This window comes from Pseudomonas sp. LBUM1655, from assembly GCF_059716085.1.
In genome coordinates, this window is sequence record NZ_CP166801.1 from 2,072,147 (window position 1) to 2,187,489 (window position 115,343).

Below are 115,343 nucleotides of genomic sequence, written 5' to 3' on the forward strand. Positions count from 1 at the left end.
CGAACAGCGCGCAGCCACCGAAGGCGAAGATCACCGCGTTGGTGTGCAGCGGGCGCAAGCGGCCGAAACTGGTCCAGGGCAAATTGAAGTTGAGTTCGGGCCAGACCAATTGAGCCGCGAGAAAAACCCCGAGGCCCATGCCGACGATGCCCCACACCACCGTCATAATGGCGAATTGGCGGACCACCTTGTAGTTGTAGGCGGTACTGATAGAAGTGTTCATGGTTCCCCATCCACGGTTCAGCCGAAGTGAGCGCACGCAGCGCGTCCTTCGTCTGGAGTTATAGGCAGACTAAAAGCGAGGCAAGCATGGACAAACAGCACAAGGCCAGTATTGACGGGGATCAATGGGCGCAGTGCGTACGTGATCATGGGTGGTTATGGGATGCGGCTGTGGGTGAGGCTTCGGCGACGTTGATCCTGGCGCATGGGGCGGGTGCGCCGATGGATAGCGAGTGGATGACGGATATGGCTGGGCGCCTTGCTGGGCTTGGTGTGAACGTGTTGCGGTTTGAGTTTCCGTATATGGCGCAGCGGCGGGTGGATGGGGGCAAGCGGCCGCCGAATCCTGCGGCGAAACTGCTTGAGTGCTGGCGTGAGGTTTTCTCTGAAGTGCGACGTCATGTCACTGGGGTTTTGGCGATTGGTGGGAAGTCGATGGGGGGGCGGATGGCGAGTCTTTTGGCCGATGAGTTGGGCGCTGATGCCTTGGTTTGCCTGGGTTATCCGTTTTATGCGGTGGGCAAACCGGAGAAGCCGCGGGTTGAGCATTTGGCTGGTTTGCAGACGCGGACGTTGATTGTGCAGGGGGAGCGGGATGCGCTGGGTAATCGTGAGGCGGTTGAGGCTTATTCGTTATCGCCGAGTATTGAGGTGTTTTGGCTTGTGGCGGGGGATCATGACCTGAAGCCGCTCAAGGTTTCCGGGTTTACGCATGAGCAGCATTTGGTCAGTGCCGCGCAGAAAGTAGCCGAGTTTCTCAGCAGCTGACCGAGCTGGTCTGAGATTTTGAACTGCATGAAGATCTGCTCCCTTTCCCCTCGCCCCCATGGGGGAGAGGGCTGGGGTGAGGGGGATCGATTTCAGTCACGACATATTTTTTGGGTACATATCCATTGCTGCGGTAACGGCCACTTAGGGTTTCGCCCTGACGGCGACTCACTTTTTTTACAAACGCCTAAAAAAAGTAAGCAAAAAAACGCTTGCTCCTACGTGCGGCCCGCTCGCTGGGGCTCGGGGTTCCTTCGCTCCGGGATCGATCCGGGCGCAGCGTCTCCGGTTTGCTGCGCTGCACCTCCTCTCGCTGTGTTTGGCTTCGCCAAACGGTCGCTGCGCTCCCACGCCCAGATCAATCCCTCCACTCAGCCTTCCGACGTCGCCCGTGGATCAAGATCAAAAGCGGCAGCCGAGCTAACGCTCATCCTTTGAGTGGAGCGGCATGCGCCGCGTGCGGGGTGTACTCATTCTTGTGGGAGCTGGCTTGCCAGCGATGGCGGCCTACCAGCCGACCAATCCCTTGCTGATGTACCCGGCCCAACTGTAGGAGCGAGCCTGCTCGCGAAAGCGGCCTGACAAACAACATCAAAACAACAGGCCAACTTCCCGCTTTTTCTGCCCATAAACGCAATCCCGCGAGCACGTTTAAGCTACACAACCCGTTACGCCATCGGGCCTACAACACCTTGCGCCGTTACCTACGCGTACGCCAGAATCCGCCGGCTTACTTGGCTATGAGGCGGGCGGTATCGTTTCCCTGTCACTGAAAATCAGTGATCGGGTTTGGTAGCCCGCTTCGGTACCGCCGTATGGCGCCACCTTATTCAGCCTCTTTTTGCGGCTGCGTTTTTATGGTGGACATGCGTGGGGCTCATTCGTGAGCGCCGGGTTTCCGTATCGACCGGTCTACCAACCCGCGCATGGCCGCCACCCATCGTTTGGTAGCGAGGGTGATGGCTCTTATTAATTTCGATACGAGACTTCATCCATGTTCAAAATCACGCCAAACCCACCGCACACCGATCCGATCCCCCACGACCCTGCGCTTGACCCGCAAAAGGTAAAAGAGGCAACCGATCGCGCCCTCGATTACTACCTCAAACCCGAAGACCTGGCGGCTCCGCCAAAATCGCCCATGTTTCGCCCCGTGTTTCTCGTTGACCCCACGCTGGATGACGAAACCCTGCTCGTCGAAGCCTGTGAATCGCTGTCGTACGCCCATGCCATTGCCGGTAATATCGCCAACTCGGTGGGTGGCCCGGAGCGCAAACCGCTGCTGGCGCTGCAACAGGTGATCATGCTGAACGAGCTGTTGGTCAATCGACTATTGGATAAACTCCGTTTGCCGCAATAGTTGCGAAGCCGATGAGTGGGGCGCTTGCCCCGCTCATCGCACAGAAGCCGTACCGCCTAATGCTGATTCATTGATCGGTTCTTGTCAGTTTGAACGTTCCGTTCGGCCACAAACGATAACCTTCGGATTTGAACGTTGCGGTGAAGTCACCGGTGACGGTGCCTGTTGTCCGGTCCAGTCTGATTGTAAGTTCCGCGTCATCGGCATCGACTGTTGCGAATCCCGTGAAACCCGGTGGGGCAGGTATCGAATGGATATGGGCAACATGCAACCCTTTGCCGTCATTCAGTTTGTAGGTGTACTCCATCAAATCTTCATCGAGATAAGGCACGCTCAGAAGAAAGCTAAAGTAGTTTTCTTCGTCCAACGATCCGGTCGAACCGGCAAAGACCCAACTTTCTTCGCCGGTAGGCGCGAAGACGCTATAGGCGAACGAGCTCTGTTGAGCGTTGATGGGCTCAGCCCCGAAACTCCAGTGAAAATCATTGGTGGCGGGCTGGAAACTGTTTTGCTTCGTGATGAAAATGCACTTCGCGCTCATGATGAAATCCTTCTCCGTGTATGAACAAAGACAGGTGAGAACACCTGGATGCCATTGAAGGTTCTTTAATGAACGCGCGTCTACTGTAAAACCTGACAGCTAGACAGCGTCGGGCAAGTGTGGATGCGTAGGCAAACCAAGGTAGTCAGCGAATTCCGGCTCTGGCGCCATCCATTTCCGACCTGCAATAAAAAACCCGGAAGCTTTCGCTGTCCGGGTTTTTGTTATCGCCAGTTCAATCAGCGGTTAAACCGCTCCACCAACGAATACTGCGTATTGGCCGTCTTCGTCAGCTCTTCACTCAGCAATGCCGAGTTGTGCGCCTGTTCCGAGGTCTGATCCGCCAGTTCCGAAATATTGCTGATGTTGCGGCTGATTTCTTCGGCCACCGCACTTTGCTCTTCGGTCGCGGCGGCGATCTGGGTGGTCATGTCGGTGATGTTGGCCACCGCTTCGCTGATGCCGACCAGTGCCTGATCCGCTTCCAGGACTCGCGCCACACCTTCTTCCGCCTGGCGATGCCCGGCTTCCATGGTTTGCACGGCGCTCGAAGCAGTCTGCTGCAACTTGGCGATCAGCGCATGAATCTGCCCAGTCGATTCGCTGGTGCGTTGCGCCAATTGACGCACTTCGTCAGCCACCACGGCAAAGCCACGGCCCATCTCGCCGGCACGGGCCGCTTCGATGGCGGCGTTGAGGGCGAGCAGGTTGGTCTGGTCGGCGATGCCTTTGATCACGTCGACCACGCCGCCGATTTCGTCGCTGTCCTTGGCCAGTTGGGTCACGGTCAGGCCGGTTTCACCGACCACCACCGACAGGCGCTGGATGGCTTCGCGGGTTTCGCCGGCGATGTCGCGGCCGCGACCGGTCAGGCGATTGGCCTCTTGAGTGGCATCAGCCGTGCGCTGCACGTGGCTGGCGACTTCCTGAGTAGTCGCGGCCATCTGGTTGACGGCGGTGGCGACCTGTTCGGTTTCCACGCGCTGACGTTCCAGGCCGGTAGAGCTGCTGTGCGCCAGTCGGTCGGACTGTTTGGCCTGATCGGTCAGGTGTTCGGCGGTGTCCTGCAGACGGGTCAGGCAGGTTTTCAGACGTGCTTCCTGGCTGAGGATCGACATTTCCAGACGTGCCTGGGCGCCACGGCTGTCGGTGTACATCTGCGCGATCAACGGGTCGGACGTGGTCTGCCCGGCCAGACGCAGCAGGCGTTTGAGCCCGCGTTGTTGCCATTGCAAACCCATCAGGCCCAGCGGCACCGACAGACCGGCCGCTAGGGCGAAGCCCCAGTGCGAGTTGAGTGTCGCGCCGATCACGAAGCTCAGTTGGCTGACCAGAATGAATGGCAGCCAGTCTTGCAGCACCGGCAGCCATTTATCGCTGGAAGGGATCGCCGACTTGCCCTGGTTGATGCGTTGGTAGAGCGCTTCGGCACGGCGGATCTGTTCGGCGGTGGGTTTGATCCGCACCGACTCGTAACCGACCACTTGATTGCCTTCAAACACCGGTGTCACGTAGGCGTTAACCCAGTAGTGGTCCCCGGACTTGCAGCGATTCTTGACAATGCCCATCCATGGCAAGCCTTGTTTCAGTGTGCCCCACATGTGCGAAAACACCGCCGCCGGGACGTCGGGGTGACGAACCAGGTTGTGCGGCGCGCGGATCAGTTCCTCACGCGAAAATCCGCTGATCTCGACGAAAGCGTCGTTGCAGTAGGTGATCATGCCCTTGGCGTCGGTTGTGGAAATCAACCGTTGCTGAGCCGGGAAAGTCCGTTCGCGTTGTGTGATGGGCTGGTTGTTACGCATGGTTTTTCAATCCGCAAGGCTTTGAAAGGTTGTCGGCGGTGTCAGCTTTTTATTGAAATTTTTTTTCAGATTTATGTACGGCGTCGCAAAACCGGCCTTGCTTCAGCCCGCGAGCATCGGATAGGTGAACAAGCCGAAATGCAGCAGGTTCAGCCCGAAATGCGTGGCGATCGCCGCGCCGAGTCCGCCAAAACGGTAGGCCAGACCATAGCCGACACCTGCCAGACCCGCCAGCAACACCCATGTCCAGCCAGCGCCGATATGCGCCAGTGCGAACAATGATGAAGCCAGCAGCAGGGCGAGATTTTCGCCGTATGGCAGGTGCTTGAAGCGTCGGCTCAGGCCGCCCTGTATATAGCCGCGAAACAGCGCTTCCTCGACCAGCGTCACCAGCAGCAGATTATTCAGCACCCACAGCCACGCCTGATCCGGCCACTTCGGCGCCCAGGCGATCACGCCCAGCAACACAGCCCCGCCGAGGGCGAGGATCGCGCTCAAGGTCAGGGCGAGAGCGCTGGCGTACACCGTCAGGCGCAATGAACGCCGCGCGACAATCCATGGGCAGACCAGCAACAGCCAGAGGCCGATCAGCGGTTTGTCCTGATTCAGGTACATCGAGAACGGTACGGCATTGTCGGTGAAGCGTTGCGGGTCGATGGCGCGACCGTTGTAGAAACCGGGCAACCAATGCAACGCCAGCGCCAACGCCAGAACGACGAACAGACCGTGACCGAGATAGCGCGCGACCGGCACGTGTTGCTGACGTACGGCAAAACCGGCGAAGAGCAGAAGCCCGACAGAAATCAGCGCGAGCCAGCCGAGTTGGCCGTAACTCAGCGCCAATCCGTAGCCGATACCGAGAAGTGCCAGATAAAGCCATGGCAGAGACTTCATGGAGGGTCCTTGTGCAGATTTTGTGGAAGGGCTTTCTACACGGACGGGCGGCGGGGGACAAGTGAAGGTGAAGAGCAAAGCAGGGGCTGAAGCCAGTGACAGCCGACCTGTAGGAGCTGCCGAAGGCTGCGATCTTTTGATCTTGATCTTGAAAAAGCCAAAGTCAAAAGATCGCAGCCTTCGGCAGCTCCTACAGGGTTTTGTGGATGGCTGAGGATCAGCGCAAGTTGAGTTTCGCCGCCGCGCGCCCGGTGATTTCCGTGCGCAGTTTCAACGATGGCGCCGCACGCAGCCGGGCTTCATCGACGATTGCGCTCGGCGCTGTATCGGGGCTGCCGGCATTGAACGGCGGTGCCGGCGCGTACTCAAGTTGCAACTGCACCAGTTGCGCCGTATCGGCATCAACCAGTTCAGCCGCCAGCACCAGCGCAAAATCGATCCCGGCAGTAATCCCGCCACCGGTAAACAGATTGCCGTCACGCACCACCCGATCCTTCACCGCAATCGCGCCCAGTGTCGGCAGCAGATCGTGATACGCCCAGTGCGTGGTTGCGCGTTTTCCTTGCAGCAGGCCCGCCGCGCCAAGCACCAACGAGCCGGTGCACACCGACGTCACGTAACGCGCCTGCGCCGCCTGACGTTTGATGAAGCTCAGCGTCTGCTCATCTTCCATCAGCGGCCCGACGCCACCGCCACCGGGCACACAGATCACATCCAGATCCGGACAGTCCTCGAACGTGGTGGTCGGCTTGAGCAGCAACCCGGTGCTGGCGGTGACCGGCATCAGATCCTTCCAGATCAGATGCACCTGCACGCCCGGCAGCGAAGCGAGCACGTCGTATGGCCCGGTCAGATCCAATTGCTGAACCTGCGGAAACAACAGAAAACCGATCTGCAGCGTCATCGTTCTTGCTCCATTAAAAGGGGTGGACGGCTTCACTGTAGGCGCGTAGGTTTTGGCGCATACGCCAATTACCCCACGAATTACGCCAAATGCCCAAAGCCATCCACGTACTCGCGTTTGCCAACATGCAGATCCTCGATGTCACAGGTCCCTTGCAGGTATTCGCCTCGGCCAATGATCTCGCCCGTCAGCGCGGCTTGCCGGTTCCTTATGCGCCGTCAGTGATTGCCAGCGAGGGCGGTGCGGTGATGTCGTCGGCGGGGTTGGCGGTGCTGGCCGAACCGTTACCGGTGGAGCCGAGCGATACGCTGATCATCTCGGGCGGCTGGGGGATTTATTCCGCCGCTGAAGATGTGTCACTCGTGGACTGGGTGCGGGAACACGCCGCGAAATGCCGGCGCGTGGCCTCGGTGTGCACCGGGGCATTTTTGCTCGCGGCCAGTGGCTGGCTCGACGGTCGTCGCGTCGTCACCCACTGGACCCGTTGCGAGCAACTGGCGCAGCAGCACCCTAACTTGCAAGTCGAAGCCAATCCGATCTTCATCAACGACGGCCCGGTCTGGACCTCGGCGGGCGTCACTGCCGGCATCGATCTGGCGCTGGCCATGGTCGAGGAAGACCTCGGCCGCGACATCGCGCTGGACGTCGCCCGGCATCTGGTGGTGTTCCTCAAACGCCCGGGCGGGCAGTCACAGTTCAGCGTGACGTTATCGCTGCAAAATCAGGGCAATCGTTTCGATGACTTGCATGCCTGGATCGCCGAAAACCTGACCTGTGACCTCGGTGTTCCCACCCTCGCCGAACAGGCCGGCATGAGCGAACGCAGCTTCGTGCGTCACTACCGCGCCGACACCGGCCAGACCCCGGCGCGGGCTATCGAGTTGATCCGCGTCGAGACCGCGCGGCGGCTGCTCAGTGACACCGGACTGCCGATCAAACGAATTGCTGGCAATTGCGGGTTTGGCAGTGAAGAGACATTGCGCCGCAGTTTCCTGCGCGCTATCGGCGTGACGCCGCAGGCGTATCGGGAGCGGTTTTCGGTGAGTGCTGCTGTTCCTTAAGCCTCAGCTTCCGCCACCTGATTGAAATACTTCGTCCGATCCGGGGTAAACGTCACCACCATCTTCGTCCGTGAACACGTCAGCGAGCGCTCATCACTCAAATCGATATCCAGATCTTCTCCGCGCAACCCTTGCCATTGGGCGAGGTATTTCAGCGAGCCGTATTTTTCGTTTTTCTTCAGGCTGCGACTGACGCCACCTTTCCAGCCGAGCACCGGCAGTTCACCCGCGAGGCATTGCAGAGCGAGGTCGGGGAAGCGGGTGGCGCGCTGGCGGCCGATTTCCCAGCATTTGATCAGGCCTTTGTCGGCGGCTTCCCACAGTTGGGTGCGGGTAAGGCCGGTGCGCAGGGGGGAATTGATGGTGCGCTGGACGTGCTGGGACATTCTGGTTCCTTGAATTCGGGTTTTGTTGGACAGCTCCGCTGTGCCCGTTGCGTTGGATGGTAGGGGCGGATGTAACCGCTGGCAACAAGGTATTTCGGGGTGTAAGCGCAAGTTGCGGGGGGAGGGATTGAGTGGTGGTGTTTAGCGAATGTAGGAACTGAGCCGCGCGACTGTGGTGAGGGGATTTATCCCCGACCGGCTGCGCAGCAGTCGCAAAGTCAGTGAATGCGGTATTTCTGGAGGATTGCTTGTGGAGGGTTTGGGGCTGCTTCGCAGCCCATCGGGGATAAATCCCCTCGCCACAGGGAGGGACGGATTGTAGGAATTAGTCTTGCTGCGAGTGGGAGGTGGCAAATGTCCGACAGACTCCGATGACAATTACGGCTGCCACTCACTCTTTTCCCCACTCAAGCGCCTATCGAGAAAACTCGCTGCACTGATCAATGCCAGATGCGTCAGCGCCTGGGGGGTATTGCCCAGATGCCGCCCATGACTGTCGAACTCTTCGGCGTACAGCCCCAACGGATTGGCATAGCGCAGCAATTGTTCGAATTCCAGATGGGCCTTTTCCACTTGCCCGGCACGGGCCAGGCATTCGACATACCAGAATGAACACGCGGCAAACGCGCCTTCAGTGCCGGTCAAACCGTCGATGTTGGCGTCATCATTGCGGTAGCGATAAACCATGCCGTCGCGCACCAGCGTCTTTTCGATGGCCTCAAGCGTCGACAGCCAGCGCGGGTCCTTCGCGCTGACGAAACGCACCAGCGGCATCAACAGCATCGAACCATCCAGCGCAGTGCCGCCCTTGTACTGCACGAAATGCCCGCGTTCTTCGTCCCAGAAGTTGTCCCAGATGTCGGCGTAGATCGCTTGGCGAGTCTGATCCCATTGCGCGAAAGGTGCCGGCAGCGAGCGTTTCGATGCGAGACGAATCGCCCGGTCCAAAGCCACCCAGCACATCAGCCGCGAGTGCAGAAAGTGATGTTGCTCACCACGCATTTCCCAAATGCCTACATCCTTGGTCTGCCATGTCTCACAAACCTGATCGACCACTTCGCGCACGTGTTTCCAGCCTTCGTGGGAAATCGCGTCACCGTACTTGTTGACCAGATACACCGCGTCCATCAACTCACCAAAGATGTCGAGCTGGATCTGGTCATACGCGCCATTGCCGATCCTGACCGGTTGCGCACCGCCATGGCCTGACAGGTGGGTCAATTCGGTTTCCGGCAATTCCTGACGACCGTCGATGGCGTACAGAATGTTGAGTTTCATCGGTTGGCCACAGCAATCGCTGACCCGTCCGCGTAGCCAGCCCATGTAGGCGTTGGCTTCACTGACGAAACCCAGACGCATGAACGCGTAAACCGTGAACGAGGCATCGCGGATCCAGGTGTAGCGATAGTCCCAGTTGCGCTCGCCGCCGGGGGTTTCCGGCAGGCCGAAGGTGGCTGCGGCGAGGATCGCACCGTGTTTGCGTGAGGTCAGCAGCTTGAGCGCGAGGGCGGAGCGGTTGACCATTTCCCGCCAGCGTCCGCGATAAATCGACTGACCGATCCAGTCGCGCCAGAACTTCAGGGTGCGCTCCATGCAGAAGTCACCGGCACCTTCGGCAAAGCGCGGATCGTCGGTGGCGCCGAGCATGAAGGTGGCGGTCTGATTCTGTTTGAGGGTGAAGCGGGCAACCGCTGCATCTGCGTCGACTTGCATGGGCTGATCCGAAGCCAGACGCAGTGTTGGTTGCCCTGTGGCACTGAACACCACGTCTTTTTGATCCAACTGCGCACGGGTGGCGGCGCGGGAATAGTCGTGACGAACGGCGCAGCGCATGTGGAACGTCGCCTCGCCACTGACCACCCGCACCCGCCGCATCAGCAGTGGCAAGTCATCTTCACTGTCGCCCACCGGCAGCATGTTGGTGATTTCCACCACGGCATATTCACTGAGCCAGCGGGTTTGCAGAACGTTGGTGTCCGGCAGGTAAATCTGCTCGCGGCGGGCATCGGGCAAGTCCGGCGCCAGTTGAAAAATCCCTGCGTCAGGGGTGTCCAGCAGCGAACAGAAAATCGATGGGCTGTCGAACTCCGGCCAGCAGAAAAAATCCACGCTGCCTTTGTCGTTGACCAGTGCCGCACTGCGCATGTCGCCGATGATGCCGTGGGCGTCGATCGGGCTTTGTCGTTCTGGATGATGCTCAGCCATTGCCGCGAAACTCCGGATAGAGGCTCATGCCGCCGTCGATAAACAGGGTGGTGCCGACGATGTAATCGGCGGCATCGGAAGCGAGAAACACCACCGCGTTGGCGACGTCTTCGACATCGCCGATGCGACCGTAGGGGATCAGCTCAAGCAGTTTTTCGCCGGCCGCGCCTTCGGTGGCTTCTTTATTGATGGCCGTGCGAATCGCACCCGGCGCAATGCCGTTGATGCGAATGCGCTGATGGCTGACTTCCTGCGCCAGAGACTGCATCAACAGATCGACGCCGCCCTTGGACGCCGCGTAATTCACATGCCCGGCCCAAGGGATGCGCTGGTGCACCGAACTCATGTGAATGATCTTGCCGGCGGCCCGGGACACGCCTTCGCGCACGCCCTGGCGGTTGAAAATCCGCAGGGCGGCGCGGGCGCAGAGGAACTGGCCGGTGAGGTTGACGCCGATGACCGCGTTCCAGTCCGCCAGCGACATGTCCATAACCGCCGCGTCTTTTTGCAGACCGGAATTGGCCACCAGAATGTCCAGCGAACCGAAGGCGTCGAGGGTCGCGGCGAACAGTCGTTCTACGTCATCTTCCTTTGACACATCGGCGCGAATGGCAATCGCCTGACCTCCGTCGGCAATGATCTGCCGGGCCAGTGCTTCGGCGGGTTCGGCCTGGCGGTTGTAGTTGATGACCACGGCGGCACCGGCAGCGGCCAGGGCCTTGGCGGCGGCATGGCCGATGCCGGAGCTGGCGCCGGTGATGAGGGCAACTTGGCGGGCGAGGGAAATCTGCATGAGTGTCAGGGCCTGAAGCGTTAGTCTTGAATAGCTGACTGGCCGGCGCAGGCGAGAGTTCAGTGAAAAAATAGCTGCCCCTGCCAGCCCAATGCGCTTTGAGGGGGCATCGCGTATTAAAACGATTGCTCAGATGTGATAACGCGCACTGTGTTTATGCCATTCCCGATTGCCCGCAACCCAAGTGGTCAAGCCGTTCAGATAGCGTTTGGTCAAAGGCGTGGCAGTGCTCAGCAATTGCTTTTCAAGCGTTACGTATTCCTGCATGACGGCATCATGAATATCCGCCGATTTATCGATGGCATCTTGAAGCGAGCAGTCGTGTCTGGCCGCCAGCAGATAGGGAAGTTTGAAGTCTCCCGTTTCCTTGAGGTGCTCTTTGTAAGCGGAATACAAGTCGTTGACCAACGTCGTGGCCAGTGCTGCCAGCGCGCTGATGTGGTGAATCTCCGGCTGGGAATACAGGTTGGCGGGTACTTCGTATCCCCCGATAGCATCAATCAGAACCTGACAAGGCCAGAAACTGTTGACCTGTCGGCTGGCCAGGTATTCCGCGATGGTGGGTTGGGTGCCATAGATACGCCACGGAGCTTCGGCAGCCATGGTGACAAACATGGCAATGGTGATTTGCCGGACTCGAGCCACTTGTGAGGGTGTGCAGAAATGACCCACGCGTGTCATGTAAGCCAGCAATCCTCTGATCACCGGGTCGCGCGATTGTTGTTGCGAGAGTTCTTCATCGAAAGGCGCAGGCAAATAAACCGGGTCGATAGCCGTGATGGCGAACGACAGCATTTGGGCCACATTCTCAGGGCGGCCGCCAAGCGATTGGTCGTCACAATAATGGTCATCCACCGCGAACAATGCCGCGAAACACTGCGCTGCGAGCAGCAACCTGTCCGGATCGTCCGTGTCGGCATGGCACAACATTGCATAGCGGCCGAAGTCACTGGCGCGCAGTTTTTCGTGTTTACCGGCAAAGATACCCACGCTCGGTATCCACGCCATCAGACGCTCGTTGACCTCCTGGCCCAACGCCTCATCAATGCGTGTGGGTGGAGGGCAAAAGAGTTCGCGCACGACAAAGGGCGCAATTGCGCTGCGTGGTTGTGACGAGATCGTGGGCTGATTCATGGTGTGCTCCTGTTATCGACGCTGACTCAGGACACTGAACGCAATAGTCGGGTCCGTGCTTGACGGGCGAGTTCCTGCGTAAGTAACGGTGAGAATATAAATGCGCTTTGTCGGGAGAAAGCACACCTGTCAGGTCTGACAGGTGTGCAGGTTTTGCGACGGGTGGTGGAGTCACTCGCGGCTTACCAACCGCGCCCCGAGTTGACCCAGAAATTCACCGACAACGAGGTCGACACCGACTCGACCTGATGGAACCAGCCTTCCGGCAAAAACAGCAAATCTCCCGCCTCAAGTGTCACGCGCAGAAACGTCACATCCCGCGCCGCCGGGAAGCGTTCGTAGTCCGGCGCATCCGGGTTGAAATCGCAGCCATCCAGCCCGCCCTTGGGCGCGGTCGACCAGGTGCCCAGCGCTTCACGATGATGCGGTGCGGCGAGGGTGAATTTCTTCTGTCCCCACACCTGCGCAAACAGATTATCGGTGTCATCGCGATGCAGTGGCGTCAGCGTGCCTTTGGGGCCGATCCAGATGCGCGGCGGAATGAACTGCGAGGGATCGAAGTAGCCCGGGTATTTGATCTGCTGCATCAATTGCGCCGGCAGAATGTTGTTGCCCATGTAGGCCGGCGGTTCGCCGTCTGTGCCTTTGGCTGCAGGCTTGTCCAGCGAAGCAATGAAGTCAGCCATGGAGGTGGAGCGGAAATCACGTTCGGTGGAGAAGGTCTTCTTCACGTAATCGCCATGGCGGGTGATGCCTTGCAGTTCGGCGAAATGCACCAGCGACTCTTCGCGACTCAATTTGAACAACGGCCAGTCATGCAGCGCGTTGCTGATCACCACGGGAATGCCATGGGGCAGATAGCGGCTCTTGAACTCGGTCACCGACAGCTCGCTGCGCGAACGTCGCTCGACGTTCAATTGGTTCGGCAGGCCGGCGGTGAGCTTTTCACTGAAGCGCGGCGGCGTCGGGTAACGCTTGTTCATGTCGACTTTTTCCGCCACGGCGCCGCCGTGCATCGCATGCTCGATGATCTGCGGCAGCAGCGTCGCCAGGCCCATGTTGCCGCCGATTTTCAGGCGACCGCTGGCGAACAGTTCTTCGACGTTGGCCATGCCGCCCATGATCCCGAGGAAGTCGCGCTCGGCGACTTCGATGGTCACATCAGGGCTCGCGTGCCGGCCAGACACGGTGCGACTGCTGGCCTTGACCTCGGACCAGTAGGCCTGCTGCGGGCCAAACACGAATTGAAAAACGCCTTCGATGCCGACGGCGCCGGCATTGGCGAACAACATGCCCAGGATGCTCTGCAGGTCCACGGTGAATCCTCATTATTGGTTTTGGCCTGAACAGTTAACGAGCGCCTTTGCAGAGGATTTAGCGGGCGCCGACTAATTTGATCGGGCCGCGATCCGTTTCTCTCTACAGACGAATTTTTTGAGGGGAGCGTGGTGACCAAGCTGACTCTGCTGTGCCTGCCGTACTCCGGCGCCAGCGCGATGGTCTACAGCCGCTGGCGGCCGAAGATGCCGCAATGGTTGCACTTGCAACCGGTGGAACTGCCGGGGCGCGGCGCGCGGTTCGACGAGCCGCTGCACACCGACATGCGAGCGCTGGCGATGCAATTGGCCAAGGAATTGCGCCCGACACTCAAGACCCCGTTCGCGCTGTTCGGTCATAGCCTCGGCGCGTTGCTGGCCTGCGAAATGGCGCATGCCTTGCGCGCGCTGGGGTGTCCGGAGCCGGTGGCACTGTTTGCCTCGGGCACGGCGGCGCCTACGATGCGCGCCGATTACGATCGCGGTTTTGCCGAGCCGAAAACCGATGCCGAGCTGATCGAGCAATTGCGCACGCTCAACGGGACGAGCGAGGAGGTGCTGGCCAATGCCGAGCTGATGAGCCTGACCTTGCCGATCCTGCGGGCGGACTTTCAGTTGTGCGGCAGGTTCGAACCCTTGCAGCGACCACTGCTCAACTGCCCGGTGCATGTGCTCGGCGGCAAGGCTGACCGCGCCACCACCGAGCAACTGATCGGCTGGAGCAAGGAAACCCGTGGCAGCTTCTCGGTGGACATGCTGGCCGGTGGGCACTTCTTCATCCATGAGCACGAAGCCAAAGTGCTGAAGGTGATCAAGGATCAACTGGATGTGCACCATCGCCGGCATGCCATGGCTGCAACAGCCTGACCAACGCCGTTTCCCCTGTAGGAGCTGCGGCACGCTGCGATCTTTTGATCTTGATCTTTAAAATCAAAAGATCGCAGCCTCGTTTCACTCGACAGCTCCTACAGGGAGCTGTACACAAAAAATCCCAGCCCCACCTCCCGCCTGACAGTTATTCTCATTCGCTAATTTTTCCGGTCTGCATTCGTTTTATAGGGACGACGTGCCTTTGTGCTGCCTGCCTACTGATCCGGATGCCAAGAAATGAATGCAGAAGACTCCTTGAAACTCGCTCGCCGGTTTATCGGGTTGCCCCTGGAAAAGCGCCAGATGTTCCTTGCGGCCCTGCACAAGGAGGGCGTTGATTTCGCCCGGTTTCCGATTCCCGCCGGCATTGAGGCCGAGGATCGTCAGGCGCTGTCCTACGCGCAACGACGTATGTGGTTTCTCTGGCAACTCGATCCGCACAGCGGTGCCTACAACCTGCCGGGCGCGGTGCGTCTGAGCGGGCAGTTGAACCGTCGCGCACTGGAGCATGCTTTTGCCAGCCTGGTCGAGCGCCATGAAACCCTGCGCACGGTGTTTCAGCGTCAGGCCGATGACCGCCTGCTGCAGGTGCCGGCGGCGGCACCGCTGGTCATCAACGTTGAGGATTTCTCTGGTCTGCCGGTCGTCGAGCGTGAGCAGGCGGTCGTCTGCGCAGCGGAACAACAATCGGTGTTGCCGTTTGATCTGGCGGTTGGGCCGCTGTTGCGGGTGACGCTGCTCAAACTGGCCGAACAGGAGCATGTGCTGCTGCTGACCTTGCACCACATCGTTTCCGATGGCTGGTCGATGAACGTGCTGATCGATGAATTCATCCGTTGCTACGACGCGTTCGATGGCGGCCAGCAGCCGCAACTGGCGCCGCTGCCGATTCAGTACAGCGACTATGCCTTGTGGCAGCGTCGCTGGCTGGAGGCCGGCGAGCAGGCGCGCCAGCTCGATTACTGGCAGGCACAACTGGGCGACGAACATCCGGTGCTGGAATTGCCGCTGGATCACTCACGTCCAGCGATGCCGAGCTATCGCGGCACCCGCTACGAATTTGCCGTCGACGCGCAGTTGGCCGAGCAACTGCGCAACACCGCGCAGCAGCATCAAGTGACGTTGTTCATGCTCTTGCTCGGTGCGTTCAATGCGCTGCTGCATCGCTATACCGGCCAGACCGACATCCGCGTCGGCGTGCCGATTGCCAACCGCAACCGTGGAGAAATCGAAGGCCTGATCGGTTTCTTCGTCAACACCCAGGTGCTGCGCACGCAACTGGACGGCCAGACCCGTGTCGATTATCTGTTGCGCGCGATCAAGGAAACCGCCCTCGGTGCCCAGGCCCATCAGGATCTGCCGTTCGAGCAACTGGTCGAAGCGCTGAAACTGGAACGCAGCCTCAGCCACACGCCGCTGTTCCAGGTGATGTACAACCACCAGCCGCAAGTCGCCGATGTCGCCACGCTGAGCACCGCTTCGGGTCTGGCGCTGAGCAGTCTCGACTGGCAGAGCCGCACCACCCAGTTCGACCTGACCCTGGACACCTACGAGAAGGGCGGCAAGCTGCACGCCGCGCTGACCTACGCCAGCGACCTGTTCGACGCCGCGACCATCGAGCGCATGGCTCGCCACTGGCTGCGTTTGCTGACAGCGATGGTCGCCGATCAGTCGCAGCGCGTCGGTGAGTTGCCACTGCTGGAGGCTGATGAGCAGCACACGCTGGTGCACCTCTGGAACGACACTTCGGCGGCTTATCCAATCGAGCAGCCCATTCATCAATTGATCGAAGCACAGGTTGCGCGCACGCCCGACGCGCCAGCGCTGGTGTTCGGTGAGCAGACCTTGAGCTACGCCGAGCTGGATGCCCGGGCCAATCAACTGGCGCATCTGCTGCGTGAGCAAGGTGTGCGGGCGGACAGTCTGGTGGGCATCTGCGCCCAACGCTCGCTGGAAATGGTCGTCGGCCTGCTGGCCATCCTCAAGGCCGGTGGCGCCTATGTGCCGCTGGACCCGGAGTACCCGCAGGAACGTCTGGCCTACATGATCGAGGACAGCGGCATCACCTTGTTGCTGACGCAAGCGGCGCTGCTGACGTCGTTGCCGACGGACGGCGTGCAGGTGATTACGCTGGATCAGTCGGACCTGCTCGACGGCTACAGTGAAAGCCGTTCCGAAGTCAGCGTCGACCCGTTGAATCTTGCGTATGTGATTTACACCTCCGGCTCCACCGGCAAACCCAAGGGCGCCGGCAACAGCCACGCGGCGCTGGTCAACCGCTTGTGCTGGATGCAGGAAGCCTACGGGCTGGACGCCGCTGATTCGGTGTTGCAGAAAACCCCGTTCAGTTTCGACGTGTCGGTCTGGGAGTTCTTTTGGCCGCTGCTGACCGGCGCGCGTCTGGTCGTGGCCGCCCCGGGTGCGCACCGCGATCCGCTGCAACTGATCGACACCATCAACCGCTATGGCATCAGCACGCTGCACTTTGTGCCGTCGATGTTGCAGGCGTTCATTCACGAACCGGGCGTCGAGACGTGCACGGGGCTCAAGCGCATCGTGTGCAGCGGTGAAGCGTTGCCGCTGGATGCGCAACTGCAAGTCTTCGCCAAACTGCCGAACGCCGGTCTCTACAACCTGTACGGTCCGACCGAAGCGGCCATCGACGTCACCCACTGGACCTGCGTCGACGAAGGCGCCGACAGCGTGCCGATCGGTCGACCGATTGCCAACCTGCGCACCCACGTGCTCGACGCCGAGCTGTTGCCGGTACCCAGTGGCGTGGCCGGCGAACTGTACCTGGGCGGGGCAGGACTGGCGCGCAGTTATCACCAGCGTCCGGCACTGACCGCCGAACGTTTTGTGCCGTGCCCGTTCCATGACGGCGCGCGCCTGTACCGCACCGGTGACCGTGTGCGTCAGCGCGCTGACGGCGTGATCGAGTACCTGGGCCGTCTCGACCATCAGGTGAAGTTACGCGGCTTGCGCATCGAACTCGGTGAAATCGAAACCCGCCTGATGCAGCACCCGCTGGTGCGCGAAGCGGTGGTGCTGGTGCAGGGCGGCAAGCATCTGGTGGCTTATCTGGTGCTGGAAACCGCCCAGCCAGACGAGCAATGGCAGCAGGACGTCAAAGCCTGGCTGCTCGGCAGTCTGCCGGAATTCATGGTGCCGACCTACCTGCTGACCCTGGACAAACTGCCGGTCACCGCCAACGGCAAACTGGATCGCAAAGCCCTGCCGCAACCGGACGCCGCACCGCAACAAGCCTTCGTTGCACCGCAGGATGCGCTGCAAAAAGCCCTCGCGGCGATCTGGGAAGACGTGCTGGGTCTGGAGCGCGTCGGCCTTGAAGACAACTTCTTCGAACTGGGCGGCGACTCGATCATCTCCATCCAAGTGGTCAGCCGGGCGCGGCAGGCCGGGATCCGCGTCAGCCCGCGTGATCTGTTCCAATACCAGACCGTGCGCAGCCTCGCGTTGGTCGCGACGCTGGACAACCAGACCTCGGTGGATCAAGGGCCGGTAATCGGCGGCGCCGTACTCGGGCCGATCCAGCAACACTTTTTCAGCCGTGCGATGCCGGTGCGTGAGCACTGGAACCAGTCGCTGCTGCTGACCCCGCGTGAAACATTGAATGCGCAGTGGCTCGATGCAGCGCTGGCGCATGTCATCAACCATCACGACGCCTTGCGCCTGCGTTTTGTCGAAAACGCCGAAGGCTGGCAGCAAAGTCACGACACGCGGGTTGAAAGCGCTGACCTGTGGCGGCGCGACGCCGAGTCTGTCGAGCAGTTGAATGCCTTGTGCAATGAAGCCCAACGCAGTCTTGATCTGCAAAATGGCCCGTTGCTGCGCGCGTTGCTGGTGAACATGGCGGATGGCAGTCAGCGTCTGGCGCTGATCATTCATCACCTGGTGGTGGACGGGGTTTCCTGGCGCGTGCTGCTGGAAGATGTGCAGCAGGCTTATGAACAACTGGCGGCGGGGGGCGGCATTCAGTTGCCGGCAAAAACCACGTCCTTCCAGAGCTGGACGGCGCGCCTCGAAAGCCAAGCATCGCGCTTCGAAGACCAACTGAGCTATTGGAAAACCCAGCATCAGGGTGCCCAGGATCTGCCCTGCGAGCGCCCGGATGGCAGCTTGCAGAATCTGCATGGTGAAAAAATCGAATGGCGCCTCGACGCCGAGCGCACCCGGCAACTGTTGCAACAGGCGCCGGCAGCGTATCGCACGCAGGTCAACGATCTGCTGCTCACCGCACTGGCGCGAACCATCAGTCGCTGGAGCCAGCAACCGGGCACGCTGATCGAACTCGAAGGTCATGGCCGCGAAGACTTGTTCGATGACGTCGACCTGAGTCGCACCGTGGGCTGGTTCACCAGCCTGTTTGCGGTAAATCTGACTGCTGCCGACGATCTCGACGGCTCGATCAAGTCGATCAAGGAGCAACTGCGCGCGGTGCCGGACAAAGGTCTGGGCTATGGCGTGCTGCGTTATCTCGCGGCGCCGTCGGTACGCACCGAACTTGAGTCGCTGCCGCCGCCGCGCATTACCTTCAACTATCTCGGCCAGTTCGACCGCCAATTCGATGACGCGGCGCTGTTCGTGCCGTCCGCTGAAACCAGCGGTGTCGCGCAGGACCCGGCAGCGCCATTGGCCAACTGGCTGACCGTTGAAAGCCAAGTGTATGGCGGCGAACTGTCGATGAGCTGGGGCTTCAGCCGCGAGATGTTCGACGGCGCGACCGTGCAGAAACTGGTGGACCAATACGCCAGCGAGTTGCACGCACTGATCGAACATTGCTGCACGCTGCAAGCCGCGCAAGCGACGCCGTCGGACTTCCCGTTGGCGCAGGTCACTCAGGCGCAACTCGATGCGTTGCCGGTGTCGGCCGGGCAACTCGATGACCTTTATCCACTGGCGCCGATGCAACAGGGTTTGCTGTTCCACACCCTCTACGAGCAGGCGGCGGGCGAATACATCAATCAGTTGCGCGTCGATGTGCAAGGCGTTGATCCCGAGCGCTTCCGCGCGGCGTGGCAGGCCACCGTCGACGCGCAGGACATTCTGCGCAGCGGTTTCGTCTGGCAGGGCGAGCTGACACAGCCGCTGCAGATCGTGCACAAGCAGGTGCAGTTGCCGTTTACCACGCTGGACTGGCGCAACCGCGACGACCAGCCAGCGGCCCTCGCAGCGTTGGCCGACGCCGAGCGTCAGCAAGGTTTTGACCTGTCCCATGCACCGTTGCTACGGCTGGTGCTGGTGCAGACCGACGCCGAGCAGTGGCACCTGATTTACACCCATCACCACATCCTGATGGACGGCTGGAGCAACTCGCAGTTGCTCGGCGAAGTCTTGCAGCGTTACAGCGGTCGCACGCCGGTAACTGGCGGCGGACGCTATCGCGATTACATTGCCTGGCTGCAACGTCAGGACGGTCAACTCAGTCAGGACTTCTGGAGCGGGCAACTCGCTGCGCTGCAAGAGCCGACCCGACTGGCCCGCGCCGCTACCGGCGGGGAAAACCTCAGCGGTCACGGCGACCATTACCTGACGCTGGACGTGTCTCGCACACAAGCGCTGGAAGCGTTCGCACGGCAACAGAAAGTCACCGTCAACACCTTGGTGCAAGCCGCATGGCTGCTGTTGCTGCAACGCTACACCGGTCACGAAGCCGTAGCGTTCGGTGCCACCGTGGCCGGGCGCCCGGCGGAGCTGCCGGGTATCGAGCAACAGGTCGGTCTGTTCATCAATACCTTGCCGGTGATCGGCGCGCCGCGTCCGGATCAAACCGTCGGCCACTGGCTGCAAGCGGTGCAGGCGCAGAACCTCAGCCTGCGCGACTTCGAACACACGCCGCTGGCGGACATTCAGCGTTGGGCCGGGCAGGGTGGCGAGGCGCTGTTCGACAACATTCTGGTGTTTGAAAACTACCCGATTGCCCAGGCGCTGAGTCAGGCCGGGCAGGGGCTGGTGTTCGGTGACGTAGGTAACCTGGAGCAGACGCATTACGCGCTGAGCGTTGCCGTGACACTGGGGCAGCAACTCGCGTTGCATTACAGCTTTGACCGTGGCCAGTTCGCCAGTGACGTGATCGAAGGCATCAGTGCACATCTGCTGCAATTGCTTGAGCAATTTGCCGTGTCGGCTGAACGCAACCTCGGTGAAATCGCCCTGGCCAGCGCTGACGAGCAGGCGCGCCAGCAAGCCGAAAACCACCCGCAGCCTTACCCGGTGGACATCGGCGTGCATCAGCGTATTGCCGAGCTGGCCGCTGAAAACCCGCAACGCACGGCGGTGATCTTCAACGGTCAGCGCTTCAGCTATGGCGAAATCGATCAGCGTGCCAACCAATTGGCCCACGCGCTGATCGCCCGTGGCGTCGGCCCGGAAACCCGCGTCGGGGTGGCCCTGCCGCGCAGCGAGGCGGTGATCGTTGCGCTGCTGGCGGTGCTTAAGGCGGGCGGCGCCTACGTGCCGCTGGACACCAGTTATCCGCGTGAACGTCTGGCCTACCTGATCGAAGATTCGGGGCTGGCACTGCTGATCAGCGACTCGTCGGTGTCGGCGCAATTGCCAGTGGCAGAGTCGGTGCCGCTGCTGGAACTGGATCGTCTCGACCTGCGCGAATGGCCGATCACCGCACCGTTGGTGCAACTCGATCCGCACAACCTCGCGTATGTGATTTACACCTCCGGTTCCACCGGCAATCCGAAAGGCGTCAGCGTCGCCCACGGCCCGTTGGCGATGCACTGCCAGGCCATCGGCCAGCGCTACGAAATGCGCGACAGCGACTGCGAATTCCACTTCATGTCGTTCGCCTTCGACGGCGCCCATGAGCGCTGGCTGACCAGTCTGACTCACGGGGCCTCGTTGCTGATCCGCGACGACACGCTGTGGACACCGGAGCAGACCTACAACGCCATGATCGAGCATGGCGTTACCGTGGTCGCATTCCCGCCGGTGTACCTGCAACAACTCGCTGAACACGCCGAGCGCGTGGGCAATCCACCCAAAGTGCGTATTTACTGCTTCGGCGGTGACGCAGTGCCGAACGCCAGTTTCGAGCGGGTCAAACGTGCGCTCGATCCGGACTACATCATCAACGGTTACGGCCCGACCGAAACCGTGGTCACCCCGCTGATCTGGAAGGCCGGTCGCGAGGTGCCGTGCGGTGCCGCTTACGCGCCTATCGGCAGCCGCATCGGTGATCGCAGCGCCTACGTGCTCGACGCCGATCTGAACCTGCTGCCGCAGGGCATGGCCGGTGAGCTGTATCTGGGTGGCACGGGCCTGGCCCGTGGTTATCTGAATCGTCCGGGGCTGACCGCCGAGCGTTTTGTTGCTGATCCGTTCAGCAGTGCTGGCGGCTTGCTCTATCGCACCGGTGACCTCGTTCGTCAGCGCGCCGATGGCACGTTCGACTATCTGGATCGCATCGACAATCAGGTGAAGATCCGTGGTTTCCGCATTGAACTCGGCGAAGTCGAAGCCGCCCTGCAAGCGCTCGACGGCGTGCGTGAAGCGGTGGTTGTGGCCCAGGAAGGCAGCGCCGGCAGCGGCAAGCGTCTGGTGGCGTATGTGGTGGGCGATTCAAGTCGTGCAGACTTCACCGAAGACCTGCGTGCGCAGCTCAAGGCCACTTTGCCAGGCCATATGGTGCCGGCGTACGTGCTGCGTCTGGAGCGCATGCCGCTGACGCCGAACGGCAAGCTCGACCGCAAGAACCTGCCGAAACCGGATGTCAGCCAACTGCAGCAAACCTATGTCGCTCCGCAGAACGCGCTGGAGCAACAACTGGCGGCGATCTGGCAAGACGTGCTCAAGCTTGAGCAGGTCGGCATCAGCGACAACTTCTTTGAGCTGGGCGGCGACTCGATCATTTCGATTCAAGTGGTCAGCCGTGCGCGGCAGGCTGGCATTCGCTTTACGCCCAAAGACCTGTTCCAGCACCAGACCATTCAGGCGCTGGCCGCTGTCGCGCAGACGGGCGAAGCGCAGCAAGTGATCGATCAGCAGCCGGTGACCGGCAGCACGGCGCTGTTGCCGATTCATCAGGAGTTCTTCGCTCAGGCGATTCCCGACCGTCATCACTGGAACCAGTCGGTGATGCTCAAGCCAACTCAAACCCTTGATGCCCAAGTGCTTGAGCAAGCGCTGGATGCGTTGGTGCTGCATCACGACAGCCTGCGTCTGGACTTTGTCGAGCAGGCTGACGGCTGGACAGCGAACTACCGCGACATCGCCACGCAAGCAGGTGAAACGATCCTCTGGCAAGTCGAGGTCGCTGACCTCGCAGCCCTTGAGACACTGGGTGAAAAGGCCCAACGCAGCTTGCAATTGAGCGGTGGCTCGCTGATTCGCGCGGTGCTGGCGAACCTTGCCGATGGCAGTCAGCGCCTGCTGCTGATCGTCCATCACCTGGTGGTCGATGGCGTGTCGTGGCGGATTCTGTTTGAAGACCTGCAAAACGCTTATCGGCAGATAGCGAGCGGCAATGCCGTGCAATTGCCGGCCAAGACCAGTGCGGTCAAAGCCTGGGCGGTTGCATTGCAGGACTACGCCGCGACGCCTGCGTTGCAGACTGAACTGGGCTTCTGGCAGCAACAATTGCAAGGCGCTTCGGCGGCATTGCCTTTCGACCGTCCGAACGGCGGTCAGCAACACGATCAGGCGCAGACCATTCGCAGCAAACTGGATCAGACCCTGACTCGTCAGCTGTTGCAGGATGCTCCGGCGGCTTATCGCACCCAGGTCAACGATCTGCTGCTGACCGCGCTGGCGCGGGTGATGGTGCGCTGGACCGGTGCCGACCACGCGCTGGTATTGCTCGAAGGCCACGGTCGCGAAGACCTGTTCGACAGCGTTGACCTGACGCGTACCGTCGGCTGGTTCACCAGTGTGTTCCCGGCGCGCCTGTCGCCGGTCGCGGAACCGGGCGCATCGCTTAAGCAGATCAAGGAACAACTGCGGGCGATTCCGCACAAAGGCATCGGCTTCGGCGCGCTGGCGCACCTGGGCGATGAGCCTGCTCGCCAGACCCTGCAAGCCCTGCCGGCACCGCGCCTGACCTTCAACTATCTGGGACAGTTCGACGGCAGCTTCGATGCCGCCGACCAGGCTTTGTTTGCACCGACCAGCGAATCCGGCGGCGCCGAAGTCAACCTGCAAGGCCCGCTGGGCAACCCGCTGGCGCTGAACGGCAAAGTCTTTGGCGGTGAACTGGACCTGAGCTGGACCTACAGCAGCGCGATGTTCGACGCCGCGACCATTCAGCGTCTGGCCGATGATTACGTGCAGGAATTGACTGCGTTGATCGGCCATTGCTGCGACAGCGTCAACCGTGGCGTGACGCCCTCGGACTTCCCGCTGGCGCAACTGTCGCAGACGCAACTCGATGCGCTGGTGCTCGAACCGCAGAGCATCGACGACATCTACCCTCTGTCGCCGATGCAGCAGGGCATGCTGTTCCATACGTTGCTCGAACACGGCAACGGCGACTACATCAACCAGATGCGCCTGGACGTCGACGGCGTCGATCCACAACGTTTCCGTGCCGCGTGGCAAGCGGTGGTGGATGCCCATGACATTTTGCGCACCGGGTTCTTCTGGCAGGGCGACTTGCCGCAACCGGTGCAAGTGGTGCAGCGTCAGGTGGAAGTGCCGTTCAGTGTGCTCGACTGGCACGGCAAAACCGGGCTGGACGCAGCGTTGCAAACCCTCGCCGATGAGGAGCGCGCTCTGGGTCTGGACCTGACCTGCGCGCCGCTGCTGCGACTGGTGCTGGTGCGCACCGCGACGGATCGTCATCACCTGATCTACACCAACCATCACATCCTGATGGATGGTTGGAGCAGTGCGCAGTTGCTCGGCGAAGTGTTGCAGCATTATCGCGGCGAAGCGGTGGCGCGTCCGGCGGGCCGCTATCGCGATTACATCGGCTGGCTGCAGCGTCAGGACAATGCGGCGGCCGAAGCCTACTGGCTGGCGACGCTCAACAACCTGCAAGAACCAACGCGTCTGGCCACTGCCATCGCGCGGCCGCATGACGGCTTGCCGAGCGTCGGTTATGGCGATCATTACCAAGTGCTGGACGCGGATCTGACTCAGCGTCTGGGTAAATTTGCCCGGGCCGCGAAAGTCACGGTCAACACCGTGGTGCAAGCCGCCTGGCTGTTGCTGTTGCAGCGTTACACCGGCAAAGACTGTGTGGCGTTCGGCGCCACCGTTGCCGGGCGTCCGGCGGATCTGCCGGGGGCCGAAGCGCAGATCGGTCTGTTCATCAACACCTTGCCGGTGGTTGCCGCGCCGCAAGCACAGCAGAGTCTGGCCAGTTGGCTGCAAGGGGTGCAGGCGCAGAATCTGGCATCGCGCGAGTTCGAACACACGCCATTGGCGGATATTCAGCGCTGGGCCGGGCAGGGCGGTGATGCGCTGTTCGACAGTTTGATGGTGTTCGAGAACTACCCGATTGCCGAAGCGCTGGAGCGCGGCGCACCGCAAGGTTTGCGTTTCGGCGCGGTGGCCAATCAGGAGCAGACCAACTATCCGCTGACCCTGTTGGTGAACATGGGCGCGCAACTGACGGTGCATTTCAGCTATCAGCGCGACAGCTTTGCCGACGCCAGCGTGGCGCAGTTGGGCGCGCACTTGCAGCGTCTGCTGAGCCAGATGACCGAGGCAGGCGAACGCGCACTCGGCGAGCTGAACCTGATCGAAAGCGCCCCGAACGTTGACAGCGATTTCGTCACCGACCTGTGCATTCATCACGGCATTGCTCGTCAGGTGACGGCGACCCCGGATGCGCTGGCAGTGACCTTCGGCAGCACGCAACTGACTTACGCCGAACTGGACGCGCAAGCCAATCGTCTGGCGCACAAGCTGATCGAACTCGGTGTCGGCCCGGAAGTGCGGGTAGGCGTGGCAATGCCGCGTTCCGAGCAGCTGCTTATCGCCCTGTTGGCGGTGCTCAAGGCCGGTGGCGCCTATGTGCCGCTGGACCCGGATTACCCGGCGGATCGCGTTGCTTACATGTTGGAAGACAGCCGTGCGCGGGTGTTGCTAACTGAGCAAGCCGTCGCCGCGACCCTGAGCGTGCCTGTTGATACCCAAACGTTGCTGATGGATCAGGTGTCGTTGAGTGGTTATTCCACTGACGCGCCGTTCACTAAGGTGCAACCAGACAACCTCGCCTACGTGATCTACACCTCCGGCTCCACCGGCAAGCCAAAAGGCGTGGCGATTGCCCATCGCAACGTCATGGCGCTGATCGACTGGTCGGCCAAGGTTTACAGCCGCGACGACATTCAAGGTGTATTGGCTTCGACGTCGGTGTGCTTCGATCTGTCGGTGTGGGAGCTGTTTGTCACGTTGGCCAATGGCGGCTCGCTGATCATCGCCCGTAATGCCCTAGAGCTGCCGCAACTGCCGGCCCGCGATCAGGTGCGCCTGATCAACACTGTGCCGTCAGCCATTGCTGCAATGCAGCGCGCCGGGCAGATTCCTCCGAGCGTGCGGATCATCAATCTGGCGGGTGAACCGCTCAAGCAAGGGCTGGTCGACGCGCTGTATCAACAGTCGACCGTCGAGCACGTTTTCGACCTGTACGGCCCGTCGGAAGACACCACCTATTCGACCTGGACTCGCCGCAGTGCCGGTGGTCAGCCGCGCATTGGTCGAGCCCTCGACCACAGCGCCAGTCACTTGCTCGACGCCGATTTGCACGTTGTCCCGCAAGGGGTTTCGGCTGAGCTGTACCTGTCTGGTGCCGGCATCACTCGCGGCTATCTGGGCCGTGCGGCGATGACCGCCGAGCGGTTTGTGCCCAACCCGCTCGCCAACAACGGTGAGCGCATGTACCGCACCGGCGACCTGATCCGCGAGCGCGAAGACGGCCGACTGGAGTACATGGGCCGCATCGACCATCAGGTGAAAATTCGTGGATTCCGCATCGAACTGGGCGAGATCGAGGCGCGATTGCTCGCTCAACCGGCAGTCACCGAAGCGGCGGTGCTGGCCGTCGAAGGCGAGGCTGGCGCGCAACTGGTGGCCTATGTGGTCGCCCCGCCACTGGATCTGTACGACGGCGAAGCGCAGCGGCTCCTGCGCGACGGACTAAAGACTGGCCTCAAGTCTTCGTTACCTGACTACATGATTCCCGCGCACCTGCTGTTCCTTGAGCAGTTGCCACTGACCCCCAACGGCAAACTCGACCGCAAGGCCTTGCCAGCGGTCGATGCCAGCCAGATGCAGGCCGCGTATGTCGCGCCGCACAGTGAGCTTGAGCAGCAGGTCGCGGCGATCTGGCAGCAAGTGCTCGACGTGCAACGCATCGGCCTGAACGATCACTTCTTCGAACTGGGCGGGCACTCGCTGCTGGCGGTCAACGTGGTGTCGCGCATTGCCCTGGAACTGGGCCTGACGCTGACCCCGCAACTGTTATTCCAGCACCCCGTCCTGAGCGACTTTGTCGCTCACCTCGATACAGGAGGCGGGGCAATCAACGAACAGAAACTGAGCAAGCTGGAAGCCCTGCTTGACGATATGGAGGAAGTCTGATGGACAAGAGTGTTGCTTTGAGGGTAGCCAAGCGCTTTATCAGTCTGCCGCTGGACAAACGTAAGCTGTACCTGGAAAAGATGCTCGAAGAGGGCGTCTCTCCGGCCAACCTGCCGATCCCGGAAACGCGTTCCGGGTTTACGGCGATTCCTCTGTCGTACGCCCAGGAACGGCAATTGTTCCTGTGGCAAATGGACCCGCACAGCACCGCGTACCACATCCCCAGCGCCCTGCGCCTCAAGGGGCGGCTGGATGTGGCGGCGCTGGAACGCAGCTTCAATGCCGTGGCGGCGCGTCACGAAAGTCTGCGCACCACTTTCGCCGAGCAGGGCGAAACCTTCTGTCAGGTGATCCATCCGCAACTGCCGCTGAGCATTACGTTGGCGCCGCTGCCGGAGGGCCTCGACGCCGCTGGCACGGACGCTGCGATCAAGGCCTTTGTCGAAAGTGAAACCGCGCGCCCGTTCAACCTGCAACAGGGCCCGCTCCTGCGTGTAGCGCTGCTGAAGGTGGCGCAAGACGATCACGTGCTGGTGCTGATCCAGCACCACATCATCTCCGATGGCTGGTCGATCAAAGTGCTGGTCAACGAACTGATCCAGCATTACGCCGCCGACACCAGCGGGCAGTCGCTGACGTTGCCGGCGCTGGAAGTGCAATACGCCGACTACGCGATCTGGCAGCGTCACTGGCTGGAAGCGGGCGAGCGCGAGCGGCAACTGGCTTATTGGGTCAAGACTCTGGGCGGCGAGCAGCCGGTGCTGGAGTTGCCGATCGATTTTCCCCGTCCGGCGGTGCAGAGCCTGCGCGGTGCGCGGCTCGAACTGGACTTGCCGGCGGATCTCGGTGATGCCCTCAAACAACTGGCCCAGCGCGAAGGCGCGAGCCTGTTCATGGTGTTGCTGGCATCGTTCCAGGCGTTGTTGCATCGCTACAGCGGCCAGGCGCAAATTCGCGTCGGTGTGCCGACGGCCAACCGTAACCGCGTCGAGACGGAGGGCCTGATCGGCTTCTTCGTCAACACCCAAGTCCTGAATGCCGAGGTGAACGGACAACTGCCGTTCAACCGATTGCTGGCGCAGGTCAAGCAAGCGGCGATGGACGCCCAGGCGCATCAGGATCTGCCGTTCGAGCAATTGATCGAAGCGCTGCAACCGGAACGCAGCCTTAGCCACAGCCCGGTGTTCCAGGTGATGTTCAACCACCAGACCCGCCGTGATCAGGGGCGTGGCGCGGTGCAACTGCCGCAGTTGAGTGTCGAGGATGTGCAGTGGGAAGGGCGCACTGCGCAGTTCGACCTGACCCTCAACACCTATGAGTCCAACGACGGCTTCGCCGCTGAACTGACCTACGCCACTGACTTGTTCAAGCCTGAGACCGTCGAGCGCATTGCCCGTCACTGGCAGCACCTGTTGCAAGGCATCGTGGCCGCACCGACCCAGCGTGTCGGCGAATTGCCGTTGCTGGAACGTGCCGAACATGGCGTGCTGTTGCGGGACTGGTTCCGCGTTGCCGATCACTCCGCGAAAGCCGAGTGCGTGCAGCAGGCTTTCGCCTTGCAAGCGCAGCAAACGCCGCAGGCCACCGCGCTGATCATCGGCGAAGACGTGCTGACCTATGGCGAACTGGATGCCCGGGCCAATCAACTGGCGCACAAACTGATCGAGGCCGGTGTCGGCGCGGATCAACTGGTCGGCATCGCCGTCGAGCGCAGTGTCGAGATGATTATTGGCCTGCTGGCGATCCTCAAGGCGGGCGGGGCGTATGTGCCGCTGGACCCGGCATATCCCGAAGATCGTCTGGCTTACATGATTGAGGACAGCGGCCTGCAATTGCTGCTGACCCAAACCCATTTGCAGGCGCAGCTGCCGATTCCGGCGGGCGTGCAGACGCTGTTGCTCGATCAGCCACACGGCTGGCTGGCGGCTTATCCACAGACCGCTCCGGACGTTGCGGTCAACGGCGAACATCTGGCCTATACGATCTACACCTCCGGTTCCACCGGCAAACCGAAAGGCGTGATGGTGCGCCATGCGGCGCTGAGCAACTTTGTCGCGAGCATGATCAAGCAGCCGGGAATCACGGCCTCTGATCGCATGCTGTCGCTGACCACGTTCTCGTTCGATATTTTCGGCCTGGAAATCTACGGCCCGTTGCTGGCCGGTGCCTGTGTGGTGCTGACCGGCAAGGACGTGCATCAAGACCCGCAAGCGGTGCTTGAACTGATCGAGCGCCACGCCGTTTCGGTGCTGCAAGCCACGCCGTCGACCTGGCGCATGCTGCTGGACAACGAACACGCCGCGATCCTCAACAGCCGCACGTTCCTCTGTGGCGGTGAAGCGCTGTCGCAGGAACTGGCGCAACGCATGCTGGCGCTGACGCCGAGCGTGTGGAACCTCTATGGCCCGACCGAGACGACCATTTGGTCGGCGCAACACGCCCTGAGCGCGGACAACAGCCGACCGTTCCTCGGCACGCCGATCGACAACACCGCGCTGTACATCCTCGGCAGCGACCTTGAGCTCAATCCGCTCGGCGCACCGGGTGAACTGCTGATCGGTGGCGATGGCCTGGCCCGTGGTTATTTCCAGCGCCCGAGCCTGACCGCCGAACGTTTTGTGCCGGACCCATTCGCGAAGAACGGCGCGCGTCTGTACCGCACTGGCGACCTGACCCGCTACCGCGCCGAGGGCGTGATCGAATACATCGGGCGGATCGACCATCAGGTGAAAATCCGTGGTTTCCGTATCGAACTGGGCGAAATCGAAGCGCGTTTACTCGCGCTCGACAGCGTGCGCGAAACCGTCGTGGTCGCGCAGGATGGCCCGACCGGCCCGCAACTGGTGGGCTACGTGGTGCCATCGGCGAGCGATGTTTCAGAGGCCGATCTACGCGCCGCGCTCAAGGCCAGCCTGAAGGCTGAACTGCCGGAATACATGGTGCCGGCGCACCTGCTGTTCCTCGCGCAACTGCCGCTGACCCCCAATGGCAAAGTCGACCGCAAGGCCCTGCCGGCGCCCGATGCCAGCCAATTGCAATCGACCTACAGCGCGCCGCAGACCGCCACCCAGCACACCGTCGCCGAGATCTGGCAAGCGGTGCTGAAACTCGATCGCGTGGGCCTCGGCGATAACTTCTTCGAACTGGGCGGCCACTCGTTGTTGGTCACGCAAGTGGTCTCACGGGTGCGTCAGGCGCTGAACGTTCAGGTGCCGCTGCGTACGCTGTTTGAACACAGCACGCTGGAAGATTTCGTCGCCGCGCTCGGTGTTGATCAGGCGCATCAGGAGCCGCCGATTGTCGCGTTGCCGCGCCTGCAACCGCTGGCGCTTTCGTATGCTCAGGAACGTCAATGGTTCCTCTGGCAACTGGAACCGACCAGCACCGCCTATCACGTACCGGCGGCGTTGCGTTTGCGTGGTGAGCTGGATCTGCCGGCGTTGCAGCGCAGCTTCGATACCCTGATCGAGCGCCACGAATCCCTGCGCACCTGCTTCGTCGAAGAGCAGGGCCAGACCCTGCAAGTGATTCAGGCCCATGGAACGCTGGATCTGCACGTGCAGGACGTTGCCGCCGATCTGGATGAGGCCGCGCTGCAAGCGCTGGTCGCCGAAGAAACCCTGCACCTGTTCAATCTTCAAAAAGGCCCGCTGCTGCGGCTCAAATTGTTGCGTCTGGCCGCTGACGACCACGCACTGGTTATCACCTTGCACCACATCGTCTCCGATGGCTGGTCGATGACCGTCATGGTTGATGAGCTGGTGGCGTTGTACGCCGCTTACAGCCAGGGTAAGACCGTGCAACTGCCAGCGCTGCCGGTGCAATACGCGGACTACGCCGTGTGGCAAAAGCAGTGGATGGACGCCGGTGAACGCGAGCGTCAGTTGAGCTATTGGACTGCGCAACTGGGTGACGGTGATCAGCCGCTGCTGGAACTACCGACCGACCGCCCACGTCCGCCCGAACAAAGCTATCGCGGTGCCCGTCGCGACATCCCGCTGAGTCTGGAGCTGGCGACTGCGCTCAAGCAGGTTGCCCAGCGTGAAAACGTCACGCTGTTCGCACTGTTGCTGGCGTCGTTCCAGACCTTGCTGCATCGCTACAGCGGTCAGGCCGACATCCGCGTCGGCGTGCCGGTGGCCAACCGCAACCGGGTCGAGACTGAAGGGCTGATTGGCTTCTTCGTCAACACGCAAGTGCTGAAAGCCGAATTCGACAGTCAGCAGACCTTCCGCAGCCTGCTCCAGCAAGTGAAAAACACCGTGCTCGGCGCACAGGCGCATCAGGATCTGCCGTTCGAACAACTGGTCGATGCGCTGCAACCGGAGCGCAGCCTCAGTCACAGTCCGTTGTTCCAGGTGCTGCACAACCACCAGAGCCAAGCCCGTCAGGCACAAGGCGCCACGCGCTTGCCGAACATCGAGATTGCAGGCCTGAGCTGGGCGTCGAACACCGCGCAGTTCGATCTGACCCTGAACACCTTCGAGTCCACCGACAACGTCTGGGCCGAGCTGACCTACGCTACCGACCTGTTCGACGCACCGACCATCGCGCGCCTGTCGCAACACTGGACGAATCTGCTGCAAGGCATCGTCGCCGACAGCGGCCAGCGCATCGCCGACCTGCCGCTGCACGACGCCGCCGAGCGTGCGGCGACCTTGCTGCAATGGAACCCGGCCGTGGCCGATTTTTCGAGCGAGCAGTGCCTGCATCAGCTGATAGAAGCCCAGGCTGCCCGCGCACCGCAAGCGATTGCCGTGACCTGTGCCGGGCAATGCCTGACTTACGGCGAACTCAACAGCCGCGCCAATCAGTTGGCCCACCAATTGATCGCCAGCGGTGTCGCCCCCGATGTGCGCGTCGGTCTGGCGGTGGAGCGCAGCCTCGACATGCTGATCGGGCTGCTGGCGATCCTCAAGGCCGGCGGCGCTTACGTGCCGCTTGACCCGAGCTACCCGGAAGAACGCCTGAGCTACATGATCGGCGACAGCAGCATCTCGCTGCTGCTGACCCAAAGTCATTTGCTCGGTCGCCTGCCGGTGCCGGACTCGGTCCGCAGCTTGATGCTTGATCAGGAGCGCGACGGTCTCGAAGGCTACAGCGACAATAATCCGCTAGTCAGCATGAGCCCGGACAACCTGGCTTACGTGATCTACACCTCCGGTTCCACCGGCCAGCCGAAAGGCACGTTGCTGGCTCATCGCAACGTGCTGCGTCTGTTCGAAGCCACGGGGGCGTGGTTCGATTTTGGCTCGGCCGATGTCTGGAGCCTGTTCCACTCCTACGCCTTCGACTTCTCGGTGTGGGAGATCTTCGGTGCGCTGCTCTACGGCGGCAAACTGGTGGTGGTGCCTTACGAGGTCAGCCGTTCGCCGGAAGATTTTTACGCCTTGCTCTGCCGCGAAGGCATCACCGTGCTCAACCAGACGCCGTCGGCGTTCAAGCAATTGATGCAAGTGGCGTGCGCCCCGGAACACGCCGCGCAACAGCCGTCGCTGCGTTACGTGGTGTTCGGTGGCGAGGCGCTGGAGGTCAAGAGCCTGCGCCCGTGGTTCGAGCGTTTTGGCGATCAGGCGCCGCAACTGATCAACATGTACGGGATTACCGAAACCACCGTGCACGTGACCTACCGGCCGATTTCGCTGGCCGATCTGCAAGGCGATGTCGGCAGCCCGATCGGCGAGCCGATTCCGGATCTGTCGTGGTACTTGCTCGACGGTGATCTGAACCCGGTCGCCAAAGGCTGTATCGGTGAGCTGTACATCGGGCGCGCCGGCCTGGCGCGGGGTTATCTGAACCGTGCGGATCTGACCACCCTGCGTTTCATTCCCGATCCGTTTGCCGCTGATGGCGGGCGTCTGTACCGCACCGGTGACCTGGCGCGTTACCGCGCTGACGGGGTCATCGAATACGTCGGGCGCATCGACCATCAGGTGAAGATTCGCGGATTCCGTATCGAACTCGGCGAGATCGAAGCGCAATTGCTGGAACAAGCCGCCGTGCGCCAAGCCGTGGTGCTCGCGCAACCGGGCCTCAGTGGTCAGCAACTGGTGGCGTATCTGGTGCCAGACGATGTCGCGCTGCTCGACGCCAGCCCGGCCGAACAAGGCCTGTGGCGTGACAAAGTGCGTGCCGAACTCAAGGAAAACTTGCCGGATCACATGATCCCTGCGCACCTGTTGCTGCTGGCGCAACTGCCGCTGACCGCCAACGGCAAACTCAACCGCAGCGCGTTGCCGTCCCCGGATGCCAGTCAGGCGCAGCAGGCGTATCAAGCGCCGCAAAGTGAGCTGGAACAGCGTTTGGCGGCGATCTGGCAAGACGTGCTGAAACTGCCGCAAGTGGGCCTCAACGATAACTTCTTCGAACTGGGCGGCGACTCGATCATTTCGATTCAAGTGGTCAGCCGTGCTCGTCAGGCCGGCATTCGCCTCAATCCCAAAGACCTGTTCCAGCACCAGACCGTGCAACGTCTGGCGCTGGTCGCGCAACTGGGCGAGGACGAGTCGAGTATCGATCAACAAGCGGTGACAGGCGCGGCTTTGCTACTGCCGATTCAGCAGCAGTTTTTCGAAGATGACATCCCTGAACGTCACCACTGGAACCAGTCGGTGCTGCTCAAGCCACGTCAGCCTCTGGACGCTGAAAAGCTCGAGCAAGTGCTGCGCGCGCTGGTGGCCCATCACGATGCCTTGCGCCTGAATTTCACTCAGCGCGATGGCGCGTGGCAGGCCGAGCACCGGGTGGTGGAAGCCCCATCGCAAAACCTGCTGTGGCAGGAAGACGTCGCTGATGCCGCCGCCCTTGAAGCCCTGGGCAACCGCGCCCAGCGCAGCCTTGATCTGCAAAACGGGCCGTTGCTGCGTGCGGTGTTGGCGACCCTGGCCGACGGCACTCAACGTTTGCAGTTGGTGATTCATCACCTGGCGGTGGACGGGGTGTCGTGGCGGATTTTGCTCGAAGACCTGCAAAACGCGTATCAGCAATTGCTCAATGGTCAGCCGTTGAGCCTGCCGTCCAAGACCAGCGCCTTCAAGGACTGGAGCGAGCAATTGCAGCGCTACGCCAACAGCCCGGTGTTGCAGCAAGAGCTGGCGTACTGGCAGGCCTGCCTCAGCGATGTCAGCACTGATCTGCCGTGCAAGCGCGTGGACGCCGGTCAGCAAAACCGGTTGGCGCAAACCGTGCAGACACGTCTGAGCGCCGATTTGACCCGACAACTGCTGCAGGAAGCCCCGGCGGCTTACCGCACGCAGGTCAATGACCTGTTGCTGACGGCGCTGGCGCGAGTCATCGGCCGCTGGAGCGGGCAGGCGTCGACGCTGATTCAGCTCGAAGGCCATGGTCGCGAAGAGCTGTTCGACGGGGTCGATCTGACCCGCACCATCGGTTGGTTCACCAGCCTGTTCCCGGTGCGCCTGACCCCGGCGGCGACGGCGGGCGAGTCGATCAAACAGATCAAGGAGCAACTGCGCTCGATCCCCGACAAAGGCATCGGTTTCGGCGCGCTGCGCCACCTCGGTGATGCACAGGCACAGCAGAGCTTGCGCGCCATGCCGACACCGCGCATAACCTTCAACTATCTCGGTCAGTTCGACGGCAGTTTCGACGGCGATGCCACCGCGCTGTTCGTGCCGGCACCGGACAATGCCGGTCTCGATCAGAGCCCGGACGCACCGCTGGGCAACTGGCTGACCCTCAACGGTCAGGTGTATGGCGGCGAACTGCGGGTGGGTTGGACGTTCAGCAGCGAACGTTTCGACAGCGCGGTCATTGAAGCGCTGGCGGCGGATTACGCCGAGGAACTGGCCGTGTTGATCGGCCATTGCCTGACCCCGGGCATCGAAGGCCTGACCCCGTCGGACTTCCCCTTGGCTGGCCTGACTCAGGCGCAACTCGACGGCTTGCCATGGCCGGCGCCGCAGATTGCCGACGTTTATCCGCTTTCGGCGATGCAGCAGGGCATGTTGTTCCACAGCCTTTACGAACAGGCCACTGGCGATTACATCAACCAGGTGCGCCTCGACGTCGAAGGCCTCGACCCGCAACGCTTCCAGCAAGCCTGGCAAGCGGCGGTGGATAACCACGACATCCTGCGCACCAGTTTTGTCTGGCAGGGTGAACTGGCGCGTCCGGTGCAAGTGGTGCACAAGCAACTGGACATGCCGTTCAGCGTGCTCGACTGGCGCGAACGCGGCGATGGCCAGAGCGAATTGAATGCACTGGCCGCCGCTGAGCAGGCGCAAGGTTTCGACCTGAGTAAGGGGCCGTTGCTGCGCATGGTCGTGGTGCGTCTGGATGACCAGCGTTGTCATCTGATCTACACCAACCATCACATCCTGATGGACGGCTGGAGCAATTCGCAGTTGCTCGGCGAAGTGCTGCAACGCTACAGCGGCATTGCTCAACCGGCACTGGCCGGGCGTTATCGCGATTACATCGAATGGCTGCAACGTCAGGACGTGCAGGCCAGCGAGCACTACTGGACTGCGCAACTGGCCGACTTGCAGGCGCCGACCCTGCTGGCGCAGGCGTTGCAGGCACAACGCGGGGATGCGTCGCGGGACGGGCATGGCGAGCACTTCTGTGTTGTCGATGCCGAGCAGACCCGTCGTCTGGGCGAGTTCGCCCGCCAGCAAAAAGTCACGCTCAACACACTGATTCAGGCGGCGTGGTTGCTGCTGTTGCAGCGCTTGACCGGTCAACAGAGCGTCGCGTTCGGCGCCACGGTGGCGGGGCGTCCGACTGAACTCAAAGGTGTCGAGCAGCAGATCGGCCTGTTCATCAACACCTTGCCGGTGATCGCCAGCCCCCGCGCGCAATCGAGCGTTGCTGAGTGGTTGCAGAGCGTACAGGCGCAGAACCTGGCCCTGCGCGAGCATGAACACACGCCGTTGTTCGACATTCAACGTTGGGCCGCGCGCAATGGTGAAGCGCTGTTCGACAACATTCTGGTGTTCGAGAACTACCCGGTGTCCGAGGCGCTGGAGCAGGGCGCACCGCAGGAATTGCGCTTTGGCGAGATCAACAACCATGAACAGACCAACTACCCGCTGACCTTGCTGGTGCACTTGAGCGACGAGTTGTCGATGCACTTCAGCTACCAGTGCGAAAGTTTCGCGGCGCACAGCGTGGCGCAGTTGGGTGAGTTCTTGCAGCGCTTGCTCGGGCAGATGAGCGAGTCGGGCGAGCGTTCGCTGAGTGAGTTGAACCTGATCGAAAGCGTGCCGAGCGTCGCTGCCGATTTCGTCACCGAGCTGTGCATTCATCAGGGCATTGCTCGTCAGGTGACGGCCACCCCGGATGCATTGGCGGTGACTTTCGGCAGCAATCAGCTGACTTACGCTGAGCTCGACGCGCAAGCCAATCGTCTGGCGCACAAGCTGATCGAGTTGGGTGTCGGCCCGGAAGTGCGGGTGGGCGTGGCGATGCCGCGTTCCGAGCAGTTGCTTATCGCCTTGCTGGCGGTGCTGAAGGCCGGTGGCGCCTACGTGCCGCTGGACCCGGATTACCCGGCGGATCGCGTTGCTTACATGCTCGACGACAGCGGTGCGCGGGTGTTGCTGACCGAGCAAGCGGTCGCCGTGACCCTGAGTGTGCCGAGCGATACCCAAACGCTGCTGCTGGATCAGGTGTCGTTGAGTGGTTATCCGAGCAGTGCACCGCAAACATCGGTCGCGCCGGACAACCTCGCTTACGTGATCTACACCTCCGGCTCCACCGGCAAACCCAAAGGCGTGGCGATTACCCATCGCAACGTCATGGCGCTGATCGACTGGTCGGCCAAGGTTTACAGCCGCGATGACATCCAAGGTGTGCTGGCTTCGACGTCGGTGTGCTTCGATCTGTCGGTGTGGGAGCTGTTTGTCACGTTGGCCAACGGTGGTTCGCTGATCATCGCGCGCAATGCGTTGGAGCTGCCTCAACTGGCAGCCCGCGACCAGGTGAGCCTGATCAACAGCGTGCCGTCAGCCATTGCTGCATTGCAACGCGCGGGGCAGATTCCGTCGAGCGTGCGGATCATCAATCTGGCGGGTGAACCGCTGAAACAAGGCATGGTGGATGCGCTGTATCAGCAGTCGACCGTCGAGCACGTTTTCGACCTGTACGGCCCGTCGGAGGACACCACCTATTCGACCTGGACTCGCCGCAGTGCCGGTGGTCAGGCGAGGATCGGTCGTGCCCTCGACCACAGCGCCAGTCACTTGCTCGACGCCGATTTGCACGTTGTCCCGCAAGGGGTTTCGGCTGAGCTGTACCTGTCTGGTGCCGGCATCACTCGCGGCTATCTGGGCCGTGCGGCGATGACCGCCGAGCGGTTTGTGCCTAACCCACTCGCCGCCAATGGCGAGCGCATGTACCGCACCGGCGACCTGATCCGCGAGCGCGAAGAGGGCGATCTGGAGTACATGGGGCGCATCGACCATCAGGTGAAAATTCGCGGCCTGCGTATCGAACTGGGCGAAATCGAAGCGCGTCTGGTGGCGCACGTCGCCGTGCGTGAAGCCGTGGTCGTGGCCAGTGAAGTGCTGGGCAGCCAACAATTGATCGCCTATCTGGTGCCGAGCGATCCGGTGATTGTCGATGCCAGCGCTGAACAGCAACGTGAACTGCACGACGATCTCGGCACTTGGCTGGGTGCAACCCTGCCGGATTACATGGTGCCGACTCACCGTCTGTGGCTGGCGCAACTGCCGCTGACCCCCAACGGCAAGATTGATCGCAAGCGCTTACCGGCGTTGGAACTCACGGCGGCGCAACAACACGTCGAACCGGTCAACGCCACCGAGCAGGCGCTGGTGGACATCTGGAAAGACGTGCTGGGCCTGGCGCAGGTCAGCACCACCGACAGCTTCTTCGCCCTCGGCGGGGACTCGATCATCTCGATTCAAGTGGTCAGCCGTGCCCGTCAGCAAGGCCTGGAACTGAGCCCGAAAGACCTGTTCCAGCACCCGACCATCGAGCAACTGGCGCAACGCGTCGCAAGCACCTCAGACGTACCGGTGGCAGCGCTGATCGACATGCCTCTGCACGGCTTGAGTGATGCGCAAATCGCGCAATTACCGCTGCCGCAGGATCAGTTGGCAGGGCTTTATCGCCTGTCGCCGATGCAGCAGGGCATGCTGTTCCTCGGCCTGAATTCGCCGGAATCGGATCTGTACGTCAACCAGTTGAGTGTGCCGGTGCAAGGCCTTGATCCCCTGCGCCTGAAAGCCGCTTGGGCAACGGTCAGCCGTCGCCACGACATCCTGCGCACCGGTTTTCTCTGGCAGGACATGGCCGAGCCGCTGCAATTCGTGCTCGCTGACCCGCAGTTGCCGATCAGCCTGCTTGACTGGCGCGAACAGGATCACTCGGCCGAAGCCTTGCAGGCGCTGGCGGATAGCGAGCGGGCCAAGGGCTTCGATCTCGACCAGCCACCGCTGCAACGGTTGGCGCTGGTGCGGGTAGATGAGGACAGCTATCAGCTGATCTGGACCTACCACCACATCCTGATCGACGGCTGGAGCAGTTCGCAGTTGATCGGCGAAGTGCTGAGCCAGTATTCCGGCAAGCCGCTGGCCGACGCCGTTCCATATCGCCGCTACATCAACTGGCTGCAACAGCAGGACGCCAACGCCAGCGAAGGGTTCTGGCGTCAGCATTTGAACCTGCTCGACGAACCGACCTATCTGGCCGACGCCGTCACGCGTACTGGCAGCGGTCGTGGTCACGAGGCGCTTTACAGCCGCTTGGGTGAGCAGCGCACCGAACAGCTCAAGGCTTTTGCGCAAGCTCAGCAAGTCACGCTGAACACCTTGGTGCAGGGCGCATGGCTGATGCTGCTCAGCCGTTACAGCGGTCAACGCTGCGTGGCCTTCGGCGCCACGGTGGCGGGGCGTCCGGCGAGTCTGCCGGCGTCGGAATCGATCCTTGGCCTGTTCATCAATACGTTGCCGGTGATCAAGGACGTGCCGGCCGAGCAAGCGGTGGGGCCGTGGCTGCGTGAGTTGCAGGACTTCAACCTGGAAATGCGAGAGCGCGAGTACACCCCGCTGACCGACGTCCAGCGTTGGGGCGGCCGCGCCGGGCAGTCGCTGTTCGACAGCATCATCGTGTTCGAGAATCACCCGATCGACCAGGCATTGCGCGAATGGCGCGACGACTCGCTGAAGTTCGGCGAGATCAATAACTCTGGCCTGACCAACTTCCCGATGGACTTGATGGTCACGCTCGAAGAAGGTCTGGTGATCGAGTACATGTTCCTGCGCGAGCATTTCGACCGGGCGACGGTGGAAGGCATCCGCAGCAACATGGAAGGCCTGCTCGTTGCGTTGACGGAAGATGCCGCGCAACCGCTGGGCCGCATCGGTCTGCCGACCGGCCATGCATGCATCGCGCAGGCTTTGCCGGCTCCTTCGCAAGAACCGGCAGTGCACCAGCGCATCGCACAATGGGCACAAGCGCATGCAGGCCAAACTGCATTGATCTTCAATGGCGAGACCTTCAGCTACGGCCAGATCGAGGCCCGGGCCAATCGTCTGGCCCATGCGCTGATCGCCGAAGGTGTCGGCCCGGAAATCCGCGTCGGTGTGGCCCTGCCACGCAGCGAAAACATGATCGTCGCGCTGTTGGCGGTGCTCAAGGCCGGAGGCGCTTATGTGCCGCTGGACGCGACGTATCCGCGCGAACGTCTGAGTTATCTGATGCGCGATTCCGGCATTGCGCTGTTGCTCAGTGATTCGAGTCTGCGTCAGGTGATGCCCGCGCAGGCCAACCTGCATGTGCTGGAACTCGATCAACTGGATTTGAGCGCTCAGGCAGCGGTGGCGCCACAGGTTGCGGTGCAACCGGGCAACCTCGCCTACGTGATTTATACCTCCGGTTCCACCGGCCAGCCCAAAGGCGTCGGTGTGGCGCATGGACCGTTGGCGATGCACTGCCAGGCCATCGGCCAGCGTTACGAAATGAGCGAAGCCGACTGCGAATTGCACTTCATGTCGTTCGCGTTCGACGGCGCGCATGAGCGCTGGCTGACCACCCTGACGCATGGCGGGCGCCTGCTGATCCGTGATGACAGCCTGTGGACGGCCGAGCAGACCTACAACGCTCTGCATGAGCATGGCGTGACCGTGGCGGCGTTCCCTCCGGTGTACTTGCAGCAACTGGCCGAGCACGCCGAACAGCACGGTAACCCGCCGCCGGTACGGATCTACTGCTTCGGCGGTGATGCGGTGCCGGTGGCGAGTTTCGAATTGGCCAAACGGGCACTGAAACCGCACTACATCATCAATGGCTACGGCCCGACCGAAACCGTGGTGACGCCGCTGATCTGGAAGGCCAGTGCTGACGATCAGTGCGGTGCGGCCTACGCGCCGATCGGCAGTGTGGTCGGTGAGCGCAGCGGTTATGTGCTCGATGCCGACCTAAATCCGCTGCCGGCCGGCATTGCCGGTGAGCTGTACCTCGGTGGCGCGTTGGCTCGCGGTTATCTGGGACGTGCCGGCGGCACTGCGGAGCGCTTCGTTGCCAACCCGTTCAGCGCCGATGGCAGTCGCCTGTACCGTACCGGCGACCTGGTGCGCCAGCGTGAGGACGGCACCGTCGACTACCTGGGACGAATCGACCACCAAGTGAAAATCCGTGGTTTCCGCATCGAGCTGGGTGAAGTCGAGGCGCGTCTCAAGCAGCAGCCGGGCGTGCGTGACGCCGCCGTGGTGGCCCGCGAGGGTGTCAGCGGCAAGCAACTGCTCGGCTATGTGCTGGCTGCTTCCGATACACCGGCAGACGGTTTGTGCGAACGCTTGCGCGAGCAACTCAAGGCCAGCCTGCCGGATTACATGGTGCCTGCGCATTTGATGGTGCTTGAGCGCATGCCGCTGACGCCGAACGGCAAACTCGACCGCAAGGCCCTGCCGAACCCGGACGCTGAACAGCGTCTGGTGTACGTGGAACCACGCACTGAGCTGGAAAAAGCCTTGGCGAAGATCTGGCAGGACGTGCTGAAAATCGAGCGCGTCGGGCTCACCGACAACTTCTTCGAACTGGGCGGCGATTCGATCCTCAGTCTGCAAGTCGTGGCCCGCAGCCGTGTACTCAAGGCCCAGGGCCTGAGCCTGAAACTGCGCGACCTGATGCAGAAACCGAGCATCGCCGAACTGGTGGCCAGCGTGCAGGGCGCTGCTGAAAAAACTTCCGGGCTGCTGGCGATGAACGCTGAGGTCAAGGGTGTTGCGCCGCTGTTCTGCATTCACGCGGGCTTCGGCACGGTGTTCGACTACGAGCCATTGGCGCGCCGCTTGGGCGGTCGCCGTCAGGTGTTGGCGATTCAGTCGCGGATGTTGCTCGATCCGGCTTTCAACGATGTTTCGTTGCAGGACATGGCCAGCAATTACGTCGCGCAGATCCGCGAGAAACAGCCGCACGGGCCTTACCATCTCTTGGGCTGGTCGCTGGGCGGGACGTTGGCGATGTTGATGGCCGCACAATTCGAACAGGCCGGGCAGACGGTCAAGTTCATCGGTCTGGTGGACAGCTTCGTGCCATCCGCCAAGGTCAACGAAGGGGCGGTGGATGATTGGCAGGCCGATCTGCGTGACTTCCTGCGGGTGACCCTGCCGGACGCCGCGCTGGGCTTGAGCATCGACGACGAAGAAACGCCGCAGAACCTGCGTGCATTGTTCGCCGCGGCCATAAGCGCCGAACGCAGCGCCTCAACCTACGTGGCACTGGGCGCCGATGAACTGGCCCATGTGTTCAGCGTGGCGCGCCGGCTCAAGCAACTGTCGTTGCAACTGGATCGCTGTGCACCGCTGGTGGTCAATCCGATCTGCTGGTGGACCCTGGGGCGCGAAGAGGAGGCGATGGAACTGGCGGTGCAACTCGAACAGCCAGGCATGGGCGGCGAATGGCTCGATTGCGGGCACTTCCAGATCCCGCGCGATGAAACTTTCCTCTCCGAGGCTGAAGAAATGCTCGGCGAGATCGTTGAACCAGTAGCCATGTCCTGAACTTGCTCTGAACTTGAAAAACCGCTCGGGCGCCTGATGGCGTTCGACCGGTCTGGAGATTTGAATGTCGTTGAACCCTGATATCGCCGCGTTTCTGCAACTGGTCGGCAACGGCCGGGCCAGTGGCAAGCGCGTCGGCATGCATGAGCTGAGCCCGGCACAAGCCCGTGAACAATTCGATCAATCGTCGTTGTTGATGGATGCCGGTGGTGAAGAGCTGCAAGTGGTGAATGAACTGCAATTGCCCGTGCGCGACGGCACGCGCCTCAACGCACGGATTTACAGCAATCAGCCTTTGAATGCAGGTGCCGGTCGCCCGGCGCTGTTGTATTTCCATGGCGGCGGTTACGTGGTCGGCAGTCTCGATTCCCATGATTCGCTGTGCCGGGCTTTGGCTTCGATGGCTGATTGTGTGGTGCTTTCGGTGGCTTATCGCTTGGCGCCTGAGTTTCGCTTTCCAACGGCGGCCGATGATGCCTGCGATGCCTGGGATTGGCTGGTAGCCAGCGCGCAGGATCTGGGCATCGACGCCGCGCGCCTGGCAATTGCCGGTGACAGCGTCGGCGGCAGCCTGGCCACGGTACTCGCCGCACAACTGGCGGATGCCACCGTACAGCCGCGCTTGCAGGTGCTGATTTATCCGGTCACTGATGCCAGTCGCAGCACGCCTTCCATTGAGCAGTTCGGGGAAGGGTATCTGCTGGAAAAGGCTTCGCTGCAGTGGTTCTACGAGCACTATCAACGCGAGGTCAGCGATCGTCTCGATCCGCGCTTCTCGCCGTTGCTGGCAGAGGTCAGCGCGAACGTGGCGCCCGTGCTGCTGGTCTTGGCCGAGTGTGATCCGTTGCACGATGAGGGCGTGGCGTATGCGCGTCATTTGCAGGCGGCGGGGGTTGAGGTGGAATTGAAGGTGTATGAGGGTATGACCCACGATTTCATGCGTATGGGCGCGATCATTGATGAGGCTGAAGAGGCGCAGCAGCATATTGCTGAGCGCTTGGTAGAGGTGTTTGCTGTGGCTTGAAGGGATGGGTGAATATCCGTTGCTGCGGTAACGGCTGATTAGGGTTCCGCCCTTACGGCGGGTCACTTTGGCAAACGCCCCAAAGTAACCAAAGGTCTGTGCCCTGACGTACGGCCCTCGCTGTGGCTCGGGTTCCTTCGCTGCGGGATTGATCCGGGGGCATCGCCTCCGGTTTGCTTCGCTGCACCTCCTCTCGATGTGTTTGGCTGCGCCAAACGGTCGCTGCGCTCCCACCCCCGGATCAATCCCTCCACTCAGCCTGCCGACGGGGCCGGTGGATCAAGATCAAGAACTGCAGCCGAGCTAACGCTCATCCTGTTGACGGGTGTTTGGATTTTTTGTTGGGTTTGCCACGCTATTTGAACGGAAAAACGGTCCGATTTGTGGGCTTTTCAGATTCGAATTCAGCTCTATGTTTTGCCGTTGCCAACTGATTTCGAAAACCTCGATAGGGGCGATATCGCAGATCGCCTCACCCGCTCCACCCCCACTGAACAGGATGAGCGTTAGCTCGGCTGCAGTTCTTGATCTTGCCGTGCTGGCCCCTTCGGCAGGCTGAGTGGAGGGATTGCTCCGGGGATTAGGCGCGAAGCGCCGTTTGGCGAAGCCAAACACATCGAGAGGAGGTGCAGCGAAGCAAACCGGAGGCGATGTCCCCGGATCGATTCCGTAACGAAGGAACCCCGAGCTCCAGCGAGCGGGCCGAACGCCGGGGCCCAGCCTTTTGCTTACTTTTCGGCGTTTGGAAAAGTGAGTCGCTGTAAGAGCGAAACCGCCAGCCGCAACACCCGAAAAAACGGATATACACCCAAAACCCCAAGAGCATGGTCGGCCCTAAAGCCGCCAAGCCCAATTAGCTCAAAAAAAAACGCCGGCAGATGCCGGCGTTTCAGTGAGCGCAGAGCGTATTACCAGTTGTAGGTCACGTCAGCAGTCATGGTGCGGCCTTCACCGTAGTAGCAGTCGAGGGTGCTGTTGCACGCGGCAACGTATTTCTCGTCGGTGAGGTTCTGCAGGTTGGCTTGCAGCTTCACGCCTTTGATGTGCAGCGGCGATTTTTCCAGGTCGTAGGAGACCATGGCGTCATACACGGTGTAGGACGGGATCTGGAAGGAGTCCGACTCGTAGTCCGAACCGTAGCTGCTGCGCACGTAGCGTGCACCCAGACCCATACCGAAACCGGCCAGGGCAGTGGAGACATCGAAGTCGTAGTTGACCCAGGCGGACGCGGTCAGTGGTGGACGCATCGCCAGGGTGCGACCTTCGCGACCGTCGTTGTCTTTTTCCCACTTGGTCTGGTTGCGCGACACCGAAGCCAGTACGCGCAGGTTCTGGGTGACATTGACCTTGCCTTCCAGCTCGACACCACGGGAGCGCACGGTGCCGCTCTGGGTGCTGAAACCCGGATTGTCGAGGTCGGAGGTGAGCATGTTGTCCTGATCGATCTGGTAGGCCGACAACTGGATAAAGCCATCAATGAACGTCGGCTCGTACTTGATACCGACTTCGTACTGCTTGCCGGTGGTCGGTTCGAATGCGCCGCCGCTCATGTCGGTACCGGTTTGCGGCAGAAACGATTCGGCGTAGCTCACGTAAGGCGTGATGCCATTTTCGAACTCGTAGCCAAGGCCGGCACGACCGGTGAACTTCTCGTCCTTCTGGTTGCTGTGACCGCCGGTCAGTGGTTGCTTGTTGTCAGTCTCGGCGAAGTCATAACGACCGCCGAGGGTCAGGAACCACTGGTTCCAGCGCAGTTGATCCTGAGCGTACAGGCCGGTCTGGGTAATGGTGTTATCCCACTTGTACGGCTGGCGGAAGTTGATCTGGCTGCCATACACCGGGTTGTACAGGTCGATACCCGGCGCGGTGCGGTCATAGAGACCGAGGAACTTTGAGTTGGAGTGGTAGTAGTCCACGCCCAGCAGCACCGTGTGCTCGATATCGGCAGTCTTGAACTTGGCCTGGGCAATGTTATCGATGCCGTAAACCTTGTTGTGCTGCGACCAGTCCACCGCGTAACGGCTCTGGAAACTGTTGTCGTTGAGACCGGTGACCGGGTTGGTCGGGAACGAATAGCCGTGCAGCGGCGCCACGTACTGGTCGTTGACGTCGGCGTAACGAGCGTTCTGTTTCAGGGTCCAGACGTCGTTGAGTTCGTGGGCGATTTCGTAACCGACGACGAACTGTTCACGGTGGTACTTGTTCACGTCCGGTTCGCCGATGAAGCGGCTGCGGCTGATGCGCCCGTTAGAGGTGCTTTTGACCGTGCCAAAGGCTGGCAGACCTTGAGCTTCCGGTACGTCGTGATCTTTCTGGTACTGACCGAATACGGTGATGGTGGTGCGGTCATTCGGCAGCCAGGTCAGGCTTGGCGCCAGCAACATGCGGTTCTGGTTGGCGTAGTCGATGGCCGAACTGCTGTCGTTGAACACGCCGGTCAGGCGATAGAGGAATTCGCCCTGATCGTCGATCGGGCCACCGAAGTCGAAGGCACCGTATTTACGGTCATAGCTGCCGCCACCGATTTTCACTTCATGCAGCGGGGTAGCCGTCGGACGCTTGCTGACCATGTTGACGATGCCGCCTGGCTGGTTCTGCCCGTAAAGTACCGATGCCGGGCCCTTGAGCACTTCGACGCGCTCCAGGGTGTACGGGTCGATTTGCAGCGAACCGCCGGTGCTGCCGCCGCCGTATGGCATGTGCAGACCATCGAGGTACAGCGGAGTAGGGGAGAAACCACGGGAGGTCGGTTCGTCGAAAATCTTCACCCGGTCCGAGAAACCGCCGCCGGTCATGCCTGGTGTGTAAAGCAGGGCTTCGGTGACCGACTTCGAGCCGCGCATCTTGATTTCGTCTTGTGTCACGACGTTGATGGTCTGCGGGATTTCCTTGAGCGACGAATCGGTCTTGGACCCGGAGGCGCTGCGCTTGGCGACGATTCCGTCAACCGGGCCCCAGGCCGATTCCGCGGTGGCGGAAATACTGGTCGGTGCCAGATCCAGGCTTGCACCGCTGCTGCGGCCGCGCAACGCGACGTTGTTGCCCTGAACGCTGTAGGCGATGTCGGTGCCTTTGAGCAATTGCGCGATGGCGGCGGTTGGTTCCAGGTTACCGCTGACGGCGGTGCTGCGCAGACCACTCACTTCATCCGGGCTGTAAAGCACCTGAAGGTTGGTCTGGCGACCGAATTCCTGCAAGGCGCTCCCCAGCGACTGTGCAGGAATATTGATCGCCACGGCGGCGGCCTGAGCCTGACCTGCGATTGGCAAGGTCAGGGCCATGGCGCAAAGCGCTGGCAACGTGGAACGCAAGGAGCGGCGGATCAGCAGAGCCTTGGCGAGCGGGTGGAGTCCGTGCGGTGCGGGCATTGTTCTTCTACTCTTCAAAGTGTTGACTGAGAACTATTTCTATTAACTGTAAGTAAGACGTTGAGCCTTCCGAAAACCGGAAAGGCTCAACGCATTTTTTTTACAAATTTTTCACAATCAGGCGGGTTGAAGCTCAGTGACCACTTTGCCGGCGTTCATGCGCACCAGTTGGTCGGCGACATCGAAGTAACGATCGTCGTGGGAAATGACGATGATGGTCTTGCCCAGACGCTTGAGGTCAGGCAGCAGCTCGGTATAGAAAATGCGGCGGAAGGTCGGGTCCTGGTCGGCGGCCCACTCGTCGAACACCAGCACCGGCCGTTCTTCCAGCCAGGCATTGATCAGCGCCAGACGTTTGCGTTGGCCGGTCGAAAGGTCGGTGGTGGTGAATGAGCCGTCGCGCACGCTGACCTTGTGGGCGATCTCCAGACGCTGCAGATATTGGTTGGCATCTTCCGGAATATGCGTGTCGCCCTGAACCACGTCGTCGAACAGGTAGTAGTCGGCGAAGATCGTGGTGAACAACTGGCGATAGTCGTCGCGGGTCAGGGCGGTGACCACTTGATCGTTGAGGCGGATTTCACCTTGTTGCGGCGCGTACAGGCCCAGCAGCAATTTGATCAGGGTGGTCTTGCCACAACCGTTTTCGCCGACGATGAAGACGATGTCGCCCTGTTCGATTTTCAGGTTCACCGGACCGAGACGGAACGGCGTCGCGCCTTGTACGGTCGGGAAACTGTACGAGACGTTGGTCAGTTCCAGGCTGTGCACCGGTGTCTTTTTATTGCCTTGGTCGTTGAGCAGCAGGTGCGGTTCGGGCGAGGAAAACTGCTCGGACAACTCGGCGATACGACGGAACGCGATCTGCGCGCGACTGACAATCGGCAGTGCGGCAATGATGTGTTCCAGCGGACCTTTCATATACAGCAGCACCAGCACAAAACCGCTCATCACCGCTTTATCGGCGTTCGGCCACAGCGATTGCAGGCCCAGCGCCAGGCCGATCACGACGAAGAACAGCATCGAACCGAGCGTCTTGGCGATCACGAAAATATTCACCGAGCGCACTTGGGTGTCGCAGATCTTGTCCGCCGTGCCTTCAATGCCCGAGACAAACATTCGGTGCCGGCGCGGCCGATGGATGCGTAGCTCCTTGGCGCCCTCAGCGACGGCGTGGTAGCTCTTTTGCAGTTCGTCTTCGTAGTCGCGAGCCTTCATGAAGCCCTGCATGCCACGCCCGCGAGCAATGTATTGAACGACCGTACCGATCAGGATAGCGATGACTGTCAGCAGAAACATCGGCCATGACAACATCGCCAGATAGCCCATGCAGCCGAGGGCAACGGTCATCGAAATCGCTAGCGGGGCGAAGGCGAACGCAAAGTCGCTGATGGTATCGACGTCGTGGGTCAGCACCGGAATCAGACGATGACTGCGATAGCGTTCGATCTGTTCGATCGGCGCCGAGAGGACTTTTTCGCCCAGCTCCTTACGCAATTTGGCAATGATGTGTTGGCCGACATAATTGGTGCCAATGTCAGAAAAAATCGAAGTGGTCAGGGCCAGCAGGCACAGGCCGGCGAAGATCGCGACCATGGTACCGGTCAGATCGCCTTCGCTGTGCAGCACGCTGTTGATGGTCGCCAGCAATGCGGTGACGCTCAGACCGCCGACCATGCCGAGCAGGACGGAGACGGTGACGATCAGCCGAAAGGGTTTGAGCAGGGCGAACAATTCATTGATCACCCCGCGTGTTGGTTTGCTCATGGAGGTTCCCTGCTTGAAAGAGCGGCGAAGGCCGGCATCGGCTGCGGACTTCGCCTGGGTGACGTAGAAGGCGGTGGCGCGCCTTGACGGTTCGCGCCCACCTGTAAAACGACTGGCAGGACGGCTAATTTAGCCGGGTGAGGGGCTTACAGATCGCGGGCTACGCGAAACCCGATCCAGTCGCCGCGGGTATCGGTGAACGTCGCGTTACGATTGCCCGAGCGAGAGAACACCGGTGCTTCACCCCAGTCGTTGCCACGGATGCGGCGAACTTCGCATTTGCCGCTCGACCAGGCACTGCCATCGCTCGGTGCGCCGACGTAGTTTTCGTTGTAGCAGTCGGCCGTCCACTCATAGATGTTGCCGTGCATGTCGTAGACGCCAAAGGCGTTGGCCGGGAAGCTGCCGGCCGGTGCGGTGAAGTTGTAGCCGTCGCCGGCGCCGTAGGTATTGGCGTGTTTGGCGATGCTGTATTCCTTGCCTTCGTCGAACGGGAAGGGGAACGGGCCGGTGCTGCCACCACGGGCGGCGTATTCACGCAGGGATTCGCTGACCAGCCGATATTGCTGACCGGTCTTTTTCGACAGCCACGCCACGTAGGCCTCGACTTCGGGAAAGTCCATGCACACCGCTGGATGTTTGTCGGTGTACTGCTTGCGCGGGTCACTGCCCTGATAATCAGGGATGCCCGCCTTGCAGGCGCGGCCGGGGCGAGTGTCGCCGTCGGGCATCTTGTAGCCGGTGTCCTTGAGGTACGCATCCCACTCGCCACGCAGCACCTGAAAGCGGCTGATCGCCAACGGTTTGGCAAACGTCACCGGGTGCATCGGGCCTTCGTCAGGCTCGCGGCCGACTTCGTCATCCGGGGTGCCCATGGTGAAAGTGCCGGTGGGCAGTACGACCATTTCCGGGCAGTCCTTGCAGTCCTTGAATACCTTGCCCGGCGCAGGCGGGGTGGCGGCGAAGGCGGCGCCTGGCAGCAGGCCTGAGGCTAGCGCCGTCAGCACCAACGCTGGCAGGGCCTTCATGGAAAATCGACGCAGTTCACGGTTCATTGCGAGTCTCACTAAAAAGGAAAAAGGGATCGCGCGGGCTCAAAGGGCTGGGTCGAGCACGGCCAGCAATCGATCGATCTGTTCTTCGTCGTTAAGCAACCCCGGTGCGGTGCGGATGACCGGACCGACGTCGCGGTTGACCGCATCGGCCACCACGCGGTTGGCCATCAGGTACGCAGCAATCTTGTCGCTGTCCTTGCCCTTGACCCGGAAGAAGGTAAATCCGGCGGACAGTTCAGGGCTCAGTGGCGTGACGAGTTCGATCTGTGGGCGCTGTTGCAGGTGTTTTTTCAGGTAGCTGTTGAGGGCGTGAATGCGCGCTTCAACTTCGGCCTTGCCCAGTTGCAGGTGCAATTTGAAGGCTTCGTCGAGCGCCCAACGGTGCTCGAACGAGTGGTAGCCGCCGGGCGTCATGGTGGTGGAAAACGCCGTTGCTTCAGAGAACGTCGGAATGATCGGGGTGACGTATCTGACCTCTTCGAAGCGACTGCAAACGATGCCGGTGCCGCGCGGACCGAACATCCATTTATGGGTGCCGGCGATGAAGAAGTCGCAGTTCATCTGCGCAAAACTGAGGTCGTCGACGCCGAAACCGTGCACGCCATCGACGACGTAGATGATTCGGTCAGCATCGCTGCGGCCACGGTTGTGCTTGTCGACGATGGCGCCGATTTCGCCGATGGGCAATTTCAGGCCGCTGCCCGAATGCACCCAGCACATCCCCAGTACGCGGGTTTCGGGGCGAATGGCGCTGTCGATGGCGGCCAGGATTTCAGCTTTGCTGGCGCTGTACACATTCTTGAACAAAGGGATTTTGCGCACCCGCGTGCCGTCGCGTTCGGTGCGCAAGGCGAGGATGGTGTGAGTGGCGTAATGCTCGTGGACGGTGGTGAGGATTTCCTGATCGGCGCGCACCTGCACACCACCATAAATCGTCGCCAGCCCCTCAGTGGTGCTGCCGGTCAGGGCGATCTGCTTGGCATTGGCCTGCAAGTAGCGACCGGCCCAGACCCGCACGTTTTCTTCGCGCTGTTCGATCACGCCCAGATCCCAGTCCATCGCCAGGCCGGGGTTCTTGTCGAGGGCGGCGCGGTGCATTTCGATGGCGTCGCGCACGGGTTTGGGGTGCGAGGTGACCAAAAAATTGGAGAAGTGCAGGTAGTCCGGATCCTGATCGAACTGTTGCTGCAACTGTGCCCACTTGTTGCGCGGCTGCGGCGCTACGGCTGAGGCGCTGGCGAGATTCGGCAGACCCGCACCCAGCGGCAGCGCCGCCGCCAGAAGCCCGGCCTGCTTCAAGAAGTCACGACGATTGCTCATGGCTTGGCGGTTCCCTGCGCGGCGGCCAGCGAAGGTTTCGCCGTTTTCTCGACCTGATCCCAAACGCGCAGGAAGTTGCCGCCCCACAGCTTGGCAATGTCGGCTTCGGAATAACCGCGCGAGATCAACTCGGCGGTGACGTTGCGGATTTCGCCGACGTTCTCGAAGCCTTTGACGCCGCCGCCTTCGTTGAAGTCGGAACTGATGCCGACATGGTCGATGCCGATCTTGCGCACCGCGTAATCGATGGCGTCGCCCAAATCCTTGAGGCTGGCTTTCGGCTCTTCTTCGAGGATGCCGTAGAGACGGCCGGCGTACTGGCCGAACTTCTGTTCGGACCAGGCGGCAATGATCGGGTCGCCGGGCATCAGTGCCATGGCCAGGTTCGGCAGTGGCGGCAGGTCGAACTCCTTGCGCATTTCGTTGAGCTTGTTCTGGGTTTCCTGGGTCAGTGGACGCAGGTACTGCGAGAACGCGACGATCTGTACGACGCCGCCGCTGTTCTTGATCAGCTGCATTTCCTTGTCGCTGAGGTTGCGCGGGATGTCGACCATCGCGCGCGGCGCCGAATGCGAAGCCACCAGCGGTGTGCGGCTCAGTTGCGCGACCTGCTCGAGGGCCTTGGTCGACATCTGCGACACGTCGATGATCACGCCCAGATCGTTAAGGCGCTTGACCGCTTGCTTGCCCAGATCCGAGAGACCGTCGAGGGCATCCGGCGAATCATTGAGGAACGGCAGCGGACGCGACGAGTCCGCCCAGTCGTTATTGCCGATGTAGCTGAAGCCGAACATGCGCATGCCGCGCGCCGTCCACATGTCCAGCAGGTTCAGGTCGTGACCCAGTGGATAGGCGTTGAGCATGCTGATGAAAATCGCGAATTTGCCTTCGCCGTGCAGGCGTCGGAAGTCGTCCGCGGTATAAGCGATGGCAACCTGATTGGGATAGTCGCGGACCATGCCGGAGATGATCTTGAAGCGGATTTCCTGCTGGTTGCGCGCCTCGTCGACGAAACCGGGCGTCGGTTTGTGCGGGGCGTTCGGGCCGTTCCACATTTCCGGCCAGCCGAAGATGGTCAGTGCGGCGCCCGACAGGCGTCCACGGCTGGCCTTGGCCAGATCGAACTGGCCGTCGCCGTCCTTGTCGGCTTCGTGGCCGTCGGTGCCGAAGTTTTGCGTCAGGCTGACATGGCTGTCGAAGGAGAGCATGCGTTCGTGCAGTTCATCGGCCTGTTTCATGACTTTGACCGGGTAGCCGAGGTCGTCCTTGAACCAGTGTTGCCAAGCGGCAAAGCCTGCGCTGGCACTGATTGCCAGGGCCAGTGGCAGGCCGATGAATAGAGCCTTTTTCGAACGTGGTTTTGTCATTGCCATCTCTGTCAGGTTCGCCATCGAGGTGCAGGCGCGGGGGCCTTTGCTATCTGGGAAGAACGATTAGTCGGCAGGGAAATTTAGGCGGGCGCGCCTCAAGCAAAAGCGGCGGCTTAAATTTGCCGGCGCAACAAACGTTCTAGCTTGGATAAAGCCTGCTTCATGGCTGACACAGGTAGGGCAATGAAGATTTCTCGACGATGGTTCATGGCGGGCCTGGCGCTGACGGGCGCTGCCGTGCCTGCGGCTTATTTTGGGCATCGTGAATGGACGAAGCCGGACCCGACGATCACGCCGGGTGAAGCGTCATTCGACGTCGCCGACAGGGCCGGGCAACGCCTGGCGAATGCGCTGCGCGGGGTTTGGGATATCCGTTTCGAAGGTTCTGATGCCGGCCTCGAAGGTCTACCGCTTGAGGGCCTGCAAGTGTTTCTCGACATCGGCCAGAAGGGTCGTGGTGTCTGCGGTTTTCTCGACACGCCAGAACGTCTGCGCTCGGGTGAGACGCCTCGTTACCGAATTCTTGGCGATCTTGCAGGGGCCGATGCAGCGAAACTCAGCTGGCGGCTGATCGGCGCTGATGGCCAGATTGGCTATGAACTGGAAATGATCCTAGATGAGGTCTGGGCCGATTTCGGTAATGCCGGCAGCGGCACCCTCAGCGGCAAAGCGCTGCGACTTGACCGGCCGTTGAGCCTGCTGGCGCAGGACAACCGCTTCGTGGCCGTCAAACGCCTGTTTCCCGAAGCGCGCGAGCGCACACCGTTGAACGCGACGCTGCTGGCATGGCTGATCTCTCCCGAGCATCGTCTGTTCCACCAGTTGTGGCATGCGACCCGGGACAAGTGGCACAAGCTTCCCGAGGACAAGCGCGAGGCGCTGCGCGGCATTGGCTGGCAGCCCGGCCCGCGCGACAAGGAGCGTGATGCCCGTGGCCCGCGCAAGGATCGCAACGGTTCGGGCGTGGACTTTTTCTTCATGCACCGACACATGCTCGGGACGGCGCGATCGATGCAGGATCTACCGTCCTGGGAATACTTCCCGCTGCCGCAACCGGAGTTGATCCGCGACCGCATCGGTTTCGCCCGGTATTTCGATAATCACGACGGCACGGCCTTGCCGCCGACGTGGACGGCCGCAGGTGACGACGAGTTCAGTCAGTGGGTCAGCGACATCAAGACCGCCGAGACTTACGAAAGCAACTTCCAGGTCTGGGAGTCGCAGTACCGTGATCCGGCGTATCTGGCCAAACTCACGCTGGGTCAGTTTGGCTCGGAAGTCGAGCTGGGCCTGCATGACTGGCTGCACATGCGCTGGGCGTCAGTACCGCGCGATCCATCCAATGGCCAACCGGTGCCGTTTGCTCGCGATCCGGCGGACTTCGCCGCACGCTGGTACAACGCCGAAAACGACTTCCTCGGCGATCCGTTCTCATCCCACGTCAATCCGGCGTTCTGGCACTTCCATGGCTGGATCGATGACCGGATCGAAGACTGGTTTCGCGCCCACGAGCGTTTCCATCCGGGTGAAGTCACGCGCCTGCAGGTCAACGGCGTGCACTGGTTCGCACCGGGGCGGTGGGTCGAGGTCGATGATCCTTGGTTGGGGCCGAGCACCCATGGTTGCAGCACCACGCCAGGATTGCAGACGGGCAAAACCGTGGAAATGGACCCGGAAACCATGAAGCTGGCGCTGCGCATCACCTTCATCACCGACGAGGACAAACTCGCCGGTCTGTTCCGCCGCGTGCCGCAACGGCCGTGGTATGCGCGCAATCTGAAAGCCAAGGCATAAAAGCCAAAGATCGCAGCCTTCGGCAGCTTCTACAGAGGATTCATTTCATGTAGGGACTGCCGAAGGCTGCGATCTTTTGATCTTCAAAGACTCTGCCATCCGCCCCCAAGCGCCTTGTACAGCGCGATGCTCGCCTGTACCCGCGACAGTCGCAATTGCGCATTCTGATCTTGCGCCGCATACAACGTGCGCTGGGTTTCCAGCACCGTCAGCAAGTCTTCGGCGCCGGCCTGATAGCGGCTCTGGGCGATGTTGAACGCGGTCTGCGCCTGGCTCAATTCCTCGTTCTGCCACAACCGCTGCTCATCAAGGCGTCGAATGCTGTTGAGGGCTTTTTCCACATCGGCGAAGCCGTTGATGATCGCGCCACGATAGTTCTCCAGCAGTTCTTGCTGGCGCGCCGTGGTCTTGTCGCGTTCAGCGCCGAGGCGCCCGTTATTGAAGATCGGCGCGACTAGCCCGGCGGTGAGGTTGTAGAACGGGCTGCGGATCAAATCGTCGAACTGGTTGGCGCCGGAGCCGAGCTGGGCTGTCAGGGTCAGCGCCGGCAGCATGGCCGCACGGGCGACTTTGACGTCGGCCTCGGCGGCGGACAGTTGTGCTTCGGCGCGAGCGATGTCCGGGCGGTGGCTGAGCAATTCGCTGGGTACACCGGCAGCGATATCTGGCCATTGCAGGTGATCGAAGGACTCTTTCGGCGACAGTTGTTGCACCGGTTGGCCGAGTAGCGCAGCCAGGCTGATCAGCGCGTCTTGCGCTTGCTGCTGCACACGCGGCAATTGCCATTGCTGAGCGGCCACCAGACTTTTTTGCTGGGCCAGTTCCAATGCCGTCGCCGAGCCTGACTCATAACGCGTCTGCACCAGCTTCAGCACGCTTTGGGCGTTGGCCAGATTCAGTTCGGCAATGCGGCTTTGCTCGCGCAGCGACAGGGTTTGCGCATAGGTATTGGCAACACCGCTGAGCAGTGTCAGCTCCACGGTGGCACGATCGAATTCACTGGCTTGCAGGGTGAATTGCGCACTGTCGCGGGACGCGCGTTTGCCGCCCCAGAAGTCGATTTCGTAAGTGGCACTCAGATTGGTATCGAAGTAGTCCACAGCCTTGTTGCTGCTGTTGGCGTCCAGTTGGCTGTAGCCGGTGCCGCGCAGCAGTTTTTGTCGGTTGGCATTGAATCCGGCTTTGACCTCCGGCAGCAATGAACCGCCGGCGATCACCGTGCCGGCCTGCGCCTGACGCACCCTGGCAACAGCGGCCGCGAGGTCGAAACTGCCGGCTCGCGCCTGTTCGATCAGGCTGTCGAGTTCCGGACTGCCGAACTGCGTCCACCACTGTGCATTGTTGCGGGCGGCGCTGGCGGTTTGCGGCGATTGCCACGCGGCGGGCGGCTGCAAGCCGCTGTCCGGACGCTGGACGGGATTGGCGCAGGCACTGAGCAACAGGCAGACGGTCAACAGGCTAAGGCACGGTTTCATAGATCGATCATTCACTGGTAAGGGCCGTGACCGGGTCGAGCCGGGCAGCTTTGCGGGCCGGCATGAAGCCGAAGACAACACCGGTGACCAGTGCGCAGCCGAAGGCGCCGAGCACGGCCATCAGGGAAAACGCCACGGCGACTTCACTGAGCACCAGCACGCCGCCGACGATCAGCGCCAACGCGATCCCGGCAATGCCGCCGACCACCGAGAGCATCACGGCCTCGGTGAGGAATTGGCGCAGGATGTCCCGTTGTCGCGCACCTGTGGCCATGCGGATACCGATCTCACGGGTGCGTTCGCGCACGGTCATGAGCATGATATTCATCACGCCGATACCGCCCACCAGCAGCGAGATCGCGGCAATCGAACCGAGCATCAGCGACAGGGTATTTTGCGTGCGCGCCTCGGCCTGGATCATCGCGGCGTTGTTGGTCAGTTCGAAATCCTTTTTGCCGTTGTGCAGGCGCAGCATCAGTTGTTCGATGGCCTGTTCGGCTTCCTTGACCTTGCGTGCGTCGGCGGCGGCGATGGCCACGTATTCCGGATCGCGGGTGCCGAACAGACGCACGCTGGCTGCCGAGTAGGGCACGGCGATACGGTCATCGCTGTCGGAGTCGCCGGAGCTGGCGCCTTTTTCCGCCAGTACGCCGACCACCTGAAATGGCACGTTCTCGATCAGGATGTAATGGCCGATCGGGTTGATCACATCCTTGAGCAATTTGCTGCGGACCTTGTGGCCGATCACCGCAACGGCTGCGGCATTCTGCTCATCGGCGTCGGTGAAATAACTGCCCTGCACCACCGGCCAGTTGAAGATCGCCGGGAAGTTTGTGTCGTTACCGCCGACATAACTCATGTGGTCGATATTGCCGTAACGCACCCCGGCCTCGGCGCCGTTGACCGGCATGATCCGCTGCACTTGCGGCAGGCTCGCCAGGGCACGGACATCGTCCAGAGTGATGATGCCCGGCGGCGTGCGCGGGTTGGGCGCCGAACCGCTGAGGTAAATGATGTTCGAGCCGAACGCGCCCATCTGCGCCATGACTTGGCGCTTGCTGCCTTCGCCGACAGCGAGCATCACCACCACCGACGCCACGCCGATGATGATCCCGAGCAGGGTCAGGGCAGTGCGGAAGCGGTTGATCCACATCACCCGCCACGCCGCGTGCAAGGCGTCCACCAGTTCGCCTTTCCAGGCGCCGGTGGCCTCGGCGCCCTCGGCCAGACGCTTGCGCAGATCCACCGCTTGCAAGGCGCCGGGGTTGGCCGTGGTTTGCGCCTCGGGATTGTCCTTGGCGCTGTCGCTGATGATCAGGCCGTCGCGTATTTCGATGATGCGCTTGGCCCGCGCCGCCACTTCGCGGTCGTGGGTGATGAGAATCACCACATGGCCCTGGCTCGCCAGCTCATCGAGCAGCGCCATGACCTCTTTGCCGCTGTGGCTGTCGAGGGCACCGGTAGGTTCGTCGGCGAGAATGATGTGGCCGCCGTTCATCAAGGCGCGGGCAATCGACACCCGCTGTTGCTGGCCGCCGGAGAGCTGGTGCGGACGGTTGCCGGTGCGCGAGGCGAGGCCTAGACGGTCGAGCAGGGCGGCGGCGCGGGCATGGCGCTCGGCGGCCGGCGTGCCGGCGTAGATCGCCGGCATCTCGACGTTTTCCTGCGCCGAGCCGGACGGGATCAGGTGATAACCCTGGAACACAAAACCGAACGCTTCGCGGCGCAGCCAGGCCAGTTCGTCGCTGTCCAGGCCGGCGACGTTTTCCCCGGCGAAGCGGTATTCGCCGGACGTTGGCCGGTCGAGGCAGCCGAGAATATTCATCAGCGTCGACTTGCCGGAGCCGGAAGCGCCGACGATCGCGACGAACTCGCCGGCATGGATCGACAGGTCGATGCCACGCAAGACGTGAACTTCAGGGGCGTCGCCACCGCCGTAGGATTTGCGGATGTCCTGCAGGTCGATCAGGGGCGTCTGCATTCAACCACCACTGCCATCGGCCGGACCGATCAGCAAGTGATCGCCTTCGCTCAGGCCATCGAGAATCTGCACCTTGAGGCGGTCACTGATGCCGGTGTGCACCTCTCGCGATTCGATGTTGCCGTTGGCGGCGACCACTCGAGCCGTTTGCCGATCGGCCTTGTTGCTGCCATTCAGGGCCGCCACCGGTGCGGTCAGGATATCTTTGGCCTGATTGGCGACGAAAAACACTTGGGTGGTCATTTCGGCCATCAAGGCGTTGTCGGCGTTATCAACGTCGAGCAGCACGGTGTAAAGCACGACGCGGGCGCTGCCGCTTTTACTGCTGCTGGCCGGGCTGCCGCCGCCCTGGCTGGTTTGATCCAGCGGTTTGGGCGGCACCGGCAGGATCTGCCGCACGGTGCTGCTCCAGCGCCGGTTACCGCCGCTGAGGGTGGTGAAGTAAGCGGTCATGCCCGGTTTGACGTGGCCTATGTCGGCTTCCGACACCTCGGCCCACACCGTCATCGGTGAGAGTTTGGCGATGCGCAGGATCAGCGGTGTCTGTTGCTGGGCGTTGAGGGTCTGGCCTTCGCGGGCATCGAGGGCGACCACGGTGCCGGCCATCGGCGCATAGATCCGGGTGTAGCCGAGTTCGGCCTGATCGCTGCGCAGGCTGGCTTCGGCCTGACGGATCTGCGCCTGGAACATGTCGACGCGGGCCTGCGTGGCTTTCAGTTCGGCGCGGGCGGTTTGCACGTCTTCTTCACGGGTCGCACCGCCGGCGGCGAGATTCTGCTGGCGCTGGTACTTCTGTTGCGCCAGTTCATGCTGGGCGCGTTGTTCCTGCAATTGCGCCTTTAGATTCTCGACGGAGAAGCGCCCGGCATCGAGCTTGGCCCGCTGCGTCGACGGGTCGATCTCCACCAGCAACTGGCCTTCCTTGACCACGTCGCCGACTTCCACGTGGATCTTCTGAATCTGTCCTGAAGCCTGTGCGCCCACGTCCACATAACGGCGCGGTTGCAGGGTGCCGAGCGCGGTGACGCTGCTTTCGATATCGCCGCGTGTGACTTGCACGGTGGCAAATTTATCCCGGCCCGGCGGCATGATCTGCCACGCGGCGTAAGCGACAACGGGGATCAGACAAAGGACTGCGAGCAGGCCGCGTCGGGCGGGGCGGGGACGTTTCATGCAGGGTTCCGGCCAGTGGAAATCGGCCCGTCGTTCGGCTGGCACACAGATTCGGGCAGCGCTGAACGCTGTCGCAGGGCACGACAGACACGGGAAGCTGTCCTGTAAACGAGGAAAGTGCAGGGGAATTTAAGCGCTGACACACGATGTAACAGCTATAGGGCAGGACTATTTATCGGGCAAAGACAAACGCTACTTTAAATCTATATGAGAATTACTATAAATTACGCACCTCACGTTGCCACTATCTTGCTACCGCTCATCGCGTGTTCATCGATCAGTGTGCTCAAGGACAGAAACCGCACCTTTTTGCGGCCGGGAGTCATGTTGGAAAACTACTATCGCGAGCTGGTGTGTTTCCTGAACGCCAAGCTGGGCAACCGTCAGGTTGCCGAGGATGTGGTGCATGACGCCTATCTGCGGGTGCTGGAACGTTCCAGCGACACGCCGATCGAGCAACCCCGGGCGTTTCTTTATCGCACGGCGTTGAATCTGGTCATCGACGATCATCGGCGCAATGCCCTGCGCCAGGTCGAACCGCTGGAAGTGCTCGACAATGAAGAGCGCTATTTCACGCCGTCCCCCCACGGCACCCTCGATCACGGCCAGCGCCTGGAAATGCTCCAGCGTGCCCTGGCCGAACTGTCATCCGCCTGCCGTGAAAGTTTTCTGCTGCGCAAGATCGACGGCCTGTCGCATCCGGAAATTGCTGAACAGCTCGGCATTTCCAAGGCTCTGGTGGAAAAGCATATCGTCAATGCCATGAAACATTGCCGCCTGCGGATCAAGCAATGGGATGCCCATTGAGCCATCGCCGGTAAATTTTATTTCACTGTCCTCGTTCCTACTCAACAGACGACCTGCTGTCCTGCTCAAGGCCGGTCAGGTCACTTAGGCTCTCCTTCCCCTTGTTGAGGGGTTCATCCAGAGGACACTGGAAATGACACAGGCAATTGCATCGCCCATCGTTCACGACCTGATCGGCGTCGGTTTCGGCCCTTCGAACCTGGCACTGGCCATCGCTCTGCAAGAGCGCGGCCCGACGCACGGCGAACTGGATGTACTGTTCCTCGACAAGCAGGCCGACTACAGCTGGCACGGTAATACCCTGTCGACCCAGAGCGAATTGCAGATTTCCTTCCTGAAGGATCTGGTGACCCTGCGCAATCCGACCAGCCCTTACTCGTTCGTCAATTACCTCAAGTACCACGGCCGTCTGGTCGACTTCATCAACCTCGGCACCTTCTACCCGTGCCGCATGGAGTACAACGACTACCTGCGCTGGGTCGCCGGGCAGTTCACTGAGCAGAGCCGTTATGGTGAAGAAGTGCTGACCATCGAGCCGGTACTGCACAACCATCAGGTTGAAGCGTTGCGCGTGATTTCCCGCGACAGCCAGGGCCAGCAACATGTACGCACCACCCGTTCGGTGGTGGTGAGTGCCGGTGGCACGCCACGAATTCCCGAGGCGTTCAAGGCGTTGAAAGGCAACTCACGCGTGTTCCACCACTCGCAATACCTGTCGCAGATGGCCAAGCAGCCTTGCGTGAACAATCAGCCGATGAGCATCGCGATCATCGGAGGCGGGCAGAGCGCGGCGGAGGCCTTTATCGATCTGAACGATTCGTTCCCGTCGGTGCAAGTCGACATGATTTTGCGTGGCTCGGCCCTCAAGCCTGCGGACGACAGCCCGTTCGTCAACGAAGTGTTCTCGCCTGAGTTCACCGATCTGGTGTTCCAGCAGAACAGCGCCGAGCGCGAACGTCTGGTCAACGAGTACCACAACACCAACTATTCAGTGGTGGACATCGACCTGATCGAACGCATCTACGGCATCTTCTACCGCCAGAAAGTCTCCGGGATTGCCCGTCATGCGTTCCGCACTTTGACCACCGTCGAGAGCGCCACCGCTACTGAAAACGGTATCGAACTGGCCGTGCGCAACAACGCCACTGGCGAAGTCACCGTGCGCCTGTACGACGCCGTGGTGCTGGCCACCGGCTACGAGCGGCAGATGCACCGCAAACTGCTCGCGCCGCTGGAAGAATACCTGGGCGGCTTCGAGGTTGATCGCAACTACAAAGTGCTCACCGACGAACGCTGCAAGGCCGGCATCTACATGCAGGGCTTCTGTCAGGCCAGCCACGGTTTGAGCGACACGTTGTTGTCGGTGTTGCCAATCCGTGCCGATGAAATTGCCGGCTCGCTGTATGAGCATGGCAAGAATCGTGGGCACAGCCGTTCGATGGCGGATCTGCTGTTGGCGACTGCCAGCTGAATCAGCATTGCCTGATACACCGCATTCGCGAGCAGGCTCGCTCCCACAATGGTTCTGTGTACGCAGGACAAAATGTGGGAGCGAGCCTGCTCGCGAAGGGGCCATCAAAAGCACCACAAAATCCGAATCCTGAACCCTTCCTGAACGCCCCCCACATTCCCCGACACACCTCCTTTCACGGGTTTACTCTCCAGACATCGAGGCGTAAGCTTCGCGCGTTTTCATCAATAGCGGAGACCCACAGTGGGTACTTGTTCGAGTGACAGTTGTCGGCCGGTCTCGGTAACCGGCAGATTCTCGGCAAGATAACGCGCCTCCTTTGCGCCGTTGTCTCGCCGTAACAGCGAGCAGCGGCATCCCGTGCATGGCCAGTCCTTGGTCGTGCTCTGACGTCCTTCTCATCGACACTGAAAGAGCGTGATTCCGACTTTTTAAAGTCGCCATCGCAGCCCTATCGACACGCCTGTCTTTTCTGACCGGCGCGCCAAACCTTGCCGTGCCGGTTTACCCGGCGGACGAGGCGCGGTCGTACCTGCTTGACGGTTTCCCGGCTGACCACAGGGGCAACAGCCATGAAACTTACGCTCAAGGAATTTTTCGCAGGCTTTCTGCGGACCCGCCACTTCGCCCGGCACTTCCGTCGCCTGGCGTTGCTGGAAACCATCAACGACACCACGGTCAGCCGTGAAGTCCCGCCCACTCTGGCCAACACGCTGGTCGATGCTGCGCATGGCGACAGCGCTGTGTTGCTGTCTTCAATGGGAACCCACGCCGAAGGCCTGACTGATTTCGAAGTCGACGCCCTGCGTGCGCAGTACGGCCTTAATGAAGTCGAGCACGAGCAGCCGCTGCCGTGGTGGACACACCTGTGGCACTGCTACAAAAACCCGTTCAACCTGCTCCTGACCTTGCTGGCGGTGATCTCGTGGCTGACTGAAGACCTCAAAGCCGCCGTGGTGATTTTCTCCATGGTGGTGCTGTCAACGCTGCTGCGCTTCTGGCAGGAAAGCAAATCCAACCAGGCCGCTGACGCACTCAAGGCCATGGTCAGCAACACCGCCACGGTGATGCGCCGTGACGCACCGCGCGCCGAGTTGCCGATCAAGCAATTGGTGCCGGGCGATCTGATCGTGCTGTCGGCCGGCGACATGATTCCCGCCGATTGCCGGGTGCTCAGCGCCAAAGACCTGTTCGTCAGTCAGGCGGCAATGACTGGCGAATCGATGCCGGTGGAGAAATTCCCGCGTCAGGCTGATCGCGACACACGCAATCCGCTGGAGCTGGAAAATATCCTGTTCATGGGCACCAACGTGGTGTCCGGCACGGCGGTGGCAGTGGTTCTTACCACCGGCAACAGCACCTACTTCGGTGCCCTGGCGCAACGTGTCGGTGCGACTGATCGTGCGGTCACGTCGTTCCAGCTGGGCGTCAACAAAGTCAGCTGGCTGTTGATCCGTTTCATGTTCGTCATGGCGCCGCTGGTGCTGTTCATCAACGGTTTCACCAAGGGTGACTGGACCGAAGCGCTGCTGTTCGCGCTGTCGATTGCGGTCGGGCTGACCCCGGAAATGCTGCCAATGATCGTCACCTCGACGTTGGCCAAAGGCGCGGTGTTTCTGTCGCGCAAGAAAGTCATCGTCAAACGCCTCGATGCCATTCAGAACTTCGGCGCCATGGACGTGCTGTGCACCGACAAGACCGGCACCCTGACCCAGGACAAGATTTTCCTCGCGCGCAATGTCGACGTCTGGGGCGAAGACTCCGACGATGTGCTGGAAATGGCCTACCTCAACAGCTACTACCAGACCGGCCTGAAAAACCTGCTCGACGTGGCCGTACTGGAACACGTGGAAGTTCACCGTGAACTGAAAGTCGGCACCGCGTTTCGCAAGGTCGATGAGATCCCGTTCGACTTCAACCGTCGCCGTATGTCGGTGGTTGTCGAGGGGCGCGGTCAGCCGCATCAACTGATCTGCAAAGGCGCGGTGGAGGAAGTGCTGGCAGTGTGCAGCCGCGTGCGTCACGGCGACGTTGATGAAGCCTTGAGCGATGAATTGCTGACCCGGATTCGTCAGGTCACCGCAGCATTCAACGCTGAAGGCTTGCGCGTAGTGGCGGTGGCGGCCCGCTCGATGCCTGAAGGTCGCGACGTCTATAGCCTGGCCGATGAACAGGATCTGACGCTGATTGGTTACGTGGCATTCCTTGATCCACCGAAAGAAAGCACCGCGCCGGCGCTCAAGGCCTTGGCCGAGCATGGCGTAGCCGTGAAGGTGCTGACCGGTGACAACGAATTGGTGACCGCGAAAATCTGCCGCGAAGTCGGCCTCGCGCAACAGGGCTTGTTACTGGGCAACGATATCGAGCGCATGAGCGATGCCGAACTGGCCGAGGCGGTAGAGAAAACCAACGTCTTCGCCAAACTGACGCCGTCGCACAAGGAACGCATCGTGCGCATCCTCAAGGGCAACGGTCATGTGGTCGGTTTCATGGGCGACGGCATCAACGATGCGCCGGCGCTGCGCACGGCCGACATCGGTATCTCGGTGGATAGCGCGGTGGACATCGCCAAAGAGGCCGCGGACATCATCCTTCTGGAAAAAAGCCTGATGGTGCTGGAGGAGGGCGTGCTCGAAGGGCGGCGCACCTTCGCCAACATGCTCAAGTACATCAAAATGACCGCCAGTTCCAACTTCGGCAACGTGTTCTCGGTGCTGGTTGCCAGTGCATTCATTCCGTTCCTGCCGATGCTGCCCATGCATCTGTTGGTGCAGAACCTGCTCTACGACATTTCGCAGATCGCCATCCCGTTCGACAACGTCGATGAAGAGATGCTGAAAAAGCCGCAGCGCTGGCAGCCGGGCGACGTCGGGCGCTTCATGCTGTTCTTCGGCCCGATCAGTTCGATCTTCGACATCACCACGTTCGCTTTGATGTGGTACGTGTTTGATGCCAACACCCCGGATCACCAGACGCTGTTCCAGTCGGGCTGGTTCGTGGTGGGGTTGCTGACCCAGACGCTGATCGTGCACATGATCCGCACGCCGAAGATTCCGTTCCTGCAAAGCCGCGCAGCCCTGCCGCTGCTGGTAATGACCGGGATCATCATGGCGGTCGGCATCTTCCTGCCGATGGGGCCGCTGGCGCACTACTTCAAATTGCAGGCGCTGCCATCGCTGTACTTCGTGTTCCTGCCGGTGATTCTGCTGGCGTACATGGCGTTGACCCAAGCGGTTAAAGGTTTCTACATCCGCCGGTTCGGCTGGCAATAACAGCATTACAACGCTGTTCCCCGTGTGGGAGCGAGCCTGCTCGCGAAGGCGTCGTGTCAGTTGCATTTATGTTGGCTGACATACCGCTTTCGCGAGCAGGCTCGCTCCCACAGGGGATTGGTATGTTTTCAAGGACAAGACTATGCAAGCCATCAACAACCTCAACCTCACTTCGCTGCTCGACACCCTGATCAGCCTCAGCGCCGCGTTCATCCTCGGCGGTCTGATCGGCTTCGAACGCCAGTATCGGCAACGCACTGCCGGCCTGCGCACCAATGTGCTGGTGGCGGTCGGCGCAGCGATTTTCGTCGACATGGCCAACCGTCTCGCTGGCGCTGAAGGCGCGGTGCGGGTGGTTGCCTATGTGGTGTCCGGTATCGGCTTTCTCGGTGCCGGCGTGATCATGCGCGAAGAAGGCAACGTGCGTGGCCTCAACACTGCCGCAACCCTGTGGACCTCGGCAGCAGTCGGCGCCTGCGCGGGTGCCGACCTGCTCGCCGAAGCAGTGCTCGGCACACTGTTCATCCTCGCCGCCAACACCTTGCTGCGGCCTATCGTCAACAACATCAACCGTCAGCCACTGGACGTGGTGTCGGCCGAAGTCACCAACATCGTCTATGTCATCGCCCGGCGCTCGCAGCAGAAAGCCGTGTTCGCCTTGCTCGAAGCGGAACTGGAACGCAGTAATTACCCGGCCAGCGATGTCGACGTGCATGCCTTCGGTGCCGATGAAATTGAAATCGAGGCGACACTGGCGACCACCTCGGTCGATGGGGATGAGCTGGATGCTCTGATAGCGCGGATCTCGACTTCATCGCTGGTGGTGCAGGCGTTCTGGAGTCCGAGTACCACCGATTAGCGCTGAGAAATGTCCTACATGTCGGAGAGAAAGAACTTACATTTTCACTAAGGGGCATCACTCATTATTTTCCCCGGAGCAGAGATGCCCGGCGTCCTGAATAATCAGTGAGGCATCACTTTTTTCACAACTGTTGGGCCAGGAAAATACCGGCGGCGATGGCCAAAAGTATGGGGGGGCTTCAGTTGTCGGAATAAGCCATGGTTTATTTGTTACAGCGATAAACCAGGTTGCCGCTCGTGAGTTGTTTGGGAAGCCAGGCCGCTGGGCCTGATAAATAACTATCCCTAGAGATGCCTACGATGAATAAGTTTTTCGCTGTGACTACCGCTGCTTTTGCCATGAGCCTTGCTTCTTTCGCCAATGCTGCGCCAGCAACCGGCAACCCGGGCACCGTGCGCTTTATCGGTGAAATCGTTTCCGGTGCGTGCGGTATCGACGCCAACTCCCTTGATCAAACTGTTTCGCTGGGTCAGGTGCCGTCGAACCGTTTCAAGGCTACGGGTGATCGCTCCGACCCGGTCAAGTTCGACATCGTCCTGACCGACTGCGACACCACCACCCAGAAGAACGCCCGCTTCACCTTCAGCGGCGTGCAGGATCCATCGGTTCCGGCACTGTTCGCCACGACTGGCCTGGCCCAGAACGTCGGCATCCGCCTGCAGGCCAGCGCCGGTGAAATGCTCGATAACGGCAAGGAGCAGGTCGCGCCGGTCGTTCTGCAAGACGGCAACAACACCGTGACCTTCGCGGCGATGTACGAAGCCACCGCTGCTTCCGTTACTACTGGTGAAGCGGACAGCGTTGCCAACTTCACCGTTGCCTACAACTGATACGCCCGTATCGATTGTTTTAAGAAAAAGGGGCGATAGCCCCTTTTTTCTTATCCGTCAGAGCACTGTTTAAAGGGTATTGCCCGTGTACTGCCGCACACTTTTTGTGTCTTGCGTATTGATCACCTCTGCGCGTTATTCCAATGCTGTGGAGTTCAATTCGGAGTTTCTGAATATTGATCGTAAAGACAATATCAGCCTCGGACAGTTTACCCATGCCCAATACACCGTGCCCGGCAGTTACTTGCTGGATATCACGGTCAATCAGCGTTACTTCGGTAACCGTTCCATTGAATTCAAAAGTGCTGACGATCCGCAGGAAAGTTACGCCTGCCTGCCGGAAGAACTGGTGGCGATGTTCGGTTTGAAACCGGACGTCTTGAAGGGCCTGCCAAGATTAGCTGGCGGCCAGTGCGTTGATTTGCGCGGGATCGACAACGCCAGCATCAAGTACATCAAAAGTCTGGGCCGGCTCTCGATCAGTCTGCCGCAGGCGACGTTTGAATATGACGATCCCAATTACATTCCCCCGGCTGCCTGGAGCGAGGGGCTGGACGGTGCATTGCTCGATTACCGGGTGATCGCCAACAGCCGCCAGTCCACGGCGTCCGGAGACTCCCGTTCGTTGCAAAGTTACGGCACCGCCGGGTTGAACATTGACGCCTGGCGGATTCGTGCCGATTACCAGGCCCGGCAAGAGTCCGGTAACCAGAGCGGCGACATCAATAGCAAAGCGTTCCAGTTGAACCGTCTCTATGCCTATCGCGCCTTGCCGGCCATTCGCTCGAAACTGTCGGTAGGCGAAGACTATTTGAACTCCGATGTGTTCGATACGTTTGCGCTGCGTGGTGCCACGCTGAGCAGTGACGACCGCATGCTGCCGCCCAGTTTGCGCGGTTATGCGCCGTTGATCAGTGGTTTGGCGCGGACCAACGCGACCGTGACCGTGTCGCAGCAGGGTCGGGTGTTGTACTCGACCACGGTGACTCCCGGCGCATTCAGTATTCAGGATTTGAACAGCAGCGCCCAAGGCACGCTGGACGTCACCGTGCGCGAAGAGGACGGCACCGAGCAGACCTTCACGGTCACCACTGCGGCGGTACCGTTTTTGTCCCGCGAGGGCGAGTTGCGCTACAAGGTCTCGGCCGGGCAGCCGCGACTCAACGGCGCCGGCGGCACCGAGCCGGGGTTTATTGCTTCAGAGATCGCCTACGGTTTGCCTCGGGACTGGACGGTGTATGGCGGCGTGCTTGCCGCTTCGGATTACCTGTCGGATGCCATCGGCGTCGGTAAGGATCTCGGGGTGTTCGGCGCCTTATCGGCAGACGTCACCACGTCGCGGGCCAAGCTGCGCTGGAGTGGCGAAACGGTGGTGGGTAATTCGTACCGGATCAACTATTCCAAGCGTTTCGATGACATTGGCACAGACCTGCGGTTTCTCGGCTACCGCTTTTCTGACAAGACGTTTACCAACTTCTCGCAGTTTGTCGGCGACCCTGATTCCTATTCGCTCAACTCGGGCAAGCAGCGTTATTCGGTGACGCTGGCCAAGCATTTTTCCTGGCTGTCGACGAGTGTCTCCTACGACCATTCCACCTATTGGGATGCGGCGCCTTCCGAGCGTTTCGGCCTATCGCTGGCGCGCAGTTTTTCCGTCGGTAACGTCAAGAACATCAACGCCAACCTGTCGGCCTATCAAACCCGCAATACGCGGCAGAACGATTCGCAGATCTATCTTGGGGTTTCCATTCCGCTGGGCGGTAACTCGATGCTGTCGAGCAATATGCAGCGCTCGGGGACCGGAGCGTCGTCGGGCAACGTCGGTTATAGCCATGACGACGGCGATGGCCTGAATTATCAGGTGTATGGCGGGATCGGTGACAACCGCTACGTCAACGCTTATGTCGGCAAACGAGCATCCACCTATCGCGCCAACGCTTCTGCTACCACCGATGGCAGCACCTACCGTTCGCTGACCGGCGAGTTCGACAGTTCGCTGGTCGCCACCCGCTATGGCGTGTCGGCCCATGGCAACGGTTCGAATGGCGATACCCGGTTGCTGGTGTCGACCGAGGGTGTGCCGGACGTGGCGTTCAGTGGTCAGACCCGCTCCAACCAGGCCGGCTACGCGGTGATGGACGGTTTGCCATCGTTCCAGGCCTATGAAGCGCGGATCAACATGGAAAAGTTGCCGCTCAACACAGAAGTTTCCAACCCGGTGCAGCGTCTGGCGCTGACCGAGGGCGCTATCGGCTATGTCAATTTTTCCACCGCCCGTGGGCATAACGCCTACGTGACGTTAACCCGAGCGGATGGCAAACCGGTGCCGTTCGGTGCGTCGGTGCAGGACAAACACACAAACAAGGAAGTAGGCATCGTCGGTGAAGCCGGGGTGACTTATCTGCTGGGCGTCAAAACGCAGGCTGAGTTGGTCGCGGTGTGGGACGACGTCAATCGTTGTGCCCTGGCTGCACTGCCTGAGGAAGACGTCGTGACCAACATCGCCAAACCCGTGCGCTGCCTTTAATCCGGGCCCGAAGTTGACTCGGCCCTTATCCTTGCGGAGAACCTTCATGCAATCTCTTTCATTGTCCACAACCCGTGGCCTGTTCAATCGATTGGGCCTCATTGCAGGCCTGTGTGTGCCGTTGTTGGCGAACGCGGCCGTGGTGCCGGATCGAACGCGAATCGTGTTCGAGGAGAGCGCGCCGTCGGTAAGCGTCACGCTCAGCAACAAGAACGCGCAGTTGCCCTTTGTCGTGCAGTCGTGGATCGAAAACGAAGCTGGCCAAAAGGTCACGACGCCGTTCATGGTGCTGCCGCCATTGCAGCGCATTGAACCCAGTGAAAGCAGCGTGCTGCGCATCGTGAAACTGCCTGAGCTGGCCTTGCCCAAAGATCGCGAGTCGGTGTTTTACCTTAACGTGCGCGAGATTCCACCCAAGACCCAGGCCGTCAATTCGATGCAGATCGCCTTGCAGTCGAAAATCAAGCTGTTCTATCGCCCGGCCTCGGTCAAACGCGAACGTGGCGACGATCTGGCATTGGGCCTGAAGCTGAAAATCGATCCGGGCAGCAAACAGCTTTTGGTGGACAACCCGACGCCATTCCACATCACCGTTGTCGGGTTGCTGGCCGGTGAGCAAAAGACTCGGATGCCGATCGACACCATCATGATCGCGCCCTACGCCAACGCACGCTTTCCATTGACCAGCACCGCGCTTACCTCGCTGCGGGTATCGAACATGAACGACTTCGGTGGGCAGACCGATACGCTGTTCAATTGCGTGGCAAACGTCTGCACGGGCGTCAAACCATGAAGCGCACGCAGCTCAGGCTTTGTCTGGCGATGCTGTTGCTGATGTTTTCTCAGGCGTCCTGGGCGATGTTGTGTAAATCGTTGAATGACGGTTCCTACCTGAGCGAATACATCGGCCCGGTGTCGGTGCCCGATACAGTGCCGGACGGCACGATCATCTGGCGCTCGAAAACGCATGTGGTGCCCGCCAAGTGCTTTAAGGTTCACGACATCCATTTTGCCGAAGACGACCCGATTTATTTCTACGGCAACCCGGCCGGATTGAACGCGACGCCCTGGGGTATCGAATTTGGTCTGGTGTACAAGGGGGTGACAGCCTGGGACGGTGACTGGAGCGCCAACCCCACCCAAGGGGTGAATACCGGTTTTGTTTCACGGGGCTGCCCGTCTGCCACCAATGATGCGGAGATGCTGCCGTGTTCGTTGGTCAGTCCGAGCATCGCGTTTCAGGTGGTGATCCGCAAACGCGGGCTGTTACCGCTGCAGCGGCCCTCACAAGATACGTACGACGTATTCCAGTTCGACGGGTTGTATGGACTCAATGGCGGGCCGGGCAACCCATTCGGCAATTTCCGCTTTCAACTCAGCGGCCTGCAAAATATTGTCGGGACGGCTTGCAGTGTTGATGTAACGGTAACTCCGGAGCCTGGAATCGTCGATTTCGGGATCATCCAGAAAACCGCCACCGGCCTCTCTCCGCCCAATCCGACTCGGCCGTTCAGCCTGGCGCTGGAGAAAAGATGCAGCACGGCGATCAACCTGGGCGCCACATTGGTCACGACTCAGCAGCAGGGTGATTACACGATTGTGCCGGCCAGTGATAGCCAGTTCGGCATTCAGGTGCGGGACTCACGCAATCAATTGGTGCCGATCAACGAACCTTTTCCGCTGGTCAACTTTCCGCCGGACGTGACTCATATCGACTTGCCGTTCAGTGCTTCAGTCGTATCGTTGGGCGATCCGAAGGTCGGGCCTTTCGAAGCGATCATGGTGGTGCAGATCATCTATTACTGAGGCAGGCGGCCGGCGCCAACGCCGCCATTTTTTTGCAGGCGCTATCTCTGGGAAATTTCCTACATGACTGTCGGATAAGTCCTTCGCAACGTGCTCTCGGCTGTCGCCAATATGCCTGCTCTCAGGTCGATTAAGCGATGAATTGACGATGGCCTCCCCACGTATTCTGGTGTTGGAAAATCAAGGTTTTGCGCGCAGCGTGCTGGTGAAGATGTTGCAGCGTCTTGGCGTACACGACGTGGTACAAGCCACGGATGGCGAACATGCGATGGTGCAGATGCACCTGTATGGCGGCGTCGACATCGTGCTATGCGACCTGACCGATCGCGGGCTCGATTGCCTTGAGTTTCTGCGGCGCGCCAGTCAAAGCGGCATGGTACGCGCGGTGGTGCTATGCAGCGAATTGCAACCGGAGTTGCATCGTGCGCTGGGGCAAATGCATTCGCTGGCCGGGCTGCAACTGCTCGGGATACTCCGTCGGCCGATTCAACTGCGCTCGCTGCATCGTCTCTTGCACCGCTTCAGTCTCGCTCGTGCAGTGCCAGTGCCGAACGTGCTACGCAAAGAACTGCCCACTGAAGAAGAGGTGCGTCGCGGGCTTGCGTTGGGGGAGTTTCGTGCCTGGTTTCAGCCGCAGATAGAACTCCAGACCGGCACCGCCGTCGGGTTCGAGGCGCTTGCTCGATGGCAACATCCGTCGCGGGGTGTGTTGCTGCCCAGTGAGTTCCTGGCGGCAGTGCTGGCGTATGACTTGATTGATCAGATGTTCAAAAGTCTGCTGGAGCAGGGCTTGAGCCTGATGGGGATCTTGCGTCGCCAAGGCGTCAACCTGACGCTGGCGTTCAACCTGCATGCCTCGCAACTGGCCAGCGGTGAACTGATCGAGCACATCAAACGGGCACTCGAGCGACATGCCTTCAAGGGCTCGACGCTGATGTTCGAACTGGCGGAAAACGGCTTGCTCGACAGCGCCCCCGGCATCCATGAAAACCTCCTGCGATTGAGACTGTTGGGCTGCGGTCTGTCAGTCGATGACTTCGGCGTGGGCTTCTCTTCGCTCAAACTGCTTTGCCAGCTACCGTTCAATCAGATCAAGCTCGATGGACGCTTTGTTCAGCGCCTGGATCGTCAACGCAATCGCGCCATGGTTATCTGCACGCAAGGGCTGGCGCAGTCGCTGGACATGAGGCTGGTGATCGAGGGCGTCAGCAGTTCGCGGATTCGTGAGGGCCTGCTTGAACTGGGTTGTGACATCGGTCAGGGGTATCACCTGGCCCGGCCGATGACTGGGCACGATTTGCTGCAATGGCTGGAAGCGTTGGAGAGTGCACAGTGAATACTTCACGGTTTGCTCCGATGTATTTGCAGAAATTTCCTACACTTCATTCGCGCTCGTGTATTTTTGCTGCACGCACCGAATGGCTTGCTGTAACACTCACACTCACACTCATGGCCTTGACGATGTCGGTTGCCGGCGTGCTTTCCAGAGGTTTTTATGCTTAAAGCGATAGTTGTGGACGATCATCCGTTCATTCGCTCTTCGGTCAAGATGCTGCTCAAGCAGGAACAGTTCGAGGTCGTGGCCGAGGCAGACAACGGCGCCGATGCTGTGCAACTGGCCCGTGAGTACGCCCCGGATCTGATTGTTCTGGATATCGCCATGCCCAAGCTCGATGGGCTGGAAGTGATTTCGCGCATCAGTGCACTGGGGCTGTCGAGCAAGATTCTGGTACTGACCTCGCAGTCGGCGCTGTTCTATTCCATGCGCTGCATGAAGGCCGGAGCCGCTGGCTATATCTCCAAGACCAACGACCTCGATGAGCTGATCAAAGCCATCAAGGCCGTGATGGACGGCTACACCTTCTTTCCCAATCTGGCCACCAGTTCGGTGCGGCGCAGCGATGTCGATGCCACCGATCTGGAGCTCATCCAGAGCCTGTCCGATCGTGAGCTGGCGATCCTGCAACAGTTATCCAATGGTCTGAGCAACAAGGAAATCGGTGAGGCGATGTTGCTGAGCAACAAAACCGTCAGCACCTACAAGACACGCCTGATCGAGAAGCTCAAGGTCAAATCGGTGGTGTATCTCGCCGATTTTGCCAAGCGCAATAACCTTGTCTAGATGAATACTTCCTTCAAAAAGTGCTTCGTCGGCCTCCTGTTGTCTGGCTTGCTGGTTGCCGGCAATACCTTTGCTGCTGCGCCTGAAACATTGCAGTTGCTTGGGCGTTCGACGGTCGATGAGTATTCGGTTTCACTCGATGAGGCGGACTGGAGCTGGTTGCGGCATCGCAAAGCATTGTTGCTGGGCACTTCGGCTCCCGATTACGCACCGTTTGGCATTACCAGCAATGACAATGACTACGAAGGTCTGACGGCCGACTATGCGCAGTTGATCGCTCAGTTGCTGCATATCAAGGTCGAGGTGCGTCGGTTTGAATCGCGCACCGCGGTGCTGGAAGCGCTTAAAAACGGTGAGATTGATTTGCTGGGCACCGCCAATGGTTACGAGGCGGTCGATCCCGACCTGGCGATGTCCAATCCGTACGCCGACGATCAGCCGACGTTGCTGACCCGCATCGGCGACAACCAGAACCTGCCGGTTGATCTGGCAGGCAAGCGCGTGGCGATGCTTTATCACTATTTGCCACCAGAAGTGGTGAAGGCGTTCTATCCCAAGGCCATCATCCAGTTGTATCCCTCGACGTTGAGCGCTATCGGTGCGGTGGCGTTCAGCCAGGCGGACGTGTACCTGGGCGACTCGATCAGTTCCAACTACCTGATCAGCAAAAATTACCTCAATAACGTGCAGCTCAGTGATTTCTCGCGGATGGAAGTGCAGCCATTCGGCTTTGCCGTGAGTCGTGGCAATGACCGACTGTTGCGTATCCTCAATACGGCGCTGGACACGATTCCCACCAGTGAACGCATGAGCATTTTGCGCCGCTGGAGCGCCGGGGGCGCGACCATGCCCGGGCGACAGATTCTGCATTTCAGCGTCAGCGAGCAACGCTGGCTGGAGCGTCATCCCCGGATAAGAGTGGCGATCAACGAGAATTTTCTACCGCTGACGTTCTTCGACAGTGAAGGCAATTTTCGTGGCATCAGTGCCGATGTCCTGGCCAAGGTCAGTCTGCGCACTGGCCTGAAGTTCGACGTACAACGGGCCGAGTCGGTCAGTGACCTTATTGATCGGGTGACCAGCGGCGAGGCTGACATGCTCGCCGCGTTTACCCCCAGTACCGAGCGTGAAGGCGCTTTGCGTTTCACCCGGCCTTACCTGACCAACCCGTTTGTATTGGTCACGGCCAGCGGCGATGCCAATCCCCAGACCCTGGATCAAATGGCCGGCAAGCGTTTGGCGTTGATTCGCGGCAACGTGTTGCGCGAATACCTTGTGGAGCAGTTCCCTCAGGTGCACCTGGTGACGGCGCAAAATGCTGCCGACGCGATGAACATGGTCGCGCAGGGCGAAGTCGACGGCGCGATCAACTCTTTGATCAATGCCCGCTACTTGATCTCCCGCCAGTATCGCGGTCGGTTGCAAGTCACCAGCACCGTGGGGACTCAGCAGGCGCGCATCGCGCTGGCCACCAATCGTGGTGCGCTGGAGTTGTACTCGATTCTCGACAAGGCGCTGTTGAGCATCTCCCCTGAAGAAATGGATGAACTGACCAACCGCTGGCGTACCGAAGTTGTGGTCGACGACAGCTATTGGTTGCGCCACCGCAGCACGATCATTCAAGGGTTCGTCATTGCCGGTGTCTTGCTGCTGGTAGCGTTCGGCTGGATTGCTTACCTGCGCATGCTGATGCGCAAGCGGCGTCAGGCTGAAATCGCCCTCAACGACCAGATGGAGTTCATGCGCGTGTTGATCGACGGCACGCCGCACCCGATTTATGTCCGCGACCGCGAAGGACGGCTGGTGACTTGTAACAGCGGTTACCTGCAAGTATTTGGCGTTGAGCGCGAAGCAGTGATCGGCAAAACCGTGACTGACGGTGTGCTGAGTGACACTGTCGAAGCGCAGGGCTTTGCCAACGATTACCGGCAAGTCATGGATGAAGGCGTGCCCCGAATTGAGGATCGCAGGCTCAGTTTGGCAGACGGTCGTGTCCTGACTATTTATCACTGGATGCTGCCTTACCGTGGCAGTGATGGCGAAGTCAGCGGCATGATTTCCGGCTGGATCGACGTCAGCGAACGCCAGCAACTGTTGCACGAACTGCGCATCGCCAAAGATGGCGCCGATGATGCCAACCGCGCCAAGACCACGTTCCTGGCGACCATGAGTCACGAGATCCGCACGCCGATGAATGCCGTGATCGGGATGCTTGAACTGGCCATGAAAAAAGCCGATCAGGGCGTCATGGATCGTTTCGCCATCGAGGTGGCCTCGGGCGCGGCGCGGGGCTTGCTCGATCTTATCGGCGACATTCTCGACATCGCACGGATCGAATCCGGCCGTTTGTCGCTGGCGCCGGAACGGGCCAATCTGCGTGAGCTGATCGAGTCGGTGGTGCGGATATTCGAAGGCTTGGCGCGACAGAAACAACTGCGCCTGCAACTGGATCTGGATGCGCTGGCCAACGCAGACGTATTGATCGATCCGCTGCGCTTCAAGCAAGTGCTGTCGAATCTGTTGAGCAATGCGATCAAGTTCACCGAGGTGGGCCACGTCGTTTTGCGCGTGCGGGTCGAATCTGCTGCTGACCAGGATCGGTTGGCGCTATGCCTGCGGGTCGAAGACAGTGGTCGCGGAATATCCGTCGAAGATCAGCAACGGCTGTTCACGCCGTTCACGCAGGCTGGCAACCATGGCCAGTCTGCGCAGGGCGGTTCCGGGCTGGGTCTGGTGATCAGCCGCACCTTGTGCGAAATGATGGGTGGCACGCTGACGATGGACAGCGTGCTGGGGCAGGGCACGCAGATTGAGGTGCGCCTCAGTTTACCTACCCTCCAGCCACAGGCATGCGTGGTGGCGGCCGAGATTGAACCGGTAACGGTCAGTCGGGCGCTGAATATCCTGGTGATCGACGACTATCCGGCCAACCGTTTGTTGTTGTCTCAACAGCTGACTTATCTGGGGCACCGGGTCACGGACGCTGAAGATGGCGCGCATGGTTTGCGGGCCTGGCGCAACGAGACTTTCGATGTAGTCATCACCGATTGCAACATGCCGATCATGAACGGCTACGAGCTGGCGCGGGCGATACGCGACGAAGAGGGTGCACGAGCGTTACCGCGCAGCCTGGTACTGGGTTTCACCGCCAATGCACTGGCTGAAGAAAAGGTGCGTTGCGCGGAAGCGGGCATGGACGATTGCCTGTTCAAGCCCATCAGCCTCAAGGATCTGAATGCGCGTCTGGCCTCTGTCACGCCTCACGCCCGGCCTGCAACCGAAGGTGAGGATAGCAGCGTGGCGGACGGCGGCGCTGATTTTGACCTGAGCAGTCTTGAGCAACTGACCCGCGGTGACCGGGCGTCAATCAAGAGCCTGCTGACGGATCTGGCCACCAGTAATGACGACGACATGGCCAAACTCATGCGTCTGTTTACGCAGCATGATTTGCCAGGATTGGCGGATCTTGCACACCGGGTCAAAGGTGGCGCACGGATTATCAAAGTGCAGTCACTGATCGAGGCCTGTGAGGCCTTGGAAGCCGCCAGTGAAGGTCTGGATTCGGCGGTGTTGATCGAGGCGGTGGACGCCCTGCAACAGGCCATGGAACACCTCGCCGCGCAATTGGAAACCTACTTGGCGAACTGATCGCGGTTCGCTGGATTTTTTACGATTTGAACGTCGATATTTGCGAATTTTCCTACATTCGCCAATGCCCCTCTCTCGCTAACGTGCCGTGGTGTCAGCCGAAGGCTGATTCAGACAACGGGCGATCGATATGGACTGTCAGCGCAACGCTGACGGCCCCTATCGAAGCGCCGCACGCAACGAGCAGGGTCACTGATTCTCGGTAACGCCGACCCCCTTCACGCTGCGTGTCATCCCACTTTTTATTGTTTGGAGCAGTTGATGAACTTTCAACATCTGTCTTCCCGTGCGCGACTTTCGGTCAGCGTGCTGGTTGTCGCGGCAGCTTTGAGTGCCTGTGCCAGTGCACCGATTCCGGAGCAACAGATTTCGCTGTCCAAAGATGCGGTCAATCGTGCCGTTTCGGCAGATGCGACCCAATATGCCCCGCTGGAAATGAAGGCAGCGCAGGACAAGATGTTCCTGATGGAGCGCGCCTTGGGCGAAAAAAATTACCCGCAAGCCAAAGTGCTGGCTGAGCAGATCGAAGCTGACGCCAACCTGGCCGAACGCAAGTCGCGGGCTGTGAAGTGGCAGAAGCAATTGTCAGACGCCCGCAGCGGCATCCAGGTGCTCAAGCAGGAAATGCTGCAAGACCCGGTCACCGGCTTCAATCCGCCTGTCAGCGCTCAATAAGGAAAACCCCATGCAGACTTTCAAATTACTGCCAGCCGTTTCCCTGTTTGCCCTGATGCTCGGCGGTTGCGCCACACCGCCGGAAAACCCGCAATTGCTGCAAGCCCGTGCGCAATTTGTCGCGCTGCAACAAAAAGCCGAGTCAAACACCCTCGCGGCGATCGAAACCAAGGACGCGTTCACTGCGCTGAACAAGGCCGATCAGGCTTCCCTCAAGGATCGTCAGGCGCCGGACGTTGATCAGTTGGCCTATCTGGCCAGCCAGAAAATTGCTCTGGCCGAGCAGACCATTGTCGGTCGCCAGGCAGAAGCCGACCTGAAGAAAATCGACGCCGAACGCACTCAGGTGCAGCTTGATGTCCGTACCCAGCAGCTCAAGGCCCTGCAAGCACTGAAAGCCAAAAAGACTGATCGGGGTGAGGTAGTGACCTTCGGTGACGTGCTGTTCGATACCGGCAAGGCTGATTTGAAATACGGCAGTCAGCGTCAGTTCCAGCAACTGGCCGATTTTCTGGCCAGCAACCCGGAGCGCAAGGTGCGGGTGGAAGGCTTCACCGACAACGTCGGTAACGAAGCCGCCAATCAGGTGTTGTCCGAGCGCCGCGCTGACTCTGTCGCCAGTGCGCTGTCGCAATTGGGAGTGGATCGTCGGCGTATCGTGACCCAGGGATTCGGCGAGGAATTCTCGGTGGCCGATAACGGTAGCGCGGCAGGCCGCCAGCAAAATCGGCGGGTCGAAGTGATCCTGTCGAATGGGGCCGAGGTGGTCGGCGCTCGCCACTGATCACGTCAATGAAGCCTGTTACCCGCTCTCCTTTGAGGAGCGCGGGTTTGCTGCAAACGGTGCATTTTCGCTAGACGAATGCTTGTAATACCGCTCATGCGCTTCGGAAATTTCCTACTCAGAAAGTTCTCTTCGATCTCTAAATTACAGACCTCAACTGAGCCGCCGGCCTTCCGTCAGTCGTTGCTCAGCCCCTATGCCATTGGCATTTCCACTGCCGACTCGGCAGTACGAATGAGGTACTGAACATGAAGACGATCAACTCCAAACAGAATCCAGCACTGACGCTTTCGCCCCTTGCCCTGGCCATCTTCCTGTTGCTGCCGGCACACGCGAATGCGTTCACTTCATCGGTTAACAATGGCGCTGTAGTCAATGGTGAAACCGTGGTCGGTGGCACGCAGAATATCGGCACCAACGGTACGGCAAACAACACGTTGATCGAAGTCACCGGGACGCAGACGGTTTTTCAGAACGGTGTGTCGAATGACGCTACTGTCAACGGAGTCCAGGATGTTCAGAGTGGTATCGCCAACCGCAGCATCGTCAATGCCGGCGGCTCACAGAAGGTGGGCATCGCCAGTGTGGCCAACGACACAATTCTGAACGGTGGCGCGCAGACGGTGCAAAACCCGACAGGGCGGGCCAACCGTACAGTGATCAATCAGAATGGCGTGCAGACCGTCACGCTCATGGGCACTGCTGCTGACACGGTCATCAACAACGGCGGCCTGCAGGTAGTGACCAATAAGGGTGTTGCGAACGACACCCAGGTCAACAGCGGCGCAGAGCAGAGCCTGCAAAGGGGCATGCTCGGCGGCGTGGTGGCAACCAATACACGCATCGACGGTGGCTTACAGAGTGTCTATGACACCGCCACGGCCAACAACAGCACCGTGAGCAATGGCGGGCGGATCAACCTGTACCAGGGCGCACAGGCCAATGGGTTGGTAGCGGAGGCGGGGGGCACCGTCAATATCATGGAGGACGGTGTAAAAACCGTTGATTCCCTGACCCTCAATGGCGGCAGCCTGGCCTTCGTACCGAGCGCTGATGGCAGCTTCAAGACGTTCACGGTCAACGCTTTGTCCGGCAGCGGCAGCATCTTGATGAACACCGATATTGCCAGTCAGCATGACGACTTGCTGGTGGTGCAGGGCGCGGGAATGGCCAGTGGCGATCACACGCTGATCGTAGGGGACTCGGGCCGCGAACCGACATCTATGGATGGACGTCTGGTGTTAGTGGACACCAATGGCGGCAGTGCGAAGTTTGGACTCCACGGTGGTCATGTCGATGCCGGCGCGTTCCGCTACACCTTGCAGCAACAGGGTGATGACTGGGTGCTGGCCAGTGGCGGCAGCCTTCCTGTGGATCCTGTAACGCCTGTCGATCCCGAAAAGCCTGTGGATCCGGTGACGCCTGTCGATCCAGCAAAACCGCTGGATCCGGTGACGCCACCGACTCCGGTCAATCCACGACCCGAAAACCTCTCCAAGGGCACTAACGCCGCCATCGCCGCGCATACGGCAGGCGCCAGTCTGTGGAGTGCGCAAATGAATGCGCTGGTCAAACGTCTGGGCGAATTGCGCATGGGGCAGGACGATGGTGGTATCTGGACGCGTGCTATCGGTAAGCGCTTCGATGTCAGCGAACACTCCAGCCGTGCTTACACCCAGGACGTCAGTGGTCTGGAAATCGGTGCCGACAAAGCGTTTGCTGTCGAGAGTGGCAAAGTCTATGTCGGTGCAATGGTCGGCACGGCCCGTTCGGATCTGGACTTCGGCGAAGGCGCCTCGGGTGAAATCGACAGCCGCATGTTCGGGATCTATGCCACCTACCTGAACGATAACGGCGTCTATGTCGACAGCGTGTTGAAGTACAGCCGCTTCGATAACGACATCAAAACCCCGAGCAATCTGGGCGAGTCGGTAAAAGGTTCCTACAGCACCAACGGTGTCGGTGCAAACATCGAGATCGGTAAACGCATCGCGCTCAAAGATGGCTGGTTCGTTGAGCCGCAGGTCGAACTCACGGCCACCCAGACCCAGGGGGCGAGCTATACCGCCAGCAACGGTCTGCGGGTCAAGACCGATAATCTGGACTCGTTGCAAAGTCGCGTCGGTTCGCTCTTTGGTCGCAGTCTGGAACTGAGTAACGGTATGAAAGCTCAGCCATACGTCAAAGCGTCCTACATTACCGAGCACGCGGGTAGCGGCAAGGTCACCGTCAACGGCAATAAATTTGATGCCGAATTGCCAGGTAGCCGTGTGGAAGTCGGATTCGGTGGCGTGTTGCAAGTCACGGAGAAAAGCAAGATTTCCCTGGATGCCGAGTACGCCAAGGGCAACGGTATCGAGCAGCCATTCGGTGTGAGCCTGGGTTATCGCTATCTTTGGTAAGAAAAAAGGCCGCGTCGGGTAGTCCCGACGCGGCTTTGTTGTGGGATTCCGGAAGTATTCGGATCGCTTTTCAGAACTTTCTTACATAGATCGTCGAGCCTTTTGGTTAGCGTGACCTGACCCGAGCCTCATGCTCTGATCTTCACGCCATTGTTGAAATCTCATGCCTTACAAATGCTGGCGAATCCTGATCGCCGAAGACCAGCCTTATCTGCGTGTCAGAATCGAGAAGTCTCTCAAGGAACTGGGTTGCCGCAGGCTCACAACCGCGCAGTCCTTTCGGGAGCTGCTTGGCCTGACTCATTACTCGCACGATCCTTTCGAAGGCTTTGAACTGATGATCATCAACGGCGAACTATTAGCGGCTACGGGGATTGATCCGGTGCGATTTTTCCTCAGCAATCCGCAGATCCGCCACGGTTTGATCCATGACGCACGTCGAGGGCAGCCGAAGGCGGAGACGATTTATGCCAGCCAGCAACGTCAATTGAACCTGATTCGCACGCCCGACCGGCAGTCCATGGACGCCGTGCTGGTGTCTCTTAATGCTTAGGAAAACTCCTACACATTTTTGGATCTTTCCTAGAGTGTTTAGTCCTCTGATTTTTGAAAATTGTCTTGCCCCTCAAGAGATGAGTCGATCGCCATGCCTACTTTGCCGCTCCGTGTCCTGGTTCTAGAAGATCATACTTTCCAGCGTTCCGTCGCGGTGAGCATGCTCCAGGCGTTGGGCTGCCAAGAGGTGTTCGAGGCCAGTGACGGCGCCCAGGCACTGGCGGTGCTGGAAGCAGTCGGGCAGGTGGATATTGCCCTGTGCGACTTGCAAATGGAGGGCATGGACGGTCTGGAGTTTTTGCAGCGGGTGGGTGCGTCGGGGCAGGTCAAGTCGGTCATCATCAGCAGCTCGTTGTCGGCGGATCTGTGTCGGGCGGTGCATCAAATGGTGACGCTGCTCGGACTGGAGTTGTTGGGCGATGTGGGTAAACCGCTGGATGCGCAGGTGTTGCATGATTTGTTGAAAAAGGCCCTTGCCAAACCGGTCAGCCAGCAGCCACCGATCAGCGCAAGCCCACTGGCCAGCGAAGACGCGGTGCGCGAGGCACTGGCGCAGCGGCAGTTAAAGGCCTGGTATCAACCCAAATTCAATCTGCAGACCGGCGAGGTCTGTGGTGTCGAAGTCCTGTGCCGCTGGCAGCACCCGACGAGGGGGATCATTCCGCCTGCGGTGTTCATGCCTGTGCTGGAGCGATGCGGCTTGCTCGACGAGTTGCTGTTTTGCCAAATAGATGAAGCGTTGACTTTGCAGACCAGTGCCAGGGCGCAAGGCTTTGTGTTGAACATCGCGTTCAATTTGCAGGCTTCTCAACTCGCCAACAGTGATCTGACGGCTGCCATCAGGCACATTCTGGTCAGTCATGCGGCACCCGGTTCAAGTCTGACCTTCGAACTGACTGAAAGCGGCCTGCTGGAAGCGCCGGCTACCAGCCTGGAAAGTCTGGTGCGCTTGCGCATGATGGGCTGCCGCTTGTCCATTGATGATTTCGGTGCCGGGTTTTCCTCGTTGCAACGCTTGTGTCAACTGCCGTTCAACGAAATCAAACTCGATGCCGATTTCGTGCGCAACCTTGAGCACGAACCGCGCTGCCGTGCGGCAATCAGCAGCACCCTGGCGCTCGGCGAAACCCTCGGCATGGCCGTGGTGATCGAAGGAATTGAAACCGATGCACAGCGCCTTCAATTGCTGGGGTTGGGCTGTACGCAGGGGCAGGGGTACTGGTACGCGCGACCGATGGCCGGGGACGATTTTCTCGCCTGGCTGCATCGGCGCAATGATCGTGAGGCCTCGGATCAATGAGCGTTTTTTTAGGAATAGTCCTACAGAGTCCGTTACGAAGCTTGCGTAGTCTTGCCGCTTCTCGAAATCGTAACCACCAGGAGATCGAGCATGATCAATAAAGCCCTGCGTATCCTGATCGCCGACCCACAGCATTTCCACCGGCTGAAAATCGAGCGTCTGCTAAACGGCCTCGACTACTTTCGCGTGGCGCCGGTGCAGAGCCTCGCCGAGCTGCTGACGCTGGTGGACTATGGGTGTGAACCGTTCGATGTCGTGATCATCAACGCCGAACTGGCAGCAGGCACGCTGGATTTGTTGGGTTTTCTTCTCGATAACCCACAGGTGCGTCATGCGTTGATCTACAACGAACCCTCGGCGCCGCTGCAAGTGGTTTCAGGCTTCGCGCAGGAAAACGTGCAGATCAATCATGCGGCGTTGCCCAATGCGCAGGCGATCAGGCACTTGATGTCGATCGTCGACGTTCCCCAGTTGCAGCAGCAACGGCCCGCGCAGCGCCGGGCTTACGCATAGAAAAACGTTTATCGCAACTGTCAGACCTGACAGGTGCTTCATTTGCCGTTCCGTGTAACAGTCTCTGCGCAGCCACTGAGTCTGGATCAACCCATACCGGCGGTCATCGTTAACTGTTGCACCGGGAGTGCTCATGAAGTCAGCGCTGATCGTCGACGATCATCCAGTGGTGCGCGCCGCCATCCGCATCGTGCTGCAAGCCGAAGGGTTCAAGGAAATCTACGAAGCCTCCAATGGTAATGAGGTGCTGGCGTTGATCCGCGAGCACAAACCCCGTCTGGTGATACTCGACCTGCATTTGCCGGCACCTGATGGGCTGGATGTGCTGGTGCGGATTAGGGCCAACGACCTTGATTGCCGGGTCCTGGTGTTCAGTTCCCATGACCCATTGTTTTACCAGGAGCGCTGTTTACGCGCCGGGGCAATGGGCTACGTGACCAAAACCAATCAGTTGCAACAACTGCATAAAGCCATTCAAGCGGTGATGTCGGGTTACACCTATTTTTGCGCGCTGCCGGATAACGTCAGCGTGTTGAACGCAGTGCAGTCCACGGAAAAACAGATGATCGATCAACTCTCTGATCGCGAGCTGAGCATTTTCGTACAACTGGGGCAGGGCAAGGCCAACAAGGCGATTGCCGAGGACATGCACCTTAGCCACAAGACCATCAGTACCTACAAAACCCGTTTGATGAAGAAACTAGGGGTCTGTTCAGCAGTGCACTTGCGCGATTTCGCCAAGCGCAATCATTTGATCTGAGCGAGCAAACATGAGCCTCGCAGGGCGGGTGTGCTGGATGTGGCTGAGCCTTGTGGCCACCTGCGGGGCAACGGATGCGTCGCAAGTGCTGGAAGTGCTGACCCGCGCCGGGCCGGAGGATATTCAGGTTCGCCTGGACGAACCGGACCGCCAATGGTTGCGTCAACACGCAGTGTTGCGCATGGGCATTTCCGGGCCGGATTACCCACCGTTCGAAATCACCCGCAATCAGCATGAACTGGAGGGGCTCACGGCCGACTACGCTGATCTGCTTGCCCAGTTGCTCGGTCTCCGGATCGAAGTCCGACGCTTTGCCGACCGGGATGCATTGATGGCTGCGCTGAAACGCGGCGAGGTGGATCTGCTGGGCACGTCCAACAGTTTTGAGTCGGCCGGCCCGGCATTCATTCTGTCCCGTGCCTATGCCGAGGATCAGCCGATGCTGGTGAGCCGCCTCGACGAAGCCTTGCCGGTGGACCTGGCAGGCAAGCGCGTCGCCATGGTCGAAGATTATCTGCCGCTGGCGAGTGTGCAGGCGTTCTACCCCGAGGCGAGCGTGCAACGGTACTCTTCGGCGATGGATGCGCTCGGCGCAGTGGCGTTCGGCACTGATGATGTTTATCTGGGCGACTTCATCAGTGCCAATTACTTGATCAACACCAATTATCGCAACGACCTGCAATTGGCCGGGCCGTCAGGGCTGGATGCCAATCCGTTCGGCTTTGCGTTGTTGCGCAGCGATGTGCGCCTCAAACGCGTCATCGACAAGGCGTTGCTGGCCATTCCCATGGAGCGTCGACAACGTATCGAGCAGCGCTGGAGTGCCGGTGTTGCCGATATGGCCGAACAGTCCCGGGTGCAACTCAGTGCCGCCGAGTTGCAATGGCTGGATCAACATCCTGTGGTGCGGGTCGGCGGCATTGGAGATTTCGCGCCACTGACTTTTTTTGATGCCGATGGCCGCTTCAGCGGGCTTTCGGCGCAACTGCTGAACTTGATCAGCCAGCGCAGCGGGCTGAATTTCGAGATCGTGCGCGGGGATTCGCTGGATCGTCAGATCGAGCAACTGAAGGCGGGTGAACTGGACGTGCTGCCAGTGGTGACGCCCAGCAGCGAACGTGAAACCGAACTGCAATTCACCCGGGCCTACCTGAACAATCCGTTTGTGCTGGTCAGTGCATTAACGGCGCAGAGTCCGCGCAATCTGGATGATCTGGAGGGTAGACGCCTGGCGATTTATCGCGGCCATCCGTTGCGTGGTTATCTGCAGGAGCGCGTACCTCGATTGCGCTTCATCGAAGTCAAGAGCCCCGCCGAAGGTATGGAGTTGGTCGCCATGGGGCAGGCTGATGCCGTTGTGAGTTCGTTGGTGGTGGCCCGTTACCTGCTCGCCCGGCATTACCGCGAGCGTCTGCGCATCGCCAGCACGGTCGGCGATCAACCGGCCCGTATCGCGCTGGCCACAGCGCCGCAGGCGCTCATGCTGCATTCGATCCTGAACAAGGCACTGCTCAGCATTGCCCCGCAACAGATGGACGAACTGGTTGAGCGCTGGAGCCATGATGTGGTGGTGGAGGACAGCTACTGGCTACGTCATCGTCGCGAGATTTTCTTTGGCTTCGCCGGTGCGGCGGGCTTGCTGTTGCTGGCGCTGGGGTGGATCGGTTTTCAGCGTCGGCAGATCCGCCAGCGGCAGCAATGGTTGCAGCAATTGCAGCAGGCCAAAGAGGCGGCTGACGACGCCAATCGCGCCAAGACCACGTTTCTGGCAACCATGAGCCATGAAATCCGCACACCGATGAACGCGCTGATCGGCATGCTCGAACTGGCCCTGAAACGAGCAGAAGAGGGGGTGACTGATCGCCTGGCGATTCAGGTCGCGTCCAACGCCGGGCAACAACTGCTCGCCCTGATCGGCGACATTCTCGACATCGCGCGTATTGAAACCGGGCATTTGTCCCTCGCCCCGGAACGGGCGAACCTGCGTGAACTGGTGGTATCGGTCTGCCGGGTGTTCGAGGGGCTGGCGCGGCAGAAACGCTTGCTGTGGCACATCGAACTCGATGCGTACAGCGACGTCGATGTGTTGATTGACCCGACGCGCTTCAAGCAGGTGCTGTCGAATCTGCTGAGCAACGCGATCAAGTTCACCGAAAACGGCGAAGTGAGTCTGCGCCTTGGTGTGACGCCATTGTCGGTCGAGCGACTGGCCGTGAAAGTGGTTATCGAAGACAGCGGAATCGGCATCAGTGCGCAGGATCGGCAACGGCTGTTCAGTCCGTTCGTGCAGGCGAGCAATCACGCGCAATCGGTGCGCAGCGGTTCCGGACTGGGCCTGGTGATCAGTCGCAGTCTGTGCGAAATGATGGGCGGCGCAGTGCGCCTCGACAGTGAGCCTGGCCGCGGGACGCAAGTTACAGTCAGTCTTGAGTTGCCTCTGTTGGACGCACTCGCACAAAAGCCTGCCACCGCTGAAACGCCCGGTGCGACTGCGTGCTCACTGAGCGTTCTGGTGGTGGACGATCATCCGGTCAACCGTTTGTTGCTGTGCTGGCAGTTGAGTGAGCTCGGGCATCGTACGGTCGACACCGAGGACGGCGATTCAGGGCTGGAGCGTTGGCGTGCGCAGCTGTTCGATGTGGTGATCACCGACTGCAACATGCCGCGACGCAATGGCTATGAACTGGCACGGACCATCCGTGATGAAGAGGTCGCGAGCGGCCGGCCACCCTGCCTGATCCTCGGGTTTACCGCCAATGCGCAGATCGAGGAGAAACGTCGCTGCCTCGACGCCGGCATGGATGAATGTCTGTTCAAACCGATTCGCCTGCATGATCTGCAGCAGGCATTGAATGGCGCGAGCCACTGCGAGAGTGATGTCGACTCGAATGAGCAGATTGCTCTGACAGAAATCGACCTGAGTACGCTAGAGCAGATGGCCGGCAATGATCAATCGATGATCGAGCGCCTGCGCGGAGAAGTGCTGAACAGCCTGCATCTCGATCTGCAACGACTGGACAATCTGGGGCATGAGCATGACCGTGGAGGGCTGCGCGAGCTGGCTCATCACATCAAGGGTGGTGCGCAGATGGTCGGTGCCGCGCGCGTGGTTTCGGCATGCGCAGACCTTGAACAGGCTTGCCGCGAGGCCGAAGCCGTCGCGGTGATCATGGCACTCAATCAATTGCGCGAGGCCATGCAAAGCCTCGCGCAACGTCTTCGAGCCTGAGCCTTCAATCCCAGACGGGCGCAATGCCTTTCGGGCTGGTCAGACGATGGCCGCGATCCAGCGTGGCGATTTGCGCCATGTCGGCTTCGCTCAGCGTCAGTGCCGTGGCACCGAGGTTGCTTTGCAGGTTGGCGCGTTTGGTCGACGACGGGATCACCGCGTAACCCGATTGCACGGCCCAGGCGAGGGTGACTTGCGCCGGGGTGGCGTGCAGGCGTTGGGCGATCTGCTGGATCAGCGGATCCTTCAGCACTTCGCCGTAAGCCAGGGTCATGTACGAAGTGATCTGGATGCCCTGACTCTGGGCGAACTCGACCACTTTGCGATTTTGCAGGTACGGATGCAGCTCGATCTGGTTGGTCGCGATGTTGTCGGCGCCGACCGCAACAATCGCCTGTTTCATCAGGTCGATGGTGAAATTGGAAACACCGATCTGTCGGGTCAGGCCCAGGCGTTTGGCTTCCAGCAGCGCGCCCATGAATTCTTCGACCGGCACTTGGTTTTCCGGCGATGGCCAGTGGATGAGCGTCAGGTCGAGGTAGTCGGTCTGCAGTTTTTCCAGGCTTTCCCGGAGGCTGGCGATCAGGCGATCTTTGGCGAAGTTGGCGACCCAGATCTTGCTGGTGATGAACAGTTCTTCGCGAGGAATACCGCTGGCGGCGATGGCCGCGCCGACATCGGCTTCGTTTTCGTAAATCTGTGCGGTGTCGATGACCCGGTAGCCGAGCTCAAGGGCGGTGCTTACCGAGTCGATGACCACCTGGCCTTGCAAGCGAAACGTACCAAGACCGAAAGCGGGGACAGACATTGAGGACTCCAGGGTTGCAGTGGGAATGGTCAGGAGTATCCGCGTCTGCATCCGTGAGAAAAACCGTTGGTGTGGCAAAGCACTTTTGATCACAAGTCATGAATCTTTTGCGGGAATTGTGTTGTCTGGCTGGCCTCTTCGCGGGCAAGCCCGCTCCCACAGGTTTCTCTGGTGTTCGCACAATCTGAGTTCACTGGAGATCCCTGTGGGAGCCGGGCTTGCCCGCGATGGTGGCGCCTCGGTTTTGAATCTGTCCGCGAGCTCACTGTTCTTCAGATAGAACAATGAAGCCGATTTTTGCCGTCTAGTGCATTAATCGTCATGGATTTAAGCTCAATCCATTGCGTCACTTACCCAATTGGAGCCCACCATGAAAAACATCATCGGTATCTACACCAGCCCGCGCGGCCATTGGGTCGGCGATGGTTTCCCGGTGCGGACACTGTTTTCCTACGACAACCTGGGCAAACACATCAGCCCGTTCCTGCTGCTCGATCACGCAGGGCCTGCCGAATTCACCCCGACCACCGAACGACGTGGCGTTGGTCAGCATCCACACCGTGGTTTCGAAACCGTGACGATTGTTTACGACGGTGAAGTGCAGCATCGCGACTCCACCGGCAGTGGGGGCACTATCGGCCCGGGCGATGTGCAATGGATGACGGCGGCTTCCGGGATCCTGCATGAAGAGTTCCATTCGGAAAACTTCGCCAAAACCGGCGGCAAACTGGAAATGGTTCAGCTGTGGGTCAACCTGCCGGCCAAGGACAAGATGGCCGAGCCGGGCTACCAGACCATTCTGGACAGCGAAATCCCGAGCATCGCGCTCACGAACGACGCCGGCAGCTTGCGTCTGATCGCCGGTGAGTTCGACGGTCACAAGGGGCCGTCGCGCACCTTCACGCCAATCGATGTGTGGGATCTGCGCCTGAACGCTGGCAAGTTGCTGACGCTGGATCTGCACGATGGCCGCAATACGGCGCTGGTTGTGCTTAAAGGCTCGGTGCAGATCAATGGACAGGAATCGGCGCAGCAAGGGCAACTGGTGTTGTTCGAACGCGATGGCCAGCAACTCACCCTCGAAGCCAGCCAGGATGCGGTGGTGTTGCTGCTCAGCGGCGAGCCGATCGACGAGCCAATCGTCGGTCACGGCCCGTTCGTGATGAACACCGAGCAGGAAATCCATCAGGCCTTCGCCGACTTCCAGTCCGGGCGCTTTGGCCGGATGCACGGCTGACACTCACCCTGTAGGAGCTGCCGCAGGCTGCTCCTAGATTGGGTTTTGCGGTGTTTTTTGGCGGGTGTTCGTTCTCTGAAATCAATTACTCCTACACTGTCCCCAATCTGTGCGATCTTCTCGCGATTGGCCCCCGTCGGAGTTGTTTGATGCTGTCTCTGCTGAGCGAACACCCTTTGTTTTGCGCGTTGATCCTGATCCTGCTCGATCTCGGTCTGTGGCGTCTGATCAGTTCCCATGGCAGCGAGTGGAAACTGCTGGTGCGAGTACTGATATTCACGTTATTCAGCGTCCTGCTGTTCAACGAAGGCCTCAACCCGATGGAGCCCGCGCCATGGGTCGATAACGTGCCGCTGCATCTGGCGGCGACCGGTTTGCAGATTGGTTGGTGGCTGTTCGGCGCACGCACCCTGACGGTGTTGATCGGCGCAGTGATGATGCAGCGTGTCGGGCACACCGGGCGGTTGCTGCAGGATTTGCTGGGTGCGGTGATTTTCCTGATCGCAATCATTGCGGCGCTGGCCTACGTGCTGGATCTGCCGGTCAAAGGCGTGCTGGCGACGTCCGGCGCTTTGGCGATCATCGTCGGTCTGGCCTTGCAGAGCACATTGAGTGACGTGTTTTCCGGGATCGTGCTCAATACCACCAAGCCTTATCAACTGGATGACTGGATCTCCATCGACGGCACCGAAGGCCGGGTCACCGATATCGATTGGCGCGCCACGCGTCTGCAAACCAGCCAGGGCAGCATGGCGGTCATTCCCAACTCGCTGGCGGCCAAGGCCAAGATCATCAACTTCAGTCGGCCGAGCAACATGTTCGGCGTCTCGGTCAGCGTGCAAGTCAGCCCGCATGCGCGACCCAGTTCGGTGATCGATGCGCTGGAGCGGGCGATGCAAGGCTGCCGGCAATTACTGGAAACACCGGCGCCGAGTGTGGCGTTGAAAAATTCTGGCAGCAGCGGTTCGGAGTACGAGATCAGTGGTTTCGTCGCGTCGATGGGCGAAAAGCGTGTGGTGCGCAATCAGTTGTTCGATCTAGCGTATCGGCACTTGCAGGCATCCGGGGTCAATCTGCTGTCGAGCGTCGAACCTGTCGTGGCGGGCAATCTCTCGCGGCCACGGGCATTGCTCGACAGCTCGCCGATTTTCTCGACCCTGCGTCAGGAAGAGAAAGACACCTTCAGCCAGAACATGACCCTGCAAACCTTCCGCGCCGGCGAGCAGATTCTGGGGGCAGGGGAGGTCAGCGACCACCTGTTCATCATTGAGTCCGGCGTGGTTACGGTGGCACTGATGCGCCATGGCGCACCGTTCGAGTCCGGACGCATGGGGCCGGGCGAAGTGATCGGCGAGGCCGGCATTCTTTCCGATTCGTCGGTGCCCGCCACGTTTACCGCAAAGACCTTCTGCGCTTTGTACCGCATCGAAAAGACCTATCTGAAGCCGTGCCTGGATGCCCGTCACGATATCAGCGATGCCATGAAAACCTTGCTTGATTACCGGCTGCACAAAGCCCAGGCCCTGACTCAGGACGAGCCGGTGGTCGTGCCGAAGAAAGGCTTTTTGCAATGGCTGCGCAATCGCGCCTGAGTGATCCTGCGTTACTCGTAGCTGGCGAGTTTCTGCTCCAGGTTCAAGCGCACTTGCGGCCACTCGTCGTCGATGATGCTGAAACGCACCGAGTTGCGCTTGCGCCCGTCCGGCATGATCCGTTCGTGGCGGACGATGCCTTCCTGTTGCGCACCGAGGCGCAGGATCGCATGGCGTGATTTCTGGTTGTTCTCGTCGGTGGTGAACTGCACGCGCACGCAGTTCAGCACTTCGAAGGCGTGACGCAACAGCAGGTATTTGGCTTCGGTGTTGACGAAGGATTTCTGCCAGCTCGCCGAGATCCAGCTGCTGCCGATTTCCAGTTTGCGGTTGAGCGCGTCGATCTTCCAGAAACGGGTAGAGCCGATCACCTCGCCGCTGTCCTTCAGCACGATGACAAACGGCATCACAGTCCCGGCCTCGCGGCCATCAAGGGCTTTTTTCAGGTAGCTATCGACGGTGGTCGCCGAGGGCACGACGGTGACGGTGAGGTTCCACAACTCGCCGTCGGCGGCGGCTTGGAGCAGGTCGGCGGCGTCGCTGTACTGAAGCGGGCGCAGAAGGATGCGCTGGCCTTCAAGCTTGGTTTGCATGGAATTCTGGTCTCGGCAGTGCGGGCGAATGACGAACGCCTATTACGCCGCAGCGAGACGATCCGATGCAACCAGTGCGGTGGCCGCAGGGTCACTATTTCTATCCCTACCGGCAGGAGCCCGGACGATGAAAAACCTGCGGATCGCCACGTTCAACGTCAACGGCCTGCGCGCGCGTTTGCCCAACCTGCTTGATTGGCTCAAGCGCGAGCAACCGGACATCGTTTGCCTGCAAGAGCTGAAATCGCTCGACAGTGCGTTTCCCGCCGCTGAGCTGGAAGCGGCCGGTTATGGCGCAATCTGGCAGGGCCAGGCTGCCTGGAACGGCGTGGCGATTCTCGCCCGTGATGCGCAACCGCTGGAAAGCCGCCGAGGCTTGCCGGGCGATCCCGAAGACAAGCACAGCCGTTATCTGGAAGCCGCGGTGCATGGCGTGCTGGTCGGTTGTCTGTATCTGCCCAACGGCAACCCGCAACCGGGGCCGAAGTTCGATTACAAACTGGCCTGGTTCGAGCGGCTGATCAGTTACGCGAAGGATCTGCAAGGCAGCGATCACCCCGTGGTGCTGGCCGGCGACTACAACGTCGTGCCCACGGACATGGACATCTACAACACCCGCTCATGGCTCAAGGATGCGTTGCTGCAGCCCGAGAGTCGCGAGTGTTATCAGCGCTTGCTTGACCAGGGCTGGACCGATTCGCTGCGGCATCTCTACCCGGACGATCGCCTCTACACCTTCTGGGATTATTTTCGCAACCACTGGCAAACCAACTCGGGTTTGCGCATCGACCATCTGCTGCTCAACCCGGCGCTGAGCCCTTATCTGCACGAGGCCGGTGTAGACGCCTGGGTGCGCAACGAACCACATGCCAGTGACCATGCGCCGACGTGGATTCGTATTGGTTCACGCAAGAAACGCTAGAGGCGATTGGTGAAATCAATTGTCGAAATCAGTGCCCGATCCCGTATACATGGCGACCATCAACGCAGTGACCTGCGGCCCCATGCAAAAGGACTGAGCAATGAGTGAGCCACGCCTGACGAGTTTGAAGCTTTATCTGCAACGCCTGGGTTTCGATGCACCGCCGGCGCCGACGCTGGAAACCTTGCGTCAGCTGCAGTTGCGTCACACCGGCGTCTTCCCCTTCGAAAACCTCGCGACGATTACCGGTGCACCGGTAATGATCGATCTTGCGTCAATTGAACAGAAAGTCCTGCACGATGGCCGAGGCGGTTACTGCTACGAGCTCAATCACCTGTTTTTTGCGCTGTTGTCTGAATTGGGCTTCGACGTTCGGGCGATCAGTGGGCGAGTAGTGATGAATCAGCCCGAGGGCACCTGGACCGCGCGCACGCACCGCTTGAGTCTGGTGACACTCGACGGCGTGCGTTACATCACTGATGTCGGTTTCGGTGGCATGGTGCCGACTGCACCGCTGATCCTCGACACCGAGGCTGAGCAAGCCACTCCACACGAACCGTATCGCATCGAAAAACAGAACGATGGTTACATGCTGCGCGCCAACGTGGCGGGAGAATGGCGGTCGATGTACCTGTTCGATCTACAGCGCCAGGAAGACATCGATTTCACCATCGGCAACTGGTACGTCTCGACCCATCCGCAATCACCGTTCGCCAATCGGCTGATGGTCGCGCGCACGGGTAATGGCTGGCGCAAGACGTTGAACAATGGCAACTTCGCCGTCCATCGCATGGGCGCCGATAGCGAACGGCGCGAAGTGACCGACGTTGATGAGCTGATTGAATTGCTGGAGCAGGAATTTGATCTTCGCCTGCCCGAACAACCGCAACTGCGCCACGCGCTGGGGCGGATGATTGTCGCGCCTGAAGCCTAGGGCTTCGCATCCGGCTCCAGTACCCGACGAATCTCCCCGACGGCCGCCGACAGCTTTTTCTCAAGACTCTTGAGGTCGGCGGCGGTAATACCTTTCTTGAACTGCCCGCCGTGGTCAGACTCGGTCTGGCCCTGACTGTCTGCGCCGTTGAGCAAGGCATGGCGAAGGGTGTTATTGATCACCGTCTGATAACCAAACCCTTCGTTTTCCGCCACGGTGCGCGCGGCCTCGATAACTGCATCGTCGAGCATGATGGTGATGCGGGTTTTGCCCTTGGTGGACACCACTGCGCCACGTTTGCCCTGAGAGAAGTCGTATTCGTCTTTCATCGGTCAATCCTCCAGAAAATACTCGCAACGTTCGCCCGGTGTGGCGACACGCGCAGAAATGATTCGTATGACATTCGCTTCGCGGTAACTGTACGCAACCACCAGTAAACGTCCCTTGGCGTCGAGGCCGAGGGTGATCCAGCGTTGTTCGTCATGGTCGTTGTCCTCAATCGTCAGTGCTCGTTCGTCTTGAAAAACCGCTTCGGTCTCGGCAAGGCTCACGCCTCTGTGCTTGAGTTTGTTGGCTGCGTTCTTGCTTTTGTCGTACTGAATAGTGAATGACTTCATTATGCATACTTTATATGTATAAAAAAGAGTGCAACCACACCGTCGGTCGCCGTGAACACTTCAGCCTAGTGGGGGATGGTGGAGGGGGCAGCGGGGCATGTGTTGCCGGATTTGTGGGGGATGCAAGCAGCGGGATAGAAGGTTGGGTGGCTACCTATCCATTATGTGACTGACAAGTTGTATACAACTCTATGGACATTTGTCACGAGTATTGAATACAGTGTGCGCATAACAAAAACCAGGGAACCCCCCAACCATGAAAACGCCCCATGTTTCACACCAACGGCCCGAGGACGAAAATCTCGGGGTCGGCGCGAATATGGCTTACGGCCTGCAACATGTTCTGACCATGTATGGCGGTATCGTCGCGGTACCACTGATCATCGGTCAGGCGGCCGGGCTGTCGCCGGCGGACATTGGTTTGTTGATTGCTGCTTCATTGTTTGCGGGGGGGCTGGCGACGTTGCTGCAAACCCTGGGTCTGCCGTTTTTTGGCTGTCAGTTGCCGCTGGTGCAGGGCGTGTCGTTCTCCGGCGTTGCGACCATGGTGGCGATCGTCAGCAGTGGCGGGGAGGGCGGCTTCCAGTCGGTGCTTGGCGCGGTGATAGCGGCCTCGCTGATCGGGCTGTTGATTACCCCGGTGTTTTCGCGAATCACCAAGTTCTTCCCACCGTTGGTGACCGGTATCGTCATCACGACCATCGGTTTGACGCTGATGCCGGTGGCCGCGCGTTGGGCCATGGGCGGTAACAGCCATGCGCCGGACTTCGGCAGCATGCAGAACATCGGTCTGGCGGCGGTTACGCTGGTACTGGTGTTGCTGCTGAGCAAGGTCGGCAGCTCTACCATCTCGCGTCTGTCGATCCTGTTGGCCATGGTGATCGGTACCGTGCTGGCGGTGTTCCTCGGCATGGCGGATTTTTCCAGCGTCACCACTGGCCCGATGTTCGGCTTCCCGACGCCGTTTCACTTCGGCATGCCGACGTTCCACTTCGCGGCGATCCTGTCGATGTGCATCGTGGTCATGGTGACGCTGGTGGAAACCTCGGCGGACATTTTGGCCGTCGGCGAAATCATCGGCACCAAGGTTGACTCAAAACGGCTGGGCAATGGTCTGCGTGCGGACATGCTGTCGAGTATGTTTGCGCCGATCTTTGGCTCGTTCACCCAAAGCGCTTTCGCCCAGAACGTCGGGCTGGTGGCGGTAACCGGGATCAAGAGCCGTTTTGTGGTGGCCACTGGCGGTCTGTTTCTGGTGATTCTCGGCCTGCTGCCGTTCATGGGCCGGGTGATCGCGGCGGTGCCGACTTCGGTACTCGGCGGCGCCGGTATCGTGCTGTTCGGCACGGTGGCAGCGAGCGGTATTCGTACCCTGTCGAAGGTTGATTACCGCAACAACGTCAACCTGATCATCGTCGCCACTTCGATCGGTTTCGGCATGATCCCGATTGCTGCACCGAATTTCTACGATCACTTCCCAAGCTGGTTCGCGACCATTTTCCATTCGGGCATCAGTTCGTCGGCGATCATGGCGATCCTGCTCAACCTGGCGTTCAACCACTTCACCACCGGTAACTCGGACCAGCAGTCGGTGTTTGCGGCAGCGGAAGAGCGAACCCTGCGTTTTCGCGATCTGGCGGCGCTGCGTGAAGGCGATTACTTCAGCGACGGCAAACTGCATGACTGCGATGGCAAAGAAGTGCCGGTGATTGAACCTGATGCGGAGCATGATCATGGGCACGGTGCGCCGAAGGTGCAGACTAAAAGCAGCGAGCATGTCTGAGCGCTGTGTCTGAATAGAAAAGGGCCGATCAGTTGCGAGACTGATCGGCCCTTTTTATTGCGCCGGTTTTCCGACCGTCCACAAAAAAGCCCCTGAATCTTTCGATTCAGGGGCTTTGCTATTTGGCTCCACAACCTGGACTCGAACCAGGGACCCAATGATTAACAGTCATTTGCTCTACCAACTGAGCTATTGCGGAATTGGTGCGTATGTTACTGATTCAAAACGAGAAGTCAAGCATCGGTTGTGAAAATAGGCGATTCGACGAGACGGGCGGTGGTTTGTCAGCGATTGACGGTTACCAGAACTGCGCCGGAGGTCTACCATGGCCGCCCGGAAGTGGTAACACGCGCTGCCGGTCATTCGCCGAAAAGGTACGCGCCATGAATCGCCCAGCTATCAAATCTCGCAACAGCGGGGTGCTCGCATGAGCATCGCTCAGATCAGCCTGCCCAAAGGGGTTGGCCCGCACGCCGAAAAGCTCTTCGATGCAATCACTCAAGCCAGCACCGCTGAAGAGTTGAACCGCGCCGGCGGCAAAGCCGAAGGTTTTGTCCTGGGCCTGGAAAGCACCAAGGCGATCAAAAGCCAGATCGCCGAATCGCTCTACGTCGCCTATGACGATGCCGCCAGCCAGCGCGCGACTGAACTGGCTTAACTGCCGAAGGTAATGGTGCCGAGCATCAGTTTGGCGTAAGCCGCGGTGGCTGCAAGTTGCACCAGCCACAGCACCAGACCGCCGAGGAAGACCCCGGCCGCGACTTGCAGTACCAGGCTTTTTTCGCGTTTGGCCGAGGCGCGGGGGATGAAGTCATCCAGGTCGTCACGGTCGGCACGCAGGTTGTCGTTTTTCATTTGGGTTCTCTTCAAAAATCTCGGGTGTACACAAATCTGTAGGAGTGTGTGCAGTCTAGAGGGTGTGGACACGTTTCCGGGACAAATAAAAAACGGGAAGCCCAAGGCTTCCCGTTTTTCATCACGCTGCGAAATCAGATGACTTGAACAATCGCATCCGTCACAGCCTTGATGTTGTTCTGGTTCAGCGCCGCCACGCAGATGCGGCCGGTGTCCAGGGCGTAGATGCCGAACTCGTTGCGCAGGCGGTGAACCTGTTCAGTGGTCAGGCCGGAGTAGGAGAACATGCCGCGCTGACGGCCGACGAAGCTGAAGTCACGCTGTGGCGCTTTCTCTGCCAGCATGGCGACCATTTGCTCGCGCATGCCGCGAATGCGCAGACGCATTTCCGCCAGCTCCGCTTCCCACTGAGCACGCAGTTCCGGGCTGTTCAGCACGGCAGCGACGATGCTTGCACCGTGGGTCGGCGGGTTGGAGTAGTTGGTGCGGATCACGCGTTTGACTTGCGACAGCACGCGCGCGCTTTCTTCTTTCGATTCGCTGATGATCGACAGAGCACCCACGCGCTCGCCGTACAGCGAGAACGACTTGGAGAACGAACTCGACACGAAGAAAGTCAGGCCGGACTCAGCGAACAGGCGCACAGCAGCGGCGTCTTCGTCGATGCCGTCACCGAAACCCTGGTAAGCCATGTCGAGGAACGGCACGTGCCCTTTGGTCTTGACCACTTGCAGCACGTTGTTCCAGTCCGCCGGGCTCAGGTCGACACCAGTCGGGTTGTGGCAGCACGCGTGCAGGACAACGATCGAGCCGTTCGGCAGGGCGTTAAGGTCTTCGAGCAGGCCGGCACGGTTCACATCGTGGGTGGCGGCGTCGTAGTAACGGTAGTTCTGCACCGCAAAGCCGGCGGTTTCGAACAGCGCGCGGTGGTTTTCCCAGCTCGGGTCGCTGATCGCCACGACAGCGTTCGGCAGCAGTTGCTTGAGGAAATCGGCACCGATTTTCAGTGCGCCAGTCCCGCCGACGGCCTGAGTGGTGATGACGCGACCGGCGCTGATCAGCGGCGAGTCGTTGCCGAACAACAGCTTTTGCACGGCCTGGTCGTAGGCAGCGATGCCATCGATCGGCAGGTAACCGCGCGAAGCGTGTTGAGCAGCGCGAACGGTTTCGGCTTCGATCACGGCGCGCAGAAGTGGAATTCGCCCCTCTTCGTTGCAGTAAACACCTACACCCAGGTTGACCTTGGTGGTCCGGGTATCGGCGTTGAATGCTTCGTTGAGGCCCAGGATTGGATCGCGGGGTGCCATTTCGACAGCGGAGAACAGGCTCATTATTACGGCGGCTCTGAATGGAGTGTGGAGGGACGTGTCGCGCTCCAGCCGGATGCACTAGAGCGGTGCACAAACGGGGAGCTAGTATAGAGGCCATCACTGAGCAATGGCGACAGGCGAATCGGCATTTAGGGCAAGTTTTTCCGATTATTTCTCGACCGTTAGTCGATTGGTCGTGTCAGAGTCTTTACCGGATGTAGGACGTTTACCTTGAAAGCTGAGGCAATCGACACCACATTGAGCACAATCCAGGTTTTTTCTTGCGCGACATCGGTCGTTTGCGGTGTTTCTCGTGGTGATCCGCTTTGCTTGGATCTCCGCGACCCCAGAGGTGTTTATGTCCGAATTCCAGCTAGTCACCCGCTTCGAGCCCGCCGGCGATCAGCCGGAAGCCATTCGCCAATTGGTGGAGGGCATCGAAGCCGGGCTGGCGCACCAGACGCTGCTCGGTGTGACCGGCTCGGGCAAGACCTTCAGCATCGCCAATGTCATCGCGCAAATTCAGCGCCCGACTCTGGTGCTGGCGCCGAACAAGACTCTGGCCGCGCAGCTGTACGGCGAGTTCAAGGCGTTTTTCCCGAACAACTCGGTCGAGTATTTTGTTTCCTACTACGACTACTACCAGCCCGAAGCGTATGTGCCATCGTCCGACACCTTCATCGAGAAGGATGCGTCGATCAACGATCACATCGAACAGATGCGCCTTTCCGCGACCAAAGCGCTGCTGGAGCGCAAGGACGCGATCATCGTTACCACGGTGTCGTGCATCTACGGTCTCGGTAGCCCGGAAACCTATTTGAAGATGGTGCTGCACGTCGATCGCGGCGACAAACTCGATCAGCGTGCGCTGCTGCGGCGTCTGGCCGATCTGCAATACACCCGCAATGATATGGACTTTGCCCGCGCGACCTTTCGCGTACGCGGTGATGTGATCGACATCTACCCGGCGGAATCGGATCTGGAAGCCATTCGCATCGAGCTGTTCGATGACGAGGTCGAGAGTATTTCCGCGTTCGATCCGCTGACCGGCGAAGTCATCCGCAAGATGCCGCGCTTCACTTTTTACCCGAAAAGCCACTACGTCACGCCGCGCGAAACCCTGCTGGGTGCCATCGAGGGGATCAAGGTCGAGTTGCAGGAACGTCTCGAATACTTGCGCAGCAACAACAAACTGGTGGAAGCCCAGCGTCTGGAGCAGCGCACCCGCTTCGATCTGGAGATGATTCTCGAGCTGGGCTACTGCAACGGCATCGAAAACTACTCGCGTTACCTCTCGGGTCGCGACTCCGGTCAGGCGCCGCCGACCTTGTTCGACTATCTTCCGGCCGATGCCTTGCTGGTGATCGACGAATCCCACGTCAGCGTGCCGCAGGTCGGCGCGATGTATAAAGGTGACCGCTCGCGTAAAGAAACCTTGGTGGAATACGGTTTTCGTCTGCCATCGGCGCTGGACAACCGGCCTATGCGTTTCGACGAATTTGAAGGCATCAGCCCGCAAACGATTTTTGTCTCGGCCACGCCAGGCAATTACGAGGCGGAACACGCCGGTCGCGTTGTCGAGCAACTGGTGCGTCCGACCGGTCTGGTGGACCCGCAAATCGAAATCCGTCCGGCGTTGACTCAGGTGGATGATCTGCTCTCGGAAATCACCAAGCGTGTGGCGCTGGAAGAACGCGTGTTGGTCACCACGCTGACCAAGCGCATGTCGGAGGATTTGACCGATTACCTGGCCGATCACGGCGTGCGTGTGCGTTATCTGCACTCGGATATCGACACCGTCGAGCGGGTCGAAATCATCCGTGACCTGCGCCTCGGCACCTTCGATGTGCTGGTCGGGATCAACCTGCTGCGCGAAGGTCTGGACATGCCTGAAGTGTCGTTGGTGGCGATTCTCGATGCCGACAAGGAAGGCTTCTTGCGCTCCGAGCGCTCGCTGATCCAGACCATCGGCCGTGCCGCGCGTAACCTCAATGGCCGGGCGATTCTGTACGCCGATCGCATCACCGGTTCAATGGAACGGGCAATTGGCGAAACCGAGCGCCGCCGTGACAAGCAGATCGCCTTCAACCTCGAAAACGGCATCACCCCGAAAGGTGTGTTCAAGGACGTCGCCGACATCATGGAAGGCGCCACCGTGCCCGGCTCGCGCAGCAAGAAGCGCAAGGGCATGGCCAAGGCTGCCGAGGAAAACGCCAAGTACGAAGCCGAATTGCGCTCGCCGAGCGAGATCACCAAGCGTATTCGGGCGCTGGAAGAGAAGATGTATCAGCTTGCTCGGGACCTGGAGTTTGAAGCGGCGGCGCAGATGCGTGATGAAATTGCCAAGCTGCGCGAGCGTCTTCTGGCTGTGTGATTGTGCGGTGAATTGTCCGGCCTCATCGCGGCCAGCGGACCTGACAGACACAAACCTGGCTTAAATGCCCTGCCCGCTGGAGCGGGGCGGGTGTCGCCTGTTACCATTCGCCGCTTGATTGTTTTGCTTTTCATTCTTTTCGAGACATGCCATGACCACCGTCCGCACTCGCATCGCGCCATCGCCTACCGGGGACCCCCACGTAGGTACCGCTTACATCGCATTGTTCAACTACTGCTTTGCCAAGCAGCATGGCGGTGAGTTCATCCTGCGGATCGAAGACACCGACCAGTTGCGTTCGACCCGCGAGTCCGAACAGCAGATCTTCGACGCCCTGCGCTGGCTGGGTATCGACTGGAGCGAAGGCCCGGATGTCGGCGGCCCGCACGGTCCATACCGTCAAAGCGAGCGCGGCGAGATCTATCAGAAGTATTGCCAGCAACTGGTCGACATGGGCCATGCTTTCCCGTGCTTCTGCACCGCTGAAGAGCTGGATCAGATGCGCGCCGAGCAAATGGCTCGCGGCGAAACCCCACGCTACGACGGCCGCGCGCTGCTGCTGTCCAAGGAAGAAGTGGCAGCACGCCTGGCCGCCGGCGAACCTCATGTGATCCGCATGAAAGTGCCGAGCGAAGGCGTCTGCGTCGTGCCGGACATGCTGCGTGGCGACGTCGAGATCCCGTGGGATCGCATGGACATGCAAGTGCTGATGAAGACCGACGGCCTGCCGACGTACTTCCTCGCCAACGTTGTCGACGACCACCTGATGGGCATCACTCACGTACTGCGCGGCGAAGAATGGCTGCCGTCGGCGCCGAAATTGATCCTGCTCTACGAATACTTCGGCTGGGAACAGCCGGAGCTGTGCTACATGCCGCTGCTGCGTAACCCGGACAAGAGCAAGCTGTCCAAGCGCAAGAACCCGACATCGGTAACGTTCTACGAGCGCATGGGCTTTATGCCGGAAGCGATGCTCAACTACCTGGGGCGCATGGGCTGGTCGATGCCGGACGAGCGCGAGAAGTTCTCGCTGCAGGAAATGGTCGACAACTTCGACCTCAAGCGTGTGTCCCTCGGCGGACCGATCTTCGACATCGAGAAGCTGTCGTGGCTCAACGGCCAGTGGTTGCGCGATCTGCCGGTGGAAGAGTTCGCCGCCCGCTTGCAGAAGTGGGCATTCAACTCCGAATACATGATGAAGATCGCGCCGCACGTTCAGGGCCGCGTCGAAACCTTCAGCCAGGTTGCACCGCTGGGCGGGTTCTTCTTTGCTGGCGGCGTCAACCCGGATGCCAAGTTGTTCGAATCGAAAAAGCTCTCGGGTGACCAGGTTCGCCAGTTGATGCAACTGATCCTGTGGAAGCTTGAAAGCCTGCGTCAGTGGGAAAAGGACAACATCACCGCGACGATTCAAGCGGTGGTCGAATCCCTGGAGCTGAAACTGCGTGATGCGATGCCGCTGATGTTTGCGGCGATCACCGGGCAGGCCAGTTCGGTGTCGGTACTCGATGCGATGGAAATCCTCGGGCCGGACCTGACCCGTTACCGTCTGCGCCAGGCGCTTGACCTGCTGGGCGGCGTGTCGAAGAAAGAAAACAAAGAGTGGGAAAAGCTGCTGGGCGCTATCGCTTAAGAGCGTCTGACTCTGCAGGAACTGCCGAAGGCCGGGATCGTTTGATTCCGGCCTTCGGCGTTTTCCCACCGGATTTTCGGGGGGAGGGCGGTAAGTGATTGTTATGCCGACAAAAAACTTTGAAATATTTTAAAAATAAGTTTGACAGCCCTCCGATACGCCCTTAAGATTCGCCCCGTCCTCAGCGATGACATCAACGATGAGGGGCTATAGCTCAGCTGGGAGAGCGCTTGCATGGCATGCAAGAGGTCGACGGTTCGATCCCGTCTAGCTCCACCAATTTACACTTCGATGCCTGGCCACACAGGCTTCGAAGCGATCAACACTTAGCGTTGATCAGTTGTATAGAAGGGTTTGCGTCCCCTTCGTCTAGTGGCCTAGGACACCGCCCTTTCACGGCGGTAACAGGGGTTCGAGTCCCCTAGGGGACGCCAGTTTTACAGAAGTGATGTTGCAAGATATCACTCCGCCGCGAGGCGAAAAATCCGGGGCTTTAGCTCAGCTGGGAGAGCGCCTGCATGGCATGCAGGAGGTCAGCGGTTCGATCCCGCTAAGCTCCACCAATTTTACAAGTTCAAGGTCTGGCCACACCGGCCTTGAATCGATCAGCTCTCAGCACTGATCAGTTGTATAGAAGGGTTTGTGTCCCCTTCGTCTAGTGGCCTAGGACACCGCCCTTTCACGGCGGTAACAGGGGTTCGAGTCCCCTAGGGGACGCCACGATTACCCGCTCTGCGGGATTTATAAGGGTCATTCAATTATTGAATGGCCCTTTTGTTTGTCTGGCGTTTGGCCAATTCTCCTTTTTCCTTACACTGTGCTTCAGACCAGCGGTCATATCCTCGACTTGCAGAATATTATTATGCGAATAATATTCTAGTCGTAATATTCGGAGGCAACGATGAACGATAAAAAAGCTCAAACCCGCGAACGCATCCTCAAGGCTGCCAGCGCCGCACTGATCCAGCGCGGCCCGGCAGACCCAAGCGTGGGCGAAGTGATGGGCGCGGCCGGCCTGACCGTCGGCGGTTTTTATGCGCACTTCGAAAGCAAGGACGCAATGATGCTTGAGGCGTTCAAGCAATTGCTCGGCCGCCGTCGCGACCTGATTGCCGACATGGATGCCGAACTGACCGGCGAAGAGCGCCGCGCAATGGTCGCTGCTTTTTACCTGTCGCGCAAACATCGCGATTCCAGCGAGTCAGCATGCCCAATTCCGGCCTCGATCGGCGAACTGGGGCGTTTGCCGGAGTCGTTCCGCATCGCGCTCAACGAACATCTGGAATTGATGCTTGCGCAGTTGGCGTCCAGCCCTGAGGACACCGACAAAGCCTTGGCCGACGTGGCCTTGATGGTGGGAGGTCTGGCACTCGCAAGAGCGCTCGGCCCTGGCGATTTATCTGATCGATTGCTGCGCGCGGCCAAGTCGGCGGTGCGTTGACCTGAAGGCAACACGCCTGAGGAGAGAGCGATGAACACGTTGAAGTGGGTTCGTGGCGTTAATGGCACCTTGGGCTGGATTGCACCGAAACGGGTAGCGAGCAAAATGCGCTTGGCGTTCATGACGCCGCGTGCGCTACCACTGCGGGATTGGGAGTTACCGTTGCTGGCCAATTCCGAACGGATCACGTTGCGCTTTGGTCTGTCAGCCCTGCGCTGGGGGCAAGGTCCGACCGTTTTACTGATGCACGGCTGGGAAGGGCGGCCAACCCAGTTCGCCGCGCTGATCACCGCGCTGGTCGAGGCCGGTTACACGGTCGTCGCACTCGATGGCCCGGCTCACGGCAGATCGCCGGGGCGCGAGGCCAATGTCGTATTGTTTGCCCGAGCGATGCTCGAAGCCGCCGCCGAGCTGCCGCCATTGCAAGCCGTGATCGGTCACTCCATGGGCGGCGCCAGTGCGATGCTGGCCGTGCAACTGGGCTTGCGCACCGAAACTCTCGTCAGCATTGCTGCTCCCGCGCGAATTCTCGGCGTGCTGCGCGGTTTCGCACGCTATGTCGGGATGCCACCCAGAGCACGTTCTGCGTTCATTCGTCAGGTCGAGCAGGATGTGGGCATGCGTGCCGCCACGCTGGACGTCGCCCACTACCAACTGGATATGCCCGGCCTGATCGTGCATGCCGAGGACGACAACTTCGTCTCGGTCAAAGAATCGCAACTGATCCACGAAGCCTGGTTCGACAGCCGACTACTGCGCCTGGAAGCCGGCGGCCATCAGCGTGTGCTGGCCGACCCTCGGGTGATTGATGGCGTGTTATCACTGCTGGCCGGTCGCAGCCTTCATGCCCGGCAATCGGCGTAAGCATCCGTTACACTGCCCCGGTTGAATAATCTGACCGGGAGTGGGGCATGGGCTGGGATCGGGCAACGCCGTTTACCATTGATCTGCAAGTGGGCGCCGAGGACATCGACGGACTGGGCCACGCGAACAACGCGGTTTACGTCACCTGGCTCGAACGCTGCGCCTGGCGCCACTCGCAGCGACTGGGGCTGGATCTGGTCGAGTACCGGCGCCTGGATCGGGCGATGGCGGTGGTGCGTCACGAGATTGATTATCTGGCGGCGGCCTATGAAGGCGACGAGTTGCAGTTGGCGACGTGGATTGTCGATTGGGATCAGCGCCTGAAAATGACCCGGCATTTCCAGCTGATTCGCCCGAGCGACAACGCCACGCTGCTGCGCGCTCAAACCACGTTCGTGTGCATCGAGCTGTCCACCGGCAAGCCCAAGCGCATGCCGGCCGAGTTTGTCGAAGGCTACGGGCCGGCGATCCAGATCCCGGAACAAGCCTAAATCCCTCCCTGTAGGAGAAATGGGTTTAGCCTGCAAAAACCAGTAAACTGCCGCACGTTTTTCCTTTAAGTAGTGTTTCCCATGCAAATTGCTCTGGCGCCCATGGAGGGGTTGGTCGACGACATCCTTCGCGACGTGCTGACCCGCGTTGGCGGCATCGACTGGTGCGTGACCGAATTCATTCGCGTCAACGATCAGTTGCTCACTCCAGCCTATTTCCACAAGTTCGGCCCGGAGCTGCTCAACGGTGCCCGCACGGCGTCCGGGGTGCCGCTGCGTGTTCAACTGTTGGGTTCCGACCCGGTGTGCCTGGCGGAAAACGCTGCGCTGGCCTGTGAGCTGGGTTCCGAAGTGATCGACCTCAACTTCGGTTGCCCGGCCAAAACCGTCAACAAGTCCCGTGGCGGTGCGGTGCTGCTCAAAGAGCCGGAACTGCTCAACCAGATCGTCGAGCACGTGCGTCGCGCCGTGCCGGCACACATTCCCGTAACCGCCAAGATGCGCCTGGGCTTCGACAGCCCGGACGGCTCGCTGGTCTGCGCCACCGCGTTGGCCGAAGGTGGGGCGGAACACATCGTGGTCCATGCCCGGACCAAAATGGACGGCTACAAACCGCCGGCGCATTGGGAGTGGATTCCGCGCGTGCAGGACGTGGTCAACGTGCCGGTGTTCGCCAACGGTGATATCTGGAGCGTCGAAGACTGGCGTCGTTGCCGCGAAATCAGCGGCGTGGAAGACATCATGCTTGGTCGCGGCCTGGTGTCGCGCCCGGATCTGGCCAAACAGATCGCCGCTGCACGGGCCGGCGAAGAAGTGGTCGAGATGACCTGGGCCGAGCTGATGCCGCTGATCCAGGACTTCTGGTTGCAGGCCAAGGCGCAGATGACTGCACGTCAATCCCCGGGTCGTTTGAAGCAATGGCTGGCCATGCTGACGCGCAATTATCCTGAAGCCACCGAGCTGTTTACTGTCCTGCGCCGTGAGACCGAACCGGATCATGTCTCGCGTTTGCTCGGTCTGCCGGTCGCCGAAGCGGCCTGAAAAAAATCTGCAAATAATCTCTTGAAATCAAATCAGCGGGCCCTATCTAGGGGTTACGCGATGCCGAATTCGGGTCGCGGAATCAAAAAACCTTGCTGATTGTTTTCAGGAGATTTGAACCATGAGTACTGCATTTTCCCTCGCGCCACTGTTCCGTTCCTCGGTGGGTTTCGACCGTTTCAACGACCTGTTCGAAACCGCCCTGCGCAACGAGCCAGGCAGCACCTATCCTCCCTACAACGTTGAAAAACACGGCGACGACCAATACCGCATCGTCGTAGCGGCAGCCGGCTTCCAGGAAGAAGACCTGGAGCTGCAAGTCGAGAAGGGTGTGCTGACCATCAGTGGCGGCAAACGTGATGCCAACGAAGGCGTGACCTTCCTGCATCAGGGTATTGCCCAGCGTGCCTTCAAGCTGTCCTTCCGCCTGGCCGATCACATCGAGATCAAGGCTGCCGGCTTGAGCAACGGTTTGTTGAGCATCGACCTGTTGCGGGTGATCCCGGAAGAAGCGAAAGCCAAACGCATCCCGATCAACGGGGAGCAAAAACCGGCTCTGCAGCACTGAGTCATAAGCAGCAACACACTCGTCTGAACAGGCGATGAGTCGCTGAACGAAGGCCCCGATACGTCGGGGCCTTTTTTGTGCGCGCAGTAAACGCGCTCACAATATTTGCCGCTCCTGCCACGGCTCTTTACAATCCGCGTCAACAAGGCCGGCACTCCCTCATTCCCGCTGGCTCCGGAGCCTTTCTTCATGGACGAAATGGAACAGCGCTGGCTCTATGCGCTTTCTGCGCCTTTGGTCGCCCTCAATCCCGATGCGGACTACGCCGCACCCACATACTGCTTTGACCTCAAGCATGTCGACGTCGAAGGCGGCTGGGGCATTACAACGCGCCCGCAATTGCTCGACATGCTGAGCACGGCCGACGACGGGCACGCGACCTATTTGAATGAAGCCTATCGACAGTGGGAGCGTTGCCTGCCGTCCGAATGGCAAGCCTTGCTCGACTCGCTGGATACCCGTCAACGCGCCTTTTATGAGTTGGCCAGTCGCACGTTCGGCGAGTGCGGCTCGGGTGGTATTCGCGCCTGGGACATTGGCCGAATGGGCTTTCTGTTGCGCTCGGCGGTACTGCATGGCTGGATCGATCTCACCGAAAGTCTCTGGCTGCACGGTCGCATGGCGGCGCGTGCGCGGTACTACTACGACAGTTGGACGAGTTACCTGAATGGCTTCGTCCTCGGCAAAGCCTTCTGGCATTGTCTGGGGAATAAAGATGAGGAACTTGCCCATGAATACGATCGGCAAGGCGACTACATCGGCACTACGGTGGTCATCAGAAAGCTTGATCGCGATGCTCGCGAATTCTTTGCCCAATTGCCCTGGGATATGCCCCTGCATCTGCCTGAGCGGCCGGACTCACTAGGGGAGTTCGACTGGTCATGAGCTGCTGGATTCGCTTGGGTATCGAGCCCACCAAAGACAATGACGCCATTCGCGGTGCCTATCGTGCGCGTTTGCCGCAACACCACCCGGAAACCGATCCGGAAGGTTTTCAGGCCCTGCGCGAGGCCTATGAACTGGCACTGCGATTCGCCCGCGAGGAAGTATCTGAAGCGCACGTGCCGACCGACGATGAGGTGAGTCCTGCTGACCAGATGTTGGCGGACTTCGAAGCGCTACTGCTCGATTCGACGCGTCGATTCACTCCGACGGCCTGGCAGGCATTCAACCTTGAGCTTGATCGACTGCCGCTAGAGGTGCTGGACGAAGTCTGCTGGCCGCTGTTGCGCGCGTTGCTCGACGCCGGCCCGATTTCCCACGTCTGTGCGCGTTTGCTCGCGCAGCGCATGGGCTGGGCGAGTCGGATGCTCGATCTGGCTTTCGACAACGCCCGCACTGTCGATGAGTTTTTGAAGGCTATCGACGCGCCGGATCCGTTCGACACCTCGTTGATGAGCCATTGGCCAGCCACCGCGCAACTGGAGACCCTCTGGTACGTGCGCACGTTGAATCATCTTCACCGTAACGCATCGCTGGACGATTTCCGCTACTTCGCCAGCCTGCATACCTGCATTGCGCTGCCTGGGGATGACGCGCTGTTACAACGTCTGGCAATACAGTTCAGTCAGGCCGGCATTGCCAGTAAAGACTTTCTCGACATCATCAGCGAGCAGCATCGGCTCGCGCCGCAGGATGTTGACTGGCTTTATCTGCTGGCATGTCAGCGCAGTGCGCTGGGCATGGAAGAGTTGGCGCTTCAGGCCTGGGTGCAACTCTGGCGAGAGCATCAACACCCAAAAGCCGCCACCTGGTTGCTGGATCTGTGCGCGCGCCATCAACCACAGCGCTTGCCATTGCTGATCCAGGCGTTCGATCGTCTGGAAAACTTCCGCGGCTGGTCCGCTGACCTCAGTGATGTCACCCAGGAATACGGCAGTCCATCGCAGCGCCCGGAAACGTTGGGGCGCTGGTTCCGCGCACGGCAGCTCGACTTGCAGGGCATCGCCGATGCCTTTGTTGAATGGCGCGTCAGCGGTGATGAATTACCCCTGCTGGCGTGGTTGATCATTGAAAGCGACGACCCGTCACTCCAAACCCTGTACCAACATGCCTGGGCCTTGCATCGTGGTGATGTGACCTTGTTGCAACGAATCATGGATGCGCCAGAGACTCCGGAGATTCTTGACCAGTTGGTGCTAGAGGGCTTCAAGTATCAAGCCGATCAGCAGATCTGCTGGCTGTCCCAGGCACCCATTCCGCGTGCGCTGCATGCGTTTCTGGCCAGCGACGCAGCGGCGCAACTGCCGCCGGAACTGCAAAATGGCGAGCCGCTAGAGCTCAGTCTGCTGTGGATGCGCCGCTTGCGAGCCTATGACGCGCGTTCGCTGGCGCGGCTGGACGAAGCATTCAGTCTGAACAAGCGCGATGTCGTGCTCGACGGCCTGAAACTGCAAGCACAGTTGGCGGAACAGGGCATGTTGCTCCCGGCCATCAATACCCATGGTGATGTATGGGAATGGCATCGTCAGGCGTTGTATTTGCTGGCGACTCTCGATGAGCCGGCACGTTGGCTAGGTGCTCAATCGGCGCACTGCGTTGATTCGATGAACGTTGCGCGTGAGCATCCATTGGCGCGTTTGCAGCCTCTGCTGTGCCGATTGAATCGCGAGCAGGGCAGCGCCAGTGGTCTGCTGGGCTGGCTGCAAGCGAAGGATCCAGTGCATGCCTTGCTCGCGCGTAAATTGTTCAGCGTCCAGGAAGCGCTCGACAGCACACGGCTGTTGAGCAATGACCGCTTGTACGAGTGCATGCGCAGCGATATCAGCCGTTTCAATGAGGATTTGCTCGGTCGCATGTTGTTGGGTGGGGTGCTCTATCACGATCCGCTGCTGAATGCGCAACAGCGCAAATACCTGCTTGAGAGCATCACCGAAGTCGTCAATCCTCAGGGCTGGTTCGACGGATTCCGCCACAGTCTGATCAAAGGTGAACCCATACGCCCGCCGCGTGAGGTGCTGGAGGATGACGGCGTTGATTACACCGACTCGTTTTACCTGGCGCTGGATGTGCTCAAGGATCTGGCGCGTTACGGTAGCGCCGGGGTGCCGCGACAGAAAATTCTGATGCGCATGCAGCAGGCCAAGGACAACACGCACAATGGCCTCGGCTTACGCTTTGCCTTCAGTGCATTGCTGTCGTGGTCAGAGCGTTTGCTGTTGGCCAAGGCTGACACTCGGCCAACGCCTGCAACCGCGTTCTGGCGCCTTGGCACACGACTGGGGCGCGAGGCATTTATCGGTCAGGTGATCGGCATCGTGCTGCTTACGCCATTGCTGGCCTTGTTCAGTGGCTCGATGTTTTCCGCTTTCGTGGTGTTGGCAGCGGCGCTGGTGCTGATGCTCAGCGCCATTCTGAGGCGCCTGCATGATATGGGCCGAGGTGTTGCCAGCTTTCTGATTCTGGCCGGCCTGACCCCGGTCTTGCCATTTCTGCCGCTGGTGCTGTTCGGCTTTCCCGGCGAGAAGTTGCCCAACCGCTACGGTGTACCACCGGACAGTGATCGTGAGGACACGTTATCCGGTGGTTTGCAGGCCGCGTTGCGGCGACTCAACGGTTAGAGACGCAGCTCATCCAGCACTTTGTTGAGTTGTGAGCGATGGCTGGCGATTTCTTCTGATCGCTGGCCACTCAGCACCGTGTTGAAACTGTCCAGCCATTCAGCGATGCGCTGACGCTCCTCGCCAAGGCTTTGCATCCAGGCACGTTCCAGTCGCGCCAGCAGGGTTCGGTTGGGCAGAGCATCGCGAGGATGAATTTTCAGGCTGGACAAGCGTTCCTGGCTGGCCTGACGCGATTGCTCATCGAGCCCGGTCGGGCTGCGATCGATGCTATGGCTGTGGCGCTCGCCGGTTTCCAGCAACGTGACGTCTACTTCGAGCAAGCCATTGATGTCGTAACTGAAGCGCACGTCCAGCGCCTGGATGTGATCGCTGGGTGTCAGCGTGACATCGAAGGCATCGATGAAGATGTTGTCGCGCACCCACGGCCGTTCACCCTGATAGACCGCAATGCGGATGACTTCCTGCCTGGGCGAAGTGGTGTGGAAGCGCTCCACCCGTGACGTCGGAATGATGGTGTTGCGTTCGATAATGGGTGAGAACGCGCCTTTGACGTCATCGCCGCGCATGGTCGAAATCCCCAGGGTGTACGGACAGACATCCGTCAGGATCAACTCCTCTACCGCCCCATCCCGCGCCTTGCACGCCGCTTGCGTGGCCGCGCCGAGCGCGACAATGGTGTCCGGATCAAGATGCCGATAGGGCAGGCGCCCGAACAGCGTGGCGACCATCTGCTGCACTGCCGGCATCCGCGTGGCACCCCCCACCAGCACCAGACTGTCGAGGTCACGCGGCTTGAGCCGGGCATCGCGCAGGGCTTGTTCGATGGGGGCGCGCAGGCGGCCGAGCAGTGGCTCCCAAATCTTCACGGCACCCGCTTCGTCCAGCGACCATTCGAATGTCTTGTCGGCATGCCGCCAGCTCAATGTCTGGATACCTTCGCCGAGTTTGCATTTGAGCTGCTCCAGCGCATCACCGAGGCTGGCCATGCCTTGCGCATCGATCATTGACGGGGTGAGTTGCCAGTCTTTCAGGCAGGCCTGCAACAGCGCAGCGGTGAAGTCTTCGCCACCGAGAAAGTTGTCACCGGTCGACGCATGCACCTCGATCAGTGGCAGCGCATATTCCAGCACCGTGACATCGAAGGTGCCGCCGCCCAGATCGAAAATCAGCGTGCGTTCGAATTTCTGTTCATGCAGCCCATAAGCCATGGCGGCAGCGGTCGGCTCGTTGATCAGGCGCGTGACGGACAGGCCGGCCAACTCCGCAGCAAACAGCGTGCGTTTGCGTTGTTCGTCGCTGAAATAAGCCGGCACGGAAATCACCGCCTCAGAGATCGAATGACCGAGAAAGGCTTCGGCGTCCTGCTTGAGTGAGCCAAGCACCAGTGCCGATAACTCCTCCGGTCTGAACTGGCGACTGCCGAGTTCTATTTGTTTGTCGCTGCCCATGAACCGCTTGAACGCAGCGGCGGTGCGCTCCGGGTGCGTGGTCAGTCGGGCGCGGGCGGCTTTGCCGACCAGAATCGTGTCGTCTTCATCGAGGCTGACCACCGATGGGGTCAGCACGTCGCCGAGGGCGTTGGGAATCAATCGGGCCTGGCCGTCCTGCCAGACGGCGATCAGACTGTTGGTGGTGCCAAGGTCAATGCCCAGCAGGGCCGGGCGGGGGAGGGTTGCATCCTGCATGATCGATCTCGAAACGGCGCAAAAAAACGCGACCCTACAGGTTGCCGTCAGCACTGGCAATTGCCGGTCTGTTGCAACCTGCGCGCATCAGGGCAGCAGTTTTTTCAGACCCTCCAGCGGCAATGGCCGGCTGTGCAGATAGCCCTGATACAAGTGGCAGCCCAGACCTTGCAGGAATGCCAGTTGCTCAGGGGTTTCCACGCCTTCGGCAATCACTTCGAGTTCCAGGCTGCGGGCCATGGCAACGATGGCGCGGATGATCTCCGCGTCGTTCGGATCGGTGGTTGCGTCGCGAATGAACGACTGGTCGATTTTCAGCGTGTCCACCGGCAAACGCTTTAGGTAAGTCAGCGACGAATAGCCGGTGCCGAAATCGTCCATGGCGAAGCTCACGCCGAGTTTTTTCAGACGACGCATTTTACTGATGGTGTCTTCCAGGTTCTGAATGACGATGCCTTCGGTGATTTCCAGTTTCAGCAGCGAGCAAGGCAGGCCGTGGCTGGTCATGCTGTGTTCGATGCGCTCGACGAAGTCATTCTGACGGAACTGTCGTGGGCTGATGTTCACGCACAGGCTGAAATTCAGCGGATCGACCAGCTTCAGGGCGATTAGTTGTTTGAAGGCTTCGCAGGCTTCGTCGAGGATCCACGTGCCGACCTCCAGAATCAGGCCGCTGTCTTCCAGTACCTTGATGAACTCGGTCGGCGACTGCGCACCGAGTTCCGGATGATTCCAGCGCACCAAAGCTTCGGCGCCAATGATGCGGTTGTCGCGCGCGTCGATCTGCGGCTGAAAATGCACATTGAATTCGCCGCGAGACAGCGCCAGGCGCAAGTCGGTCTCCATGCGCAGCCGTTCGCTGGCCGCCTTCTGCATGGTGTTGTGGTACATCGTCGTGGTGTTGCGCCCGGAATCCTTGGCCCGGTACAGGGCGATGTCGGCGCGTTTGAGCAGATCAGTCGGGGTCGAGCCGTGGTCTGGAATCAGCGCCACGCCGATGCTCGGCGTCACTTGCAGGCGCTGGCCATCGAGGAACATCGGTTCCGAGAGCAGTTCGCGAATGGTGTCGGCCAGATTGCGCACCTGCGCGCTGACTTCGTTGCGCGAGCCTTCCAGGCCGCTGAGCAACACCACGAATTCATCGCCACCCAGGCGCGCCACGGTATCTTCCATGCGTACGCTGGCTTCGAGCCGTGCGGTGATGATCTTCAGCACGGTGTCGCCGACCGGGTGGCCGAGGGAGTCGTTGATGTGCTTGAAGTGATCCAGATCGAGAAACAGCAGCGCACCGCGCAGGTTGTGGCGTTTGAGCAGGGCGATCTGCTGGCTCAGACGATCCATCAGCAGGGCGCGGTTGGGCAGGTTGGTCAGCGGGTCGTGGTAAGCCAGATGACGGATCTGTGCTTCGGCGTTTTTCAGCAGGCTGACGTCCCGGGCAGTCAGCAGCAGGCACGCCGTTTCGTTCAGGGTGATCGGCTCGACCGAGACCTCAACCGTGAGCATTTCCCCGCGTTTGTTGCGCCCGAGCATTTCCTGATGATGCACGCGGCCCTTGATCTGCAACTCGGCCAACAATGCCGAACGTTGTTTCTCCTCGGCCCAGATGCCCACCTGATACACGGTTTTACCGACCACTTCATCGGCGCGATAGCCGGTGAGGCGACAGAAACCATCGTTGACCTCCAGATAGCGCCCGGTATCGCGTTCGGTGATGGTGATCGCGTCGGGGCTGGAGTGAAAGGCCTTGGCGAATTTCTCTTCGCTGGCCTTGAGTGCGGCTTCCGAGCGTTGCTGTTGGGTGATATCCCGCAGCGTGGTGACGATGCACGGTTGGTTGCCGACGCTGATCTGCCGGCTGGAAATCACGCAAGTCAGCGACTGTCCGTCCTTGTGCTGGACGATGATCGCGACATTGCTCAGGCCCTGTTCACGGATGACCCGTTCGATGCGTTGCAGGCTTTTTGCAGAGGCGTCCCACAGGCCGATATCTTCGGCGGTGCGACCGATCACGTCAGCAGCGCTCCAGCCGAACGTTTGGGTGAAGCTGGAGTTGATTTCGATGAAATCGCCGCTGTCCTGGCGGGTAACGCAGATCGGGTCGGGGCTGACCTGGAACAGCGTGGCGAATTTTTCTTCCGACGCCACCAGCCGCTGCTCGCGCTCGACCTGATCGGTGATGTCCAGCAGTGTGCCGGCCATGCGCAGTGGCGCGCCGTTGTCGTCGCGATAGAGGCGCGCGCGGCTTTCCAGATAACGTGAGCTGCCATCCGGCAGTTGCACGCGATACGTCAGTTGATAATTTCCTGCCGGGCCTTCGCGCAGGCTGCGATACGCATCGCGCATGCTGTCGCGTTCTTCGCCGGGCACGCCTTCGAAAAACTCGTCGAACGATTCATGAAACGGAATCGGTTCCAGGCCATGCAGTTGCGCAGCACGGGCCGAGCCGTAGAGCATGCCACTGGGAATGTGCCAGTCCCAGGTACCGAGCTGCGCCGAGTCCAGCGCCAGATCGAGGCGTTCCTGGCTGTCTTTGAGGGCGTGTTCGGCAACTTTGCGATCGGTGGTGTCGAGGAAGGTGCTGAGCAGATAGGGCTGGCCTTCGAGTTCGACCTTTTGCGCACTGAGGATGCCGTCGTGGACCTGGCCGTTACTGGCGCGAAATTGCACTTCCATGCTGATCAGGTCGCCCTTGGCCTTGGTTTTCTTGACAAGCTCGGCGCGTTGCTCAGGGTGAACCCACAGGCCCAGTTCCAGGGTGGTGCGGCCAATGGCGCTCTGTACCGGCCAGCCGAAGAGGCTTTCGAAATACTGGTTGGCTTCGCTGATCAAGCCGTCTTCCTGGCGGGTCAGCAGAACCATGTTCGGGCACAGGTGAAACAACGTGGCGAAACGTTTCTCCGAGCTGCTCAGGGCTTGTTCGCGTTGGCGCTGGTGGGTGATTTCGCGAATCACCCCGATCATTCGGGGGCGGCCGTTTTTGTCCGGGAGCAAACTGCCGTTGATCTCCAGCCAGTGCAGGCTGCCGTCGGGCCAGCGGATGCGGTGGTGCATCGCCTGTTCCAGCGGTGCGCCGGCAATCACCGCGTGGAAGGCGCGGACGGTTTTCGCCCGATCTTCCGGCGGCAGCAAATCGAGGTACTCGAGATCTTCCGGCAGCGGCTGGCGCGGATCGAAGCCGAACAATGCCTGGGTGCCCCGTGACCAACTGATCTGCCCACGCTCGATATCCCAATACCAGGCGCCGAGCCGCGCACCGTTGAGCGCCGCGAGCAATTGCGGCGCGCTCTCCCAGCTCTGCTCGGAGTGTCGCGGGTCAATGGCTTGAATGCGCGGCATCGGCGGAATTCGGTCAACAGATTTCGGCATCGTTAACAGGCCTTGAGCGGGTGGTGGCGTTAGGCACAGAGACAGCAGCTCTATAGGAGTAGCACAAGTTAGCCGTGAGTCCCTGGCAGATCGATTTGTGCATCCAGCAAGGCCATAAACGCCCTTGCCGCATTCGATAGCGTCCGTTCGGTGTGCACGATATAGCCTAGCTGGCGAGTGAGCTGTATGCCCGGCAATGCGATGCTCGCCACCTGATCGTCGAGCATGGTGCGCGGCAGAACGCTCCAGGCCAGGCCGATCGAGACCATCATTTTGATGGTTTCCAGATAGTTGGTGCTCATGGCGATGTTCGGCGTCAGGCCCTGCGCCTCGAATAACCGCTGAACAATATGGTGTGTAAATGTGTTGCCGCCGGGGAAAACCGCCGGATGACCGGCGATGTCCGCGAGGCTGACGGCGCCATTGCTGATCAGCGAATGCTCGGGAGCGACCACGAAATCCAGCGGGTCGTCCCAAACTGGCGTGGCTTTGACCAGTGTGTGGGGCTCCGGGGCGAGGGTGATGACCGCCAGTTCCGCACGGCCATGGAGAATTTCTTCGTAGGCCACTTCCGAATCGAGAAACTGAATATCCAGCGCGACTTGTGGGAAGCGGCGGGTGAACTCCCTTAATAGAGCCGGCAAACGATGCAGACCGATGTGGTGACTGGTGGCCAGCGTCAGGCGACCGCTGACTTCGCCGGTCAGATTAGTCAGTGCGCGACGGGTGTCGTCCAACACATTGAGAATCTGATAAGCCCGGGGCAGCAGGGCGCGGCCGGCCTCGGTCAGGCCGACTTCGCGACCCAGTCGATCAAACAGGCGCACCTTCAGTTGCTGCTCCAGCCCGGCGATGCGCTTGCTGATCGCCGGTTGTGTCAGATGCAGGCGTTCGCCGGCGCCGGAGAAGCTACCGGTCTCGGCGATCGCAATAAAAGCGTTGAGGTTGGCCAGATCCATGTTGGTATTCCAGTTGGTTATCCAAAGCATAAAAAATATGAATTTGAGTTATTTAATCTAACCCCATAGGATCGGCCTCACAAGCCAAAGGGTTATTGATAAGCCCAAGGCATAGAAACAAGCTGATGAGGAACCGTCTGATGGCCGGCAAAACGCTCTACGACAAGCTCTGGGATTCGCATTTGGTCAAACAGCGCGACGATGGCTCGGCGCTGATCTACATCGACCGTCACATCATTCACGAAGTGACTTCGCCGCAAGCCTTTGAAGGCCTGCGTCTGGCCGGGCGCAAGCCTTGGCGCATCGATGCCAACATCGCGACCCCGGATCACAACGTGCCGACCACGCCAGAGCGCAAGGGCGGCATCGCCGCGATTGCCGACCAGGTCTCGCGTTTGCAGGTTCAGACCCTCGACGACAACTGCGATGAATACGGCATCGTCGAATTCAAGATGAACGACGTGCGCCAAGGCATCGTCCACGTGATCAGCCCGGAGCAGGGCGCGACCTTGCCGGGCATGACCGTGGTCTGCGGCGACTCCCACACCTCGACCCACGGCGCATTCGGCGCCTTGGCTCACGGTATCGGCACTTCCGAAGTCGAGCACGTGCTCGCCACCCAGTGCCTGGTCGCCAAAAAAATGAAGAACATGCTGGTGCGCGTCGAAGGCCAATTGCCGTTCGGTGTGACCGCCAAGGACATCGTCCTCGCCGTTATCGGCAAGATCGGCACTGCCGGCGGTAACGGCCACGCCATCGAATTCGCCGGCAGCGCGATCCGCGACCTGTCCGTCGAAGGCCGCATGACCATCTGTAACATGTCCATCGAAGCCGGCGCCCGTGTGGGTCTGGTGGCAGCGGATCAAAAGACGGTCGATTACGTGAAAGGTCGCCCATTCGCACCAAAAGGTGCGCAGTGGGACATGGCAGTCGAAGCCTGGAAAGAGCTGGTGTCCGACGCCGACGCCAAGTTCGACACCGTGGTTGAACTCGACGCCGCGCAGATCAAG

Annotated in this window: 70 protein-coding genes and 5 tRNA genes (2 of these 75 running past the window's edge); 47 read left to right on the forward strand and 28 right to left on the reverse strand. The window is 60.1% G+C overall.

What is annotated here, in order from left to right; all coding sequences use genetic code 11:
- Positions 1-223 carry the 5' portion of a cytochrome-c oxidase, cbb3-type subunit I gene (gene ccoN, locus ACA074_RS09320; protein WP_007960356.1) on the reverse strand. Its footprint begins 1,202 nt before the window's first position, so the window shows 223 of its 1,425 coding nt (coding positions 1-223); the start codon lies at positions 221-223; the stop codon falls past the left edge of the window.
- An 86-nt stretch (positions 224-309) separates the two neighbouring features.
- Between ccoN and ACA074_RS09325 the strand changes: the two genes are divergently transcribed.
- Both ACA074_RS09325 and ACA074_RS09330 read left to right on the forward strand, forming a co-directional pair.
- Positions 310-990, forward strand: coding sequence for an alpha/beta family hydrolase (locus ACA074_RS09325; protein WP_497678830.1), 681 nt, complete (start codon positions 310-312; stop codon positions 988-990).
- 994 nt (positions 991-1,984) lie between these two features.
- Positions 1,985-2,350, forward strand: a complete 366-nt coding sequence (locus tag ACA074_RS09330) for a DUF6124 family protein (RefSeq protein ID WP_489878681.1) — start codon at positions 1,985-1,987, stop codon at positions 2,348-2,350.
- A 67-nt stretch (positions 2,351-2,417) separates the two neighbouring features.
- Here ACA074_RS09330 and ACA074_RS09335 read toward each other — a convergent pair whose 3' ends face one another.
- From ACA074_RS09335 to inhA, 4 genes are all read right to left on the reverse strand, one after another.
- On the reverse strand, positions 2,418-2,891 hold the full coding sequence (locus ACA074_RS09335; protein WP_497678831.1) for a hypothetical protein: 474 nt from the start codon (positions 2,889-2,891) through the stop codon (positions 2,418-2,420).
- Between the two features lie 239 nt (positions 2,892-3,130).
- Positions 3,131-4,696, reverse strand: a complete 1,566-nt coding sequence (locus ACA074_RS09340) for a methyl-accepting chemotaxis protein (RefSeq protein WP_497678832.1) — start codon at positions 4,694-4,696, stop codon at positions 3,131-3,133.
- Between the two features lie 102 nt (positions 4,697-4,798).
- Positions 4,799-5,590, reverse strand: a complete 792-nt coding sequence (locus ACA074_RS09345; RefSeq protein WP_497659074.1) for a CPBP family glutamic-type intramembrane protease — start codon at positions 5,588-5,590, stop codon at positions 4,799-4,801.
- Between the two features lie 217 nt (positions 5,591-5,807).
- Positions 5,808-6,494: an isonitrile hydratase gene (gene inhA, locus ACA074_RS09350; RefSeq protein WP_187680919.1), complete on the reverse strand. Its 687-nt coding sequence runs from the start codon at positions 6,492-6,494 to the stop codon at positions 5,808-5,810.
- An 89-nt stretch (positions 6,495-6,583) separates the two neighbouring features.
- Here inhA and ACA074_RS09355 point away from each other — a divergent pair, with 89 nt between their 5' ends.
- A complete protein-coding gene (locus ACA074_RS09355; protein WP_497678833.1) occupies positions 6,584-7,555 on the forward strand; it encodes a GlxA family transcriptional regulator in 972 nt (323 codons plus the stop codon).
- On the opposite strand, the gene ACA074_RS09360 is transcribed toward ACA074_RS09355, so the two are convergent.
- The 5 genes from ACA074_RS09360 to ACA074_RS09380 form a co-directional block, all read right to left on the reverse strand.
- Positions 7,552-7,941, reverse strand: coding sequence for a hypothetical protein (locus ACA074_RS09360; protein ID WP_489878684.1), 390 nt, complete (start codon positions 7,939-7,941; stop codon positions 7,552-7,554). The two genes, ACA074_RS09355 and ACA074_RS09360, sit on opposite strands and share 4 nt — an antisense overlap.
- 378 nt (positions 7,942-8,319) lie before the next feature.
- A complete protein-coding gene (locus tag ACA074_RS09365) occupies positions 8,320-10,146 on the reverse strand; it encodes a glycoside hydrolase family 15 protein (protein WP_497678834.1) in 1,827 nt (608 codons plus the stop codon).
- Positions 10,139-10,939, reverse strand: coding sequence for a glucose 1-dehydrogenase (locus tag ACA074_RS09370; RefSeq protein ID WP_497678835.1), 801 nt, complete (start codon positions 10,937-10,939; stop codon positions 10,139-10,141). The genes ACA074_RS09365 and ACA074_RS09370 overlap by 8 nt, the downstream gene beginning before the upstream one ends.
- A gap of 129 nt (positions 10,940-11,068) precedes the next feature.
- Positions 11,069-12,073 carry a terpene synthase family protein gene (locus ACA074_RS09375; RefSeq protein ID WP_497678836.1) on the reverse strand — a complete coding sequence of 335 codons (1,005 nt, stop codon included), beginning with the start codon at positions 12,071-12,073 and terminating at the stop codon, positions 11,069-11,071.
- Positions 12,074-12,255: 182 nt separating this feature from the next.
- Positions 12,256-13,389 carry a cupin-like domain-containing protein gene (locus ACA074_RS09380; protein ID WP_497678837.1) on the reverse strand — a complete coding sequence of 378 codons (1,134 nt, stop codon included), beginning with the start codon at positions 13,387-13,389 and terminating at the stop codon, positions 12,256-12,258.
- Between the two features lie 129 nt (positions 13,390-13,518).
- Between ACA074_RS09380 and ACA074_RS09385 the strand changes: the two genes are divergently transcribed.
- From ACA074_RS09385 to ACA074_RS09400, 4 genes are all read left to right on the forward strand, one after another.
- The gene (locus tag ACA074_RS09385) at positions 13,519-14,256 is read left to right on the forward strand and encodes a thioesterase II family protein (RefSeq protein WP_497678838.1); all 738 of its coding nucleotides are present in this window, start codon (positions 13,519-13,521) and stop codon (positions 14,254-14,256) included.
- A 240-nt stretch (positions 14,257-14,496) separates the two neighbouring features.
- Positions 14,497-26,817: a non-ribosomal peptide synthetase gene (locus ACA074_RS09390; protein WP_497678839.1), complete on the forward strand. Its 12,321-nt coding sequence runs from the start codon at positions 14,497-14,499 to the stop codon at positions 26,815-26,817.
- A complete protein-coding gene (locus tag ACA074_RS09395) occupies positions 26,817-41,807 on the forward strand; it encodes a non-ribosomal peptide synthase/polyketide synthase (protein ID WP_497678840.1) in 14,991 nt (4,996 codons plus the stop codon). The genes ACA074_RS09390 and ACA074_RS09395 overlap by 1 nt, the downstream gene beginning before the upstream one ends.
- Before the next feature lie 64 nt (positions 41,808-41,871).
- Entirely contained in the window at positions 41,872-42,831 is a 960-nt protein-coding gene (locus ACA074_RS09400) for an alpha/beta hydrolase (protein ID WP_497678841.1), read from the forward strand.
- A gap of 908 nt (positions 42,832-43,739) precedes the next feature.
- On the opposite strand, the gene ACA074_RS09405 is transcribed toward ACA074_RS09400, so the two are convergent.
- From ACA074_RS09405 to pvdM, 5 genes are all read right to left on the reverse strand, one after another.
- On the reverse strand, positions 43,740-46,199 hold the full coding sequence (locus ACA074_RS09405) for a TonB-dependent siderophore receptor (RefSeq protein ID WP_401265577.1): 2,460 nt from the start codon (positions 46,197-46,199) through the stop codon (positions 43,740-43,742).
- 117 nt (positions 46,200-46,316) lie between these two features.
- Complete coding sequence (locus ACA074_RS09410) at positions 46,317-47,966, reverse strand: cyclic peptide export ABC transporter (RefSeq protein ID WP_497678842.1); 1,650 nt, start codon at positions 47,964-47,966, stop codon at positions 46,317-46,319.
- 146 nt (positions 47,967-48,112) lie between these two features.
- The gene (gene pvdO / locus ACA074_RS09415; protein ID WP_497678843.1) at positions 48,113-49,021 is read right to left on the reverse strand and encodes a dihydropyoverdine dehydrogenase; all 909 of its coding nucleotides are present in this window, start codon (positions 49,019-49,021) and stop codon (positions 48,113-48,115) included.
- Positions 49,022-49,060: 39 nt separating this feature from the next.
- On the reverse strand, positions 49,061-50,341 hold the full coding sequence (gene pvdN, locus ACA074_RS09420; RefSeq protein ID WP_497678844.1) for a pyoverdine-tailoring periplasmic protein PvdN: 1,281 nt from the start codon (positions 50,339-50,341) through the stop codon (positions 49,061-49,063).
- On the reverse strand, positions 50,338-51,708 hold the full coding sequence (gene pvdM, locus ACA074_RS09425; RefSeq protein ID WP_497678845.1) for a pyoverdine-tailoring dipeptidase-like protein PvdM: 1,371 nt from the start codon (positions 51,706-51,708) through the stop codon (positions 50,338-50,340). The genes pvdN and pvdM overlap by 4 nt, the downstream gene beginning before the upstream one ends.
- A gap of 186 nt (positions 51,709-51,894) precedes the next feature.
- Here pvdM and pvdP point away from each other — a divergent pair, with 186 nt between their 5' ends.
- Positions 51,895-53,505 (forward strand): pyoverdine maturation tyrosinase PvdP, encoded by a 1,611-nt coding sequence (gene pvdP, locus ACA074_RS09430; protein WP_497678846.1) that lies wholly within the window; start codon positions 51,895-51,897, stop codon positions 53,503-53,505.
- Between the two features lie 83 nt (positions 53,506-53,588).
- Here the strand turns inward: pvdP and ACA074_RS09435 are convergent, their stop codons facing one another.
- Genes ACA074_RS09435 through ACA074_RS09445 form a run of 3 tightly spaced genes read right to left on the reverse strand, consistent with a single transcriptional unit; the run spans position 53,589 to position 58,134 of the window.
- Positions 53,589-54,980, reverse strand: coding sequence for an efflux transporter outer membrane subunit (locus ACA074_RS09435; RefSeq protein ID WP_497678847.1), 1,392 nt, complete (start codon positions 54,978-54,980; stop codon positions 53,589-53,591).
- 7 nt (positions 54,981-54,987) lie between these two features.
- Positions 54,988-56,961, reverse strand: a complete 1,974-nt coding sequence (locus ACA074_RS09440; protein WP_497678848.1) for a MacB family efflux pump subunit — start codon at positions 56,959-56,961, stop codon at positions 54,988-54,990.
- On the reverse strand, positions 56,962-58,134 hold the full coding sequence (locus ACA074_RS09445; protein ID WP_497678849.1) for an efflux RND transporter periplasmic adaptor subunit: 1,173 nt from the start codon (positions 58,132-58,134) through the stop codon (positions 56,962-56,964).
- Positions 58,135-58,458: 324 nt separating this feature from the next.
- Between ACA074_RS09445 and ACA074_RS09450 the strand changes: the two genes are divergently transcribed.
- The 19 genes from ACA074_RS09450 to ACA074_RS09540 all read left to right on the forward strand — a co-directional run bounded on the left by ACA074_RS09450 (position 58,459) and on the right by ACA074_RS09540 (position 85,697).
- Positions 58,459-58,941, forward strand: a complete 483-nt coding sequence (locus ACA074_RS09450; protein ID WP_489878699.1) for a sigma-70 family RNA polymerase sigma factor — start codon at positions 58,459-58,461, stop codon at positions 58,939-58,941.
- Positions 58,942-59,074: 133 nt separating this feature from the next.
- Positions 59,075-60,412 carry a lysine N(6)-hydroxylase/L-ornithine N(5)-oxygenase family protein gene (locus ACA074_RS09455; protein WP_497678850.1) on the forward strand — a complete coding sequence of 446 codons (1,338 nt, stop codon included), beginning with the start codon at positions 59,075-59,077 and terminating at the stop codon, positions 60,410-60,412.
- A gap of 572 nt (positions 60,413-60,984) precedes the next feature.
- Positions 60,985-63,684: a magnesium-translocating P-type ATPase gene (gene mgtA, locus ACA074_RS09460; protein ID WP_497659089.1), complete on the forward strand. Its 2,700-nt coding sequence runs from the start codon at positions 60,985-60,987 to the stop codon at positions 63,682-63,684.
- A gap of 142 nt (positions 63,685-63,826) precedes the next feature.
- Positions 63,827-64,543, forward strand: coding sequence for an MgtC/SapB family protein (locus tag ACA074_RS09465; protein ID WP_497678851.1), 717 nt, complete (start codon positions 63,827-63,829; stop codon positions 64,541-64,543).
- Positions 64,544-64,845: 302 nt separating this feature from the next.
- The gene (locus ACA074_RS09470) at positions 64,846-65,376 is read left to right on the forward strand and encodes a fimbrial protein (protein ID WP_497678852.1); all 531 of its coding nucleotides are present in this window, start codon (positions 64,846-64,848) and stop codon (positions 65,374-65,376) included.
- Positions 65,377-65,482: 106 nt separating this feature from the next.
- Entirely contained in the window at positions 65,483-67,903 is a 2,421-nt protein-coding gene (locus ACA074_RS09475) for a fimbria/pilus outer membrane usher protein (protein WP_497678853.1), read from the forward strand.
- A gap of 46 nt (positions 67,904-67,949) precedes the next feature.
- Positions 67,950-68,696, forward strand: a complete 747-nt coding sequence (locus tag ACA074_RS09480; protein WP_497659092.1) for a fimbrial biogenesis chaperone — start codon at positions 67,950-67,952, stop codon at positions 68,694-68,696.
- Positions 68,693-69,709: a fimbrial protein gene (locus ACA074_RS09485; RefSeq protein WP_401265614.1), complete on the forward strand. Its 1,017-nt coding sequence runs from the start codon at positions 68,693-68,695 to the stop codon at positions 69,707-69,709. Before ACA074_RS09480 ends, ACA074_RS09485 begins: the two co-directional genes overlap by 4 nt.
- Positions 69,710-69,857: 148 nt before the next feature.
- A complete protein-coding gene (locus ACA074_RS09490; RefSeq protein ID WP_497678854.1) occupies positions 69,858-71,045 on the forward strand; it encodes an EAL domain-containing response regulator in 1,188 nt (395 codons plus the stop codon).
- 159 nt (positions 71,046-71,204) lie between these two features.
- Positions 71,205-71,831, forward strand: coding sequence for a response regulator (locus ACA074_RS09495; RefSeq protein WP_489878706.1), 627 nt, complete (start codon positions 71,205-71,207; stop codon positions 71,829-71,831).
- Positions 71,832-75,479, forward strand: a complete 3,648-nt coding sequence (locus tag ACA074_RS09500; RefSeq protein WP_497678855.1) for a transporter substrate-binding domain-containing protein — start codon at positions 71,832-71,834, stop codon at positions 75,477-75,479.
- 261 nt (positions 75,480-75,740) lie between these two features.
- Positions 75,741-76,154 (forward strand): DUF4398 domain-containing protein, encoded by a 414-nt coding sequence (locus ACA074_RS09505; protein ID WP_489878708.1) that lies wholly within the window; start codon positions 75,741-75,743, stop codon positions 76,152-76,154.
- 10 nt (positions 76,155-76,164) lie between these two features.
- Positions 76,165-76,938 carry an OmpA family protein gene (locus ACA074_RS09510; RefSeq protein WP_489878709.1) on the forward strand — a complete coding sequence of 258 codons (774 nt, stop codon included), beginning with the start codon at positions 76,165-76,167 and terminating at the stop codon, positions 76,936-76,938.
- A 248-nt stretch (positions 76,939-77,186) separates the two neighbouring features.
- Positions 77,187-79,340, forward strand: coding sequence for an autotransporter outer membrane beta-barrel domain-containing protein (locus tag ACA074_RS09515; RefSeq protein WP_497678856.1), 2,154 nt, complete (start codon positions 77,187-77,189; stop codon positions 79,338-79,340).
- A gap of 163 nt (positions 79,341-79,503) precedes the next feature.
- Positions 79,504-79,893: a hypothetical protein gene (locus ACA074_RS09520; protein WP_497617305.1), complete on the forward strand. Its 390-nt coding sequence runs from the start codon at positions 79,504-79,506 to the stop codon at positions 79,891-79,893.
- Positions 79,894-79,986: 93 nt separating this feature from the next.
- A complete protein-coding gene (locus ACA074_RS09525) occupies positions 79,987-81,195 on the forward strand; it encodes an EAL domain-containing response regulator (protein WP_489878712.1) in 1,209 nt (402 codons plus the stop codon).
- Positions 81,196-81,285: 90 nt separating this feature from the next.
- Complete coding sequence (locus ACA074_RS09530) at positions 81,286-81,708, forward strand: ANTAR domain-containing protein (RefSeq protein WP_497617307.1); 423 nt, start codon at positions 81,286-81,288, stop codon at positions 81,706-81,708.
- A gap of 133 nt (positions 81,709-81,841) precedes the next feature.
- Positions 81,842-82,468, forward strand: a complete 627-nt coding sequence (locus ACA074_RS09535) for a response regulator (protein WP_401265637.1) — start codon at positions 81,842-81,844, stop codon at positions 82,466-82,468.
- 10 nt (positions 82,469-82,478) lie between these two features.
- Positions 82,479-85,697 (forward strand): transporter substrate-binding domain-containing protein, encoded by a 3,219-nt coding sequence (locus ACA074_RS09540; RefSeq protein ID WP_497678857.1) that lies wholly within the window; start codon positions 82,479-82,481, stop codon positions 85,695-85,697.
- 4 nt (positions 85,698-85,701) lie between these two features.
- Here the strand turns inward: ACA074_RS09540 and dkgB are convergent, their stop codons facing one another.
- The gene (dkgB, locus tag ACA074_RS09545) at positions 85,702-86,505 is read right to left on the reverse strand and encodes a 2,5-didehydrogluconate reductase DkgB (RefSeq protein WP_497617311.1); all 804 of its coding nucleotides are present in this window, start codon (positions 86,503-86,505) and stop codon (positions 85,702-85,704) included.
- 370 nt (positions 86,506-86,875) lie between these two features.
- Between dkgB and ACA074_RS09550 the strand changes: the two genes are divergently transcribed.
- Together ACA074_RS09550 and ACA074_RS09555 are read left to right on the forward strand one after the other, a co-directional pair.
- Entirely contained in the window at positions 86,876-87,742 is an 867-nt protein-coding gene (locus tag ACA074_RS09550; RefSeq protein WP_489878715.1) for a pirin family protein, read from the forward strand.
- Between the two features lie 149 nt (positions 87,743-87,891).
- Positions 87,892-89,334, forward strand: coding sequence for a mechanosensitive ion channel domain-containing protein (locus ACA074_RS09555; RefSeq protein ID WP_489878716.1), 1,443 nt, complete (start codon positions 87,892-87,894; stop codon positions 89,332-89,334).
- Between the two features lie 11 nt (positions 89,335-89,345).
- Here ACA074_RS09555 and ACA074_RS09560 read toward each other — a convergent pair whose 3' ends face one another.
- Positions 89,346-89,927 (reverse strand): GNAT family N-acetyltransferase, encoded by a 582-nt coding sequence (locus ACA074_RS09560; RefSeq protein ID WP_497678858.1) that lies wholly within the window; start codon positions 89,925-89,927, stop codon positions 89,346-89,348.
- 127 nt (positions 89,928-90,054) lie between these two features.
- On the opposite strand from ACA074_RS09560, the gene xth reads away from it, so the two are divergent.
- Together xth and ACA074_RS09570 are read left to right on the forward strand one after the other, a co-directional pair.
- Positions 90,055-90,849 (forward strand): exodeoxyribonuclease III, encoded by a 795-nt coding sequence (xth, locus tag ACA074_RS09565; RefSeq protein ID WP_497678859.1) that lies wholly within the window; start codon positions 90,055-90,057, stop codon positions 90,847-90,849.
- Positions 90,850-90,949: 100 nt separating this feature from the next.
- Positions 90,950-91,783, forward strand: a complete 834-nt coding sequence (locus tag ACA074_RS09570; RefSeq protein WP_497678860.1) for an arylamine N-acetyltransferase family protein — start codon at positions 90,950-90,952, stop codon at positions 91,781-91,783.
- Here ACA074_RS09570 and ACA074_RS09575 read toward each other — a convergent pair.
- Positions 91,780-92,112 (reverse strand): BrnA antitoxin family protein, encoded by a 333-nt coding sequence (locus tag ACA074_RS09575; protein ID WP_401265652.1) that lies wholly within the window; start codon positions 92,110-92,112, stop codon positions 91,780-91,782. The genes ACA074_RS09570 and ACA074_RS09575 overlap by 4 nt on opposite strands.
- 3 nt (positions 92,113-92,115) lie before the next feature.
- Positions 92,116-92,400 carry a BrnT family toxin gene (locus ACA074_RS09580; RefSeq protein ID WP_489878720.1) on the reverse strand — a complete coding sequence of 95 codons (285 nt, stop codon included), beginning with the start codon at positions 92,398-92,400 and terminating at the stop codon, positions 92,116-92,118.
- Positions 92,401-92,656: 256 nt separating this feature from the next.
- Here ACA074_RS09580 and ACA074_RS09585 point away from each other — a divergent pair, with 256 nt between their 5' ends.
- Complete coding sequence (locus ACA074_RS09585) at positions 92,657-94,183, forward strand: nucleobase:cation symporter-2 family protein (protein WP_401265654.1); 1,527 nt, start codon at positions 92,657-92,659, stop codon at positions 94,181-94,183.
- 123 nt (positions 94,184-94,306) lie between these two features.
- Here ACA074_RS09585 and ACA074_RS09590 read toward each other — a convergent pair.
- Positions 94,307-94,382 (reverse strand) — tRNA-Asn (locus tag ACA074_RS09590).
- 228 nt (positions 94,383-94,610) lie between these two features.
- Between ACA074_RS09590 and ACA074_RS09595 the strand changes: the two genes are divergently transcribed.
- Complete coding sequence (locus ACA074_RS09595; protein ID WP_007943502.1) at positions 94,611-94,841, forward strand: hypothetical protein; 231 nt, start codon at positions 94,611-94,613, stop codon at positions 94,839-94,841.
- Here ACA074_RS09595 and ACA074_RS09600 read toward each other — a convergent pair.
- Both ACA074_RS09600 and ACA074_RS09605 read right to left on the reverse strand, forming a co-directional pair.
- On the reverse strand, positions 94,838-95,038 hold the full coding sequence (locus ACA074_RS09600; RefSeq protein WP_053118898.1) for a hypothetical protein: 201 nt from the start codon (positions 95,036-95,038) through the stop codon (positions 94,838-94,840). The two genes, ACA074_RS09595 and ACA074_RS09600, sit on opposite strands and share 4 nt — an antisense overlap.
- Before the next feature lie 134 nt (positions 95,039-95,172).
- Positions 95,173-96,369: an amino acid aminotransferase gene (locus tag ACA074_RS09605; RefSeq protein ID WP_497678861.1), complete on the reverse strand. Its 1,197-nt coding sequence runs from the start codon at positions 96,367-96,369 to the stop codon at positions 95,173-95,175.
- A gap of 337 nt (positions 96,370-96,706) precedes the next feature.
- Between ACA074_RS09605 and uvrB the strand changes: the two genes are divergently transcribed.
- From uvrB to ACA074_RS09670, 13 genes are all read left to right on the forward strand, one after another.
- Positions 96,707-98,722 (forward strand): excinuclease ABC subunit UvrB, encoded by a 2,016-nt coding sequence (uvrB, locus tag ACA074_RS09610; protein WP_401265658.1) that lies wholly within the window; start codon positions 96,707-96,709, stop codon positions 98,720-98,722.
- A gap of 151 nt (positions 98,723-98,873) precedes the next feature.
- Entirely contained in the window at positions 98,874-100,355 is a 1,482-nt protein-coding gene (gltX, locus tag ACA074_RS09615) for a glutamate--tRNA ligase (protein WP_497678862.1), read from the forward strand.
- Positions 100,356-100,558: 203 nt separating this feature from the next.
- Positions 100,559-100,634 (forward strand) — tRNA-Ala (locus ACA074_RS09620).
- 79 nt (positions 100,635-100,713) lie between these two features.
- Positions 100,714-100,789, forward strand: a tRNA-Glu gene (locus ACA074_RS09625).
- A 53-nt stretch (positions 100,790-100,842) separates the two neighbouring features.
- A tRNA-Ala gene (locus tag ACA074_RS09630) sits at positions 100,843-100,918 on the forward strand.
- 81 nt (positions 100,919-100,999) lie between these two features.
- Positions 101,000-101,075: transfer RNA gene (locus tag ACA074_RS09635), tRNA-Glu, on the forward strand.
- 181 nt (positions 101,076-101,256) lie between these two features.
- A complete protein-coding gene (locus ACA074_RS09640; protein ID WP_497678863.1) occupies positions 101,257-101,796 on the forward strand; it encodes a TetR/AcrR family transcriptional regulator in 540 nt (179 codons plus the stop codon).
- 30 nt (positions 101,797-101,826) lie between these two features.
- The gene (locus ACA074_RS09645) at positions 101,827-102,660 is read left to right on the forward strand and encodes an alpha/beta fold hydrolase (RefSeq protein ID WP_497678864.1); all 834 of its coding nucleotides are present in this window, start codon (positions 101,827-101,829) and stop codon (positions 102,658-102,660) included.
- A gap of 47 nt (positions 102,661-102,707) precedes the next feature.
- Entirely contained in the window at positions 102,708-103,151 is a 444-nt protein-coding gene (locus tag ACA074_RS09650) for an acyl-CoA thioesterase (RefSeq protein WP_401265661.1), read from the forward strand.
- A gap of 81 nt (positions 103,152-103,232) precedes the next feature.
- Positions 103,233-104,192: a tRNA dihydrouridine synthase gene (locus ACA074_RS09655; protein WP_497617326.1), complete on the forward strand. Its 960-nt coding sequence runs from the start codon at positions 103,233-103,235 to the stop codon at positions 104,190-104,192.
- A gap of 121 nt (positions 104,193-104,313) precedes the next feature.
- Positions 104,314-104,760: an Hsp20 family protein gene (locus tag ACA074_RS09660; protein ID WP_187676925.1), complete on the forward strand. Its 447-nt coding sequence runs from the start codon at positions 104,314-104,316 to the stop codon at positions 104,758-104,760.
- A 189-nt stretch (positions 104,761-104,949) separates the two neighbouring features.
- A complete protein-coding gene (locus ACA074_RS09665; protein ID WP_489878724.1) occupies positions 104,950-105,645 on the forward strand; it encodes a DUF1266 domain-containing protein in 696 nt (231 codons plus the stop codon).
- On the forward strand, positions 105,642-108,320 hold the full coding sequence (locus tag ACA074_RS09670; RefSeq protein ID WP_497678865.1) for a DUF805 domain-containing protein: 2,679 nt from the start codon (positions 105,642-105,644) through the stop codon (positions 108,318-108,320). The genes ACA074_RS09665 and ACA074_RS09670 overlap by 4 nt, the downstream gene beginning before the upstream one ends.
- On the opposite strand, the gene ACA074_RS09675 is transcribed toward ACA074_RS09670, so the two are convergent.
- The 3 genes from ACA074_RS09675 to ACA074_RS09685 form a co-directional block, all read right to left on the reverse strand.
- Positions 108,317-110,008 (reverse strand): Hsp70 family protein, encoded by a 1,692-nt coding sequence (locus ACA074_RS09675; RefSeq protein ID WP_497678866.1) that lies wholly within the window; start codon positions 110,006-110,008, stop codon positions 108,317-108,319. The genes ACA074_RS09670 and ACA074_RS09675 overlap by 4 nt on opposite strands.
- Before the next feature lie 87 nt (positions 110,009-110,095).
- A complete protein-coding gene (locus tag ACA074_RS09680) occupies positions 110,096-113,374 on the reverse strand; it encodes a sensor domain-containing protein (protein ID WP_497678867.1) in 3,279 nt (1,092 codons plus the stop codon).
- 68 nt (positions 113,375-113,442) lie between these two features.
- A complete protein-coding gene (locus tag ACA074_RS09685; RefSeq protein WP_187676930.1) occupies positions 113,443-114,333 on the reverse strand; it encodes a LysR family transcriptional regulator in 891 nt (296 codons plus the stop codon).
- Between the two features lie 140 nt (positions 114,334-114,473).
- Between ACA074_RS09685 and leuC the strand changes: the two genes are divergently transcribed.
- Positions 114,474-115,343: the 5' portion of a 3-isopropylmalate dehydratase large subunit gene (gene leuC, locus ACA074_RS09690; protein WP_187676931.1), read on the forward strand. Its footprint extends 549 nt past the window's final position; only the first 870 of its 1,419 coding nucleotides appear in the window; it begins with the start codon at positions 114,474-114,476; the stop codon falls past the right edge of the window.

Bases quoted from the DNA above. Each gene is read 5' to 3' on its own strand.
- ACA074_RS09495 (WP_489878706.1), top strand. From the start codon at position 71,205: ATGCTTAAAGCGATAGTTGTGGACGATCATCCGTTCATTCGCTCTTCG.
- ACA074_RS09670 (WP_497678865.1), top strand. From the start codon at position 105,642: ATGAGCTGCTGGATTCGCTTGGGTATCGAGCCCACCAAAGACAATGAC.
- pvdP (WP_497678846.1), top strand. From the start codon at position 51,895: ATGAAGATTTCTCGACGATGGTTCATGGCGGGCCTGGCGCTGACGGGC.
- ACA074_RS09480 (WP_497659092.1), top strand. From the start codon at position 67,950: ATGCAATCTCTTTCATTGTCCACAACCCGTGGCCTGTTCAATCGATTG.
- ACA074_RS09645 (WP_497678864.1), top strand. From the start codon at position 101,827: ATGAACACGTTGAAGTGGGTTCGTGGCGTTAATGGCACCTTGGGCTGG.
- ACA074_RS09340 (WP_497678832.1), bottom strand. From the start codon at position 4,696: ATGCGTAACAACCAGCCCATCACACAACGCGAACGGACTTTCCCGGCT.
- ACA074_RS09445 (WP_497678849.1), bottom strand. From the start codon at position 58,134: ATGAAACGTCCCCGCCCCGCCCGACGCGGCCTGCTCGCAGTCCTTTGT.
- ACA074_RS09580 (WP_489878720.1), bottom strand. From the start codon at position 92,400: ATGAAGTCATTCACTATTCAGTACGACAAAAGCAAGAACGCAGCCAAC.
- ACA074_RS09360 (WP_489878684.1), bottom strand. From the start codon at position 7,941: ATGTCCCAGCACGTCCAGCGCACCATCAATTCCCCCCTGCGCACCGGC.
- ACA074_RS09395 (WP_497678840.1), top strand. From the start codon at position 26,817: ATGGACAAGAGTGTTGCTTTGAGGGTAGCCAAGCGCTTTATCAGTCTG.
- ACA074_RS09600 (WP_053118898.1), bottom strand. From the start codon at position 95,038: ATGAAAAACGACAACCTGCGTGCCGACCGTGACGACCTGGATGACTTC.
- pvdN (WP_497678844.1), bottom strand. From the start codon at position 50,341: ATGAGCAATCGTCGTGACTTCTTGAAGCAGGCCGGGCTTCTGGCGGCG.
- ACA074_RS09680 (WP_497678867.1), bottom strand. From the start codon at position 113,374: ATGCCGAAATCTGTTGACCGAATTCCGCCGATGCCGCGCATTCAAGCC.
- ACA074_RS09500 (WP_497678855.1), top strand. From the start codon at position 71,832: ATGAATACTTCCTTCAAAAAGTGCTTCGTCGGCCTCCTGTTGTCTGGC.
- ACA074_RS09530 (WP_497617307.1), top strand. From the start codon at position 81,286: ATGATCAATAAAGCCCTGCGTATCCTGATCGCCGACCCACAGCATTTC.
- ACA074_RS09510 (WP_489878709.1), top strand. From the start codon at position 76,165: ATGCAGACTTTCAAATTACTGCCAGCCGTTTCCCTGTTTGCCCTGATG.
- ACA074_RS09535 (WP_401265637.1), top strand. From the start codon at position 81,842: ATGAAGTCAGCGCTGATCGTCGACGATCATCCAGTGGTGCGCGCCGCC.
- ACA074_RS09345 (WP_497659074.1), bottom strand. From the start codon at position 5,590: ATGAAGTCTCTGCCATGGCTTTATCTGGCACTTCTCGGTATCGGCTAC.
- ACA074_RS09465 (WP_497678851.1), top strand. From the start codon at position 63,827: ATGCAAGCCATCAACAACCTCAACCTCACTTCGCTGCTCGACACCCTG.
- ACA074_RS09655 (WP_497617326.1), top strand. From the start codon at position 103,233: ATGCAAATTGCTCTGGCGCCCATGGAGGGGTTGGTCGACGACATCCTT.
- ACA074_RS09595 (WP_007943502.1), top strand. From the start codon at position 94,611: ATGAGCATCGCTCAGATCAGCCTGCCCAAAGGGGTTGGCCCGCACGCC.
- ACA074_RS09435 (WP_497678847.1), bottom strand. From the start codon at position 54,980: ATGAAACCGTGCCTTAGCCTGTTGACCGTCTGCCTGTTGCTCAGTGCC.
- ACA074_RS09390 (WP_497678839.1), top strand. From the start codon at position 14,497: ATGAATGCAGAAGACTCCTTGAAACTCGCTCGCCGGTTTATCGGGTTG.
- uvrB (WP_401265658.1), top strand. From the start codon at position 96,707: ATGTCCGAATTCCAGCTAGTCACCCGCTTCGAGCCCGCCGGCGATCAG.
- ACA074_RS09665 (WP_489878724.1), top strand. From the start codon at position 104,950: ATGGACGAAATGGAACAGCGCTGGCTCTATGCGCTTTCTGCGCCTTTG.
- ACA074_RS09505 (WP_489878708.1), top strand. From the start codon at position 75,741: ATGAACTTTCAACATCTGTCTTCCCGTGCGCGACTTTCGGTCAGCGTG.
- ACA074_RS09325 (WP_497678830.1), top strand. From the start codon at position 310: ATGGACAAACAGCACAAGGCCAGTATTGACGGGGATCAATGGGCGCAG.
- ACA074_RS09335 (WP_497678831.1), bottom strand. From the start codon at position 2,891: ATGAGCGCGAAGTGCATTTTCATCACGAAGCAAAACAGTTTCCAGCCC.
- ACA074_RS09570 (WP_497678860.1), top strand. From the start codon at position 90,950: ATGAGTGAGCCACGCCTGACGAGTTTGAAGCTTTATCTGCAACGCCTG.
- dkgB (WP_497617311.1), bottom strand. From the start codon at position 86,505: ATGTCTGTCCCCGCTTTCGGTCTTGGTACGTTTCGCTTGCAAGGCCAG.
- ACA074_RS09330 (WP_489878681.1), top strand. From the start codon at position 1,985: ATGTTCAAAATCACGCCAAACCCACCGCACACCGATCCGATCCCCCAC.
- xth (WP_497678859.1), top strand. From the start codon at position 90,055: ATGAAAAACCTGCGGATCGCCACGTTCAACGTCAACGGCCTGCGCGCG.
- ACA074_RS09525 (WP_489878712.1), top strand. From the start codon at position 79,987: ATGCCTACTTTGCCGCTCCGTGTCCTGGTTCTAGAAGATCATACTTTC.
- ACA074_RS09585 (WP_401265654.1), top strand. From the start codon at position 92,657: ATGAAAACGCCCCATGTTTCACACCAACGGCCCGAGGACGAAAATCTC.
- pvdM (WP_497678845.1), bottom strand. From the start codon at position 51,708: ATGACAAAACCACGTTCGAAAAAGGCTCTATTCATCGGCCTGCCACTG.
- ACA074_RS09485 (WP_401265614.1), top strand. From the start codon at position 68,693: ATGAAGCGCACGCAGCTCAGGCTTTGTCTGGCGATGCTGTTGCTGATG.
- ACA074_RS09470 (WP_497678852.1), top strand. From the start codon at position 64,846: ATGAATAAGTTTTTCGCTGTGACTACCGCTGCTTTTGCCATGAGCCTT.
- ACA074_RS09540 (WP_497678857.1), top strand. From the start codon at position 82,479: ATGAGCCTCGCAGGGCGGGTGTGCTGGATGTGGCTGAGCCTTGTGGCC.
- ACA074_RS09685 (WP_187676930.1), bottom strand. From the start codon at position 114,333: ATGGATCTGGCCAACCTCAACGCTTTTATTGCGATCGCCGAGACCGGT.
- pvdO (WP_497678843.1), bottom strand. From the start codon at position 49,021: ATGAACCGTGAACTGCGTCGATTTTCCATGAAGGCCCTGCCAGCGTTG.
- ACA074_RS09575 (WP_401265652.1), bottom strand. From the start codon at position 92,112: ATGAAAGACGAATACGACTTCTCTCAGGGCAAACGTGGCGCAGTGGTG.
- ACA074_RS09450 (WP_489878699.1), top strand. From the start codon at position 58,459: ATGTTGGAAAACTACTATCGCGAGCTGGTGTGTTTCCTGAACGCCAAG.
- ACA074_RS09660 (WP_187676925.1), top strand. From the start codon at position 104,314: ATGAGTACTGCATTTTCCCTCGCGCCACTGTTCCGTTCCTCGGTGGGT.
- ACA074_RS09605 (WP_497678861.1), bottom strand. From the start codon at position 96,369: ATGAGCCTGTTCTCCGCTGTCGAAATGGCACCCCGCGATCCAATCCTG.
- ACA074_RS09410 (WP_497678842.1), bottom strand. From the start codon at position 47,966: ATGAGCAAACCAACACGCGGGGTGATCAATGAATTGTTCGCCCTGCTC.
- gltX (WP_497678862.1), top strand. From the start codon at position 98,874: ATGACCACCGTCCGCACTCGCATCGCGCCATCGCCTACCGGGGACCCC.
- ACA074_RS09515 (WP_497678856.1), top strand. From the start codon at position 77,187: ATGAAGACGATCAACTCCAAACAGAATCCAGCACTGACGCTTTCGCCC.
- ACA074_RS09455 (WP_497678850.1), top strand. From the start codon at position 59,075: ATGACACAGGCAATTGCATCGCCCATCGTTCACGACCTGATCGGCGTC.
- mgtA (WP_497659089.1), top strand. From the start codon at position 60,985: ATGAAACTTACGCTCAAGGAATTTTTCGCAGGCTTTCTGCGGACCCGC.
- ACA074_RS09555 (WP_489878716.1), top strand. From the start codon at position 87,892: ATGCTGTCTCTGCTGAGCGAACACCCTTTGTTTTGCGCGTTGATCCTG.
- ACA074_RS09365 (WP_497678834.1), bottom strand. From the start codon at position 10,146: ATGGCTGAGCATCATCCAGAACGACAAAGCCCGATCGACGCCCACGGC.
- ACA074_RS09490 (WP_497678854.1), top strand. From the start codon at position 69,858: ATGGCCTCCCCACGTATTCTGGTGTTGGAAAATCAAGGTTTTGCGCGC.
- ACA074_RS09375 (WP_497678836.1), bottom strand. From the start codon at position 12,073: ATGAATCAGCCCACGATCTCGTCACAACCACGCAGCGCAATTGCGCCC.
- ACA074_RS09550 (WP_489878715.1), top strand. From the start codon at position 86,876: ATGAAAAACATCATCGGTATCTACACCAGCCCGCGCGGCCATTGGGTC.
- ACA074_RS09400 (WP_497678841.1), top strand. From the start codon at position 41,872: ATGTCGTTGAACCCTGATATCGCCGCGTTTCTGCAACTGGTCGGCAAC.
- ACA074_RS09640 (WP_497678863.1), top strand. From the start codon at position 101,257: ATGAACGATAAAAAAGCTCAAACCCGCGAACGCATCCTCAAGGCTGCC.
- ACA074_RS09355 (WP_497678833.1), top strand. From the start codon at position 6,584: ATGCCCAAAGCCATCCACGTACTCGCGTTTGCCAACATGCAGATCCTC.
- ACA074_RS09560 (WP_497678858.1), bottom strand. From the start codon at position 89,927: ATGCAAACCAAGCTTGAAGGCCAGCGCATCCTTCTGCGCCCGCTTCAG.
- ACA074_RS09520 (WP_497617305.1), top strand. From the start codon at position 79,504: ATGCCTTACAAATGCTGGCGAATCCTGATCGCCGAAGACCAGCCTTAT.
- ACA074_RS09440 (WP_497678848.1), bottom strand. From the start codon at position 56,961: ATGCAGACGCCCCTGATCGACCTGCAGGACATCCGCAAATCCTACGGC.
- ACA074_RS09370 (WP_497678835.1), bottom strand. From the start codon at position 10,939: ATGCAGATTTCCCTCGCCCGCCAAGTTGCCCTCATCACCGGCGCCAGC.
- ACA074_RS09650 (WP_401265661.1), top strand. From the start codon at position 102,708: ATGGGCTGGGATCGGGCAACGCCGTTTACCATTGATCTGCAAGTGGGC.
- ACA074_RS09405 (WP_401265577.1), bottom strand. From the start codon at position 46,199: ATGCCCGCACCGCACGGACTCCACCCGCTCGCCAAGGCTCTGCTGATC.
- inhA (WP_187680919.1), bottom strand. From the start codon at position 6,494: ATGACGCTGCAGATCGGTTTTCTGTTGTTTCCGCAGGTTCAGCAATTG.
- ACA074_RS09675 (WP_497678866.1), bottom strand. From the start codon at position 110,008: ATGCAGGATGCAACCCTCCCCCGCCCGGCCCTGCTGGGCATTGACCTT.